The 113213-nt window shown below is 68.2% G+C and carries 107 protein-coding genes, 1 tRNA gene, 4 pseudogenes and 1 riboswitch (2 of these 113 running past the window's edge); of the genes and pseudogenes, 54 read left to right on the forward strand and 58 right to left on the reverse strand.

All coding sequences use genetic code 11. The features are described from left to right. The 3 genes from B9D87_RS14145 to B9D87_RS14155 all read left to right on the forward strand — a co-directional run. Positions 1 to 968 carry the 3' portion of an acyl-CoA dehydrogenase family protein gene (locus B9D87_RS14145; RefSeq protein WP_007776970.1) on the forward strand. The gene continues 199 nt to the left of window position 1, outside the view, so the window shows 968 of its 1167 coding nt (coding positions 200-1167); the start codon falls outside the window, past its left edge; the stop codon is at positions 966 to 968. Between the two features lie 16 nt (positions 969 to 984). Then, entirely contained in the window at positions 985 to 1764 is a 780-nt protein-coding gene (locus B9D87_RS14150; RefSeq protein WP_007776974.1) for an enoyl-CoA hydratase family protein, read from the forward strand. 133 nt (positions 1765 to 1897) lie between these two features. Beyond that, positions 1898 to 2500, forward strand: coding sequence for a DUF1707 SHOCT-like domain-containing protein (locus B9D87_RS14155; protein ID WP_007776976.1), 603 nt, complete (start codon positions 1898 to 1900; stop codon positions 2498 to 2500). A 6-nt stretch (positions 2501 to 2506) separates the two neighbouring features. Here B9D87_RS14155 and B9D87_RS14160 read toward each other — a convergent pair whose 3' ends face one another. The 7 genes from B9D87_RS14160 to B9D87_RS14190 all read right to left on the reverse strand — a co-directional run bounded on the left by B9D87_RS14160 (position 2507) and on the right by B9D87_RS14190 (position 11645). Next, positions 2507 to 3355 (reverse strand): aldo/keto reductase, encoded by an 849-nt coding sequence (locus B9D87_RS14160; protein WP_007776979.1) that lies wholly within the window; start codon positions 3353 to 3355, stop codon positions 2507 to 2509. A gap of 76 nt (positions 3356 to 3431) precedes the next feature. Next, the gene (locus B9D87_RS14165; protein ID WP_007776983.1) at positions 3432 to 5411 is read right to left on the reverse strand and encodes a vWA domain-containing protein; all 1980 of its coding nucleotides are present in this window, start codon (positions 5409 to 5411) and stop codon (positions 3432 to 3434) included. After that, the gene (locus tag B9D87_RS14170) at positions 5404 to 6798 is read right to left on the reverse strand and encodes a sigma 54-interacting transcriptional regulator (protein WP_040631975.1); all 1395 of its coding nucleotides are present in this window, start codon (positions 6796 to 6798) and stop codon (positions 5404 to 5406) included. Before B9D87_RS14170 ends, B9D87_RS14165 begins: the two co-directional genes overlap by 8 nt. 86 nt (positions 6799 to 6884) lie before the next feature. After that, complete coding sequence (gene purH, locus B9D87_RS14175; RefSeq protein WP_007776987.1) at positions 6885 to 8468, reverse strand: bifunctional phosphoribosylaminoimidazolecarboxamide formyltransferase/IMP cyclohydrolase; 1584 nt, start codon at positions 8466 to 8468, stop codon at positions 6885 to 6887. Further along, entirely contained in the window at positions 8465 to 9112 is a 648-nt protein-coding gene (gene purN, locus B9D87_RS14180) for a phosphoribosylglycinamide formyltransferase (RefSeq protein ID WP_007776989.1), read from the reverse strand. Before purN ends, purH begins: the two co-directional genes overlap by 4 nt. 161 nt (positions 9113 to 9273) lie before the next feature. Next, positions 9274 to 10683: a cell division protein PerM gene (locus tag B9D87_RS14185; RefSeq protein ID WP_007776991.1), complete on the reverse strand. Its 1410-nt coding sequence runs from the start codon at positions 10681 to 10683 to the stop codon at positions 9274 to 9276. A 47-nt stretch (positions 10684 to 10730) separates the two neighbouring features. Next, positions 10731 to 11645 (reverse strand): DUF5336 domain-containing protein, encoded by a 915-nt coding sequence (locus tag B9D87_RS14190; protein WP_007776992.1) that lies wholly within the window; start codon positions 11643 to 11645, stop codon positions 10731 to 10733. Between the two features lie 254 nt (positions 11646 to 11899). Between B9D87_RS14190 and B9D87_RS14195 the strand changes: the two genes are divergently transcribed. Continuing rightward, a complete protein-coding gene (locus B9D87_RS14195; RefSeq protein WP_007776994.1) occupies positions 11900 to 12748 on the forward strand; it encodes an LLM class F420-dependent oxidoreductase in 849 nt (282 codons plus the stop codon). A 3-nt stretch (positions 12749 to 12751) separates the two neighbouring features. Here B9D87_RS14195 and B9D87_RS14200 read toward each other — a convergent pair whose 3' ends face one another. The 3 genes from B9D87_RS14200 to sucC form a co-directional block, all read right to left on the reverse strand. Beyond that, positions 12752 to 14275: an acetyl-CoA acetyltransferase gene (locus B9D87_RS14200; protein ID WP_007776995.1), complete on the reverse strand. Its 1524-nt coding sequence runs from the start codon at positions 14273 to 14275 to the stop codon at positions 12752 to 12754. A gap of 117 nt (positions 14276 to 14392) precedes the next feature. After that, positions 14393 to 15295, reverse strand: a complete 903-nt coding sequence (gene sucD, locus B9D87_RS14205) for a succinate--CoA ligase subunit alpha (protein ID WP_007776997.1) — start codon at positions 15293 to 15295, stop codon at positions 14393 to 14395. 12 nt (positions 15296 to 15307) lie between these two features. Then, positions 15308 to 16471 (reverse strand): ADP-forming succinate--CoA ligase subunit beta, encoded by a 1164-nt coding sequence (gene sucC, locus B9D87_RS14210; protein ID WP_007776999.1) that lies wholly within the window; start codon positions 16469 to 16471, stop codon positions 15308 to 15310. A 323-nt stretch (positions 16472 to 16794) separates the two neighbouring features. Here sucC and B9D87_RS14215 point away from each other — a divergent pair, with 323 nt between their 5' ends. Beyond that, positions 16795 to 17850 (forward strand): M23 family metallopeptidase, encoded by a 1056-nt coding sequence (locus tag B9D87_RS14215; protein ID WP_007777001.1) that lies wholly within the window; start codon positions 16795 to 16797, stop codon positions 17848 to 17850. Between the two features lies 1 nt (position 17851). Next, positions 17852 to 18442, forward strand: coding sequence for a hypothetical protein (locus B9D87_RS27205; RefSeq protein ID WP_007777002.1), 591 nt, complete (start codon positions 17852 to 17854; stop codon positions 18440 to 18442). A gap of 21 nt (positions 18443 to 18463) precedes the next feature. On the opposite strand, the gene pcrA is transcribed toward B9D87_RS27205, so the two are convergent. Beyond that, positions 18464 to 20788 (reverse strand): DNA helicase PcrA, encoded by a 2325-nt coding sequence (gene pcrA / locus B9D87_RS14225; protein WP_007777004.1) that lies wholly within the window; start codon positions 20786 to 20788, stop codon positions 18464 to 18466. Between the two features lie 390 nt (positions 20789 to 21178). On the opposite strand from pcrA, the gene B9D87_RS14230 reads away from it, so the two are divergent. Together B9D87_RS14230 and pgi are read left to right on the forward strand one after the other, a co-directional pair. Next, entirely contained in the window at positions 21179 to 21499 is a 321-nt protein-coding gene (locus tag B9D87_RS14230; RefSeq protein WP_077093793.1) for a chorismate mutase, read from the forward strand. A gap of 78 nt (positions 21500 to 21577) precedes the next feature. Continuing rightward, positions 21578 to 23242: a glucose-6-phosphate isomerase gene (pgi, locus tag B9D87_RS14235; protein WP_007777009.1), complete on the forward strand. Its 1665-nt coding sequence runs from the start codon at positions 21578 to 21580 to the stop codon at positions 23240 to 23242. Between the two features lies 1 nt (position 23243). On the opposite strand, the gene B9D87_RS14240 is transcribed toward pgi, so the two are convergent. The 4 genes and pseudogenes from B9D87_RS14240 to cobF form a co-directional block, all read right to left on the reverse strand. Then, positions 23244 to 23993: an SDR family oxidoreductase gene (locus tag B9D87_RS14240; protein ID WP_007777012.1), complete on the reverse strand. Its 750-nt coding sequence runs from the start codon at positions 23991 to 23993 to the stop codon at positions 23244 to 23246. Positions 23994 to 24035: 42 nt separating this feature from the next. Further along, positions 24036 to 24494: a zinc finger domain-containing protein gene (locus B9D87_RS27505; protein WP_234010149.1), complete on the reverse strand. Its 459-nt coding sequence runs from the start codon at positions 24492 to 24494 to the stop codon at positions 24036 to 24038. 210 nt (positions 24495 to 24704) lie between these two features. Further along, positions 24705 to 24899 (reverse strand): annotated as a pseudogene (locus tag B9D87_RS27510) (DNA-formamidopyrimidine glycosylase family protein); the annotation flags it as partial. Between the two features lie 4 nt (positions 24900 to 24903). Further along, on the reverse strand, positions 24904 to 25650 hold the full coding sequence (cobF, locus tag B9D87_RS14250) for a precorrin-6A synthase (deacetylating) (RefSeq protein ID WP_007777016.1): 747 nt from the start codon (positions 25648 to 25650) through the stop codon (positions 24904 to 24906). Positions 25651 to 25774: 124 nt separating this feature from the next. Between cobF and B9D87_RS14255 the strand changes: the two genes are divergently transcribed. From B9D87_RS14255 to B9D87_RS14265, 3 genes are all read left to right on the forward strand, one after another. After that, complete coding sequence (locus B9D87_RS14255; protein WP_007777019.1) at positions 25775 to 26680, forward strand: AurF N-oxygenase family protein; 906 nt, start codon at positions 25775 to 25777, stop codon at positions 26678 to 26680. Positions 26681 to 26925: 245 nt separating this feature from the next. Further along, complete coding sequence (locus B9D87_RS14260) at positions 26926 to 27915, forward strand: DUF4873 domain-containing protein (protein ID WP_234010151.1); 990 nt, start codon at positions 26926 to 26928, stop codon at positions 27913 to 27915. Between the two features lie 379 nt (positions 27916 to 28294). Next, complete coding sequence (locus B9D87_RS14265) at positions 28295 to 29038, forward strand: STAS domain-containing protein (protein WP_040631978.1); 744 nt, start codon at positions 28295 to 28297, stop codon at positions 29036 to 29038. Between the two features lie 36 nt (positions 29039 to 29074). Here the strand turns inward: B9D87_RS14265 and B9D87_RS14270 are convergent, their stop codons facing one another. Then, complete coding sequence (locus B9D87_RS14270) at positions 29075 to 29455, reverse strand: VOC family protein (protein ID WP_077093788.1); 381 nt, start codon at positions 29453 to 29455, stop codon at positions 29075 to 29077. A 126-nt stretch (positions 29456 to 29581) separates the two neighbouring features. On the opposite strand from B9D87_RS14270, the gene B9D87_RS14275 reads away from it, so the two are divergent. Then, positions 29582 to 30448, forward strand: coding sequence for an LLM class flavin-dependent oxidoreductase (locus B9D87_RS14275; RefSeq protein ID WP_007777028.1), 867 nt, complete (start codon positions 29582 to 29584; stop codon positions 30446 to 30448). Positions 30449 to 30722: 274 nt separating this feature from the next. Here B9D87_RS14275 and B9D87_RS14285 read toward each other — a convergent pair whose 3' ends face one another. After that, positions 30723 to 31529 carry an enoyl-CoA hydratase/isomerase family protein gene (locus tag B9D87_RS14285; RefSeq protein ID WP_007777029.1) on the reverse strand — a complete coding sequence of 269 codons (807 nt, stop codon included), beginning with the start codon at positions 31527 to 31529 and terminating at the stop codon, positions 30723 to 30725. 75 nt (positions 31530 to 31604) lie between these two features. Between B9D87_RS14285 and B9D87_RS14290 the strand changes: the two genes are divergently transcribed. Then, on the forward strand, positions 31605 to 32522 hold the full coding sequence (locus B9D87_RS14290) for a class I SAM-dependent methyltransferase (RefSeq protein ID WP_007777031.1): 918 nt from the start codon (positions 31605 to 31607) through the stop codon (positions 32520 to 32522). A gap of 7 nt (positions 32523 to 32529) precedes the next feature. Here B9D87_RS14290 and B9D87_RS14295 read toward each other — a convergent pair whose 3' ends face one another. Both B9D87_RS14295 and B9D87_RS14300 read right to left on the reverse strand, forming a co-directional pair. Beyond that, entirely contained in the window at positions 32530 to 34479 is a 1950-nt protein-coding gene (locus B9D87_RS14295) for a fumarylacetoacetate hydrolase family protein (protein ID WP_007777032.1), read from the reverse strand. Next, entirely contained in the window at positions 34476 to 36731 is a 2256-nt protein-coding gene (locus B9D87_RS14300; protein WP_007777035.1) for an ATP-dependent DNA ligase, read from the reverse strand. The genes B9D87_RS14295 and B9D87_RS14300 overlap by 4 nt, the downstream gene beginning before the upstream one ends. Positions 36732 to 36859: 128 nt before the next feature. Between B9D87_RS14300 and B9D87_RS14305 the strand changes: the two genes are divergently transcribed. The 5 genes from B9D87_RS14305 (at position 36860) to ku (ending at position 42631) form a co-directional block, all read left to right on the forward strand. Next, positions 36860 to 38386, forward strand: a complete 1527-nt coding sequence (locus B9D87_RS14305) for a mannitol dehydrogenase family protein (protein WP_007777037.1) — start codon at positions 36860 to 36862, stop codon at positions 38384 to 38386. After that, positions 38383 to 39240, forward strand: coding sequence for an HAD family hydrolase (locus B9D87_RS14310; RefSeq protein ID WP_007777039.1), 858 nt, complete (start codon positions 38383 to 38385; stop codon positions 39238 to 39240). The genes B9D87_RS14305 and B9D87_RS14310 overlap by 4 nt, the downstream gene beginning before the upstream one ends. Before the next feature lie 56 nt (positions 39241 to 39296). Continuing rightward, the gene (locus B9D87_RS14315; RefSeq protein ID WP_007777042.1) at positions 39297 to 40724 is read left to right on the forward strand and encodes a mannitol dehydrogenase family protein; all 1428 of its coding nucleotides are present in this window, start codon (positions 39297 to 39299) and stop codon (positions 40722 to 40724) included. Then, entirely contained in the window at positions 40721 to 41629 is a 909-nt protein-coding gene (locus B9D87_RS14320) for a carbohydrate kinase family protein (RefSeq protein WP_007777046.1), read from the forward strand. The genes B9D87_RS14315 and B9D87_RS14320 overlap by 4 nt, the downstream gene beginning before the upstream one ends. Before the next feature lie 96 nt (positions 41630 to 41725). Further along, a complete protein-coding gene (gene ku / locus B9D87_RS14325) occupies positions 41726 to 42631 on the forward strand; it encodes a non-homologous end joining protein Ku (RefSeq protein ID WP_007777047.1) in 906 nt (301 codons plus the stop codon). Between the two features lie 12 nt (positions 42632 to 42643). Here ku and pstA read toward each other — a convergent pair whose 3' ends face one another. From pstA to pstS (B9D87_RS14345), 4 genes are all read right to left on the reverse strand, one after another. Next, the gene (pstA, locus tag B9D87_RS14330) at positions 42644 to 43546 is read right to left on the reverse strand and encodes a phosphate ABC transporter permease PstA (protein WP_007777049.1); all 903 of its coding nucleotides are present in this window, start codon (positions 43544 to 43546) and stop codon (positions 42644 to 42646) included. Positions 43547 to 43589: 43 nt separating this feature from the next. Further along, the gene (pstC, locus tag B9D87_RS14335) at positions 43590 to 44480 is read right to left on the reverse strand and encodes a phosphate ABC transporter permease subunit PstC (RefSeq protein ID WP_234010152.1); all 891 of its coding nucleotides are present in this window, start codon (positions 44478 to 44480) and stop codon (positions 43590 to 43592) included. Positions 44481 to 44594: 114 nt separating this feature from the next. After that, positions 44595 to 45710 carry a phosphate ABC transporter substrate-binding protein PstS gene (gene pstS / locus B9D87_RS14340; protein WP_007777054.1) on the reverse strand — a complete coding sequence of 372 codons (1116 nt, stop codon included), beginning with the start codon at positions 45708 to 45710 and terminating at the stop codon, positions 44595 to 44597. A 251-nt stretch (positions 45711 to 45961) separates the two neighbouring features. Beyond that, positions 45962 to 47068, reverse strand: coding sequence for a phosphate ABC transporter substrate-binding protein PstS (pstS, locus tag B9D87_RS14345; RefSeq protein ID WP_007777056.1), 1107 nt, complete (start codon positions 47066 to 47068; stop codon positions 45962 to 45964). Between the two features lie 238 nt (positions 47069 to 47306). Here pstS (B9D87_RS14345) and B9D87_RS14350 point away from each other — a divergent pair, with 238 nt between their 5' ends. The 6 genes from B9D87_RS14350 to B9D87_RS14375 all read left to right on the forward strand — a co-directional run bounded on the left by B9D87_RS14350 (position 47307) and on the right by B9D87_RS14375 (position 52551). Then, positions 47307 to 48098, forward strand: a complete 792-nt coding sequence (locus tag B9D87_RS14350; RefSeq protein WP_007777060.1) for an SDR family oxidoreductase — start codon at positions 47307 to 47309, stop codon at positions 48096 to 48098. Positions 48099 to 48122: 24 nt separating this feature from the next. Further along, positions 48123 to 49199 (forward strand): NAD(P)H-dependent amine dehydrogenase family protein, encoded by a 1077-nt coding sequence (locus B9D87_RS14355; protein ID WP_007777063.1) that lies wholly within the window; start codon positions 48123 to 48125, stop codon positions 49197 to 49199. Between the two features lie 83 nt (positions 49200 to 49282). Further along, positions 49283 to 50524 carry an Nramp family divalent metal transporter gene (locus B9D87_RS14360; RefSeq protein WP_174320983.1) on the forward strand — a complete coding sequence of 414 codons (1242 nt, stop codon included), beginning with the start codon at positions 49283 to 49285 and terminating at the stop codon, positions 50522 to 50524. Continuing rightward, positions 50525 to 51598: a poly-gamma-glutamate hydrolase family protein gene (locus tag B9D87_RS14365; RefSeq protein ID WP_007777068.1), complete on the forward strand. Its 1074-nt coding sequence runs from the start codon at positions 50525 to 50527 to the stop codon at positions 51596 to 51598. 7 nt (positions 51599 to 51605) lie between these two features. Then, positions 51606 to 52430, forward strand: coding sequence for an LLM class F420-dependent oxidoreductase (locus tag B9D87_RS14370; protein WP_007777071.1), 825 nt, complete (start codon positions 51606 to 51608; stop codon positions 52428 to 52430). Between the two features lie 48 nt (positions 52431 to 52478). Then, positions 52479 to 52551 (forward strand) — tRNA-Arg (locus tag B9D87_RS14375). Between the two features lie 100 nt (positions 52552 to 52651). Here the strand turns inward: B9D87_RS14375 and B9D87_RS14380 are convergent. Beyond that, a complete protein-coding gene (locus B9D87_RS14380; RefSeq protein ID WP_007777073.1) occupies positions 52652 to 52879 on the reverse strand; it encodes a hypothetical protein in 228 nt (75 codons plus the stop codon). A gap of 270 nt (positions 52880 to 53149) precedes the next feature. Between B9D87_RS14380 and B9D87_RS14385 the strand changes: the two genes are divergently transcribed. The 3 genes from B9D87_RS14385 (at position 53150) to B9D87_RS14395 (ending at position 54378) form a co-directional block, all read left to right on the forward strand. Then, positions 53150 to 53545, forward strand: coding sequence for a hypothetical protein (locus B9D87_RS14385; protein ID WP_007777076.1), 396 nt, complete (start codon positions 53150 to 53152; stop codon positions 53543 to 53545). A 113-nt stretch (positions 53546 to 53658) separates the two neighbouring features. After that, positions 53659 to 53952, forward strand: a complete 294-nt coding sequence (locus B9D87_RS14390; RefSeq protein ID WP_007777078.1) for a hypothetical protein — start codon at positions 53659 to 53661, stop codon at positions 53950 to 53952. 207 nt (positions 53953 to 54159) lie between these two features. Beyond that, on the forward strand, positions 54160 to 54378 hold the full coding sequence (locus B9D87_RS14395; protein ID WP_077093775.1) for a hypothetical protein: 219 nt from the start codon (positions 54160 to 54162) through the stop codon (positions 54376 to 54378). 59 nt (positions 54379 to 54437) lie between these two features. Here B9D87_RS14395 and B9D87_RS14400 read toward each other — a convergent pair whose 3' ends face one another. Together B9D87_RS14400 and B9D87_RS14405 are read right to left on the reverse strand one after the other, a co-directional pair. Further along, positions 54438 to 54824, reverse strand: coding sequence for a hypothetical protein (locus B9D87_RS14400; RefSeq protein ID WP_007777081.1), 387 nt, complete (start codon positions 54822 to 54824; stop codon positions 54438 to 54440). A gap of 46 nt (positions 54825 to 54870) precedes the next feature. Next, entirely contained in the window at positions 54871 to 56406 is a 1536-nt protein-coding gene (locus B9D87_RS14405) for a glycoside hydrolase family 183 protein (RefSeq protein WP_007777084.1), read from the reverse strand. Between the two features lie 801 nt (positions 56407 to 57207). On the opposite strand from B9D87_RS14405, the gene B9D87_RS14410 reads away from it, so the two are divergent. The 3 genes from B9D87_RS14410 to B9D87_RS14420 are packed head-to-tail and all read left to right on the forward strand — an operon-like array spanning position 57208 to position 60436. Next, positions 57208 to 58434 carry an acetyl-CoA acetyltransferase gene (locus tag B9D87_RS14410; protein WP_007777086.1) on the forward strand — a complete coding sequence of 409 codons (1227 nt, stop codon included), beginning with the start codon at positions 57208 to 57210 and terminating at the stop codon, positions 58432 to 58434. Positions 58435 to 58436: 2 nt separating this feature from the next. Beyond that, positions 58437 to 59951 carry a carotenoid oxygenase family protein gene (locus B9D87_RS14415; RefSeq protein ID WP_007777090.1) on the forward strand — a complete coding sequence of 505 codons (1515 nt, stop codon included), beginning with the start codon at positions 58437 to 58439 and terminating at the stop codon, positions 59949 to 59951. After that, the gene (locus tag B9D87_RS14420; protein WP_007777091.1) at positions 59951 to 60436 is read left to right on the forward strand and encodes a VOC family protein; all 486 of its coding nucleotides are present in this window, start codon (positions 59951 to 59953) and stop codon (positions 60434 to 60436) included. Before B9D87_RS14415 ends, B9D87_RS14420 begins: the two co-directional genes overlap by 1 nt. Positions 60437 to 60440: 4 nt before the next feature. Here the strand turns inward: B9D87_RS14420 and B9D87_RS14425 are convergent, their stop codons facing one another. The 8 genes from B9D87_RS14425 to B9D87_RS14460 all read right to left on the reverse strand — a co-directional run bounded on the left by B9D87_RS14425 (position 60441) and on the right by B9D87_RS14460 (position 68382). Next, positions 60441 to 60875, reverse strand: a complete 435-nt coding sequence (locus B9D87_RS14425) for a hypothetical protein (RefSeq protein WP_007777094.1) — start codon at positions 60873 to 60875, stop codon at positions 60441 to 60443. 68 nt (positions 60876 to 60943) lie between these two features. Beyond that, positions 60944 to 61714 carry a VOC family protein gene (locus tag B9D87_RS14430; RefSeq protein ID WP_007777095.1) on the reverse strand — a complete coding sequence of 257 codons (771 nt, stop codon included), beginning with the start codon at positions 61712 to 61714 and terminating at the stop codon, positions 60944 to 60946. A gap of 88 nt (positions 61715 to 61802) precedes the next feature. Further along, positions 61803 to 62276 carry a type II toxin-antitoxin system Rv0910 family toxin gene (locus tag B9D87_RS14435; protein ID WP_007777097.1) on the reverse strand — a complete coding sequence of 158 codons (474 nt, stop codon included), beginning with the start codon at positions 62274 to 62276 and terminating at the stop codon, positions 61803 to 61805. A gap of 3 nt (positions 62277 to 62279) precedes the next feature. Beyond that, positions 62280 to 62468: an antitoxin gene (locus B9D87_RS14440; protein ID WP_007777099.1), complete on the reverse strand. Its 189-nt coding sequence runs from the start codon at positions 62466 to 62468 to the stop codon at positions 62280 to 62282. Positions 62469 to 62534: 66 nt separating this feature from the next. Then, positions 62535 to 64916, reverse strand: a complete 2382-nt coding sequence (locus tag B9D87_RS14445) for a cation-translocating P-type ATPase (protein ID WP_007777101.1) — start codon at positions 64914 to 64916, stop codon at positions 62535 to 62537. Further along, a complete protein-coding gene (locus B9D87_RS14450) occupies positions 64913 to 66496 on the reverse strand; it encodes a serine hydrolase (protein ID WP_007777105.1) in 1584 nt (527 codons plus the stop codon). The genes B9D87_RS14445 and B9D87_RS14450 overlap by 4 nt, the downstream gene beginning before the upstream one ends. 39 nt (positions 66497 to 66535) lie before the next feature. Then, on the reverse strand, positions 66536 to 67645 hold the full coding sequence (locus B9D87_RS14455) for an MBL fold metallo-hydrolase (RefSeq protein ID WP_007777107.1): 1110 nt from the start codon (positions 67643 to 67645) through the stop codon (positions 66536 to 66538). Between the two features lie 5 nt (positions 67646 to 67650). Continuing rightward, on the reverse strand, positions 67651 to 68382 hold the full coding sequence (locus tag B9D87_RS14460) for an enoyl-CoA hydratase (protein WP_007777110.1): 732 nt from the start codon (positions 68380 to 68382) through the stop codon (positions 67651 to 67653). Positions 68383 to 68409: 27 nt separating this feature from the next. Between B9D87_RS14460 and B9D87_RS14465 the strand changes: the two genes are divergently transcribed. Genes B9D87_RS14465 through B9D87_RS14475 form a run of 3 tightly spaced genes read left to right on the forward strand, consistent with a single transcriptional unit; the run spans position 68410 to position 72016 of the window. Further along, positions 68410 to 69906, forward strand: a complete 1497-nt coding sequence (locus B9D87_RS14465; protein WP_040631987.1) for a carboxyl transferase domain-containing protein — start codon at positions 68410 to 68412, stop codon at positions 69904 to 69906. 45 nt (positions 69907 to 69951) lie between these two features. Further along, complete coding sequence (gene prrA, locus B9D87_RS14470) at positions 69952 to 70662, forward strand: two-component system response regulator PrrA (protein ID WP_007777113.1); 711 nt, start codon at positions 69952 to 69954, stop codon at positions 70660 to 70662. Positions 70663 to 70678: 16 nt separating this feature from the next. Next, the gene (locus B9D87_RS14475; RefSeq protein WP_007777115.1) at positions 70679 to 72016 is read left to right on the forward strand and encodes a sensor histidine kinase; all 1338 of its coding nucleotides are present in this window, start codon (positions 70679 to 70681) and stop codon (positions 72014 to 72016) included. Between the two features lie 4 nt (positions 72017 to 72020). Here the strand turns inward: B9D87_RS14475 and arfC are convergent, their stop codons facing one another. The 3 genes and pseudogenes from arfC to arfA form a co-directional block, all read right to left on the reverse strand. Next, positions 72021 to 72500: a channel accessory protein ArfC, sunset domain variant gene (gene arfC / locus B9D87_RS14480; protein WP_040631989.1), complete on the reverse strand. Its 480-nt coding sequence runs from the start codon at positions 72498 to 72500 to the stop codon at positions 72021 to 72023. 29 nt (positions 72501 to 72529) lie between these two features. Beyond that, positions 72530 to 72610 (reverse strand): annotated as a pseudogene (gene arfB / locus B9D87_RS27520) (channel accessory protein ArfB); the annotation flags it as partial. An 11-nt stretch (positions 72611 to 72621) separates the two neighbouring features. Then, complete coding sequence (gene arfA, locus B9D87_RS14485) at positions 72622 to 73521, reverse strand: channel-forming protein ArfA/OmpATb (RefSeq protein WP_238553510.1); 900 nt, start codon at positions 73519 to 73521, stop codon at positions 72622 to 72624. A gap of 86 nt (positions 73522 to 73607) precedes the next feature. Between arfA and B9D87_RS14490 the strand changes: the two genes are divergently transcribed. Further along, positions 73608 to 73871, forward strand: coding sequence for a DUF2630 family protein (locus tag B9D87_RS14490; RefSeq protein WP_007777120.1), 264 nt, complete (start codon positions 73608 to 73610; stop codon positions 73869 to 73871). Then, a complete protein-coding gene (locus tag B9D87_RS14495) occupies positions 73868 to 75442 on the forward strand; it encodes a phytoene desaturase family protein (protein ID WP_040632091.1) in 1575 nt (524 codons plus the stop codon). Before B9D87_RS14490 ends, B9D87_RS14495 begins: the two co-directional genes overlap by 4 nt. Before the next feature lie 21 nt (positions 75443 to 75463). On the opposite strand, the gene B9D87_RS14500 is transcribed toward B9D87_RS14495, so the two are convergent. After that, positions 75464 to 76762, reverse strand: coding sequence for a citrate synthase (locus tag B9D87_RS14500; protein WP_007777123.1), 1299 nt, complete (start codon positions 76760 to 76762; stop codon positions 75464 to 75466). Between the two features lie 158 nt (positions 76763 to 76920). Beyond that, positions 76921 to 77583: a pyridoxamine 5'-phosphate oxidase gene (gene pdxH, locus B9D87_RS14505; protein WP_007777125.1), complete on the reverse strand. Its 663-nt coding sequence runs from the start codon at positions 77581 to 77583 to the stop codon at positions 76921 to 76923. 72 nt (positions 77584 to 77655) lie between these two features. Here pdxH and B9D87_RS14510 point away from each other — a divergent pair, with 72 nt between their 5' ends. Together B9D87_RS14510 and B9D87_RS14515 are read left to right on the forward strand one after the other, a co-directional pair. Next, positions 77656 to 78777 carry a citrate synthase 2 gene (locus B9D87_RS14510; protein ID WP_007777127.1) on the forward strand — a complete coding sequence of 374 codons (1122 nt, stop codon included), beginning with the start codon at positions 77656 to 77658 and terminating at the stop codon, positions 78775 to 78777. A gap of 131 nt (positions 78778 to 78908) precedes the next feature. Then, positions 78909 to 79367, forward strand: a complete 459-nt coding sequence (locus B9D87_RS14515; RefSeq protein WP_007777129.1) for a VOC family protein — start codon at positions 78909 to 78911, stop codon at positions 79365 to 79367. On the opposite strand, the gene B9D87_RS14520 is transcribed toward B9D87_RS14515, so the two are convergent. Then, entirely contained in the window at positions 79364 to 81052 is a 1689-nt protein-coding gene (locus B9D87_RS14520) for an FAD-dependent oxidoreductase (RefSeq protein WP_007777132.1), read from the reverse strand. The genes B9D87_RS14515 and B9D87_RS14520 overlap by 4 nt on opposite strands. Before the next feature lie 18 nt (positions 81053 to 81070). Next, positions 81071 to 82096 (reverse strand): AurF N-oxygenase family protein, encoded by a 1026-nt coding sequence (locus B9D87_RS14525; protein ID WP_007777134.1) that lies wholly within the window; start codon positions 82094 to 82096, stop codon positions 81071 to 81073. A 240-nt stretch (positions 82097 to 82336) separates the two neighbouring features. Between B9D87_RS14525 and serC the strand changes: the two genes are divergently transcribed. Next, on the forward strand, positions 82337 to 83461 hold the full coding sequence (serC, locus tag B9D87_RS14530; protein WP_080598661.1) for a phosphoserine transaminase: 1125 nt from the start codon (positions 82337 to 82339) through the stop codon (positions 83459 to 83461). Positions 83462 to 83583: 122 nt separating this feature from the next. After that, positions 83584 to 84357, forward strand: coding sequence for a septation protein SepH (gene sepH / locus B9D87_RS14535; protein ID WP_007777139.1), 774 nt, complete (start codon positions 83584 to 83586; stop codon positions 84355 to 84357). Here sepH and B9D87_RS14540 read toward each other — a convergent pair. The 3 genes from B9D87_RS14540 to B9D87_RS14550 are packed head-to-tail and all read right to left on the reverse strand — an operon-like array spanning position 84354 to position 85922. Beyond that, entirely contained in the window at positions 84354 to 84626 is a 273-nt protein-coding gene (locus B9D87_RS14540) for a DUF2537 domain-containing protein (protein ID WP_040631993.1), read from the reverse strand. The two genes, sepH and B9D87_RS14540, sit on opposite strands and share 4 nt — an antisense overlap. A 10-nt stretch (positions 84627 to 84636) precedes the next feature. Then, a complete protein-coding gene (locus B9D87_RS14545) occupies positions 84637 to 85494 on the reverse strand; it encodes a TrmH family RNA methyltransferase (protein ID WP_007777144.1) in 858 nt (285 codons plus the stop codon). After that, entirely contained in the window at positions 85491 to 85922 is a 432-nt protein-coding gene (locus B9D87_RS14550) for an Rv0880 family HTH-type transcriptional regulator (protein ID WP_007777147.1), read from the reverse strand. The genes B9D87_RS14545 and B9D87_RS14550 overlap by 4 nt, the downstream gene beginning before the upstream one ends. A 202-nt stretch (positions 85923 to 86124) precedes the next feature. On the opposite strand from B9D87_RS14550, the gene B9D87_RS14555 reads away from it, so the two are divergent. Beyond that, positions 86125 to 86400: a DUF2530 domain-containing protein gene (locus B9D87_RS14555; protein WP_007777150.1), complete on the forward strand. Its 276-nt coding sequence runs from the start codon at positions 86125 to 86127 to the stop codon at positions 86398 to 86400. A gap of 20 nt (positions 86401 to 86420) precedes the next feature. Continuing rightward, the gene (locus tag B9D87_RS14560; protein ID WP_007777153.1) at positions 86421 to 86876 is read left to right on the forward strand and encodes an SRPBCC family protein; all 456 of its coding nucleotides are present in this window, start codon (positions 86421 to 86423) and stop codon (positions 86874 to 86876) included. 200 nt (positions 86877 to 87076) lie between these two features. Here the strand turns inward: B9D87_RS14560 and B9D87_RS14565 are convergent. Continuing rightward, a pseudogene (locus B9D87_RS14565) lies at positions 87077 to 87862 on the reverse strand (DUF3027 domain-containing protein); the annotation flags it as partial. Between the two features lie 142 nt (positions 87863 to 88004). Between B9D87_RS14565 and B9D87_RS14570 the strand changes: the two are divergent. Then, a complete protein-coding gene (locus B9D87_RS14570; protein WP_007777160.1) occupies positions 88005 to 89654 on the forward strand; it encodes an MFS transporter in 1650 nt (549 codons plus the stop codon). Continuing rightward, entirely contained in the window at positions 89651 to 90151 is a 501-nt protein-coding gene (locus B9D87_RS14575) for a DUF2771 domain-containing protein (protein WP_040631996.1), read from the forward strand. The genes B9D87_RS14570 and B9D87_RS14575 overlap by 4 nt, the downstream gene beginning before the upstream one ends. Before the next feature lie 16 nt (positions 90152 to 90167). On the opposite strand, the gene B9D87_RS14580 is transcribed toward B9D87_RS14575, so the two are convergent. The 3 genes from B9D87_RS14580 to B9D87_RS14590 form a co-directional block, all read right to left on the reverse strand. Then, positions 90168 to 91172: a glutathione S-transferase family protein gene (locus B9D87_RS14580; RefSeq protein WP_007777164.1), complete on the reverse strand. Its 1005-nt coding sequence runs from the start codon at positions 91170 to 91172 to the stop codon at positions 90168 to 90170. 15 nt (positions 91173 to 91187) lie between these two features. Continuing rightward, the gene (locus B9D87_RS14585; RefSeq protein WP_007777166.1) at positions 91188 to 93140 is read right to left on the reverse strand and encodes an acyl-CoA dehydrogenase family protein; all 1953 of its coding nucleotides are present in this window, start codon (positions 93138 to 93140) and stop codon (positions 91188 to 91190) included. 127 nt (positions 93141 to 93267) lie between these two features. Beyond that, positions 93268 to 93675, reverse strand: coding sequence for a cold-shock protein (locus B9D87_RS14590; protein ID WP_007777168.1), 408 nt, complete (start codon positions 93673 to 93675; stop codon positions 93268 to 93270). A 165-nt stretch (positions 93676 to 93840) separates the two neighbouring features. Here B9D87_RS14590 and B9D87_RS14595 point away from each other — a divergent pair, with 165 nt between their 5' ends. The 4 genes from B9D87_RS14595 (at position 93841) to B9D87_RS14610 (ending at position 96849) form a co-directional block, all read left to right on the forward strand. Beyond that, positions 93841 to 94248 (forward strand): YccF domain-containing protein, encoded by a 408-nt coding sequence (locus B9D87_RS14595; protein ID WP_007777170.1) that lies wholly within the window; start codon positions 93841 to 93843, stop codon positions 94246 to 94248. Further along, on the forward strand, positions 94245 to 95327 hold the full coding sequence (moaA, locus tag B9D87_RS14600) for a GTP 3',8-cyclase MoaA (protein WP_007777173.1): 1083 nt from the start codon (positions 94245 to 94247) through the stop codon (positions 95325 to 95327). Before B9D87_RS14595 ends, moaA begins: the two co-directional genes overlap by 4 nt. After that, positions 95320 to 95610 carry a MoaD/ThiS family protein gene (locus tag B9D87_RS14605; protein ID WP_007777175.1) on the forward strand — a complete coding sequence of 97 codons (291 nt, stop codon included), beginning with the start codon at positions 95320 to 95322 and terminating at the stop codon, positions 95608 to 95610. Before moaA ends, B9D87_RS14605 begins: the two co-directional genes overlap by 8 nt. A 236-nt stretch (positions 95611 to 95846) precedes the next feature. Further along, positions 95847 to 96032, forward strand: a riboswitch (cyclic di-AMP (ydaO/yuaA leader). Between the two features lie 13 nt (positions 96033 to 96045). Beyond that, positions 96046 to 96849, forward strand: coding sequence for a transglycosylase family protein (locus tag B9D87_RS14610; protein WP_007777176.1), 804 nt, complete (start codon positions 96046 to 96048; stop codon positions 96847 to 96849). A gap of 94 nt (positions 96850 to 96943) precedes the next feature. Here B9D87_RS14610 and B9D87_RS14615 read toward each other — a convergent pair whose 3' ends face one another. The 4 genes from B9D87_RS14615 to B9D87_RS14630 are packed head-to-tail and all read right to left on the reverse strand — an operon-like array spanning position 96944 to position 98584. Further along, positions 96944 to 97369 carry a molybdenum cofactor biosynthesis protein MoaE gene (locus tag B9D87_RS14615; RefSeq protein WP_007777178.1) on the reverse strand — a complete coding sequence of 142 codons (426 nt, stop codon included), beginning with the start codon at positions 97367 to 97369 and terminating at the stop codon, positions 96944 to 96946. Next, positions 97366 to 97848, reverse strand: coding sequence for a MogA/MoaB family molybdenum cofactor biosynthesis protein (locus tag B9D87_RS14620; RefSeq protein WP_007777180.1), 483 nt, complete (start codon positions 97846 to 97848; stop codon positions 97366 to 97368). Before B9D87_RS14620 ends, B9D87_RS14615 begins: the two co-directional genes overlap by 4 nt. Then, positions 97845 to 98375: a cyclic pyranopterin monophosphate synthase MoaC gene (gene moaC, locus B9D87_RS14625; RefSeq protein WP_080598663.1), complete on the reverse strand. Its 531-nt coding sequence runs from the start codon at positions 98373 to 98375 to the stop codon at positions 97845 to 97847. The genes B9D87_RS14620 and moaC overlap by 4 nt, the downstream gene beginning before the upstream one ends. Before the next feature lie 8 nt (positions 98376 to 98383). Then, a complete protein-coding gene (locus B9D87_RS14630) occupies positions 98384 to 98584 on the reverse strand; it encodes a hypothetical protein (RefSeq protein ID WP_174320979.1) in 201 nt (66 codons plus the stop codon). 152 nt (positions 98585 to 98736) lie between these two features. On the opposite strand from B9D87_RS14630, the gene B9D87_RS14635 reads away from it, so the two are divergent. Together B9D87_RS14635 and B9D87_RS14640 are read left to right on the forward strand one after the other, a co-directional pair. Further along, the gene (locus B9D87_RS14635) at positions 98737 to 100995 is read left to right on the forward strand and encodes a helicase-associated domain-containing protein (protein ID WP_007777189.1); all 2259 of its coding nucleotides are present in this window, start codon (positions 98737 to 98739) and stop codon (positions 100993 to 100995) included. 44 nt (positions 100996 to 101039) lie between these two features. Further along, the gene (locus B9D87_RS14640; protein WP_040632093.1) at positions 101040 to 102689 is read left to right on the forward strand and encodes a DNA repair helicase XPB; all 1650 of its coding nucleotides are present in this window, start codon (positions 101040 to 101042) and stop codon (positions 102687 to 102689) included. A 34-nt stretch (positions 102690 to 102723) separates the two neighbouring features. Here the strand turns inward: B9D87_RS14640 and B9D87_RS14645 are convergent, their stop codons facing one another. Continuing rightward, positions 102724 to 103185 (reverse strand): SpoIIAA family protein, encoded by a 462-nt coding sequence (locus B9D87_RS14645; protein ID WP_007777193.1) that lies wholly within the window; start codon positions 103183 to 103185, stop codon positions 102724 to 102726. Between the two features lie 147 nt (positions 103186 to 103332). Between B9D87_RS14645 and B9D87_RS14650 the strand changes: the two are divergent. Beyond that, positions 103333 to 104516 (forward strand): annotated as a pseudogene (locus B9D87_RS14650) (FAD-binding domain). Between the two features lie 47 nt (positions 104517 to 104563). Here the strand turns inward: B9D87_RS14650 and B9D87_RS14655 are convergent. Further along, complete coding sequence (locus tag B9D87_RS14655) at positions 104564 to 105709, reverse strand: thiolase family protein (RefSeq protein WP_007777198.1); 1146 nt, start codon at positions 105707 to 105709, stop codon at positions 104564 to 104566. A 33-nt stretch (positions 105710 to 105742) separates the two neighbouring features. Beyond that, a complete protein-coding gene (locus B9D87_RS14660) occupies positions 105743 to 106156 on the reverse strand; it encodes a Zn-ribbon domain-containing OB-fold protein (RefSeq protein ID WP_007777200.1) in 414 nt (137 codons plus the stop codon). 151 nt (positions 106157 to 106307) lie between these two features. Here B9D87_RS14660 and B9D87_RS14665 point away from each other — a divergent pair, with 151 nt between their 5' ends. Further along, entirely contained in the window at positions 106308 to 106601 is a 294-nt protein-coding gene (locus tag B9D87_RS14665; RefSeq protein ID WP_007777203.1) for a putative quinol monooxygenase, read from the forward strand. Here B9D87_RS14665 and B9D87_RS14670 read toward each other — a convergent pair. Continuing rightward, positions 106598 to 107581: an LLM class F420-dependent oxidoreductase gene (locus B9D87_RS14670; RefSeq protein ID WP_007777206.1), complete on the reverse strand. Its 984-nt coding sequence runs from the start codon at positions 107579 to 107581 to the stop codon at positions 106598 to 106600. The two genes, B9D87_RS14665 and B9D87_RS14670, sit on opposite strands and share 4 nt — an antisense overlap. A gap of 54 nt (positions 107582 to 107635) precedes the next feature. Next, complete coding sequence (locus tag B9D87_RS14675) at positions 107636 to 108172, reverse strand: TetR/AcrR family transcriptional regulator (protein WP_007777208.1); 537 nt, start codon at positions 108170 to 108172, stop codon at positions 107636 to 107638. Between the two features lie 76 nt (positions 108173 to 108248). Between B9D87_RS14675 and B9D87_RS14680 the strand changes: the two genes are divergently transcribed. Genes B9D87_RS14680 through B9D87_RS14690 form a run of 3 tightly spaced genes read left to right on the forward strand, consistent with a single transcriptional unit; the run spans position 108249 to position 111013 of the window. After that, positions 108249 to 109457 (forward strand): FAD-dependent monooxygenase, encoded by a 1209-nt coding sequence (locus B9D87_RS14680; RefSeq protein WP_040632094.1) that lies wholly within the window; start codon positions 108249 to 108251, stop codon positions 109455 to 109457. Positions 109458 to 109511: 54 nt separating this feature from the next. Next, positions 109512 to 110372 (forward strand): LLM class F420-dependent oxidoreductase, encoded by an 861-nt coding sequence (locus tag B9D87_RS14685; protein WP_007777214.1) that lies wholly within the window; start codon positions 109512 to 109514, stop codon positions 110370 to 110372. 35 nt (positions 110373 to 110407) lie between these two features. Next, positions 110408 to 111013, forward strand: a complete 606-nt coding sequence (locus B9D87_RS14690) for a class I SAM-dependent methyltransferase (RefSeq protein WP_007777216.1) — start codon at positions 110408 to 110410, stop codon at positions 111011 to 111013. Between the two features lie 70 nt (positions 111014 to 111083). On the opposite strand, the gene B9D87_RS14695 is transcribed toward B9D87_RS14690, so the two are convergent. Continuing rightward, on the reverse strand, positions 111084 to 113213 hold the 3' portion of the coding sequence (locus B9D87_RS14695; RefSeq protein ID WP_007777219.1) for a 3-hydroxyacyl-CoA dehydrogenase NAD-binding domain-containing protein. 15 nt of this gene lie beyond the right edge of the window; only the last 2130 of its 2145 coding nucleotides appear in the window; its start codon lies off the right edge, out of view — the gene reads right to left on this strand; it ends in the stop codon at positions 111084 to 111086.

Raw genomic sequence — 113213 nt, forward strand, 5'->3', positions numbered from 1 at the left:
CGGGAATGTATGAGCTGTCGCTGGTCATGGAGGAGATGGCGGCCGCCGGTAGCGCGCTGCTGCTGATGGTGGTCTCGCCCGCCATCAACGGCACCATCATCAGCAAGTTCGGCACCGAGGAGCAGAAGAAGCGCTGGATCCCCGGCATCGCCGATGGCACGCTGACGATGGCGTTCGCGATCACCGAGCCCGACGCCGGCTCCAACTCGCACAAGATCACCACCACCGCGCGACGTGACGGCAGCGACTGGATCCTCAAGGGCCAGAAGGTTTACATCTCCGGCATCGACCAGGCGCAGGCGGTCCTGGTGGTGGCCCGCACCGAAGAGGCCAAGACCGGCAAGTTGCGCCCCGCGCTGTTCGTGGTGCCCACCGATGCCCCCGGATTCACCTACACGCCAATCGAAATGGAGCTGATCAGCCCCGAACGCCAGTTCCAGGTCTTCCTCGACGACGTTCGCCTGCCCAGCGACGCGCTGGTCGGCGCCGAAGACGCCGCCATCGCACAGCTTTTCGCCGGGCTCAACCCCGAACGCATCATGGGCGCGGCGAGCTCCGTCGGGATGGGACGGTTCGCCCTCAACAAGGCCGCCGACTACGTCAAGACCCGTCAGGTGTGGGGCACGCCCATCGGCGCGCACCAGGGCCTGTCACACCCGTTGGCGCAGTGCCACATCGAGGTCGAACTGGCCAAGCTGATGATGCAGAAGGCCGCCAGCCTGTACGACTCTGGCAACGACATGGGCGCGGCCGAGGCCGCGAACATGGCGAAATACGCTGCGGCCGAGGCGGCGACGCGGTCGGTGGACCAGGCGGTGCAGTCGATGGGCGGCAACGGGCTGACGAAGGAGTATGGCGTGGCCGCGATGCTCACCTCGGCCCGGCTGGGCCGCATCGCTCCGGTCAGCCGTGAGATGGTGCTCAACTTCGTCGCGCAGACATCGCTGGGCCTCCCGCGCAGTTACTGATGGCTGGGTCTTTCTCATGACAAGGCTGGTCGAATACGCCGGGCCCGCCGACACGGGCGGCCCGTACGCGCGGCTGACGCTGAATTCGCCGCACAACCGCAACGCCCTGTCCACCACGCTCGTCAACCAACTGCATCAGGGCCTGCGCGACGCTTCCGCGGATCCGGCGGTGCGGGTGGTGGTGCTGGGCCACACCGGCGGCACCTTTTGTGCCGGTGCGGATTTGAGCGAGGCCGGCAACGGCGATCCCTTCCAGATGGCCGTCGAGCGGGCCCGGGAGATGGCCGCCGTGATGCGGGCCATCGTCTCCTCGCCGCTGCCGGTGATCGCCGCGATCGATGGGCACGTCCGCGCCGGCGGATTCGGTCTGGTGGGTGCCTGCGATATCGCCATCGCCGGCCCGCGTAGCACGTTCGCGCTCACCGAGGCCCGCATCGGCGTCGCCCCGGCGATCATCTCGCTGACGCTGCTGCCGAAACTGTCAGCGCGGGCCGCGGCGCGCTACTACCTGTCCGGCGAAACGTTCGACGCCGGCCGGGCGGCCGAGATCGGATTGATCACCGAGGCCGCCGACGACGTCGACGCCGCGGTCGACAACCTGGTCTCCGACATCGGCCGTGGTTCGCCGCAGGGCCTGGCGGCCTCCAAAGCACTGACCACGGCCGCGGTGCTGGACGGGTTCGACCGCGACGCCGAGCGGCTCGCCGAGGAATCGGCCCGGCTTTTCGTGTCCGACGAAGCGCGCGAAGGCATGCTGGCGTTCCTGGAGAAGCGACCGCCGAACTGGACGAGTTAGCCAGCCGAGAAGTTAGCCAGATGTCAAACAATGGGCTCGGCCAGACGGCCGGCGGCGCGGCGCGGGGCGTCGCAAGGTTGCAGTTTAGCCAATCCTCTTGCAGCAAAACCTAGACGTCGTAGGCTCGTGGGTGATGAGCAACTCAACGCAACGGGATGCGGAGGACACGCGCGGCGAGCCGTCGCGCGCAGCTGATACTGACCGCATCCAGATTGCGCAGTTGCTCGCGTATGCGGCCGAGCAGGGCCGCCTGCAGCTCAACGACTACGAAGACCGCCTGACCAGGGCTTACGCGGCGACGACGTACGAGGAACTGGATCAGCTGCGGGCCGATCTGCCGGGAACGCCGATCAGCCCCCGCCGTGGCGGCAAGCCCAATCCGGCGCCGTCGACGCTCCTGCTGGCATTGATGAGCGGCTTCGAGCGCCGCGGTCGATGGAACGTTCCGAAGAAACTCACCACCTTCACCCTGTGGGGCAGCGGGGTGGTCGATCTGCGCTACGCCGACTTCACCTCGACCGAGGTCGACATCCATGCGATGTCGATCATGGGGGTGCAAAACATTTTGCTGCCGCCCGAGGTCAACGTCGAGGTGCACGGCCGCGGCGTGATGGGCAACTTCGACCGCGACGTCCACGGAAAGGGCACGCCCGGGGCGCCGACCGTCCACATTCGCGGCTTCTCGCTGTGGGGCGGGGTCGGCATCATCCGCAAGGCCCGCCGGCCACGCGGCTAGCGGCCGTCAGTCGGGCACGTAATCGAACGTGTCGGGGTTGGGGCCGTTGCGTCCCGACTCACCCTTGTCCAGCGCTGTGATCGCCTCCATATCGGAGTCGTCCAACTCGAAGTCGAACAGCTCGAAGTTTTCCTTGACCCGGGCCGGTGTGACGGACTTGGGGAAGACGATGTCGCCGCGCTGAATGTGCCAGCGCAACACCACCTGGGCCGCCGACTTGCCGCGGGCCTCGGCGACGCGGTTGATCACCGGATCACCGAGCACCTTGCCCTGGGCGATGGGCGCCCACGCCTCGGTGGCGATGCCGTGCTCGCGTCCGTAGGCCCTGACCTCTTTGTTCCCGAAGTACGGATGAAGTTCGATCTGGTTCACCGACGGCACGGTGCCGGTTTCGTTGGCGAGCCGCTCCAGGTGTGCGACTTGGAAATTCGAGACGCCGATGCTGCGAGCCCGCCCGTCGCGCGCGAACTCCTCGAACACCTTCCACGTCGAGACGAAGTCGCCGTCGTAGAGGGTGGGCAGCGGCCAGTGGATCAGGAACAAATCGACGTAGTCGGAATCCAGCTTCTTCAGCGTCTCGTCGAAGGCGCGGCGCGCATCGTCAGGCTTGTGAAACCCGTTGTTGAGCTTGCTGGTGACGAAGACATCGCCGCGGTCGAGACCCGCGTCACGAATGCCCTGTGCGACTTGCCTTTCGTTGCCGTACATTTCGGCCGTATCGATGTGGCGGTATCCGATCTCGAGCGCCTTCTTCACCGCGGCCGCGGTCTCGTCGGGCTTGATCTGGAACACCCCGAAACCCAGCTGCGGGATGCTGCCACCGTCATTGAGTTCGATCGTTGGAACCTGGCTCATCCGTCTCCTCCTTCTCCAAGTGCCTGTACCCAGTCCGAAGCGCACCTATCCCCTGAGCGGGTGGCCTATGCGGCGGTCAGCGACGCCGGGACCGCAGGTAGTCGCCGACCACGGCCGCTCCCAGGCCGTCCAGATCGGGCACCACGACCCGTCCCTCGACGCGCCGGGCGACCTGGTCGATGAACCGGGCCAGACCGGGGTCGCTGCCCAGCCGGAAAATGGTGATCTGCGCGCCCAGGCGCGCCATCTCGTCGAAGCCGCGCACGGTGTGGGCGATGGTCCGCGGATGCGGCGGGTAGTCGAAGAAGACGGTCGTGCCGTCGCCGTCGAAGTCCTCCAGGTGCGCGGTCGGCTCACCGTCGGTCACCACCAGCACTACGGGCTGCGCGTTGGGGTGCCGGCGCAGATGGCGGCCGGCCAGCGCCAGCGCGTGATGCAGGTTGGTGCCCTGCTCGTAGACGCCTTCGAGGCCGGTGAGCTCGGCGGCGGTCACCGTCCGCGCGTATCGGCCAAAAGCGATGATCTGCAAGGCATCCGAGCGGAAACGGGTGCACACCAGGTGGTTGAGCGCCAGGGCCGTCTGCTTCATCGGCAGCCAGCGGTTCTCCATCACCATGGAGAACGAGGTATCGACCAGCAGTGCGACCGCCGCCTGCGTCCGCGTCTCGGTTTCGGATACCTCGACGTCATCGACGGTGATCTTCAGCCGGCCGTCCGGTCCGTCCAGGGTGGCGGTTCCCGCTTGCCGCAGAACGGCATTGGTCAACGTACGGGAGATGTTCCACGGCTCGGTGTCGCCGAACTGCCAGGGCCGGGTGGCGCCGGTGAGTTCGCCGGCCGCTCCCGCGCGCCGATGGTCGCGCTCTCCCCGGCGACCGGAAAGTTGTTGCGCCACATCGCGTAGCGCCGTCTCACCGAGTCGACGCATGGCCTTCGGAGACAGCCGCCACTGGCCGTCGGAGCCGCGGTCCAAGAAGCCCTGATTGACCAGCGCCCGTTCCAATTCGGCGAGCGTGCGGGCGTCGACGGCGGCCTCGTCACCGAGCTGGCGCGCCAGCGCGTCCAGGTCGACGTCGTCCATCGTCGCGCCCGGATAGCTCTGCGAGAGTTGCTCGGCCAGTTGCTCCAGCTCGGCGATGTCGGACAGCGCCTGGGTGCCCTCCCCCATCCCGAACGGGTTGTCACCGGAGAACTGCTCGGACCCGCCCCAGTCCTCCCCCGGCCGCGCCGCCTGCAGGTGGGCATCGAGCCGGTTCAGCGCCTGCATCAGCGAGGGCGAACCAAAAGCCTGCTGCGCCAAGGCATCCAGCTCTGCGCGTTGCTCGGCGCTCAGGCTGTTGCGGAAACGCTGCGCGGCGGCGGCGCGCTTGGCCAGCGAGTCCAGCAACTCATCGACGTTTTGCGGGTTCTCCGGGAAGAACTCGCCGTGGGAGTCCATGAAGTTTTCGAAGTCTTGCTGGGTGTCCTCGCCGCGGGCGTGCTTGTCCAGCAGGTCGTTGAGGTCGTTGAGCATCTCGTTGACCCGCTGGCGATCCTCGTCGGTGGCGCCTTCCAGCGCCTGCTTCATGCCCGCGAAGCGTTGGTCGAGCATCTCGCGGCCGAGCAGATCCTTGATCTGATCGTACTTTTGGCGCGCCTCGCCGCTGCGCCAGTTGTAGTCGGAGAGCTCCTGCACGGCCTTGGCCGGCGACGACGGCAGCGCATCCAGTTGCAGCTCGCCGAACCGGGCGTCGTCGTCGAGCGCGCGGGCCAGCTCCTTGCGCTCGGCCAGCACGGCCTCGTCCAGGAGTTTCTTGATCTCCTGCAGGGTTCCGTCTAAGTTGTTGCGCCGCAACAAATCGCGTCGGCGCCGGTTGGCCTCGGCGGCCAGCCGGTCGGCACCGGGCATGTTCTTGGTGCCGCGGCGCAGCAGCTCGGACAGCGCACGGCGCGGCGACGTGCCGGCCATGACATCCTGGCCGATCTGTTCGAGCGCCTCGCGCAGATCCACCGGCGGGGCCAGCGGGTCGGGCCCGCCGGTGTACGCCGAGTAGCGCGAGGAATGCCCTTTAGCCATAGACGGTTTGACCCTCCCCGGATACCTTGTCGATGCGCTTGGCCAGATACAGGGCCTCGAGCGCCAGCTCCAGCGCCGCGGCGCGTTCGCCTTCCGACTGCGCGCCGAGCTTGGCCGCGATCTTGTCCACCACGGGCAGGTTCGGGACGGCGGCCAGCACGTCCTTGGCCGACACCCGCTCGCCCGTCGTCACCGCCGAACCGCCCTCGACCGCGGCCACCAGGGAGCCGACGTCGATGCCGCCCAGCACCCGCGACGCGGTGTCCGCCGTCGCCCGGCGCAGCAGGTGTTCGAGCACGGCCTGTTCGCGGCCCTCCTCGCCGGACTCGAATTCCAGCTTGCCGCGCAGCACATCGATCACCGTGCCCAGGTCGACCACCCGGGCCACCGGATCCGTTTCCCCCAGCACCGCACCGCGATGCCGCGCGGCGGCGGCGACGGTCTCGGCGGCGGCGATGGCGAACCGCGCCGACACCCCGGAGCGTTGATCGACGGAGTTGGACTCCCGCAGGTAACGGGCGAACCGGGCGATGACCTGCATCAGGTAGTCGGGAACCTGCGACGACAGGTGCGCCTCCTGCGCGATCACGCCGACTTCGGCCTCCAGCTCCAGCGGGTAGTGGGTCCGGATCTCCGCGCCGAAACGGTCCTTGAGCGGGGTGATGATGCGGCCCCGGTTGGTGTAATCCTCGGGGTTGGCGCTGGCGACCACCAACACGTCCAGCGGCAGGCGCAAGGTATAACCGCGGACCTGGATGTCGCGCTCCTCCATCACGTTGAGCATCGACACCTGGATGCGCTCGGCGAGGTCCGGCAGTTCGTTGACCGCGACGATGCCACGGTGCGCGCGCGGGATCAGGCCGTAGGCGATGGTCTCCGGGTCTCCCAGGCTGCGGCCCTCGGCGACCTTGATCGGGTCGATGTCGCCGACCAGGTCGGCGACGCTGGTGTCCGGGGTGGCGAGCTTCTCCGTGTAGCGCTCGCTGCGGTGCTTCCATTCGACCGGCAGGTCGTCGCCCAGGGTGGCGGCCTTGCGGATGGACTCCGGCGTGATCGGCGAGAAGGGGTGCTCACCCAGCTCGGCCCCGGCGATCACCGGCGTCCACTCGTCGAGCAATCCGGTCAGCGCGCGAAGCAGCCGGGTCTTGCCCTGACCGCGTTCACCGAGCAGAACGAAGTCGTGGCCCGCGATCAGCGCCCGCTCCAGCTGGGGCAAGACGGTGTCGTCGAATCCCAGAATGCCCGGCCAGATGGCTTCACCATCTCCGCCTTCGGCGAGGCGTGCGAGCAGATTTTCGCGTATTTCCTGCTTGACTCCCCGTTCACGATGACCGGCGGCACGCAGTTCGCCGACTGTGCGGGGCAGGTTGCTCGGTGACGTCACCACTCCACGCTACGACGCGCGCTCAGACGAGTCATGCCAAGGGCGTTCACTACACGCTTATTGACTCCAGCGCCGCCCGCGCACGGTGGCTAATGCGCGAAGTGACGCGCCCCGGTGAGATAGAGCGAAATGCCGGCGTTGGCCGCCGCGGCGGTCACCTCGTCGTCACGCACCGATCCGCCGGGGTGCACGATCGCCTTCACTCCGGCGCCGGTCAGCGTCTCGAGTCCGTCAGGGAACGGGAAGAACGCGTCCGAGGCCGCGACCGCGCCGCGCACCCGGTCGCCGCCGCGTTCGACGGCCAGCCGCGCGGCGTCGACCCGGTTCACCTGACCCATGCCGACGCCGATGGTGGCGCCGCCGCCGGCGATCACGATCGCGTTCGATTTCACGGCGCGGCAGACGCGCCAGGCGAACACGAGGTCGGCCAGCGTCGCCGGATCAGCGGGCGAGCCGGTGGCCAGCGTCCAGTTCGCCGGGTTGTCGCCGTGCGCGTCGAGCTCGTCGCGCTGCTGCACCAGCAGGCCGCCGCTGATCGGCCGCAGCTCGGTGCCACCGCTCAGCGGCTCCGAACCCACCAGCACCCGGATGTTCTTTTTGCGCGTCAGCACCTCCAGCGCGGCCGGCTCGTAGGCGGGCGCGACGATGACCTCGGTGAAGATGGTGCTGACGTACTCGGCCATCTCCAGGCTGACTTCGGTGTTGGCCGCGATGACCCCGCCGAACGCGCTCAGCGGATCGCACTCGTGCGCCTTGCGGTGCGCGTCCGCGACCGATGCCGACGAGATGGCGATGCCACATGGGTTGGCGTGCTTGATGATTGCCACACAGGTCTGCTCGTGATCGAAGGCCGCCCGCCAGGCCGCGTCCGCATCGGTGAAGTTGTTGTAGGACATCTCTTTTCCGTGCAGCTGCTCGGCCTGCGCCAGCCCCGGCCACGCGCCCGGGTCGCTGTACAGCGCCGCCTGCTGGTGCGGGTTCTCGCCGTAGCGCAGCATCGCCGAGCGGCGCCAGCTGCGGCCCAGCCACTTCGGGAACGTCGTCGGCGGGTGCTCGGGAGCCAGCGTCGACTCCATCCAGCTCGCCACCGCGATGTCGTACTCGGCGGTGTGCTGAAACGCCAGCGAGGCCAGCTTTTTGCGCTCGGCGAGGGTGAAGCCGCCGGCGCGCACCGCGGCGAGCACCCCGTCGTAACCCTGGGGTTCGGTGATCACCGCCACGCTGGGGTGGTTCTTCGCGGCGGCCCGCACCATCGACGGACCGCCGATGTCGATCTGTTCGACGCACTCGTCGATGCTTGCTCCCGAGTCGACGGTCTCGGTGAAGGGATACAGGTTGACGACGACGAGCTCGAAGCCCGCAATCCCGAGTTCCTCGAGTGCGGCCGCGTGCTCGGGCTTGCGAAGGTCCGCCAGCAGGCCCGCGTGCACGCGCGGGTGCAGCGTCTTGACGCGACCGTCGAGCACTTCGGGGAAACCGGTCAGCTCCTCGACCCGGGTCACCGGAATGCCTTTGTCCGCAATGACCTTCGCGGTCGACCCGGTCGAGACGATCTCGACGCCCGCGGCCGCCAGGCCCTGGGCGAGGTCGACCAGCCCGGTCTTGTCGTACACGCTGATCAAGGCGCGCCGGATCGGCCGTTTGGCGTCTTCGCGCCAGTCGTCGGTGCTCATCGGTTGGTCGCCTTTCGTCCGATCGTCGCTGTTCTCCCGACCAGCGTCAGGCCGCCGGTTGCGATCGCGGCCACCACGTCCACCAGGAGCTTCCGTTCGGTGACTTTGATGCGTTCGTGCAGAGTCTCTTCGGTGTCGCCGTCGAGCACCGGAACGGATTCCTGCGCCAGAATCGGCCCGGTGTCCGTCCCGGCGTCCACCAGGTGCACCGTACAGCCTGTGACCTTCACGCCGTAGGCCAACGCGTCGGCCACTCCATGCGCGCCCGGGAACGCCGGCAGCAGCGCCGGGTGGGTGTTGATGACCCGACCGTAGAACCGCGAAAGGAACTGTGGCCCAAGTATTTTCATGAACCCGGCGGAGACCACCAGGTCGGGCGAGTGCGCGGCGGTGGCCTCGGTGATGGCCGCGTCCCATTCGGCGCGGTCCGGGTGATCGCCGAGCCGGACGGTGAACGCGGGCACCGAGGCGGCCGCGGCGATCTCGGTGGCCAGGCAGTCGCGGTCGGCTCCGACGGCGACCACCCGGGCCGGGTAGTCGGCGACGGCGGACGCCAGCAGTGAATTCAGCAGCGACCCGGTGCCCGACGCCAGCACCACGACCCGTGCCGGTGCGTTCGGGGGCACATGGAGCGGTTCGACCACATCGGCGAGCCTACTGGCGACGTCATCGCCCCGACGATGAGGCTGGCCGGTCATCGCCCCGACGATGCGGCTGGCCGCAGTGCAATTGCCCGCCTTCGAGCGACAATCACGTGGTGGCGCAGCGCACTCAGCGCGGTGTCGCTACGAGGCGGGCAAAAGGCCTAATCCCCGGGATCTCGCTCGGGCGCGCCCGGCTCCGGTTCGGTCGGAAGCGGCGCGTCGGCAGCGGCCGGCGCGTCGGGTTCGGCGGGATCGCCAGGCGCGACCGCATCCTCCGCAGGCACAGCGCCCACACCGCCCGAAGGTACATCGACCGAATCCGCCGGGATCGCGTCCACCTCCTCCGCGTCCTCGGGCGGCCGATCGTCGTCGAAGACGCCCGCGAAGTCCGCGGGTTCCTCGACCGCGGCGGGCGCGGGCCTGGGCTTGATCCGTCGGGGCCTACGCATGATCCCGCCGGTCATCACGACGGTGATCCCGCCGACGACCGCGAACCAGAAGAAGACGCCGACGAGCAACGCGCCCTGGTCCACGCCGACGTGGCCGAAGTTGCCCAGCTGGCCGCTGCCGGCGTAGGCGAGCAACGACATCACCAGCGCCCCGCCCACCGCGGCGACCAGCAGCTTGGCCGCGGCCGCGAGCAGGGGCAGCGCACGCCGGGCGCACTGCTGGCCGACCGCCACGCCGGAGGCTGCACCGATGATCAGCAGCGCCACCCAGACCGGGCCTAACGGCGGCCTGGGGACCGCGGCCAGCACCGGCAGGGCCGGGATGTCGCCGCCGAACACGGTGAACGAGCTGAAGGTCGCGAACCCGATGTGCGCGCTGGACCCGACGGCCATCGCCGCGGTGCCCACAATCACGTTGGGCGCGTACAGCATTGACAGCAGGGTGAGGCTGAATTCGCCGAAGATCGAATCGGTGATGCCGTAGAGCTCCTGCATCGTCGACCAGTGCACGACCAGCGACCCGGCCGCCACCAGACCGGACAGCCCCAGCAACGCCAGCAGGCCGGCGGAGGCGGCGCGCACGGAGTCGACGAGCCAGAACGGCAGCGACGCCGCCGCCAGCGCCCGTGGGCCCACCCGGGACCACACGCCGATCCCGGCGCCGGCGGCGTGCACGACGAGCACGCTGAGGAACGCCCGCAGCGCGCTGGGTGTCTGCAGCTCGGTGATGACCGACGACGCGTCGTGGATGATCGCCAGGGCGATCGCCGCCATCAGCAGCGGGCCCCCGAGCGCCGAGGCTACGACCCAGCGGACGACCAGCCACGACGAGTGGGGCGTGGTGGCGCGCGCCGTGCTGCGCGCCGTCGCCCAGATCATCAGGAGGACCGGAAGCAGCGGCATCACGCCGAGTTCGCGGCCACCGATCGAGACCGGGACCTGGTGCACCCCCAGCCACATGCTGGCGATGGCGCCCAGCGCGCCGGTCATGTCGCTGTTGGCGATCAACAACTGGATCAGCGTGACCGCGGCGATGATGACCAACGCCACCACCGCCGGCGCGAACGCGACCCTGACTAGGTCACGTGCCTGGCGCGCGCCCGCTGCCCGGTTGTCCTCCACCCGTGTCACTCTGGGGCACGTCCCCGACTAGGCGCGACAGCGCACGGTTAGGAGGGCGCTGGCCCAGACGGTGACGACGGCGACTGCTGCTCCTGACCGAACTGCTGGCCCCCACCCTGCTCGGAGAAATTCGCTGTCGCCGAACCGGCATCCGATCCTCCGCCGACGTTCGGCGGCGGGCTGAAGCTGGGGAAACCGGTGGGCGGCGTCGACGGGCCCTGCTGCTGCGCCGACGGCTGGGAACCCGACTGCGGCGACGGCTGCGCACCGAAACCGCCGGTCGGAACGCCGCTCTGGGTGGGCGCCGCGCTGGGCGAATAACCGCCGTACTGCGACCCGTATCCCTGCGGCGACTGCTGCTGGCCGCCGTGCTGCTGGCCGCCCGCCTGCTGTCCGTAGTAGGGCTGCTGACCGTACTGGCCGTATTGGCCGTACTGGTTGTACTGCGCGTAGGGGTCGTACTTGGGCCGCGGCGCCGGCGCGGTGATCACCCCGGACTCCAGCAGGACCACGACGACCGCGGCGATCGCCTGCAGCACGACGGCCGCGACCAGCGGCCACATCGCCCAGCCGATCGCGAAACCGGCGGGCAGGTTGATCGTCTCGGTGATGGCCAGCAACGCGCCCAGCACCGCGATCACCGCAACGATGCCCGGGTAGTTCTTGGTCTTCGGCAGCAGGCCGAGCCCGGCGAGCAGCGCGGCCAGCACGGCGACCACCACCGCGGTGCCCGCGTCGCCGGCGCGCCCACCGATACCCGGGCCGAGGTCGGCGCCGATGGTGAAGGTGGGTCCGAAGTTCAGGAGGTACGCGGCCAGACCCAGCACGACCACCGCGATGTTCAGGTAGAACGGCAGCTTGCTCGGTCCGTCGTCGTCCTTGGCGAAGGACGGTGTGGCGCCCGCGTAGCCGCCGCCGGGTTGCGCCGGCGGATAGCCCGGGCTTCCGGGAGAGTAGGTCATGGCTCCTCCTGTTGCTTCCAGTGCCTTGAACTGCCTAGCGGTCGCCACGGTTGCAGTGCAACGCTGTGCTTCCAGGCGCCTCGCTGCGCGAGCGACGCGGTCGATCACCCACGCTAGCGCACGTGCGGCAAACCGTGCCGCCGCCACCGGCTTGGACGGCGCGGGCCACCGCGCCGTCGCCGCGGGTCCCTCGCGAGACGGTCCGTGTCACAACGGCTTGCCCAGCGGAGGTAGAACACGTTCTAATTCTCTGCATGGATTACGGGCTTGTGCTTTTTACCAGCGATCGTGGCATCTCCCCGGCGAAGGCCGCGAAGCTCGCCGACGACCACGGCTTTACTACCTTCTACGTGCCAGAACACACCCACATTCCGGTGAAGCGCGAGGCCGCTCACCCCACGACGGGGGACGAATCGCTGCCTGACGATCGCTACATGCGGACACTAGACCCATGGGTAAGTCTGGGTGCCGCGTGCGCGGTCACCTCGCGGGTGCGCCTGTCGACGGCGGTGGCCCTGCCGGTCGAGCACGACCCGATCACCCTGGCGAAAAGTATTGCCACCCTTGACCACCTGTCGGGCGGACGGGTGAGCCTGGGCGTCGGGTTCGGCTGGAACACCGACGAACTCGCCGACCACAACGTGCCACCGGGCCGACGCCGCACCATGCTGCGCGAGTACCTCGAGGCGATGCGGGCGCTGTGGACCGAGGAGGAAGCCCAGTACGACGGCGAATTCGTGAAGTTCGGTCCCAGCTGGGCCTGGCCCAAGCCGGTGCAGTCACACATCCCGGTGCTGGTGGGCGCCGCGGGCAACGAGAAGAACTTCAAGTGGATCGCGCGCAGCGCCGACGGCTGGATCACCACCCCGCGCGACTTCAACATCGACGAGCCGGTGAAGCTGCTGCAGGACACCTGGGCGGCCGCGGGCCGCGACGGCGCCCCGCAGATCGTGGCGCTGGACTTCAAGCCGGTGCCCGAGAAGCTCGCCAAGTGGGCCGAGCTCGGCGTGACCGAGGTGCTGTTCGGGTTGCCGGACAAGCCCGAGGACGAGGTGGCCGCCTACGTCGAGCGGCTGGCCGGCAAGCTCCCCGCCCTGGTCTGACGCTCAGGCCAGCGTGACCCGGTTGTCCTTCTCGGTCGGCCGGACCACGATCGACGCCCCGAGCGGCTCGCCCTCGCTGAGCAGGCCGACCAGATCGGGGTCCTCGCTCAGGGCCAGGAAGCGGCTGCCGTCGTCGAGCCGGCCGACGATGAGGCCGGTGTGCACCGGCCAGTCGTAGCGCACCGTGTAGGTCTCGATCCTCGCCCGACCATCGGCCTTGATGGTCACCGGCATCTTGGGGCGGGCGGCGACCTCGGCGCGCAGTGCGGCGCCGTTGTCGGGCTTCCAGTTCACCGGCGTGGTCGAGTACACCCCGACGGAGTACTTGCTCATGATCCCGCCGTTCGCGGCGACCAGGCCGAATTGCCCCGGCAGGTCCCGCATTTCGCTGACCGTCTCGGCGATGCCGTGCAGTGAGTAGTTGTTGCCCGGTCCGCCGAAGTACGGCAGGCCGCCGGTGAGCGTCAGCCCGCGCGGATCGTCGGTGGCCAGACCCATTCCGTCGCAGAAGTTGAACACCGGCACCGGGAAGCAGCTGTACAGGTCGAAGGTCGAGACGTCGTCGATGCCGACACCGGCCCCGGCGAGAGCTTCGGTGACGGCCAATACCGAAGCCGAGTTGTACGTCAGGTCGAGGCGGTCCAGCAGGGGCTGGTCCACCATGTCGGCGTGGCCGTGCAGGAACACCCAGCGCTCCTCGGGCACGCCGAGCCGCCGCGCGGCCGCCACCGACATCAGCAGCGCGGCCGCACCCTGGTTGACCTGGTCGCGGGCCACCAGCAGCCGCGGGTACGGATCGCAGATCATCCGGTTGGACGCCGTGACGGTGATCAACTCGTCGACGCCGCGCTCCACCGGAGAGGACGCGAACGGATTCTTCGCCGCCACTTTGGTGAACGGGGCGAAGAGTTCGCCCATCTGGCGCCGGTAGTCCGCCACGCTCAGGCCCAGCCGGGCGCGGCGCGCGTTCTCCAGCAGGCCGTACTGGGCGGGCGCCCCGATCAGGCCGTGCGCGACGGTGTAGTCATCGAACAACCCGTCGTAGCCGAAGCCCCGGTCCTCGAGCGAACCTTCTACCGTGTCGGAGTGGTCCGGCTTCTCCCGGTCCGCGAAATACCGGATGCTGGAAGTGTTTTCGGAGCCGAAGATCATCACGACCTCGGCCTTACCCGAGGCGATGACGCCGGCGAACTCGGTGACCAGATGCTGGGGGCCCTGGCCGCCGATGGGCTCGAGAACCGCGCGCGCCGGTGCGGCACCGATGCGTTCGGCCACCGACCGCGGGTAGTTGTTGGACTTGCCCATCGGCGCGGGTGTGCGCCCGGAGAGCTCGAACTGCCGGATTGCGGCGACGGTGTCGATCGCCGCGGCGACCGCGCTGGCGTCGGCCCCGCAGTCGTGCAGTGCGGCCTGCGCCGCCGCCGTCGCCAATTCGACCGACGACATGCCGCGGTAGCCGGAGTCCTCGATGCGCTCGGTGAACTGGCCCACCCCGACGATGACGGGGGTGTTCGGGTCGAGATTCATAGACCCACTATCTACCGAGGGTCGGGCCCCGGCCAAATCCGGGGCTCGACGCACGGCTCGAAAGTGGCGGCCCGCTTCGCCCGGCTACGCCGCGCTCGCGATCGCCACGGTCGGCCCCTACAGGCTCTGCAGGATCTCCCGGGCCAATTCCGCTGTCTCCGACGGGGTCTTGCCCACCTTGACGCCGGCCGCCTCCAGGGCCTCCTTCTTGGCGGCCGCGGTGCCCGACGAGCCGGACACGATGGCGCCCGCGTGGCCCATCGTCTTGCCCTCCGGCGCGGTGAATCCCGCGACGTAGCCGACGACCGGCTTGGACACGTTGGCCTTGATGTAGTCGGCGGCACGCTCCTCGGCGTCGCCGCCGATCTCACCGATCATCACGATGACCTTGGTGTCGGGGTCCTTCTCGAAGGCCTCGATGGCGTCGATGTGGGTGGTGCCGATCACCGGGTCGCCGCCGATGCCGATCGAGGTGGAGAAGCCGAAATCGCGCAGCTCGTACATCATCTGGTAGGTCAGGGTGCCCGACTTGGAGACCAGGCCGACCGGGCCGGGCCCGCTGATGTTCGCCGGGGTGATGCCCGCCAGCGCCTCGCCCGGGGTGATGATGCCGGGGCAGTTCGGCCCGATGATGCGGGTTTTCTGCCCCTTGTCGACGTTGTAGGCCCACGCATACGCGCTGTCCTGCACCGGGATTCCCTCGGTGATGACGACCAGCAGCGGGATCTCGGCGTCGATGGCCTCGATGATCGCGTCCTTGGCGAACTTCGGCGGCACGAAGACGACCGACACGTTGGCGCCGGTCTCCTTCATCGCCTCCGCGACGGTGCCGAAGACCGGGAGCTCGACGTCCTTGCCGACGGGATCCACGTGCGACACGGTGGTGCCCGCCTTACGGGCGTTCACGCCACCCACCACCTGGGTGCCGGCCTTCAGCATGAGCGCGGTGTGCTTGGTGCCCTCACCGCCGGTGATGCCCTGGACGATTACCTTGGAGTCTTTGTTCAGGAAGATCGACATCTCTTGTGTCCCTTACTTGTTCGCCAGCTCGGCGGCTTTGTCGGCACCGGCGTCCATGGTCTCGGCCTGGATCACCAGCGGGTGGTTGGCTTGGGCCAGGATGCGCCGGCCTTCGTCGACGTTGTTGCCGTCGAGCCGGACCACGAGCGGCTTGTTGGCCTCGTCGCCGAGCATGTTCAGCGCGGTCACGATGCCGTTGGCGACGGCGTCGCAGGACGTGATGCCGCCGAAGACGTTCACGAACACGCTCTTGACCTGCTTGTCGTTCAGGATGACGTCGAGGCCCGCGGCCATCACCTCGGCCGACGCGCCACCACCGATGTCGAGGAAGTTGGCCGGCTTGACCCCGCCGTGCTTCTCGCCCGCGTAGGCGACGACGTCGAGCGTCGACATCACCAGGCCCGCACCGTTACCGATGATGCCGACCGAGCCGTCGAGCTTGACGTAGTTGAGGTCGTGCTCCTTTGCCTTGAGCTCCAGCGGGTCGGTGGCGTCGCGGTCCTCGAACTCGGCGTGGCCGGGCTGGCGGAAGTCGGCGTTGGCGTCCAGGGTGACCTTGCCGTCCAGCGCCAGAATGCGGTCCTCGGGATCGCGCACCAACGGGTTGACCTCGACCAGCGTGGCGTCCTCGGCGACGAAGACCTCCCACAGCTTGTTGATGGTGACCGCGGCGGCGTCGAGCACCTCGGCGGGCAGGTGACCCTGCTCGGCGATGGAACGCGCGGTCGCCAGGTCGACGCCCTTGACGGCGTCCACCGGGACCTTGGCCAGCCGCTCGGGCTTGGTAGCGGCCACCTCTTCGATCTCCATGCCGCCCTCGACTGAGCACATGGCCAGGTAGGTGCGGTTGGCGCGGTCCAGCAGGAAGGAGATGTAGTACTCCTCGGCGATGTCGCTGGCCTCGGCGACCAGCAGCTTCTTCACCACGTGTCCCTTGATGTCGAGACCGAGGATGTTCTTGGCGTGCTCGTAGGCGTCGTCGGGCGTCGCGGCGTACTTGACGCCACCCGCCTTGCCGCGTCCGCCGACCTTCACCTGCGCTTTGACCATCACCGGACGACCGATCTCGGTGGCGATCTCGCGAGCGCCCTCGGCGGTGTCGGTCACGCGTCCCGGCGTAGTCGGTACGTTGTGCTTGGCGAACAATTCTTTTGCTTGATACTCGAAAAGGTCCATGGACTCTCTGTCTTCGCTCGACTCAACTACTAGGCCTCTTGGTGGGCGGTGCCGCACTCGGCAACTCGCACGGACGAACTGTATCCACCCCTCGAACGGCTTTGACCGCCGCGTCCGCCGATGTGGCACAGCTCACCGGCTATGGGTTGACCGCCCCCGTGATCCAAATCACAATTCCGGCCGGATTTTCCATCGAGGTTGCCAGCCCCGCGCGTTAGCGGATACCTTCCTAGGGTCCAGATAACGTTATGGTCACGATACGAGGACATTTCAGGTTGTCCCAGCACCGTTTTGCCCGGCCTTCTGCCGTAACTGAAGGCGTCGTGAGGGTAGGTCGCGCCGCAGGCGCCCGGTGGGCCGACGCACCGCATCGCACCGAAGTCACCGAGATCCTTCCGCTCGACGGGTTCGATTTCGACGACTTCGAGTACAGCGATGACGCCGGCGATCTCGGCGATTTGGACTTCAGCAACGACTCACCGTTCGACAACGAGGCGCAGGTGCTGCTGGCGCCCGAGCTCGACGACCTCCACGAGGCCGACGACGTACGCCCGGCATGGCTGGCCGCACCGGTCACCGAGGTGCTGCCGCGGGTAGTCGTCGAACCGCGCACCGAGCGGCGTCTCGAGCGCTCGCACACCACCGACGTCGTCGGCGTCGCCCGCCGCGGCGGGCAGCACCGCAAGCAACCGACCAGCGCGGCCCGGGGCCGGCTGCTGATCTCGGCGATGGCCGCCGGCGCCGCCGCCGCGGCCGCCCACACCGCCACCAGCCACGCCGACACCCCCAAGACCGACGCCGTGCTGACCGCCAACGCGTCCGCGCTCACCGGCGGCGCGGGCGGCAGCAGCACCGTCCGCGGCCCCCAGGTGATCGCCGCGGCGCCGGCAGCGACCGCCGCGCTGCACAACCAGGAGCTCGCCAAGGGCGTCGCCTTCGCCAACGATCGCGCTCAGCGCGAGGCCCGGCTGTCGCAGCCGCTCTACGTGATGCCGACCAAGGGCATCTTCACCTCCAACTTCGGTTACCGCTGGGGTGTGCTGCACGCCGGCATCGACCTGGCCAACTCGATCGGAACACCGATCTACGCGGTGTCCGACGGCGTCGTCATCGACTCCGGCCCGGCCAGCGGCTACGGCATGCTGGTCAAGCTGCGGCACGCCGACGGCACGGTCACGCTCTACGGCCACATCAACACCACGCTGGTCAGCGTCGGTGAGCGCGTGATGGCCGGCGACCAGATCGCCACCATGGGCAACCGGGGCAATTCGACCGGCCCGCACCTGCATTTCGAGGTGTTGCAGGGCGGCAGCGAACGGATAGACCCCGTGCCGTGGCTCGCTAAGCGTGGTCTTATGGTCGGCAACTACGCTGGTTGAGGTGACCGCGCCGAACGAAGAAAACTCCGGCCCGCGTACGCCCGAGCCCACGCCCGAGCACGATTCGCCCTCCGAGTCACGGACGCGAATCATCCGGCGCGCGCCGACCGGTCCCATCCCGACCACCCCGGACAGTCCGACCACCCACTTCGCCACGCAATCGGCGGCCTACCGGGCCGGTTCCCGTCCGGGTCGCACCGGCTATGCCGGAGTGCCTGCCCTCGAGCCCACCGATCGGACGGCCGTCGCCGCGTGCGCGGTGAGCATCGTCAGCGGCTGGGCCACCTCGGTGGTGGCCACCGACCTGATCGCCGGCTGGTGGCGAACCGACCGCCTGTTCTGCATCGCGGTCGCCTTCCTGGCCCTGGTGTTCGCCGGCACCACGGTGTCGGGCGTGATCCTGTTGCTGCAGCGCCGATCGATCAGCCGCTACCTCCTGATGGCCGGCGCGCTGGTCGCCTTCCTCACCTACATCGGGGTGTTCATCGCCGGCGCCCGCGTCGCGTGGGTGGTGCACCTGCTGCCGATATTGCCGATCGCCACGGTCGTGCTGGTGCTGCTGCCGCAGACCAAACGCTGGCTGGAGGCCTAGACCTGCGCCGAATCCGGCAGGCTAGAGCTTGCTGATCGGGGCGTGGTTGTGCATCAGCTTCACCCGCCCGGAGCTGCCGAAGTCGATCAGCGACATCGCCGATTCACCGACGCCGGACACCTCCTCGACCCGGCCCAGGCCGTACTTGTCGTGGGTCACCCGGTCGCCGGCCGCGAGCACCAGTAGCGGCCGCTTGCTCGTCCCCGAGCGGGTCGGGGCCGCCCGCGGCGTGCCGAACCGGCCGGCGCCACTCACCGGCGCGCTGAACGACGGAGCCGGGGCGGTGCGCCGCCATTCGATGAGCTCCTGCGGAATCTCTTGCAGGAAGCGCGATTCCGGGTTGAGCATCGGCTGCCCCCAGGACGACCGGACGATGGCCCTGCTCACGTAGAGCCGTTGCCGCGCCCGAGTGATCCCGACGTAGGCCAGCCGCCGCTCCTCGGAGAGCTCGACCGGATCGTCCAGCGACCGCATGTGCGGGAACATTCCGTCTTCCCAGCCGGTCACGAACACCACCGGAAACTCCAGACCCTTCGCGGTGTGCAGCGTCATCAGGGTCACCATGCCGGCGTCGTCCTCGGGGATCTCGTCGCTGTCGGAGACCAGCGAGACCCGTTCCAAGAACTCCGCCAGCACACCGGTGTCCGGCACGTCTTCGTCCTCGGGCGTTTGCAGCGACTCACCCAGCGCGGCGGCGTTGGCCCGGTCGGTGCTGAATTCGTGTGCCACGCTGACGAGTTCGTTCAGGTTGTCCAACCGCGCGAGCTCTTGGGGATCGGTGGACGACTCGAGTTCCCGGCGGTAGCCGGTGCGTTCGAGCACCGACTCGACCAGGTCTCCGAGATCGTCGTCCAGCCGGCCGCGCAGCTCGTCGAGCAGCTCGACGAAACCGGCGATCGCCTTCTCCGCACGCGAATTCAGCATCGGCACTTTGCCTTCGGCCGCGGCCACGAGCGCGTCGGCGAAGCCGGCGCCGGTGTTCTCGGCGTACACCGCCACGCAGGCCTCCGCGCGATCGCCGATGCCCCGCCGCGGGGTGTTGAGGATCCGCCGCATGCTGACCGCGTCCCCGGGGTTGTCCAGCACCCGCAGGTAGGCGACGATGTCGCGAATCTCCTTGCGCTCGTAAAAGCGCACTCCGCCAACGACTTTGTAGGGAATTCCGGCGCGGATGAACACCTCTTCGAACGACCGCGACGAATTGTTGGTGCGGTAGAAGACGGCGACGTCGTTGTAGGTGATCTCGCCCTTCTGGGCGAGCGCGTCGATCTCCTCGGCGACGAAGCGGGCCTCGTCGTGCTCGTTGTCGGCGACGTAACCGACGATCAGCTCACCGGCACCTTCGGCGGTCCACAGCCGCTTGTCGCGACGGCCGGTGTTGCGGGCGATCACCGAGTTGGCCGCGGACAGGATGTTCTGCGTCGAGCGGTAATTCTGTTCCAGCAGAATGGTTGTCGCGTCCGGATAGTCGCGCTCGAAGTCCTCGATGTTGCGGATCGTGGCGCCGCGGAACGCATAGATCGACTGGTCGGCATCGCCGACGACGCACAGTTCGCCGGGGGGGACGCCGTCCTCGGTATCGGTGCCCACCAACTCCCGCACCAGCACGTACTGCGCGTGGTTGGTGTCCTGGTACTCGTCGACGAGGACGTGCCGGAACCGCCGCCGGTAGTGCTGGGCGACCTGCGGGAAGGCCCGCAGCACCGCCACGGTTTCCCCGATCAGGTCGTCGAAGTCCAGGGCGTTGGCCGCCCGCAACCGGCGCTGGTATTCGCCGTAGACGCTGGCCACCGTGCGGGACAGCTCGTCGGAATCGTCGGTCAGGTTGCCCACCGCCTGCGCGGGGTCGATCAGCTCGTTCTTCAAATTGGAAATGGCGTTGGCCAGCAGCCGGGGCGAGTAGCGCTTGATGTCGAGCCCCATGTCGCGCCCGATCATCTGCAGCAGGCGCCGCGAGTCGTCGGCGTCGTAGATGGAGAAGTTGGAGTTGAGGCCCTCGATCAGGGACGCCTGGTTGCGCAGGATGCGCACGCAGGTCGAGTGGAAGGTGGACACCCACATGGCGCGGGCCCGGTTGCCCACCAGCCGCACCACCCGTTCGCGCATCTCCGCGGCGGCCTTGTTGGTGAAGGTGATGGCCAGCACCTGGCCGACCCCGACCCCGCGCTCCGCGATCAGGTAGGCGATACGGCGGGTCAACACCGCGGTCTTCCCCGAACCGGCACCCGCGACGATCAGCAGGGGCGAACCCTCATGCACCACCGCCTGGCGCTGTTGCGGGTTGAGTCCCTCGAGCAGTTGATCTGCTTCCGAGGCCGGCTTGGCATCTGTTGCGTGCACACTCATGTCAGTCCAAACTTACCGCCGCCCACCGACGCCCAGCGCCGTGGCATCAGACCAGGCTAGTGGCCCGCGCGGCCGGGACGGAGTCACTGGGACCCCTGAGATTCGGCGTGTCGGAATCGCGTTTGAAACCGGATCCGGCGCGGCGGCGTAATTGCACCCAAGTCCAAAAAGCCCAGCTTAAGGACGTTTTTTTTGCGCGCTTACCACTTTTAGTGGCAGACTCGATTCGTGCTCAACGTGCAGTGTCGGCGACGCTCCTCGACTCAGGAGTGGCGCCGCCGATTTCCCTGCGGGTACCGGTTCGCGGTGCCCGTGGCCTAACTGCTTCCGCAGAGCCCCGTGGTCCGCTTCCGGCACTCGGGGCTCGTCGTTTGTGAGGCCCGATACTGCATGAGACCAGAACCCCCACATCACGACGAAGACGCGGAGTCAGCAGAGATGGACAGCGACACGGTGCAGACCCAAGAGGTCACCGACATCGACGAGTTGCGCCACGAGATCGACCGGCTGGACGCCGCGATTCTCGCAGCGGTGCAGCGACGCACCCAGGTGTCCCAGGCGATCGGAAAGGCGCGGATGGCGTCCGGCGGCACCCGGCTGGTCCACAGCCGCGAAATGAAGGTCATCGAGCGGTACAGCGAGCTCGGTCCCGAGGGCAAGGACCTGGCGATACTGCTGCTGCGGTTGGGCAGGGGCCGGCTCGGTCACTGACCTCGGGGGTTCAATCGGTGGGCCCAGAGCCCGCAGCCATACCTGGCTCCGTCACGCCACAGCCCATAGGGTCGAGGCATGACCTCCGTGCACATCCTCCCCGACATCACCGCCACCCCGGCGTGGGACGCCCTGCGCAGGCATCATGACCAAATCGGCGACACCCATCTGCGCCAGTTCTTCGACGACGATCCCGACCGCGGCCGCGAGCTGACACTCTCCGTCGGCGATCTCTACATCGATTACAGCAAGCACCGCATCACGCGAGAAACGCTGCGGCTCTTGGTCGATCTGGCGCGCACGGCCAACCTCGAAGAGCGCCGCGACCAGATGTTCGCCGGCGTGCACATCAACACCTCCGAGGATCGCGCTGTCCTGCACACCGCGCTGCGACTGCCCCGGGACGCCGAGCTGGTCGTCGACGGCGAGAACGTCGTCCAAGACGTGCACGAGGTCCTCGACGCCATGGGCGACTTCACCGACCGGTTGCGCAGCGGTGAATGGACCGGAGCCAGCGGGAAACGCATCAGCACGGTGGTCAACATCGGCATCGGTGGATCGGACCTCGGCCCGGTGATGGTGTATCAGGCCCTGCGTCACTACGCCGACGCGGGAATCTCGGCGCGGTTCGTCTCCAACGTCGACCCGGCGGATCTGATCGCCACCCTGGCCGACTTGGACCCGGCGACAACGCTTTTCATCGTCGCGTCGAAGACGTTCTCGACACTGGAGACCCTGACCAACGCCACGGCGGCACGCCGCTGGATCACCGATGCCCTCGGCGACGCCGCGGTGTCGCAGCACTTCGTCGCCGTCTCGACCAACAAACGTCTGGTCGACGACTTCGGCATCAACACCGACAACATGTTCGGTTTCTGGGATTGGGTCGGTGGCCGCTACTCGGTGGACTCGGCGATCGGCCTGTCCGTGATGGCCGTCATCGGCCGAGAAGCCTTCGCGGACTTCCTGTCCGGATTCCACATCGTCGACCGGCATTTCAAGACCGCACCGCTGGAATCCAACGCGCCTGTGCTGCTTGGGCTTATCGGCCTGTGGTACTCGAATTTCATGGGCGCGCAGTCGCGCGCGGTGCTGCCGTACTCCAACGACCTGGCGCGCTTCGCGGCCTACCTGCAACAGCTGACGATGGAGTCCAACGGCAAGTCGACCCGGGCGGACGGCAGCCCGGTCACCACGGACACCGGTGAAATCTTCTGGGGCGAACCGGGAACCAACGGGCAGCACGCGTTCTACCAATTGCTGCATCAGGGCACCCGGCTGGTGCCCGCCGACTTCATCGGCTTCAGCCAGCCCATCGACGACCTGCCCACCGCCGAGGGCGGCGGCAGCATGCACGACCTGTTGATGAGCAACTTCTTCGCCCAGACCCAGGTCCTGGCCTTCGGCAAGACCGCCGAAGAGATCGCCGCCGAAGGCACACCCTCCGACATCGTGCCGCACAAGGTGATGCCCGGTAACCGGCCGTCGACCTCGATCCTGGCCAACCGGCTCACCCCGTCGGTACTGGGTCAGCTGATCGCGCTGTATGAGCATCAGGTCTTCACCGAGGGCGTGATCTGGGGAATCGACTCGTTCGACCAGTGGGGTGTGGAGCTGGGCAAAACCCAGGCCAAGGCGTTGCTTCCGGTGATCACCGCGGACGGTTCGCCGGCGCCGCAGTCGGATAGCTCCACCGATGCCCTGGTGCGCCGCTACCGCAGCGAACGCGGGCGGACCAGCTGACTCAGGCGAACATCTTGGTCAGCTGAGGCGGCAGCACCCGCATCAACTGCACCAGCGGGGCCCAGGGCCACCACGGCACCGCGGCGCGGCCGGGCTCCCGTTCCATGGCGGCGACGAGCGCGTTGACGCCGGTTTCGTTGTCCACCATCAACATTGTGCTGTTGGACTTGGCCGTCATCTCCGACTCGATGTAACCGGGCTCGATGACCGAAACCTTGACGGGCCCCTTGGCGTACTCGGCGCGCAGCGATTCGCCCAGCGAGCTCACCCCGGCCTTGCTCGCCGCATAGGCCGCCTTCACGCCGGGCACGCCCTTGTTGCCCAGCACCGACGAGATCAACACCAGGTGCCCCGCGCCGTTCTTGTTGAACATCTCCAGCGCGGTTTCGATCTGTACCAGCGCCGAGACCAGGTTGGTCTCGATGGTGGCCTTGTTGGCCCACAGCTTGCCGGAGCCCAGTTTCGCGCCCTTGCCGATGCCTGCGTTGACGACGATGCGGTCGATGCCGCCCAACTCGTCGCTGAGCTCGGCGAACACCTTGGGTACGGCCTCGTGGTCGTTGACGTCCAGCGCGGCGACGGCGATCTTGATGCCCGGATGCTGCTGCGAGAGCTCGGCTTTCAACTCATCGAGCCGGTCGGTGCGACGCGCGCACAGCGCAAGGTCGCGGCCCTTGGCGGCGAAGGCGCGCGCCATGCCGGCACCCAGGCCCGAGCTGGCACCGGTGATGAGGATCTTCTGGCGAGTCATCGGGGCAGCATATCGACAGGTGTCAAGTCCGGAGTCGGGCGACTACTTCAGCAAACGCGACATGCGCCGGTCGGCCAGGATTTTGCCGCCGGTCTGACACGTCGGGCAGTACTGGAAAGACTTGTCCGCGAACGACACTTCGCGCACGGTGTCCCCGCATACCGGGCACGGCAGCCCGGTGCGGGCATGCACCCGCAATCCGGAGCGCTTCTCGCCCTTGAGCGTGGCCGCCCCCTGCCCGACCGACCGGCTCACCGCGTCGGTGAGCACCGAGACCATCGCGTCGTGCAGCGTGGCGAGTTGCGCATCGGACAGCTTGCCCGCGGTGGCGAACGGCGAAATGCGCGCGACGTGCAGGATCTCGTCGCTGTAGGCGTTGCCGATCCCGGCGATCACCTTCTGGTCGGTGATGACGGTCTTGATCCGGCCGGTGTTGCCGGACAACACGTCGGCCAGCGCGTCGGCGTCCAGGTCCAGCGCATCCGGGCCGAGCGCGGCGATCCCGGGGACCTGGGCCGGGTCGTCGACCAGCCACACCGCCAGGCGTTTCTGGGTGCCGGCCTCGGTGAGATCGAAGCCGGGCGCCTCACCGGGGGTGCCGAGGTGCACCCGCAGTGCGATCGGGCCCTTGCCGGGCCGCAGCGGCGCCGCGGCCAGCTTGTCCGACCACCGCAACCAGCCCGCGCGCGACAGATGGGCGATCAGGAAAAGGTTGTCCGTGCGCAGCCCCAGGTACTTGCCCCACCGCTCGGCGCCGACGACGGCCTGGCCGTGCAGGGCGCTGATCGGCGGGTCGAAGGTCTTCAGCACGGACAGGGCGGCGATGTCGACCCGCCCGATCGTCAGGCCGACGGCGTGGCGCCGCAGATGGTCGGCCAGCGCTTCGATCTCGGGTAGTTCGGGCACGGTTTCAGTGTGCCGGTCGCAGCAAATAGGTGTCCATGATCCAGCCGTGCCGGTCGCGGGCTTCGGCTCGCAGCGAAACGATGCGGGGGCCCACCTCGCCGACCGTGCCCGCGATGAGCAGTTCGTCGTCGGTACCCAGGTAGGCGCCCCACCAGATTCGCGTATTGGGCGGGCAGACCTGGAACGAGCAGTCGGCGTCCAGCATCACGACGGCGGATCCCGGCGTCGGCCCGTGGGTGCGCAGCTGCCGCCCGGTGGTGATCACAACGGGCTCGCCGACCTCGTTGAGCGGGATGCGGTGCCGGGCGGTCAACGCCTGAACGGCGGTGATGCCCGGGATGACGTCGAACGTGAAGTCGACCCGTTCGGAAACCGCGTCGAGGATCCGCAGGGTGCTGTCGTAAAGCGACGGGTCGCCCCAGGCCAAAAACCCGCCGACGCCGTGCGGACCGAGCTCGGCGGAGATGGCGTCGGCCCAGATCTGCGCGCGGGCGGCGTGCCAATCCGCCACCGCGTCCCGGTAATCGGTGTCAGCCGAACGCTTCGGGTCGGGCAGCTCGACGAAGCGGTAGCCGGGCTCGCGGATGAAACGGCCGCAGATGTCGCGTCGCAGCGCCACCAGGTCGCTCTTCTGCTCGCCCTTGTCCATCGCGAAGAACACCTGGGTGTCGTTGAGCGCCTCGATCGCCTGCACGGTCACGTAATCGGGATCGCCGGCGCCGATGCCGATGACGTGAATGTGCCGGCCCACTACGCCGCCTCCTGATGCTCGTTGCCCGTCAGATTGCCGAATCGCCGCCTCCGGCATCTAGCCGGGACCGCAAGTACCCAGTACCATGGGTACCGTCTGAAGCACCCAACGAAGGGAGCGGCGCATGACCTCAGCGGTGAAGCCGGTAGGGCCGAGTCGTGAAGAATTCTCCGACCGCCTGCTGAAGGGCTCGGTCAAGAAGTCTTATGAGCCGGTCGTCGATATCGACTGGGATGCGCCATTGGATCCGGACAAATTCTTCCTGCCGCCGCGGCTCCTGTCGTTGTACGACACCCCGATGTGGGACGAGATGACCCGCGAGCAACAAATCGAACTGTCCCGCCAAGAACTCGTCAACATCTTGTCGGCCGGAATCTGGTTCGAGAACATACTCAATCAAGCCCTGCTGCGCACGATCATGCACGAGGACCCCACCAGCCGGACGACGCACTACAAGCTGACCGAGCTAGGCGACGAGACCCGCCACATGGTGATGTTCGGCAAGGCCATCGAGCGCGTCGGCGCCAAGCCGGTGCGCCCCCGGCTGTTTCATCGCCTGATCATCAACGCGCTGCCGCTGTGGTTTCAACGGGGCTCCACGCTGTGGGTGGCCGCGCTGATCGGCGAGGAGATCTTCGACTCGCTGCAACGGCAGATGATGGACGACCCGGAGCTGCAGCCGATCATCCAGCGCCTCATGCGGATTCACGTCACCGAAGAGGCCCGTCACATCCAGTTCGCCCGAGACGGCGCGCGCAAGCGCGTGGTCGAGATGCCTCGCCTCAACCGCTGGCTCATCGCCAACATCAACGGGCTCGGCGGGTATTTCTTCGACTACTTGTTCCACTACCCGGTCCAATACGCGCGGGCGGGGCTCGACCCGAAGCGCGCACGCAAGACCGCGCGCACCAACCCGCATCGCCGCGACACGCAGGTTGCCGGCTTCGCGCCGCTGGCGGCGTTTTTGACTGAGATCGGCCTGATGGGCCCGATCGCGCGGCGCGGCTGGAAGCGCAGCAGGTTTCTGTGACACAGCCGCCGGACCGCGCCGAGCGCCGCTGCCACATCGCCGTCGTCGGGGCGGGCGCCCGCGGCCGGAGCGCCCAAACCTCCTTGCTGGCAGCCGGTTCCACCGACCTGGCGGTGCTGGACCGGCCCACCCGGGACGCGCGCTTTGACGACGACTCCGAAACCTGGCTGTTGACCACGGCCGAGGGCGACTCGGTTCGCGCCGACGTCGTGGTCGCCGCCGATCATCCGGTCCAGCGGCCCTGGCTGCCCCCCGTCTCCGGGCGCGACGAGTTCGGCGGAGCGTCGTTTCACGCCGCGGCGTGGGACTCCGGATTCGACCCGTCGGGCAAGCACATCGCGGTGGTCGGCACCGACTCCGCGGCCGCTCATCACCTCGGGCGGCTGACCGACGAGGCCGCGGCGGTCACCGTGTTCGCGTACGCGCCGCGTCGCGTCGTGCCCGAGGTGCCGGCGTGGTCCACCCGCGCAAAGCGCTGGCTGCGCCGCCACAGCCGGCCGGCCGCACGGCCTTCAATCGCGATCGTCGCATCGGCGCTCGAGGCGGTGACCGCATCTGGCCTGCGGACCGTCGACGGGGTCGACCACCGCGCCGATGCCATCATCTACGGCACCGGCTACTTCATCCCCGAGGACGCCGACGACCGGACGCTGGTCGGCGCGGCCGGGCTGACCATCCGGCAGGCCTGGCACGACGGCATGGAGCCGTTCTGCGGGGTGGCGATTCGCGGGTTTCCCAATTACTTCTTCGTCACCGGTCCCGATCCGGACGCCCAGGCGCGCTACGTCGCCGAGTGCCTGAAAGTCATGACGCGCACGGCCAGTGGCCGCATCGAGGTGCGCGCCAGCAGCCAGCGGGTGTTCAACGAGCGCGCCCTGCTACGACCGGCCGAGCCTCCGCCGGTGGCGTCCGCGTTCGAGCTCTCGGCCAGCGCGCCCGCCGGTGCCGACACGTACGACGGCGCCGCCACGCTGGAAATCGCCGGCGCGCAGCATCCCGTGCGGGTCCGGCTGACCGGTCATCTGGACCCGATCGACGGCCGCTACCACTGGCGGGGAACGCTGTTCGGTTCCCCATCGGGGCCGCTGTCCGGCGACGTCCTGAAGCAATCCCGGACGGGCACGCTCACGGTCGGCGAGCGCAGCGCGCCGGCGCGCGTCGACGAACAGACACCGTGGGGGACGCACTCGATCGTCGGAGTGGGCGCTCCGCCCTACGCGCTGAGCGACCACTGATATGTACGCCGCCCGACGCGCGGTGCGAAGGCTGGTGCTCCGCGCTGGTTAACCTGCCGTTTGTCGCGCATACCAAAAAGTTTGGCGACGGTCACTGCGTGGTAACCCCGTTGCAAGCGCGTGCTGGGCATTGGACTCCATAGCGCTCGGGGTGGGGGTCTTGGCCCCCGACGGGTGTGGGAGGGGGGCGCATGGTGCTTTTATTGCGGGCTTGCGGGATGGATCCATCGGGATCCCAATCGCAGCCCGCAGCTTCCGGTTGTGTCGAGACCGCTGGTTCGCGAAGTAGACTTTTGCCGCCGAGAGCGGATACTCAAGCAATCGGCCCGGCATGATGCGAGGAGCGGGAAATGGAACCGGACGCCAGGACCGAGCTGGGATGAGCCCGGTGGCCGTTGCGATGCGGACGGATGACTCGATTGCCGTCCTGACCGTCGACGGCGAGCTTGATGCCGCCCACTCGACCGCGCTGCGCGAACGCATCCTCAAGGCCACGCTGGACGATGCCGCCGCCGTCATCGTCAACGTCTCCGGGCTCACGGTGCACACCGAATCGGCATGGACGGCCTTCATGGGCGCGTACTGGCAGGCCGGCAGCGCCCCCCACATTCCGATCGTGCTGGTCTGCACCAACAAGGCGACGCGCGAGGCGATCACCAAGAGCGGTGTCGCCCACTTCATGCCGGTCTATGCGAGCGAGAAAGCCGCGCTGAAGGCGCTCGGCCAGAACAGTCGTCGCCCGGTGCGCCGCGCCGATGTGCAGCTGCCCGCCGACCTGACCAGCCTGCGCGAGTCACGCCGCCTGGTCCGCGAATGGCTCACCACCTGGTCGCAGTCCAAGCTCATTCCGGTGGCACTGGTGGTGGTCAACGTTTTCGTGGAGAACGTGCTGGAGCACACCGCGAGTGTCCCGGCGGTGCGCATCGAAGCGCAGGGCACCACGGCGACCATCGCGGTGTCGGATGCGAGCAATACGCCCGCCGTGCGGCTGCCGTCGCCGAAGAAGGGCATCGACGTGTCCGGGCTGGCGATCGTCGACGCGTTGTCCCGAGCCTGGGGCAGCACCCCCACCTCGTCCGGGAAGACGGTGTGGGCGGTCATCGGCCCCGAGAACCAGCTTTAGCCGGATGACCCGCGGCCCCGGACGGGCCGCTGGCGCTCATGGTGCCGTTGTGTCGATACGAGTCGCTACCTGGTAAAGGTTGCCGAACACATCACGCAGCATTGCTCTCCTGTCGCCGTACGGCGTATCCCAGGGTTCCTCGACGATGACCGCTCCGGCCGCGAGGCCCCGCCGATAGACGGCGTCCGCGTCATCGACGTAGATGTACAGAAACGCGGGAAATGCGTCACGCTCGCCGGCCTCGGACACCATGACGACCGAATCCCCGATTCGCAGTTCGACCGGGCGCCCCGCTACAACCGATCCGGTCGCACCGAATACCGCGCGCATGAATTCGACCGCCACAGCCACGTCACTCACGACCATTCGCGGCGTGACGGAATGAAATCCAGCGGGCGCAGCCGACTCCCCGGACATACGGACAGTGTCGCATCATCGAGGCGGATGATTTCCAGTCCGCAACCACCAGCCGTCTGCCGGTTGTGCTGAAACTAGAACACGTTCTAATGTCGAGGGACAACCCCTCCAGGAAGGTCAGATGACGTGCGGTTTACCTACGCAGAGGCGATGACGGACTTTAGGTATTACATCCCGCTGGCCAAGGCAGCCGAGGCGGCCGGCTACGACGCCATGACGATCGCCGACAGCATCGCCTACCCTTACGAATCCGACTCGAAGTACCCCTACACCCCGGACGGCAACCGAGAGTTCTTGGACGGTAAGGAGTTCATCGAAACCTTCGTCCTCACTTCGGCATTGGGCGCGGTGACCACGAAGCTGCGGTTCAACTTCTTCGTGCTCAAGCTGCCCATCAGGCCACCGGCGTTGGTGGCCAAGCAGATCGGGTCACTGGCCGCGATGACGGACAACCGGGTGGGCTTCGGCGTCGGCACCAGCCCGTGGCCGGAGGACTACGAGTTGCTGGGTGTCCCGTTCGCCAGGCGCGGCAAGCGGATGGACGAGTGCATCGAGATCATCCAGGGCCTCACCACCGGCGACTATTTCGAATTCCACGGCGAGTTCTATGACATCCCCAAGACCAAGATGACCCCGGCCCCCACCAAGCCCGTCCCGATCCTGATCGGCGGTCACGCCGACGCCGCACTGCGGCGCGCCGCGCGCCTGGACGGCTGGATGCACGGCGGCGGCGACCCCGAGGAACTCGACCACCTGCTGGCCAAGCTGAAGAAGTTCCGTGAAGAAGCCGGCAAGACCGGGCCGTTCGAGATCCACGTCATCTCGGCTGACGCCTACACCGCCGACGGCATCAAACGGCTCGAGGACAAGGGCGTCACCGACGTCATCGTCGGCTTCCGCATCCCCTACATCAAGGGCAAGGACACCGAGCCGCTGGACAGCAAGATCCGCAACCTGGAGATGTTCGCCGAGAACGTCATCGCGAAGCTTTAGCGGCGGTCGCAAGCGCGGCGGAGCCGGGCGCAGCGGGCCGCCGCCATCAAGCTTCAGCGGCGGTCGCAAGCGCGGCGGAGCCGGGCGCAGCGGGCCGCCGCCATCAAGCTTCAGCGGCGGTCGCAAGCGCGGCGGAGCCGGGCGCAGCGGGCCGCCGCCATCAAGCTTCAGCGGCGGTCGCAAGCGCGGCGGAGCCGGGCGCAGCGGGCCGCCGCCATCAAGCCTTAGCGGCGGTCGCAAGCGCGGCGGGCTGTCGCCGTCAGCTCTGGAAGCCTTACAGCACATCCCATTTCGGAGCGCGCTTTTCCCGGTGCGCCATGGCGGCCTCGACCGGGTTGTTGGTGAAGCCGCTGAGGATCTGGGTGCGGTTCTCGATCTCGATGGCATGACGCAGGCTGGGCGCGTCCAGTGCGGCATTGAGGCCAATCTTGGTCTGCCACACGCCATATGCGTTGTTCTCGGCGATCGAGCGGGCCAGCTCGAGCGCGGCCGGCATCAGCTCATCGGGGGCCACGACCTCGTGCACCAGCTTGATGCGATAGGCCTCGGCCGCGTCGATGATGCGACCGGTGAGCATGAGTTCGCGTGCCACCCCGGCGCCGACGATCTTGGGCAGTAGGTAGCTGGTGCCCATGTCCATCGACGAGAAGCCCGCCTTGATGAACACCGAACCGAACCGGGCCTGCTCGGAGGCGACCCGGATATCGCAGACCAGTGAAAACGCCAGCCCGCCCCCGACGGCGACACCGTTCACGGCGCCGATCACGGGGATGTCCATCTCGTAGATCCGGGTGTACAGGTTGGCCAGCCGGACCTGCGCGTCGTAGTTGACCTTGAACGCCGGGGTGGTCGGCTTGTTCTGCGTCCAGGGCTGCCCGGTGCCGCTCAGGTCGGCGCCGGCGCAGAATCCGCGTCCGGCACCGGTCAGAATCGCCACCCGGTACTCACCGCCGTCCAGCACGTCCAGGGCCTCATGGACGCCGTCGATCAACGACCCATCGATGGCGTTGAGGCGCTCCGGCCGGTTCAGCGTGATGCAAGCGATGTTGTCTTCGAGGCGTTCCAGTGTCACTGCGGGCATAGGGGAACCGTAGGCGACGTCGCTATTCACCGACGAGGCATACCGTGGTTTTGCCACCACATCGAAGGAGCAGCCATGGCACGAACCGAAAGTGACAGCTGGGACCTGGCCAACAGCGTGGGAGCCACCGCCACCATGGTGGCCGCGGCCCGGGCGGCCGCGACCAGGCGCCCTCAGCCGGTGATCACCGACGAGTTCGCCGAACCGCTGGTGCGCGCCGTCGGACTGGACGTGTTCACCAGGCTGGCGGCCGGCGAACTCGATTCGATGGACCTGGAGCAGGGTGTCGGATTCTCGCGCATGGTGGACACATTCGCGGCCCGCGCCCGGTTTTACGACGATTATTTCGCCGCGGCCGGCCAAGCCGGGTTGCGCCAGGTGGTGATCGTGGCATCGGGCCTGGACTCGCGGGCCTACCGGCTGCGATGGCCGGCCGGGACGACGGTGTACGAGATCGATCAGCCGGAGGTGATCGCGTTCAAGACGGCGACGCTGGCCGACATCGGCGCCGCGCCGACCGCCGAACTCCGCACCGTGGGTATCGATTTGCGTGAGGACTGGCCTGCGGCGTTGCAGGCGGCGGGCTTTGACCCGGATCAGCCGACGACGTGGCTCGCCGAGGGAGTGCTGATCGGATTCCTCCCGCCCGAGGCCGAAGTCCGGTTGCTGGATGCGATCATTCCGTTGTCCGGCGAAGGCAGCCGCTTCGCCGGCGACTTCGGAACCGTCGCCCCGTCGACGCCGGAGGGGCAGGAACAGGCCCGGCTCATGACCGAGGGGTGGCGACGGCTCGGCCTCGATCTGGACGTCGCCGGCCTGGCTTATCCGGGTGAGCACACCGACGTCGCCGCGCACCTGGCGGCAAACGGCTGGGACACCACCACCTTTCGGCTCACCGATCTGTTCTCCGCCGCGGGCCTACCGGAATTGGGGCCCGCCGAACATCAGGTTCCCGCGGCCACGATCAGTTTCGTCAGGGCGGTGCGGGTCTAGGCGCCCGCTACGCGGATCGCTTGGCGAACCACTCGGCCTGCATCACCAGTAGGGCCATGACCTCCAATTGCGGTGTCTGCGGGTCGAGTTCGCGGTATCGCTGATAGACGTTGACGACGACACGCTCGGCGTCCAGCCACGTGGCGTACTCGCCGAGGTCGATGGTGTCGGCGGCCTCGGCCCATGACAAGCCCCGGCGGTAGGCGGCCTCGGCCTGCTCGGCGACGTGCACGAGATAGCCACGCACCGCCCGGATTCCATCCGGATCGGTGACGGGTCCGTGGCCGGGGACCACCGTCGGTGCGTCCAGGGCGATCATCGCGTCGCACGCCGCGACCCAGTTGGCGATCGGGCCGGCCCACACGATGGGCGTGCAGCCGATGAACAGCAGGTCGCCGCCGAACAGCACCCCCGCGTCGGGCACGTGCACCACTGAGTCGGCAGCGGTGTGCGCGGGTCCCAGATTCAGCACGTCGATCCGCCGCCCGCCGACCTCGACGGACAGGTTGCGCTCGAAGGTCTGGTCGGCGTTGCGCAGCGTGATGTTGCTGAAGTCGAAGTGCCCGAAGCGGTCTCGCGTGTACGGTGTCGCCACCGGCCCTAGGTTGGCGGTCTGCGCCATGGCCAGCATCTCGGGCGCCATTCCGTGCTCGATCTCCTCGGCGGTGCCGTGCGCGGCGATGATGCGCACCGACGTGTCGAGCAGTTGGTTGCCGTGGGTGTGGTCGCCGTTGGAGTGGGTGATCACCGCGTCGGTGATGGGCGCCGACCCGGTGACGGGCCGCATCGCGGTGAGCATCTCGCGGGTCAACGCCAGGTCGAACAGGGTGTCCACCAACAGGGACGCGCCGTCGCCGGCGACCAGGCCGGCGTTGCTCCACCCGTAGCCGCCGTCCGGCAGCGTCCAGGCCCACACCCGGTCGCCGACCTGATGCAGACCGCGGGTGTAGGGCACCCGGGCCGGCGCCCGGTTGACCCGGGGCGCGGCGGCCGGGGCGTCCGGGTTGGGCCGCGCGGCCAACGCGAAGGGCGCGCCGCTCGCGCGGACCGTCTGCCGGGTCTCCCCCAAACCCTGGACCTGGAGCGTGACGACGTCGCCGTCGTGCAGCCAGCCGGGAAACGATTCCAGCGCAGCGGGATTGAGGTGCTCGACCAGTGTGCAGGTGGGCACCGTTCCGGAGCCGATGACGTCGCCGGGGTGCAGGGTGACCCCGCGCGAGGCGTAGGAGATGACCTCGCCGAAGGTCCAGTCCATCTGGGCGGTCGACCCGGTTCCGATGACGGCATCGTTGACCAGCGCGGTGACCCGCAGGTCCAGCTTGCCGCGATCGGAGGCGTGGCGGTACTGCTCGAGTTCGTCGGGGGTCACCAGGTAGGGACCCAGCGTGACGCCGCTGTCCTTGCCCTTGCCCTGGCCGATGCCCAGTTGGCTTTCCATCTGCTGCAGGTCGCGGGCGGACCAGTCGTTGAAGATGGTGTAGCCGATGATCGCCCGTTCGGCCTGTTCGACCGTGAGATCCTTACCGCCGGTACCGATCACCGCGGCGATCTCCAATTCGAAGTCCTGCCAAGCGCTTCCGGGCGCCGTCGGCGCGTCGTCGTAGGGCCCTAAAACGGTTGCCGGACAAGCGAAGTAAAACGCTGGGATTCGGTACCAGCTGTCGGCGAGCACCCGCCCGGCGCCCAGCGCGGCTTGGCAGTTGCGCATGTGGTCGAGGAAGCACAGGGAATCCCGGATCGACGGCGGGCGCGGGATGGGCGCCAGCAGGCGCACGTCGGCGAGCGGTACCGTGCCCGCCGGGGAGCGCCGCGCCTCCTCCCCCGCTTGCCGCAGGCCGTCATGGCCTCGCGCGATCAGCTCGAGCAGCGTCACCCCCGCCGGCAGCGGGTGGATGGTGTCGCCGGAGACGACCCCGACACGCTCGCCGTCATCACCTTGGTAGGTAACCCATTTCACTCGCGTACCACCTCACTCGCTTCCTTGTCGGGCCGTAGCCCCCGCCAACTCGATTGGCGTAGCCGGTTATCCGGGGTCCACTCGCTGTAGCGCACCTCGCCGACCAGGACCGGCTCGACGTACGTGACGCCGCGGGCTTCGCTGCGGGGCAGCGGTGGGTGGAAGGGGGATGCGTCGGTGTGCAGCGGCGCCAGGGTCTTCTTCAGGTTGCTCAGGTCGCGTTCGGTGAACCCGGTGCCGACGCGGCCCGCGAAGTGCAGGCCGTCCGCGGTGGGGATGCCCATCAGCAGCGAGCCGATGCCGCTGCTGCGCCCGCCCTCGCCGGCCTTCCAGCCCCCGATGACGACTTCCTGGGTGTTCCAGTGCTTGTCCTTGATCCAGGACGACGAGCGCCGGCCGGGCTGGTAGGTGGAGTCGCGGCGCTTGGCGATCACCCCCTCCCAGCCGCGCTTGCCGGACTGCTCCAGCGCCTGCGCGCCGTCGCCCGGCAGCAGCTCGGGAACGATGAGATCGCTGCCGGCACCGAGCATTTCCAGCACCTTACGCCGGTCTGAATACCTGGCCCGCAGCAGTGAGCGGCCGTCGAGGTAGAGCACGTCGAACGCCCAGAACTCGACGCGCGAGCCTCGGCCGCGGTTCTGCATCTCATGGAAGTTGGGCACACCCGAGGAGTCCAGGACAACGGCCTCGCCGTCGAGGATCACATGGTGTTCCGCGAGATCTTCTGCGAGCGAGCGTAATTCGGGATATTCGCCGGTGACCTCGCGGCCACGCCGAGACCGTATCCGGATGGAGCCGTGGTCGGCCTCGATCAACAGCCGGTAGCCATCCCATTTGCCTTCGAACGCCCACTGGCGCGCCTTCAGCGCCGTCACCGAACCATGGGTGGCCAGCATCGGCGCGATCGTGTCGAAATCGAAGACCTTCTGATCTTTCATCCGGTGCGCCAGCCACTGGTCGCCGTTGGTTTGGATCAGCGCATAGCGTCCGGAGATCCTGCTGCCGTGCAGATTAACGATGACCTCATCGTCGTGAAACTTTTCCGCGTCGTAGGTTCCGGCGTCCCAGATGATCACCTTCCCGGCGCCGTACTCGCCCTGGGGGATGATGCCCTCGAACCCGCCGTATTCCAGCGGATGATCCTCGGTGTGGACGGCCAGGTGGTTCACCGAGGTCGTTTCGGGCAGGTTCTTCGGCACCGCCCAGGACACCAGCACGCCGTCGCGTTCCAGCCGGAAGTCGTAGTGCAGCCGGCGGGCGTGGTGCTCCTGGATGACGAAGCTGTTTCCTTGTCCCATCGCCGGTTTCGCGGCGGGGACCGGCTCGGGTGTTTTCGACGCGTCGCGCATGCTGCGGTATTTGCTCAGCCGATCCGGGATCGGTGCGTCCTCGTCCAGCGGCGCCAGCAGATCGCCGTCGCGGGCGACCCGGTCCAGCACTTCGTCATAACGCAGCTGGCGCAGCGACGGGTCGTCGAGTTCCTCCCAGGTGCGCGGCGCCGCGACGGTGGGTTGTTCACGTCCGCGCAGCGAGTACGGTGCGATGGTCGTCTTGGCGCCGTTGTTCTGACTCCAGTCCAGAAAGATCTTCCCGGCCCGCAGGCTCTTGGTCATGGTCGACGTCACCAGGGTGGGCATCGTCTTTTCCAGTTGTTGCGCCACGCGTTTGGCCAACACGGTCGCGCCCTTACTGCTCACCGGCTCCTGCAGCGGCGTGTACAGGTGCAGGCCCTTGCTGCCGCTGGTGAGCGGATACGTGGTCAGCCCGATTCCGGTGATCAGCTCACGCACCGCGCGCGCCACCTCGGCGAGTTGGGCCATCGTGACGCCTTCACCCGGGTCGAGGTCGAACACCAGGCGGGTGGCCGGCCCGGGTTTCAGTTCCTCCGCCCGGCTACGAGTCCACTCGGCGACGAAGCGCCACTGCGGTACGTGGACCTCCAGCGCGGCCTGTTGGGCGATCCAGGCCAGCCCGTCGACGCTGTCGATGATCGGATACGTCGTCGTCCCGGACCGATGCGTCACGCTGGCGCGCGGCAGCCAATCGGGCGCCGACGACGCCAGTTGCTTCTCGAAAAACGGTTCCTCCGCAACGCCGTTGGGCCAGCGCTTCCGCGTGGCCGCCCGGCCTGCGATGTGCGGGATCATCACCTCGGCGATGCGCGTGTAGTAGTCGAAGACGTCGCTCTTCGTGGTCCCGCTGGCGGGATAGAGCACCTTGTCGGCGTTGGTCAGTTTCACGCGCGGTGCCATGTTGTCAAACTACGCGTTTCGCGCGTGTTAACCGCTTTGACCACCGCTAATCGTCACATCGCCAATTTATTTTGTGACATGACCCACGAACACGTTGATTGGCCGTCGACCCCGGGCACAGACACTAGATGTTTGACGTAATCCCCTCCCCGTGGCGTCGAAACAGCGGCGTCCCACTCAGCGACGCGACCCTACGACTGCATTCCCGGAGAATCGACGTTCCAACCTACGACCGGTCATCTCTCGGTCGCGGAGTCGTCCACATCGGTGCGGGCAACTTTCATCGCGCGCACCAGGCCGTCTACTTCGATGACCTCGCCCGCTCGGGCATCTCCGATCGCTGGGGCGTCACCGGCGTCAGCCTGCACTCCCCGGACGTCAAAGACCTGCTGTCGGCACAAGATGGGCTGTACACCGTGGTACAGCAAGGGCACGATCGCCAAACCGCCCGCGTCGTCGGGTCGATCGGCGCCGTCCACTACGCACCGAACGACGGGGCAGCCGTCCGCGCCGCCCTCGCCGATCCCGAAACCCGCATTGTCAGCCTGACCATCACCGGCAACGGATATTTCCTGAATCCCGTCACCGACGAGTTCGACGCCGACGACCCCGACGTCCGGGCCGACCTGGTCGCGTCCGGCAACTACGCCACCGCGTGGGGCTATCTGGCCGAAGCCCTGGACCGGCGGCGCCGGGCCGGCATCGCGCCGTTCACCGTGCTCTGCTGCGACAACATCCCCGGCGACACCCAGCCGGCGCGGACGGCGCTGGTGTCGTTCACCGCGCTGAAGGATCCCGGGCTCGCCCGCTGGATCGACACGCATGTCGCGTTCCCGTCGACCATGGTCGACCGCATCACCCCGCAAACCTCGAAGTCGGAGCGCAAGTTCGTCGAGGAGACCTTCGGCGTCGCCGACAAATGGCCGGTCGTGACCGAGCCGTATTGCCAGTGGGTGATCGAGGATTCCTTCAGCAACGGAAGGCCGCCGCTGCACGAGGTCGGCGCCGAGTTCGTTGCCGACGTCAGCGACCACAAGCTGATCAAGACCCGGCTCCTCAACGGGACCCATATCGCGCTCGCGTGCTTGGCCATCCTGGCCGGCTACCAGCGCACCGACGAGGCGATGCGGGACGGCATCATCGTCGATTTCGTCGAGAAGCTGTTGCGCGACGAAATCCAGCCGCTGCTGCCCCCGGTCCCCGGGATGAACACGCCCGAATACCGGCGCACCCTGCTCGATCGGCTGAGCAATCCCCGAATGAGCGACCAGCTGTCCCGGCTGGCCCGCCGCGGAACCAGCAAGATCGCGACGTTCGTGCTGCCCTCGCTGCAGGAGGCGATCGCGCGGGGCAGGCCACACACGCTGTTGATGTTGGCGGTCGCCGGATGGGCGCGCTACATGCGCGGCCACGACCTTCAGGGGCGCAAGCTGCGCCTCGAAGACTCGCAGGCGATACCGGTGGCTAGGTTGGCCAACATGGCAAGCAGCAATCCCGATCCGCTCCTGGGGCACGAGATGTTCGCCGAGGTGCGCGCGGTCCCCGGTTTTGCGGAGCGCTTCGGCGACATGATCGCCGACATCGACGCGCGCGGTGTATTGCCCACGCTGCGCGATGCGTTGCGGCACGACCAGTGGGAGTTGGTGGCACGATGACCGCGGGCCTGACCTTCGTGCGTGATTTCGACCCGGCGCCGATCACCACATTGCTGTGCGACGCCGACGACAACCTGTTCGGTTCGGAGAGGCCCGCGTTCGACGCCTCGACCGAGGTGACGAATCGTTTCCTGGCCAGGTTCGGCGTGACGGCCCCGCTGAGCTCCGAGGAGTTGCGCAAGCGCGCCGTCGGGAAGAACTTCCGTAACACGGCGCTCGACCTGGCGGTGCAGTGCGAGGTTCCGCTCGATCCGACGTTGGCCCAGGGCCGCCCCGCCGCGGTGGTCGCCTCACCCGGCGACGTGGCGAGCGGCAAGGCGTTGTGCGCCGACGAACTCGAGACGTGGGTGCGCGATGAGCGTGAACGGGTCACCGCCCACCTGTCGGCCACCCTGACCCCCGATCCGCAGGTCATCGAACCGCTGCGCGCCCTCGCGGGGCGCTACGCGCTCGCGGCCGTGAGCTCGAGCGCCACCAAGCGGCTGCGTGCCTGCTTCATCGCCACCGGCCTGGACTCGCTGCTCCCGGAGGCGGTGACCTTCAGCGCGGAGGATTCGCTTCCGGTGCCGACAAGCAAGCCCGATCCCGCGGTATACCTGCACTGCGGGCAGGTGCTGGGCGTCGCGGCCGAACAGGGGCTGGCCATCGAAGACTCGGTGGCGGGCGTCAAGTCCGCGGTCGCGGCCGGTTATGCCACCGTCGGCAACCTGATGTTCGTGCTGCCCGACGAGCGAGCCGGCCGCCGGGAAGACTTGATCGATGCCGGCGCGGTGGCGATCACCGACTCGTGGCGTGCTCTTGCCGACGTCCTGCTGTCGTCGGCCGTGCCGGCCGCACGGTCCCCGCTTCCATAGGAAGTCGACCTCGCACTAGCGATCCGGGCCGCGGCCCGGGGAGGAGGTGGCCAACGATGGCCAGCGCGATCAATCTGAACAATGCGATCGATCTGAACAATGCGTCGCTCTCCGAGCTGCCTATCGACGCGCCGAAGTATGACCGCGGCAGCGTCAGCGTCGGGATCGCGCACATCGGCGCGGGCCACTTCCACCGGGCGCATCAGGCCGCTTACATCAATCTGCTGCTGCAGCAAGGCTTGGCGCACGAGTGGGGCATTTGCGGGATCGGTGTGATGCCCTCCGACTGGACCATGCGCGACGTCCTCAACGATCAGGACGGGCTGTACACGCTGATCTTGGAGAACCCCAACGGGAGCCGGGACGCCCAGGTGATCGGCTCGATCATCGACTACCGCTACGCCCCGGACGATCCGGATTCGGCTTTGGAGGTGCTGACCGCCCCGTCCACCCGGATCATCTCGCTGACCATCACCGAAGGTGGCTACCGCGACCCCGATGGTCCGGCGTTCACCCTGATCACCGAGGCGCTCGCCCGGCGTCGCCAACGCGGGATCGCCGCGCCGACGATCGTCTCCTGCGACAACATCGAGAACAACGGCGAGGTCGCCAGGCGCACCGTGCTCGCAAGCGCCGAACACGTGGATCCCGAATTGGCCGAGTGGGTGGCGGAGCACGCCCGGTTCCCGAGCTCGATGGTCGATCGCATCACTCCGGCAACAACTTTGGAGATGGCCGCGGAAGTGCGACGCGACTTCGGCGTCAACGACCGGTGGCCGGTGGTGGCCGAGCCGTTCACCGCCTGGGTGATCGAGGATGACTTCGCCGACGGTCGGCCGCCGCTGGAGCAAGCGGGCGTGCTGTTGGTCGACGATGTGCGCCCGTACGAGCTGATGAAGCTGCGACTGCTCAACGCGGGGCATCAGTGCCTGGCCTACTTCGCCCATCTGTGCGGCTTCAAGTTCGTCCACGAGGCCGCAAGCGATCCGTTGTTCGCCGAATTCCTGCATGAGTACTTCGAATCCGAGGCCATTCCGACGCTTCCGCCGGTACCCGGAATCGACCTGCATGAGTACGGCCGCACCCTGGTCGAGCGGTTTGCCAACCCTGCCGTGCGGGACACCGTCGCGCGGGTGTGCGCCTACTCGTCGGACCGCATCCCGAAGTTTCTGTATCCCGTCATCTGCGACAACCTGGCCCACGGCGGGCCGGTCCGGCTGGCCGCAGCGGTGGTGGCGAGCTGGGCCCGATACGCCGAGGGTGTCGACGAGTGGGGCAACCCGTACGAGGTGCTGGACCAGCTGGCGGACTCGCTCATTCCGATCGCCAGGTCGCAGCACGAGAACCCGACCGTGTTCATCGAGATCACCGCGGTGTTCTGCGATCTGGCCCACCAGCCCCGCTTCGTCGAGGCGTACCTCTGGGCGTTGGATTCGTTGCACAGCAAGGGAGCTCGCGCAACGCTGGATGCCTTGGTGCGATGAGCCGCGGGCTGGTGATCGGCGAGTCGCTGATCGATATCGTCGGGAGCGACGAGCACGTCGGCGGCAGTCCGCTCAACGTCGCCGTCGGACTCGGCCGGCTGGGCCGCGAGGTCGACTTCCTGACCTCGATCGCCGACGACCCGTACGGGCGGCGCATCGTCGACTATGTCGAAGCCGCAGGGGTGCAACTGGTTTCGGAAAGCCGGGCCGCACAGCGCACGCCGACCGCGCGGTCAACCATCGCCGAAGACGGGTCGGCCGACTACGTGTTCGATCTGGACTGGCGGCTCTCCGGGACACCGCCGGTCGCCCCGCCGCTATTCGTCCACACCGGATCGATTGCCGCCGTGCAGGATCCGGGCTGCCTGGCGGTCGCGGCGCTGATCGACACCTATCGAGTCTCGGCCACGGTCACCTTCGATCCCAACGTCCGCCCGTCGCTGATCGCCGACCGGGACCTTGCGGTGGAACGCATCGAGCACCTTGTCGAGCGCAGCGACATCGTGAAGGTCAGCGAGGAAGACCTGCGCTGGATCGACCCCGATCGCCCGCCCGAGCAGATCGCCCAGACGTGGCAGGGGTTGGGTCCGGCCATCGTGGCGGTGACGCTGGCCGACCGGGGCGCGGTGGCCTTCTGCGCGGCGGGTGTCGCGCGGGTGCCGACGCGCGCCGTGCGCGTGGTCGACACGGTCGGTGCCGGTGACTCGTTCATGGCCGGTCTGCTCGACGCGCTGTGGGAGTCGGGGTCGCTGGGTGGGGACCGTCGCGCCGAGTTGCGCGCGATCGACGTCGACGCGCTGACGACGGCGCTGGAGGCGGCGAGTCTGGCCGCGGCGCTGACCGTCGCTCGCCCCGGAGCCGACCTGCCGGATCGTGCCGCGCTGGACGCGGCTTCGCAGGGCTGAGCGCGTCCACCGTAGTCGGAAAGCGCGGGCGGACAGTCCCAGGTCGTAGCCCTGTCGTGCTGTTTTGCCACCGGCCCTACGGGCATACTGACTTGCATGCGCTCCATCTGGAAGGGTTCCATCGCGTTTGGACTGGTGAACGTCCCGGTCAAGGTGTACAGCGCCACCCAGGACCACGACATCAAGTTCCACCAGGTGCACGCCAAGGACAACGGCCGCATCCGCTACCAACGCGTTTGCGAGGTGGACGGTGAGACGGTGGAATACCGTGACATCGCCCGGGCTTACGAGTCCGACGACGGTCAGATGGTCATCATCACCGACGACGACATCGCCACGCTGCCCGAGGAACGCAGCCGCGAGATCGAAGTACTGGAGTTCGTGCCTGCCAGCGACGTCGACCCGATGCTGTTCGACCGCAGCTACTTCCTGGAGCCGGACTCGAAGTCATCGAAATCCTATGTGCTGCTTGCCAAGACGCTTGCCGAGACGGATCGGATGGCGATCGTGCACTTTACGCTGCGCAACAAGACCCGGCTTGCGGCGTTGCGGGTCAAGGACTTCGGCAAGCGCGACGTGATGGTGATCCACACGTTGTTGTGGCCCGACGAGATTCGCGACCCGGACTTTCCCATCCTGGACAAGAAGGTCGAGGTCAAGCCCGCCGAACTCAAGATGGCGGGGCAGGTGGTGGAGTCGATGGCCGAGGAGTTCAATCCCGATCGCTACCACGACGACTACCAGGAGCAGCTGCACGAGCTGGTCCAAGCCAAACTCGAAGGCGGAGAAGCGTTCACCACCGAGGAGCAGCCGAAGCAGCTGGACGAGACCGAGGACGTCTCGGATCTGCTCGCCAAGCTGGAGGCCAGCGTGAAGGCGCGTTCCGGCAACGGCAAGGCGCCCGCGAAGAAGACCGCGGCGAAGAAGGCCCCGGCGAAGAAGACGGCCGCCAAGAAGGCGCCGGCCAAGAAGGCGGCCTCCAAGGCGGCCTCGAAGTCCTGACCCGCCGCCGGGTCAGCGCTTGCGGGTGGCCAGGAACCGGGTCAGCCCCGCGACGATGTTGATGACGGCGACCATGATGATCAGGGTCAAGGCCGCACCCCAGATCCGCAGGAAACCCGCGTGTTCGGGGTTGGTGAGCTCGGTGTAGATCAGCAGCGGCAGCGACGCCATGTTGCCGTGGAAGATGTCGACGTTGATCGAGCGGCTGTAGCCGACGAGCACCAGCACCGGCGCGGTTTCACCGATGACCCGCGCGACGGACAACAAGATCCCGGACACGATGCCGGGCATCGCGATCGGGAAGACGATCCGCACGATGGTCTTCCATTTCGACACGCCGAGTGCGTAGCTGGCCTCGCGCAGGTCGTCGGGCACCAGCCGCAGCATCTCCTCGGCGGAGCGCACCACCACCGGCAGCATCAGCAGGACCAGGGCCAGCGACACCGCGAACGAACTCTGCTGGAAGCCCAGGGTGGCGATCCACAGGCTGAAGATGAACAGCGCCGCCACGATCGACGGCACGCCCGCGAGCACGTCGACCATGAACGTCGTCAGCCGCACCAGGCGCCCGGACCCGTATTCGACGAGGAAGACCGCGGTCATCAAGCCCAGCGGCACGGCCAGGGCGGCGGCCACTCCGGCCTGCACCAGCGTGCCGTAGAGCGCGTGGTAGACGCCGCCGGCGAACTGTTCCGGCAGCACGCCGTGCAGCGAGTGGGTCCACCATCCCGAGCGCGTGACGGCGTACCAGCCGCGTTCGACGACGATCCACAACACCCAGATCAGCGGTACCAGCGCGATGCAGAACGTGCCGAGGAAGAAGAGCGTCGCGGCGTTGTTGGTGATCCGGCGCCGGAAGCTCAGCGGCCGGAACACCTCGACCTTGACCGGCCGGTCCAGTGCTTCAACGGTCATCGGCGCCGCTCCCCAGCATCGCGTCGCTCCCGCTCCAACCGCATCATCCGTTGACCTTGCCGCCGGCGATCGCGCGGGCGAGCGCGTTGACGATGAACGTCAGGACGAAGAGCGCGAATCCCGCCGAGATGTACGCCCCCGTCGGCAGCGGCGAGCTGAACTCCGCGGCCGCCGATGCGATCTTCGAGGCGAACGTGTAGCCGCCGTCGAACAGCGACCAGTTACCCGGGCGGGCGGCCGAACGCAGGATGATCAGCACCGCCACGGTCTCGCCCAGCGCGCGGCCCAGCCCCAGCATCGAGGCCGCGATGACACCACTGCGGCCGAAGGGCAGCACGGTCATCCGCACCACCTCCCACTTGGTGGCGCCGAGCGCCTGCGCCGCCTCCATCTGGATGTGCGGGGTCTGCCGAAACACCTCGCGCGAGACGGACGTGACGATGGGCAGGATCATCACCGAGAGCACGACGCCGGCGGTGAAAATGGTGCCGCCACCGGCCAGCGAGACGTTGCCCTGCTTGAACAGGAACAGCCAGCCCAGGTTGCGGTTGAGAAACGCGGCGACCGGCTCGATCTGGGGTGCGAGCACGAAGATTCCCCACAGCCCGAAGATGATCGACGGCACCGCGGCCAGCAGATCCACCACCGCGGCGAAGGGGCGTGCCAGCCGCTTCGGCGCGTACTGGGTGAGGAACACGGCGATACCCACCGCGACCGGGACGGCCAGCACCAGCGCGCTGAGCGAGCTGAGCACCGTGACCATCAGCAGGTCGCGGATCCCGAACGCCAGCCTGTTCGGGTCGCTGGTGCTGAACTTCGCGCTGGTGAAGAAGTTCGCGTGGTTGACGCGCAACGACGGGACGGCGCGCAGCAACAGGAAGACCGCGATCAACAGGATGGCGACCACGATCGTCGAGCCAGCGGCGGCGGCCATCAGCTTGAACAGGCGATCAGCCCGCCGACCCACGTGTTGACTCAGCGCAGTTAGTGCCGGTTTCTCCGCGGTCGACGGGCTGATGGCTGTTCCTCGTGTCACGACCACCTCAGGTTATGTGATGGCGTTGATGGAAGCAGACAACCTCGACTTGAATGCGTCAGGAATGGGGATGTAGCCGTTGTCGGCCAGGCCGTTCTGCCCGGCGCCGATGGTGCTTTGCAGGAAGGCCTTGACCGCCGTACCGACCTGGGCGTCGGGATACTTCGAGCAGACGATCTCGTAGGTGGCCAGCACGATCGGGTAGGAACCGGCCTGGGTGGGCTTGTAGAAGGACAGCGTGTCCAGCACCAGGTCGTTGCCCTGGCCGGCGATCTTGGCTCCAGCAATCGTCTTGCCCACCGAATCGGCGCTGATGGCAACCGCGTCCGGGCCGGCCGAGGTGACGATCTTGGCCATGTTCAGCTTCTGCGCCTGAGCAAAGGACCACTCGTTGTAGGTGACGGACCCCTCGGTCGCCTTGATCGCCGCCGAGGTGCCGTCGTTGCCCTTTGCTCCCTCGCCGACGCCGCCCTTGAAGGTCTTGCCGGCGCCCTTGCCCCACGCCCCGTTGGAGGCGGCGTCGAGGTACTTCTGGAAGTTGTCCGTGGTGCCGGATTCGTCGTTGCGGAACACGACGTGGATCGGCTCGGCCGGCAGGGCGGCTCCCGGGTTGAGTGCCTGGATCGCGGGGTCGTTCCACGTGGTGATCGCGCCGTTGAAGACCTTGGCCGCCGCGGCGCCGTCCAGGGTCAGTGAGTTGAGGCCCGCGACGTTGTAGGTGATGGCGATCGGGCCGAAGACCACCGGCAGGTTCAGCGCCGGCGAACCGCACCGCTGTTGCGCGGCGGCGTACTCGTTGGGCGCCAGCGGCGAGTCCGAACCCCCGAAATCCGTTTGCTTACCGTTGAATTCGCTGATTCCCGCGCCGGACCCGTTGGCGGTGTAGTTCAGCGTCTGGCCGGGACAGGCCTGCTCGTACGCGTTGACGAACCTCGTCATCGCGTTGGCCTGGGCCGTCGAGCCGCTGGCCTTGAGGGCCTTCTTTCCGCCGCAGCTCACGTTGCTGCCCGACGAGGAGCCGCTCGTCGCGCTCGCGCCGGTCCCGTTGTTGTCGCTTCCGCATGCCGACAACGCCAGCGCGGCTGCGCTCACGACACCCAGCACGGCGCCAAATCGGTTGAGTTTCAATTCGCTTCCTTACGGTAGGGATGAAACAGGATCGCCGCCGGTCGGTAGCCGTTTGCGCCCGACCAGCCGTCTCGCAGCCACGAAGCTAACAGTAACAAGGTGAACGTTGAGCAAATTGTTAGGCGCTCGCCGCTGAACGCGATGGCACCGGGCGGCGACGTGCGCACCAGTAGCACCCGACGGCGCTTCGGCACGCCGCGACAGCAAAGAAAATCGGTGGGCTTCCACCGCGCCCCTGGCGCCGTCTCACATCACGAGATGGCGTTGATGGACTCCGCCAGTCGTGACTTGAATGACGGGGGCACCGGGATGTATCCGTTGCCCGCCAAGCCGCTTTGCCCATCGCCAATGGTGCTCTGCAGGAACGCCTTTACCGCCGCACCGACCTGGGGGTCGGGGTATTTCGAGCACACGATCTCGTAGGTGGCCAGCACGATGGGATAGGAACCGGGCCGGGTCGGCTTGTAGAACGAGTAGGTGTCGACGACCAGGTCGTTGCCCCGCCCGGTCAGGGTGGCGCCGGAGATCGTCTTGCCGACCGACTCCGCTCCGATCGACACCGGGTCCGGTCCCGCCGAGGTGACGATCCTGGCGATCGTCAGGTTCTGCGCCGACGCGAACGACCATTCGTTGTAGCTGATCGATCCTTCGGTCGCCTTCACGGCCGCCGCCGTGCCACCGTTGCCCTCGGCACCCTCGCCGACCCCGCCGTTGAAGGCCTTCCCGATCCCCCGGTCCCACACGCCGTCGGAGGCGGAGTCCAGGTATTTCTGGAAATTGTCGGTGGTGCCGGACTGGTCGCTGCGGAATGTGACGTGGATGGGCTCGGCGGGCAGCGCGACGCCGGGGTTCAGCGCCCGGATGGCGGGATCGTTCCAGGCGGCGATCGCGCCCTTGAAGATCTTGGCGGCGGTGGGGCCGTCCAGGATCAGCGAGTTGACGCCCGCGACGTGGTAGGTGATCGCGATCGGGCCGAACACCACCGGCAGGTTCCACGCCGGCGAACCGCACCGGGCCTGGGCGGCGAAGTATTCGATCGGGGCCAGCGGTGAGTCCGAACCCGCGAAATCGGTTTGATTGCCTGTGAATTCACCGATCCCCGCGCCCGAACCGTTGGGCGTGTAGTTCAGCGTCTGGCCGGGACAGGCCCGCTCGAACGAGCTGACGAAGCGGGTCATCGCGTTGGCCTGTGCGGTCGATCCGCTGGCCTTGAGGGCCTTCTTTCCACCGCAATCGACGTGGCCCGACGGAATCGCCCCGCTGCCCCACGCCCGGGTGTCGTTGCCCCCGCATCCCGACAACACCAGCGCACCGGCCGCCAGGACACTCAGTGCGGCACCAAATCGGTTGCGCCTCAAGTTACTTCCTCACGGTGAAGACCACACATGATCGTCGCCGTTCAGCTAACAGCACCAAGGTTAACGGCGGGCGAATGGTCACCAGGCGCACGCCGGGCGCGGACGCCACCCGCATGCCGCCACCGCGGCCCGCATCGCCACGCCCGTATGCAAAAGTAGAACCTGTTCCAGAAATGCCCGATCCGGGCGGCGCGGCTTGCTACCGTGTCGGCTGACACCGAAATGAAGAGAGGCCGCCATGATCCTTGACAGGTTCCGTCTCGACGACAAAGTCGCCGTCATCACTGGTGCAGGCCGCGGTCTCGGGGCGGCCATCGCGCTGGCCTTCGCCGAGGCGGGCGCCGATGTCCTCATCTCCTCACGCACGGCATCCCAACTAGAAGCCGTCGCGGAACAGGTCCGGGCCGTCGGGCGGCGGGCCCACATCGTGGCCGCCGACCTGGCCCACCCCGAGTCCACCGCGGAGCTGGCCGGCAAGGCCGTCGAGGCGTTCGGGAAACTCGACATCGTCGTCAACAACGTCGGCGGCACCATGCCCAACACGCTGCTGACCACCTCGACGAAGGACCTCAAGGACGCGTTCACCTTCAACGTCGCCACCGCCCACGCGCTCACCATCGCGGCGGTGCCGCTGATGCTGGAGCACTCCGGCGGCGGCAGCATCATCAACATCACCTCGACCATGGGCCGACTGGCCGGTCGTGGTTTCGCCGCCTACGCCACGGCCAAAGCCGCGCTGGCGCACTACACCCGGTCGTCCGCGCTGGACCTGTGCCCGCGCATCCGGGTCAACGCGATCGCCCCCGGATCGATCCTGACCTCCGCGCTGGACGTCGTCGCCTCCAACGACGAACTGCGCGCGCCGATGGAGAAGGCCACACCCATGCGCCGGCTCGGCGATCCGGTCGACATCGCCGCTGCCGCAGTCTATTTGGCATCCCCAGCCGGCAGCTTTCTGACCGGTAAGACACTCGAGGTCGACGGCGGCCTCACCTTCCCCAACCTCGACATCCCCGTCCCGGACCTGTGACCCCTGACCGCTAAGGAGCACGTCATGCCCATCCCCGTCGTCCAATTGGGCACCGGCAACGTCGGTATCCACGCCCTGCGCGCGCTCATCACCAACCCGGAGTTCGACCTGAAGGGCGTCTGGGTGTCCTCGGACGCCAAGGCGGGCAAGGACGCGGCGGAGCTTGCGGGACTGAGCGAGTCGACCGGCGTGCTCGCCAGCACCGACCTGGATGCCGTGCTCGGCACCGGGCCACAATGCGCCGTGTACAACGCGCTGGCCGACAACCGGTTGCCCGAGGCCCTTGAGGACTACCGGCGCGTCCTGGCGGCGGGAATCAACATCGTCGGCAGCGGCCCGGTCTTCTTGCAGTATCCGTGGCAGGTCATCCCCGAGGAGCTCATCAAGCCCTTGGAAGATGCTGCGCAAGAAGGGAATTCGAGCCTCTACGTCAACGGTATCGATCCCGGCTTCGCCAACGATCTGCTGCCGCTGGCTCTGGCGGGTACCTGCCAGAGCATCCAGCAGATCCGCTGCATGGAGATCGTCGACTACGCCACCTACGACAGCGCCGCGGTCATGTTCGACGTGATGGGCTTCGGCAAGCCGCTGGACGAGCTTCCCATGCTGCTGCAGCCCGGCGTGCTCAGCCTGGCGTGGGGTTCGGTGATCCGCCAAATGGCTGCGGGCCTGGGTATTTCGCTCGACGAGGTCACCCAGGACTACGTCCGCATCCCCGCCCCCGAGGACTTCGACATCGCCTCGGGTCACATCGCCAAGGGCACCGCCGCGGCGTTGCGCTTCGAGGTGTTCGGCATGGTCAACGGTGAACCCGTCGTCGTCCTCGAACACGTCACCCGGCTGCGCGAGGACCTGTGCCCGGAGTGGCCGCAGCCGGCCCAGGAGGGCGGCTCCTACCGCATCGAGATCACCGGCGAACCCTCGTATGCCATGGACGTCTGCCTGAGCAGCCGCAAGGGCGATCACAACCACGCCGGCCTGGTTGCCACCGCCATGCGGGTCGTCAACGCGATCCCCGCGGTGGTGGCCGCCCGGCCCGGCATCGTGACCACCCTGGATCTGCCACTGGTCACCGGCAAGGGGCTCTACCTCCCGCAGTGAGGCCCGAGGGCGGGAAACGCCGTAGCCGCCGACGGGCGCGCCGAGATGTTCGACTAACCTCACTTTCTTATTCGGTGAAGTGAATCGAGGTCGGCACGTTGGGGCAGCGCACCCAGGGCTCGCTCAAGGGCAACTGGTATCTGCTCGGGCCCGCGTTCGTCGCCGCGATCGCCTACGTCGACCCGGGAAACGTCGCCGCCAACGTCAGCGCCGGTTCGCAATACGGCTACCTGCTGCTGTGGGTCATCGTCGTGGCCAACGTGCTGGCGGGCCTGGTGCAGTACCTGTCGGCGAAGCTGGGGCTGGTCACCGGACGCTCCCTGCCGGCCACGATCGGCAAGCGGATGGGCCGCCCGGCGCGGTTGGTCTACTGGGCCCAGGCCGAACTCGTGGCCGTCGCGACCGATGCGGCCGAAGTCGTCGGCGGGGCCATCGCCCTGCACATCCTGTTCAACCTGCCGCTGCTGGCCGGCGGGCTGATCACCGGTGTGGTGGCGTTGCTGCTGCTGGGGATTCAGGACCGGCGCGGGCAGATCATCTTCGAGCGGGTCATCACGGGCCTGCTGCTGGTCATCGCGATCGGGTTCGCGGCGAGCTTCTTCGTCAAGACCGCGCCGCCCGAGGAGATGCTCGGCGGGCTGATCCCCCGGTTCCGCGGCACCGAAAGCGTGCTGCTGGCCGCGGCAATTTTGGGCGCCACCGTGATGCCGCACGCGGTCTACATGCATTCGGGTCTGGTCCTGGACCGGCACGGGCACCCCGACGAGGGATCCCACCGGCGCCTGCTGCTGCGCGTCACCCGCTGGGACGTCGTGCTGGCGATGACGGTGGCCGGCACGGTGAACGCCGTGATGCTGGTGATCGCCGCGGTCAACCTGCAGCACCGCGACGTGAGCGCCTCCATCGAGGGCGCCTACTCCGCGATCCACAACACGCTGGGCGCGACCATCGCGGTGCTGTTCGCCGTCGGGTTGCTCGCCTCGGGTCTGGCCTCGTCGTCGGTGGGCGCCTACGCCGGCGCCATGATCATGCAGGGACTGCTGCACCGGTCGATTCCGATGGTGCTGCGGCGGGTGATCACCCTGGTGCCCGCGCTGGTGATCCTGGCGGTGGGCTTCGACCCCACCCGCGCACTGGTGCTGTCGCAGGTAGTGCTGTCGTTCGGAATACCTTTTGCCGTGCTGCCTTTGATCAAGCTGACCAGCGATCGCGGGCTGATGGGTGGCGACGCCAATCACCGCGTCACGACGATTCTTGGCTGGGCCGTCGGCGTATTGATTAGTCTGCTTAACGTGGTGCTTATCTGGCTGACGGTGACCGGCTGAATGCCGGCCCTGCCGCACCTTTACTTCGCATACGGGTCGAACCTATGCGTCCGGCAGATGGCGCAACGCTGCCCCGACGCCGCGCATCCGCGCCCGGCCGTGCTGGCCGATCACGACTGGCTGATCAATCAGCGCGGCGTGGCCACCGTCGAACCGCTCGCCGGCAACCAGGTCTACGGGGTGGTGTGGCGGATCTCCGACGGTGACCTGGCGACGCTGGACAGCGCCGAGGGGGTTCCGGTGCGCTACCGGCGCGACGAGATGACGGTGCACACCGACGACGGACCGGAACCGGCCTGGGTCTACATCGACCATCGCGTGACGCCGGGGCCGCCCAGGCCGGGCTACCTGCCCAAGATCATCGACGGCGCCACGCAGCACGGGCTGCCGCAACGCTGGGTCGACTTCTTGCGCCGCTGGGATCCCGCCGGGTGGCCCATCCCGAAGTCGTCGACGTCGGGGCCTGGGCCACAATCACTTTCGGCGTTGTTAAGCGAGCCCGGGGTCACCGAAGGCAGCCAATTGCGTTCGCGGTTCGGGTTTCTCGCGATCCACGGCGGTGGGCTCGAAGAGATGACCGACGTGGTCGCCGAGCGTGCCGCCGAGGCGGCCGGCGCCTCGGTGTACGTGGTGCGCCATCCCGACGCTTACCCGCATCACCTGCCGTCTGCCCTGTTCGACCCGGCCGAGTCGCCGCGGCTCGCCGAATTCCTGGACCACGTCGACGTCGCGGTGTCGCTGCACGGGTACGGCCGCGACGGTCGCAGCACCCAGCTGCTGGCGGGCGGCCGCAACCGGGCGCTGGCCGCCCACCTGACGCGGCACATTGGGCTGCCCGGCTACCAGGTGATCACCGACCTCGACGAGATCCCACCGGAACTGCGGGGCTTGCATCCGCGCAATCCGGTGAACCGGGTGCGGGACGGCGGAACCCAGCTAGAGCTCTCGGCGCGGGTCAGGGGGATCAGCCCGCGCAGCCCGCTGCCGGGCGATGACGGTTTGTCGTCGGTCACCAGCGCCCTGATTGAGGGGTTGGCGCAGGCCGCCCGAAGTTGGTCAATGTCGGATCGTTGAACGGAGAATGTTGGTGGCCAAGGATTTTCGCTTTGGAATGAGCATGCGGTTCTTCAAGTCGCGCGAGGCACTGCTCGACAAGGCCAAGCGGGCCGAGGACTGCGGCTTCGACATTCTTTGTGTGCCCGACCATTTGGGGGCCGCGGCGCCGTTCCCGACGCTGACCGCGGTCGCGATGGTCACCACGACGCTGCGGCTGAGCATGTACGTGCTCAACTCCGCGTTCTACAAGCCGGCCCTACTCAGCCGGGACATGGGCGGCCTGGATCTGCTCAGCGACGGCCGCCTGGAGATCGGGCTGGGCACCGGCTACGTCCGGGAGGAATTCGAGGCCGCGGAGATTCCCTATCCCAGCGCCGGCGCCCGGGTCGACTACCTCGAGCACATGACGAAGTACCTGAAGGAGCACCACCCGTCGACGCCGCTCATCATCGCCGGCAATGGTGACCGGGTGCTGACCATCGCGGCCCGCAACGCCGACATCATCGGGCTGACCGGCTCCAAGGTGCGCGACGTCGAGGACCCGTTCGCCGAACGCGTCGAGTTCGTCCGCAAGGCCGCGGGTGACCGCTTCGACGCACTCGAGCTGAACCTGGCCATCACGGCCATGCCGCGGGTCGGCGAGACCGAGCCCGACCTCAAGCTGACCCGCTCTTACGCGCCAGACCTGTCCGACGAGGAGATCCTGTCCCAGCCTTCGGTGCTGAGCGGTTCGCCCCGCGAGATCGCCGACACGTTGCTCGCATACCGGGACAAGTACGGCGTGTCGTCCTTCACCGTGCAGGACAACAACATCGAGAACTTCTCGAAGGTGATCGCCGAACTGCGCTGACCGCCGTGGCGATTTACCGGCGGGCGTGCCGGTAAGCTCAGGCCGTCCGCCCCCGTAGCTCAGGGGATAGAGCACGGCTCTCCTAAAGCCGGTGTCGCAGGTTCGAATCCTGCCGGGGGCACATCAGCGATGGTTTTCTCCGTCGGACGGCCGCATCGGGCAGCCCGAGCTCCGCAGTGTCGTGTGGCGTACTTCGGAGAGGATTGCCGATAGGTGGGGCCCTAGGCGACCGCGGTCGCGTCGCCCTCCTCGACTTCGCTGCGGGCCACGAGGAGTGTTGCGGCGATCCGCTCGAACTGGCAGTCGTGGCAGAACACCAGATCAATCCCGGGCAATTGGCGGATTACAGCGTTTGCCGTGGTGGCCACTCGTTGGCACTGACCGCATTTCAGATACGCGGCGGAGTGTTCGATGATGCGGGCCGCGGCGAGGGCGGAGGGGTCGACCATGGAGCCATCGTTCGCTACGCCTCTTGTCATCTGCTGAGAGGCAAGCTAGCAATCTCCCAAGAATCACTTAGGAATCTACTGAGTGCTGCCGCCTCCGGACCCCGTTGTGAATCCTGAGCGATGGCCACGGGTCGGGGTGATCGAATCCGCGATGTCGAAACCCACTGCGCGACAAGGGCCGACCACAACCACGGCGGCCGGCGGTAACCACCGACGGGTTTTGGGGCGTAACCGGTGTGCATCGACGGCGCTCTGGAAGAGGATGGTGCCATGACCACTGCACCGAACAGCGCCCTCATCCCGACGTTCGCCGCACTGCGCTTCGCCACCGGCGTGGCCTCATGGGCCGCCCCAATCAGAGCCGCCCGCCTGTTTGGACTGGGTTCCGCCAAACAGCAACCCCTTCTCACCCAGCTCTTCGCGTCTCGCGAACTGACACTGGCGGTGGCCGTCGCCGATCCCGCATCACCGCGGCTGCGCACCCGCGCATTGCAACTTGGGCTGCTCACCGACGCCCTGGACATCGTCGCGACCCTGCGCGGCCTCCGGAGTGAGACGCTGCGACCGGTCGGTGCGATCGTGACCGGTGGCGGCGCGGCGGTATTCCTCGCGATGGGCCTTACCGCGCTGGCCAACCAGAAGCGCGCCGCCGCCCCCACGGCCTAAGCGGGAGTGAGTTGGGTCACCTCGGGCGACCGCACGGGCAGTCTTTCGCTCGCTCGGGTGTTCTATCGACTAGTCACTAGTTCAGACGGTGGCCCTCACCTAGCGAGGCTGACATGCGGCAGACCACCATTCGCCAACGCTCCGATGCCCGTTTGCCGATCGCCGAGACGCTGTGGGTCATCGCGGGCACCGTCCTGCTGCTCGCCCTGGGAGACGTCGTGATCCTGGTGGCACTGGCGCTGGCCGCCGCAGCCGTCGCGACGGCGTGGTGGATTCGTCGCACCGCCGGGCGTCGCGCGCTACGCGATGACGTTGCGCTGGCTGCCGTATCTCACCTGCCGGCCGGGCACCGCGAGCCGAAAACACCGTCGGCGCAAGCGCCGTGGCATCGCCGCAGCGCCGCGTAGGCGTGTTCGCTCGCACTCGCTGACGCGTCGTCATCCCCGCTGCGGCGGTCAGCGCGCCTTCTCCGTGCGGCCGGAACGCGTGAACCGACATCGGCGGGACGAATTCAGATCCCACAAAGCGCGGAGAACAGGACTAGCATCTATACCGTGCGTGTGAGGGAAGAAACGTAGCGCCCGCCGCTCCGTAGGGCATGAGCCGAGCCTGCGATGCGGAAGCTGGTCGCGACATTGATGGCCGTTGGGGCCGTGATGCTCAGCGGGGCTGTCGCCCGCGCCGAGAACCAGCCGCCACCGCCTCCTCCTCCCGCCCCGTCGTTCTACGCACCGAAGTGCCTGAACTTCGATCCCAATCCGCCGGGACATTGGAACTGGCTGCCCTGTGGTTGGACCACGGACGGCAAGCGCTGGTTTCCTCCGCCGCCGTAGCCGATACCCCCTGACATAGATCGGCGACTGCGGCGTCGCGAAAAGCCGTCAGGCCCCGGCTAACTGGCTTTGAGGTGACCGCCTCCCCGGCAGCTGACGCCGCAGACGCCCGCATCCCCCCGGGCGTCTGCGAGCGAAAGCGCCTGGTCGATCGGAACACCACTGCAGTCCAGGCCGTTGACCACGAGGCCCAGGCTGATCGCGCCGTCGGCGCGGGTGCCCTCGATGCACACCTCGATGTCTCGGAGCCCCGGTCTTCCCACCGTCCAGAAGTCCGGCCGGTGGCCGTCGAACACCGTGTGGGCGTCGGCACCGCCGGCACTCTGCGGTCGGGAGAGCTCACCCGCCGACGACTCGGGCACGTCGTCGGGCAACGCCGCCGCCGCGAGAGGAGTGAGCGGGTCGGCGAGGCCGCAACAGTTGTCGTGATACTCCAAGGCGATCATCGTCGCCCTCCTCTCACTCGGCCATCGTTGTTCGACGGCAACGGCTTTACGGCAGCACCGTGTGCATCAGCATCACGTCGTATGCCGACCACAGCGACAGGTTGAAGTACAGGTCCCGGCCGGACGACCAGGGATGGATCATCGGCGCATAGATGCCGCCGGGCATTTGGAACGAGGACACCAGCGGCTGCTCGGGACTCCAGGGGCCTTGCGGGGTGGGCGCGGTCCGCGCCACGACGTCGTTGCTGCCGCCGTCGGTGTAGAGCACCAGGTATTGCTTGAGATAACTGTTGTACTGGGCAGACATTTCGCCGACCGGCCCCGGGAAGATCGGTGTCGCCGCGCCGGGATTGTTCGCCACCCAGTGACCGCCGTTGTCGCCGTTCCAGTATTGGTACTTGGTCAGGTCGGGCAGTTGATTCGGAGGGACGCGCGACAGGAATGCCGCGCCGCCCCGGCCCGACGGGGTGCCGAACTGGTAGAGGTAGCCGTCGTTCCCCTTCAGGAACGCGCCCATCTGGAAGTTTTCGTTGCCCGGCGTAAACCCAGCTCCCGGAATGGCATCCGGCGAGGCCGTGCGAATGGTGGTCGGGAAGATCCCCCAGTTTTGGCCGTTGTCGTTGGACCGGGCGATCGCCGAGTAGTTCGTCGACCATTCGCCGTCACGGCCCCACTGCCGGATGGACATGTAGCTCATGTACTGCGTTCTGCCCATCGACATCGCCGCGGTCGGGATGATGCCCGTCTCGTGCGCCGCCTTGTGGATGGTGTTGACGACCTGCTTGGAAAGACCGGGCGCCCACACCGGCGAGCCGGAGTATCTGTCGTTCGGAACGCCGTCGGCGATGTGAATGCCCTTGGACAGATCGTGGTCGTTGCTGCGGAACAGGGTGTTGTAGCGCCACTGCTGCCCGTGCACCTTGCAATAGCCGAAGGTGTCACCGAAGGCCATCAGTACCTGTCGGTTACCGGGATCCCCGTTGTCCCAGGCGATTCCGAGGTCGGTACCGGAGATGCTGAAACGTTGCAGGGTCTTGTTGGGGCCGTTCGGTCCGGTCACCCAGTCGACCAGCGACGTGGGAGCCCCCGCGATCGACGGGGGCGGCGGTCCCGGTTCGGGCTGCGGTTGCGGCATCGGGGCGGCGTTCGGGCGCAGCGGGTTGGCATTCGGCGGGACCGGAACCCCGGGGGCGGGCGGATTGGGTCCGGGCGGCAACACCGCGGCTTGCGGGTACATCGGCGCGGACGGGTCGGGTCCCGGCGTCGGCACCTCGGCGCGCGGATGCGCCGGCGCGGAGTACTGCCGGCCCGGCGCGGCCGGCTTGAGCAACGACGAGATCAGCGGACCCAGCCGCGGCAACGGCGCCTGGTCATTCGTGTGCGAGGGCCTGCGCCCGGTCGGCGGCTGGACGACCGGCTGGGGTGCGGGCATGGCCACCGGCGGGGCGGGAGGGTCGACGTTCGCCTCGGGCGCGCCACATGGCGTGGCGTTTGCGATCGGCGCGGGCCCCACCACGAGGACGAATCCGATAGCGGCCGCCGAAGCCATCGATAGCGACACACTTCGCAGAAACGCCGACATGTAGCACCTTTCGAGGGGTAGGACACCGCGTTGACGTCCTTCAGCTGGCCCATGTGACGATAGTGATCTACGGGGCAAATGTGACCAGTGATGTGCTGATAGGTATGCATCCGTGACCGTGTCGCAACGCAGCGATATTCCCCGACGTTCCGCCCTCCAAGCGGTTAGCTGACGATGCATTCGGGCAGCTGAGAACGTCTACATGCTTTGCCACTGCCATGGCGGCGCCGGGGCCGGCCGGCGCTCTGCAGCGGGTCAGGATGGACGCCGGACCCGCACCACTCCGGCCCGGGCGACCGTCCTCCGGAAGCCGGCTTGTCGCTACGAGGCGGGCGCCTCATCACCCGGGCGCGCGGCGGCGGCACGGGGCTCGCGAGGCGCCGGAGGAAGCGGATCGACTTTGCTGGGCGGCCGCCGAAGCCGCCGCCCGGGACGCCGCGGCCGCCGATCCGCATCCGGTACGGACGCACCAGATTGCCGCAGCTCAGCTTCGCGCGAGCGGAAGCATCCAACCCCTTGTTACACACACGCAAAACGAGATTCGCCATTCGGCAGGCGCAACGCGAAAGCCGTGTCACACTCAAACAGATTGGGTCAGCATGTTTGTCGACCGTCATCGGTGGCAATGATCCAACAGAGGCGAGTGTGTTGGCCGGCCTTCGCATTCGTCTAGGTCCCGTCGGTTCAGCCCGAGAGCCGACGGGGCCGCCCTATTTGGGCCCCTTTCGCCGACCCTCGCCGGTCGTCCTCGCCTCGCCGACAGGCCTCAACAACCCCGCGGTGCGGGAGTACCGTCGGCGTATGGACCGGTCGCCCGGCGTGTGGATTCTCGGCGGTTATCAAAGCGATTTCGCTCGCAACCTCACCAGAGAAGGTCGTGACTTCGCCGCACTGACGGCCGAAGTCGTCGACGCGACACTGACCGCCGCCAGGGTCGATGCGGGCGACATCGGGGTGGTGCACGTCGGCAACGCCTTCGGCGAGATGTTCGCGCGGCAGGGCCACCTCGGGGCGATGCCGGCCACGGTGTGCGACGGCCTCTGGGATACCCCGGCCTCGCGGCACGAAGCGGCCTGCGCGTCGGGCAGCGTGGCGGCACTCTCGGCGATGGCGGATCTGCGCTCGGGCGCCTACGACACCGCTCTGGTGGTGGGAGTCGAGCTGGAGAAGACGGTCCCCGGCGACACCGCCGCGCAACATCTGGGTGCCGCCGCGTGGACCGGTCACGAGGGGGCCGACGCCCGCTACCTGTGGCCGTCCATGTTCGCCCAAGTGGCCGACGAGTACGACCGGCGGTACGGCCTGGACGACGCGTACCTGGGCGCCATCGCAGCGCTGAACTTCACCAACGCGCGGCGCAACCCCAACGCCCAGACCCGCGAATGGACCGTCCCGGATCCGATCACCGACGACGACGAAACCAACCCGATCACCGAGGGCCGGCTGCGCCGATTCGACTGCAGCCAAATGACCGACGGCGGTGCGGGATTGGTGCTCGTCAACGACGCCTATCTGCGCGAGCACCCCGATGCGCGCCCGATCGGCCGCATCGACGGCTGGGGTCATCGCACCGTCGGGCTGGGTCTGCAGCAGAAACTGCACCGTGCCGACGGCGACCCATATGTGCTGCCCCATGTTCGGTCCGCGGTACTTGATGCGCTGCGCCGCGCGCAGCGCGGCCTCGACGACGTCGACGGATTCGAAGTCCATGACTGCTTCACCCCCAGCGAGTACCTGGCGATCGACCACATCGGGCTGACCGGCCCGGGCGAATCGTGGAAGGCCATCGAGAACGGTGAGATCGAGATCGGCGGCCGGCTGCCGATCAACCCCAGCGGCGGACTGATCGGCGGCGGACATCCGGTAGGGGCCTCCGGCGTGCGGATGCTGCTCGACGCGGCCAAGCAGGTCAGCGACGCGGCGGGCGAATATCAGGTCGAGGGAGCCCGAACCTTCGGCACCCTGAATTTCGGCGGGAGCACCGCCACCACAGTGAGTTTCGTCGTCAGCGGCACCGAAGGCTTATGACCATGGATGTTGAGATCGTCGGCAAGTTGCTGTCCACGCTGCCCGAGGACGACGACCACCCGTACCGCACCGGACCGTGGCGTCCGCAAACCACCGAGTGGGACGCTGACGACCTGATCGCCGTCGAGGGTGAGATTCCCGGCGATCTGGACGGCGTCTACCTTCGCAACACCGAGAACCCGCTGCACCCGGCGTTGAAGACCTATCACCCGTTCGACGGCGATGGCATGGTGCACGTGGTCGGCTTCCGCGACGGAAAGGCCTTCTACCGCAACCGATTCATCCGCACCGACGGCTTCCTGGCCGAGAACGAGGCGGGCGGCCCGCTGTGGCCGGGTCTGGCCGAGCCCGTGCAGCTGGCCCGGCGCGAGCAGGGCTGGGGCGCACGCACGAAAATGAAGGACGCGTCGAGCACCGACGTGATCGTCCACCGGGGGGTCGCGCTGACCAGCTTCTACCAGTGCGGCGACCTCTATCGCATCGACCCGTACTCGGCCGGCACGCTGGGCAAGGAGTCCTGGAACGGCGGCTTCCCGGCCGAGTGGGGTGTGTCCGCACATCCCAAGGTGGACAACAGAACCGGCGAACTGCTGTTCTTCAACTACAGCAAGCAAGAGCCGTACATGCATTACGGAGTGGTCGACGAGCGCAACGAGCTGGCGCACTACGTCGACATCCCGCTGCCCGGGCCGCGCCTGCCGCACGACATGGCGTTCACCGAAAACTACGCCATCCTCAACGATTTCCCGCTGTTCTGGGATCCCCAACTGCTCGAACACGACGTGCACCTGCCACGCTTCTATCCCGACCTCCCGTCGCGCTTCGCGGTGATCCCGCGCCGCGGCGGCACCGGGGACATTCGCTGGTTCGAGGCCGACCCCACGTTCGTGTTGCACTTCACCAACGCCTACGAGGACGGCGACGAGATCGTGCTCGACGGCTTCTTCGAGGGCGATCCGTCCCCGCTCGACACCGGTGGAACCAAGTGGGAGAAGCTGTTTCGCTTCCTCGCCCTGGATCGACTGCAGGCCCGGCTGCACCGGTGGCGCTTCAACCTGGTCACCGGCGCGGTCCGGGAAGAGCGGCTCTCGGATTCCATCACCGAGTTCGGCACCATCAACCCCGAGCACACCGGCGGCGCCTACCGCTACACCTATGCCGCCACCGGCAAGCCCGGCTGGTTCTTGTTCGACGGACTGGTCAAACACGACCTGCGCACCGGAACCGAGGAGGGGTTCTCGTTCGGTGACGGCGTCTACGGCAGCGAGACCGCGATGGCGCCGCGGGTGGGCGCGCGCGGCGAGGACGACGGCTATCTGGTCACCCTCACCACCGACATGAACACCGACGCCTCCTACTGCCTGGTGTTCGACGCCGCCCGGGTCGGCGACGGTCCGGTGTGCAAGCTTCAACTGCCCGAACGTATTTCCAGCGGGACTCACTCGACGTGGGCCCCCGGCGCCCAACTGCGGCGCTGGGCCACCGCCGCCTCGGCCGCCGGCGCGATCGGACTGTGATGAGCGACGGCAAGCACCACCACCACATGACGCACTGGCCGCTGCAGCTGGCGCCGATCGGCGGTATCCGCTTCGCGCGCCGCTCCACACATTTCGCGGAAACGGTGCGGTTTTACCGCGACCTGGTGGGGCTGCCACTCTACGAGACGTTCGCGGAAAGCTACGGAAGCAACGGCGCCATCTTCGGGCTGCCGAGCTGGAACCTCACCATGGAAATCGTGGAGGCCGTCGACCCCGTGGCGGTGGACCACCACGAACAGCTGTGTCTGTACTTTCCCGACCAACAGGCGCAGCAAGCCGCCCTCGCGCGCCTGCGCGAGGCGGGCGTCGAGCCCGTCGAACAGCACCCCTATTGGGAGGCCACGGGCGCGGTCACCTTCCGCGACCCGGACGGACGCGAAATTGTGTTCGCGCCCTTCGTATTCGGCGTCAACGAACCCGACGGCAGCGCCGCGTCCGGGACGCACGAATTCCCGTCGGCCTGAGGAGTCAGCGGCCGGCCCGCCCCGAAGCCACGGCGGCGATGACGGCCACCAGCGAGCATGCCACCGCGCAGAGCGCCGCGCCCGCGCCGACGTACAGCCCGTACTCGGCCGACACCGGCGGGTTGACGTTGATCTTGTAATACCACACCGTCAGCGCCACGATGAGCAGCGAAATCAGCAGCGCGGCAACCGAAGCGAGCCTCACCGACAGCCCACGGCCCATCATCGCGCCGAGCACCAGCAGCGTCGAGGCCAACAGCACGATGAGCTGACCCGCACCGAATCCCCGGGGCAATTCCAGGTTGCCGTGCGCGCCGCCGATGGCGTTGGCCCAGCCCCCGCCGTTCACGGTCGTCCGCAGCCACGGCAGCCATGCGCTGGCCGACACCGCGACGGCGAAAAACGCCACCAGCCAACCGGGGCGCAGTCGGCGAGTCATGGTAGCGAGATTAACGGACGCCGACACCGGCCCGCGTGAGCGAGCGTGAGGCTCGCCGTACGGGACCGCTAGGCCGGCAGCGAGGACAGGTTGAACACCGCGCCCGTCGGGTCTCCCGCCGCGGCCAGCCGTCCGTACGGGGTGTCCTCGGCGTCGCGCACCACGATGCCGCCGTTGTCGGCGATCACCCGCAGCGTCTTGTCGACATCCTCGGCGCCGAAGAAGATCACCCAGTTCGACGGGATGTCCTGCGGCAGGAACGCGGTGCCGTCCATCACGCCGAGCAATTGCTCGTCACCGAATCGTGCGGTGCTGTACCGGAATTCGTCGGTGTCGGAGACGGTATCGGTCTGCCACCCCAGCACGTCGCGGTAGAAGTCGAGGGCCGCGCCGTAGCCGCGCGTGGTCAGCTGGTGCCACACCGGGGCACCAGCGGCCCCGACGAGCTCGAAGCCGCGGTGTTCCAGCGGCTGCCACAGCCCGAAGGCCGCGCCGGCGGGGTCGGTCGCGACAGCCATGTGCCCCTTGGCGGGCACCTCCATCGCCATGCACACCGCGCCACCGGCCCCGGTGACCGCGGCGAGGGTGGCGTCGATGTCGGCGGTGTGAAAGTAGGTGGCCCAGTGGTCGGCAGACCCGGCTTCGGGGCGGTTGGCCATGATGCCGGCCACCGGGTGGCCGTCCTTGGCGGCATTGACGTAGCCGCCGTACTCGGGTCCGGCGGACTCGAAGGTCCAGCCGAAGACCGTGCCATAGAACTGCTGGGCGCGAGCGACGTCGGACGTGGTCAGATCGATCCAGCATGGGGCGCCCAGCGGGGCGCAATCACGGATGGGCACGGTGACCTCCTGGCTGTGTCCTGGCCCCGAGGAAAGGGCCTCACACTATCGACTGCCGCCCAGCCTAAAACTCATCGGCGACGGCCGTTCAGCGATGAGGCCCACCGTCTCCGTTCGTGCTCGGATCGGCGCGGGTGAACACCGTGACGAAGTTCTCCAGCGATTGGTTGATGTCCCCGCGCAGGGCGGCGGCGACGATCATGCCGATGGGGCCGAACAGCGCCGGTCCGCCGAGGTGCACGTCGAAGCTGACGACCGAGCCGTCGTCCTTGGGCGCGATCTTGGCCAGCAGCTTGACCTTGACCCCGCCGACGCCGTCGCCGTTGAGCGTCATGCCCTCGGGCGGCTTGTAGCGCACCACCGTCCATTTGATCCGGCTGTACATGCCCTTGACCTCGACGATCGATTCGACGACCGTGCCCTTCTCGATCTCGTCGGGCAGGGTGCTGCGCCACACCCGGTGAATGGTCAGCCAGTCCTTGTACCGGGACAGGTCGGAGGCGTGCTGCCAGGCCACCTCGGGCGGCAGCGGGACATCGATGGATCCGGAAAGCTTCGCCATCGCTCAGTTCTGCTGGTCGCCGGTGTCAGCGGCACCGGTGGCCTTCTTGGCCTGCTCCTGCACCTGGTGGATGGTGTCGGTGTATTTGCCCTGCGTCTTGTCGTCGACGAATTCGCCGGCCTTGTCGATCGCCATTTCGACCTTGTCGGCGTTCTGCGACAGCAGGTCTTTTGCCTTGTCCAGGAATCCCATGTGCCCTCCCTTTTCCCGGCATCGTACTTGGCCGGCGACCGCCGATTGCGGGTGAGTTCGGTGCGCTCAGCGCCACAACCGCGGCTGCACGCCCAGCACTTTGGCCCGGATCCACCACGCGGCCTCGATGGCGGCCGCGCCCAGCACCCCGACGCCCAGCGCGGTCGACGTCACCGCGACATTGGACGGGTCCAGCAGAAACTCCTTGCGCGCCAGCGGCAGGCTGAAAATCACGACATAGGCCAGGCCCGAAGCGATTACCAGCGCCACCCGCCACCACTCGTAGGGGCGGGCCACCACCGCCAGCACCCACAGCGCCGTCACCAATAACGTGATCAGGGCCGCGGTGGACGCCTGATCCTGCTGGACGAAGGTGGCGTGGCGACCGTGATACGCCAGCAGGTAGGAGGCGAAGGTCGCGGAGCCGACGATCAGCCCCGACGGCAGCGCGGACGTCAGGACCCGGCGCACGAAACCCGAGTGGGCACGTTCGTTGTTGGGCGCCAGCGACAGGATGAACGACGGTATGCCGATGGTGAACCAGGCCGCGATGGTGACGTGGATGGGCTGGAACGGGTACAGCAGCGGATCGGCTTTCAGCGGTTTGGAGAGCAGGCATTCGAGGCCCACCAGCAACGCCAGCAGCACCGAGTACACCGTCTTGGTCAGGAACAGGTTCGCCACGCGCTCGATGTTGCCGATCACCCGGCGGCCCTCCCCCACGACATAGGGCAGCGTGGCGAACCTGTTGTCCAGCAAGACGATCTGCGCAACCGCCCGCGCCGCCGGGCTGCCGGCGCCCATCGCGACGCCGATGTCGGCGTCCTTGAGTGCCAGCACGTCGTTGACGCCGTCGCCGGTCATCGCCACGGTGTGCCCGTGCGCTTGCAGGGCGTGCACCATGGCGCGTTTCTGATCCGGCCGCACCCGCCCGAAGGTGGTGTGGGTGTCCAGCGCGTCGGCCAATTGCGCCGGTTCGGAGGGCAATTGGCGCGCGTCCATCGTCTCGCCGCGCAGCCCGAGCTTGCCCGCCACGGCGCCGACCGAGACGGCGTTGTCCCCGGACAGCACCTTGACCGAAACACCCTGCTCGGCAAAGTATTCCAGCGTCGTGCGCGCGTCCGGCCGCACCTTCTGCTCGAGGACCACCAGCGCGGCCGGGGTGACGCGACCCGGCGCGTCGGCGTGATCGACGGCGACGTCGCCGGTGCCGACCAGCAGCACCCGCAACCCCTGCGACCCGATCCGCTCGGCCTGTTCGGCCGCCGCCGACGCCGGCTCGAGCAACACGTCCGGCGCCCCCATCACCCAGTTGCCGTGGCCGTCGAACGAGACGCCGCTCCATTTGGTGGCCGACTTGAAAGACGCTGTCGCCGTGGCGGTCCAGCCGGGCGGCTCGCGGTAGGCCTCGGCAATGGCCCGCATGCTCGCATTGGGTCGCGGGTCGGCGGCGGCCAACGAGGCCAGCACGTCGGCGATCCGCTCCCCCGGCGGGTCGAGTTCGTCCACGGTTGCGACCCGCATGCCGCTTTCGGTCAGCGTGCCCGTCTTGTCCGCGCAGACCACGTCGACGCGCGCGAGGCCCTCGATGGCGGGCAGCTCCTGCACCAGGCACCGGCGCTGACCGAGCCGCACCACCCCGACCGCGAACGCGACCGACGTCAGCAGCACCAGCCCCTCGGGGACCATCGGCACCAGCGCGCCGACCGTGCGCAGCACGGCCTGACGCCAGTCGGCGCGGGTGGTGAACAGCTGGGTGTAGACGGTGAGCAGGCCGGCAGGCACCAACAGGTAGGTGATGAACTGCAGGATGCGGTTGATGCCGTTGCGCAGTTCGGATTTCACCAGGGTGAACTTGCTGGCCTCCTCGGCGAGCCTGGTCGCGTAGGCGTCGGGCCCGACCTTGGTGGCGCGGTAGGCGCCGCTGCCCGCGACGACGAAACTGCCCGACATCACCGCGTCGCCGACGGCTTTGGCGATGGGGTCGGCCTCGCCGGTCAGCAGCGACTCGTCGACTTCGAGGTTCGCCTCTTCCACGATCTCGCCGTCGACGACGACCTGATCGCCGGGACCGAGTTCGATGATGTCGTCGAGCACCACCTCGCCGGGCGCCACCGCCCGGGTGCCGGATTGCCTGCGCACCAATGGTTTCGCCTGCCCCACGATGGCGAGCTTGTCCAGCGTCTGCTTGGCCCGGATCTCCTGGACCATGCCCACCACGCTGTTGGCGACGATCAACAGCCCGAACATCCCGTTGATCACCGAGCCCGTCGCGAGCACGATCAGCAGCAGCACTCCCAAAATCGCGTTGATCCGGGTGAAGACGTTGGCCCGCACGATGTCGGTGATGCTGCGCGTCGCGCGTTCCCGTACCGCGTTGGTCTTGCCGTCGGAAACCCGCTGCGCGACTTCGGCGTCGGTCAGGCCTGCGGCTGGGGCGAGCGTCATCGCGTGAACGTTCCCAGCTTGTCCGAGTCGTAATACTCCAGGTTCAGGGTATTGCCCGCGAAGACGGCCTTGGAAATCGTTCCGGGTGGGGCGTTTTCGTCGGTCAGCGCGAAGGTGAAGGTGTCACCGTCCCAGTGCGTGAGGGTGGTGGTCCGGTTTTTCGGCCCCATCGCCAGCTGCAGCGCGCCGTCGCGTTCGGTGACGACGGCCGGCCCCCAGTAGTCGCTGGCGTAGGTTCCGGCGTAGTCGCCGAGCGGTCGGGCCGGGGCGGGGCTGACGGGGGGCTGCTTGCCGACCAGCGAGCCCACCGGGTTGTTCAGCCAGCCGATCGCCTTCTTGTACAACGGGCCCCAGTCCTCGCGGACCTGACCGTACTGGACGAGGTCCATGAACTCGGCGGTCAGCGTTTCCGGGATCCCGTAGGGTGCGGCGTTGGTCAGCGCGATGATGGCCAGATCCTCGGACGGCAGCACCACGAAATTGGTCGCCGCGCCCAAATCGAAAGCGCCGGAATGGCTGTACTCGGTGCGCCCCGAGGAATCCACCGAGGAGTTGAAGCCGTATCCATAAAATCCGGTGCGCGCCTGCGGCGTCTTCGCGGGCGCCGACACCATCTGCGGGCTGATGGCGGGCAGCAGGGCTTCCGGCGACGTGATCCGCTGGCCGTTGTGAGTTCCGTTGCCCAGCAACATCAATAGCCAGCGGGCCATGTCGTTCACCGATGAGCTCACGCCGCCGGCCGGCGACTGGGCGTCGGGGTTGCGCTGGAAGCGGGCCTGCCACTTGTCGTCGATCTTGATGTGATTGACGGCGTGGTTGGGCCGGGCCGCGAAGTCGGCGAACCGGGAACTGGTCGAGGTCATTCCCAGCGGGCGGTAGAGCGCCTCGTCGCACAGGTCCTCCCATGGCCTGCCCGCCGCGGCCGCCACCGCCTCGGCGCCGGCCGTGATCCCATAGTTGGTGTAGGCGTAGCTGATTCGGAACGGATCCAGCGGCAGGTATTTGAGCCGTTCCAGCGTTTGCCTGCGGTCGTAGCCCAGGTCTTCGAGCTTGTCGCCGGCGTGGTCGGGCAGCCCGGAGCGATGCGAGTAGACGTCGCCGACGGTCACATGGCTGGTGACGTAGGGATCGCTCAGCGTGAACCAGCCGAGCTTGGACGCGATGGGCGTGTCCCAGGCGACGACGTTGTCGCTGACCTCGTGCGCGATCACCGTCGCGCCGACGGATTTGGACACCGACGCCAACTGGAAGACGGTGTCGGCGTCCACCCTGTTGTCCTGGCCCTGCCCCCTGCTCGCGTCCTTGATGCCGAAGCCCTTGGCGTACAACACCTTCCCGCCGTGCACCACGGCCACCGCCATCCCCGGGATTCCGGTGCTTTTCATCAGGTCGTTGACCAGGCCGTCGACCTTGGCGACGGCCGCATCGATGCGGCCGGCGGGAATCGACACGCCGGAGACCTGGTTGGGCGGGACGTCAGACACCGTGGACGGCGGTCCGGCCGTCGGTTGCGCGGAGCCGCATCCGGTCAAGCCGAGCAGCGCCGCGGCGAACGCGGCCGCGGCCGCACGTGTGGTCATGCGCGAACCCTAACGCGGTGCGATGCGCGCCGCGTCAAACTACAGCCGCCACCAGGGTTCGGATTTCTCCAGCACCGCCGGATCGATGCGCTGACCGGGCAGCGGCACCGCCACGTCCACCCGCTCGGGCGCGGCGGCGGCCAGCAGGCGCTCAACCGGTTCTGCCCACGGGTGCGGGGCCAACCGGAAAGTGCCCCAATGGATCGGGATCAGCAGGCCGCCGTCGGTGACGTCCAGGTGCGCCCGCACCGCCTCCTCGGGGTTCATGTGCACGTCGGGCCACGCCGTGTTGTAGGCCCCGATGGGCAGCAGAGTCAGGTCGAACGGCCCGTGGTCGGCGCCGATCTGCGCGAAACTCTTGGTGTAGCCGGTGTCCCCGCCGAAGTACGCCCGATGCTTCGGCCCGACGAACGCCCACGACGCCCACAGCGTCGTATTGCGGTCCAGAAAGCGTCCCGAGAAGTGCCGCGCGGGAACGCACACCACCTCCAGCTCGTCGACCTTGGCGCTCTGATGCCAGTCGAGCTCGACGACCCGCTGCTCGGGTATCCCCCACCGGCGCAGGTGCGCCCCGATGCCGAGCGGCACGAAGAACGGTGCGCGCTGAGTGCGGGCCAGCGCCCGGACCGTGTCGATGTCGAGGTGGTCGTAGTGGTCATGGCTGATCACCACCGCATCCACGGCGGGCAGCGCCTCGAGTTGAATCGGCGGCGGGTGCAGCCGCTGCGGGCCGACGACGTCCGACGGCGAGCACCGGTCGCTCCACACCGGATCGGTGAGCACCCGGTAACCGTCGATCTCCAGCAGCGCCGTGGAATGACCGAACCAGCTGACGGCCAGCCGGCTGGGGTCGGCGTCGAGCATCCCCGGCGAGGCCACCGGGATCGGCCCCTTCGGCCGGCTGCCGCCGCGGTTGCCGATCAGCTCCCACGCGATGAGCCGCAGTTGCTCGCGGTCCATCGCGATGTCGGAGGCGGGCTCGAGGTTGACGAAGACGCCGTCACGGTAGTGCGGCGATCCGGCCGTCACCGCCGCGATCGAAGCGGGATGGGCGCCGAGCGCGTCGGGGGCGCCGTGCAGCGCCCGCACCAGCCAGCCACCGGCCGCCAGCGACGCCGTACCGGCGACCAGCCGTAGCGTCCCCCGCATGGTCGTCAGGCCCCCTGGAACTTCGGCGGTCGTTTCTCGATCCGGGCGACCTGGGCTTCGACGACGTCCTGGCTGCTCCAAGCCTTGTCGAAGAGCTCTTTGTGCACCGGCCCGGCCTCTTCGATGGCGCCGTCGTCGTTGAGCACCCGCTTGGCGTGCTGGATGGCCAGCGGCGCCAGGCCGGCGATCTCGGCGGCCCAGGCCTGCGCGTCGGCCAGTGTCCCGATGCGGTTGGCCATCCCGGTCTGCAGCGCCGCGTCGGCGGTCAGCTTCTCCGCGGTGAGCAGCATCGCCCGGGCGCGGCCGTGACCGACGAGCGAGGACAGCCGCCGGATGCTCCAGTTATCCAGGGCCAGGCCGTATTTGGACGTCGGGAACTGGAAGAACGCGTCGGGCGCGACGACCCGCAGGTCGCATTGCATGGCCAGCTGCAGGCCGGCGCCGATGGCCGGGCCGTTGATGGCCCCGATCACCGGGATCAACGTGGCATCGAGGACCCTGTGCAGCTCGATGAGCCGGTCGGGGTAGTCCGCGGCGAAGGCGTCACCGGACAGGTCCGCGCCGGCGCAGAACACCGTGCCCTGACCCGTCAGCACGATCGCGCGGGTGGACCCGTCGCCGGCCTTCAGCACGGCCTCGCGCAGCTCCTCGACCAGCTGGGAGTTCAAGGCGTTGCGGCGCTCGGGGCGCTGCAACTCAATGGTCATGACGGCTTCGGCCTGGGTAACACCGATCATGGCAGCCACCCTATATAGCCTCGTCACGTGAGTCGCATTACGGCTGGTCAGTTACGCGACGCGGTGCTGGACGAAAATTCCTTCATCCGCTGGGACAGCGAGCCGCTCGCGGTGCCGGTCAGCGCCTCCTACGCCGAGGAACTGGCCGGCGCCCGGCAAGCGACGGGCCTGGACGAATCGGTGCTCACCGGCGAGGGGCGGGTCTTCGGGCGCCGGGTCGCCGTGGTGGTCTGCGAGTTCGGCTTCCTGGGCGGGTCGATCGGGGTGGCCGCGGCCGAGCGGATCACCGCCGCCGTGCAGCGGGCGACCGCCGAGGGCCTGCCGCTGCTGGCGTCGCCCAGCTCCGGGGGCACCCGCATGCAAGAGGGCACGGTCGCGTTTCTGCAGATGGTGAAGATCGCCGCGGCCGTCCGGCTGCACAAGCAGGCGCACCTGCCGTACCTGGTCTATCTGCGCAACCCGACCACCGGCGGGGTGTTCGCGTCCTGGGGTTCGCTCGGTCATGTGACCGTCGCCGAGCCGGGCGCGCTGATCGGCTTCCTGGGGCCGCGCGTCTACCAGTTGCTCTACGGCGAACCCTTCCCCGAGGGCGTGCAGACCGCGGAGAACCTGCAGCGGCACGGCGTGATCGACGGCGTCGTCCGGCTCGACGAGCTGCGCCGGACGCTCGACCGGGCCATGACCGTCATCTCCGACGCTCCCGCGCCGCTGCCCGCGCCCGCGCCACCCGAACCGACGCCCGACGTCGCGGCGTGGGACTCGGTGGTGGCGTCGCGACGGCCCGACCGGCCCGGGGTGGGGCTGTTGCTGCGGCACGGCGCCACCGATCGGGTGCTGCTGTCCGGGACCGGCCAGGGAGAGGCCGCCACCACGCTGCTGGCGCTGGCCCGATTCGCCGGCCAGCCCGTGGTGGTGCTGGGCCAGCAGCGGCTGACCGGCGGCTTGGTGGGGCCCGCCTCGCTGCGCGAGGCCCGGCGCGGCATGGCGCTGGCCGCCGAGCTGCGCCTGCCGCTGGTGCTGGTGATCGACACCGCGGGGCCTGCCCTGTCGGCCGAGGCCGAACAGGGCGGGCTGGCCGGACAGATCGCGCAGTGCCTGGCCGAGCTCGTGACGCTGGATACCCCGACGGTGTCGGTGCTGCTGGGCCAGGGCAGCGGCGGGCCGGCGCTGGCGATGGTGCCGGCCGATCGGGTGCTGGCCGCGTTGCACGGCTGGCTGGCTCCGCTGCCGCCGGAGGGCGCCAGCGCGATCGTCTTCCGCGACACCGAACACGCCGCCGAACTCGCCGCGGCGCAAGGCATTCGATCGGTCGATCTGCTGAGGTCCGGGATCGTCGACGCGATCGTGCCGGAGCATCCCGATGCCGCCGACGAGCCGGTCGAGTTCGCGCGGCGATTGTCGCGGGCCATCGCCACCGAGGTGCAGGCGCTGCGCGAGCTGCCCGCCGATCAGCGGCTGGCCGCCCGGCTGCGGCGCTACCGCAACATCGGGTTGCCCGGGCAGCGCCGCGACACCGCTGGGTAAGACAGCGGTGTAGCCTCCCACAGCCATAGTCGGCAATCAGGCAAAATGGGCGGCATGGACACTGGAGCTAGCTCACCGCGGGTCTTGGTCGTCGACGACGATTCAGATGTGCTCGCGTCGCTCGAACGCGGTCTGCGGCTGTCCGGCTTCGAGGTGTCGACGGCGGTCGACGGCGCCGAGGCGTTGCGCAGCGCCACCGAGACGCGTCCGGACGCGATCGTGCTCGACATCAACATGCCCGTGCTGGACGGCGTCAGCGTCGTCACGGCGCTGCGCGCCATGGACAACGACGTCCCGGTCTGCGTGCTGTCCGCGCGCAGCTCGGTCGACGATCGGGTGGCCGGCCTGGAGGCCGGGGCCGACGACTATCTGGTCAAGCCCTTCGTGCTGGCCGAGCTGGTCGCGCGGGTCAAGGCGCTGCTGCGCCGCCGCGGCGCCACCGCCACGTCGTCCTCGGAAACCATCACGGTCGGGCCGCTGGAAGTCGACATCCCGGGCCGTCGCGCCCGGGTCAACGGCGTCGACGTCGACCTGACCAAGCGGGAGTTCGACCTGCTGGCGGTGCTGGCCGAGCACAAGACGGCGGTGTTGTCCCGCGCGCAGCTGCTCGAGCTGGTGTGGGGTTACGACTTCGCCGCCGACACCAACGTCGTCGACGTGTTCATCGGATACCTGCGCCGCAAGCTGGAGGCCAACGGCGGCCCGCGGCTGCTGCACACCGTCCGCGGAGTGGGATTCGTACTGCGCATGCAGTAATCAGGTCGAGCGACCCATGAATTTCTTGTCCCGGATCTTGACCCGTACGCCATCGCTACGGGCCCGGGTCGCGGTCGCGACCGCTATCGGCACCGCGATCGTGGTGGTCATCGCGGGAGCGGTCGTGTGGTTCGGCATCACCAGCGCCTGGAAGGAACGCCTGGATCGCCGCTTGGACGAGGCCGCCGGTTTCGCCATCCCCTTCCTGCCCCGGGGCCTCGACGACATCCCGCGTGCGCCCAACGATCAGGACACCGTCATCACCGTCCGGCGCGACGGCCAGGTCAAGTCCAACTCGGACGTCACGCTGCCGCCGCTGGACGTGGGCTACGCCGACACCTACATCAACGGGGTGCGCTACCGGGTGCGAACGCTGGAGGTGGCCACGCCGCAGCCTGCCACGGTGGCCGTGGGTGCGACGTATTACGACACCATCGCCCAGACCAACAACCTGCATCGCCGGGTCATCCTGATCTGCGCGCTCTCGATCGGCGCGGCGGCGGTATTCGCCTGGCTGCTCGCGGCTTTCGCGGTGCGGCCATTCAAACGCCTGGCGCAGCAAGCCCGCTCGATCGACGCCGACGAGCGGCCGCAGGTGGCGGTGCGCGGCGCCAGCGAGGCCGTCGAGATCGCCGAAGCCATGCGCGGCATGCTGCAACGCATCTGGACCGAACAGGACCGGACCAAGGACGCGCTCGCGTCGGCCCGCGACTTCGCCGCGGTGTCCTCGCACGAACTGCGCACGCCGTTGACCGCGATGCGCACCAACCTCGAAGTGCTCTCCACCCTGGACATGCCCGACGAACAGCGCAAAGAGGTGCTGGGCGACGTCGTGCGCACCCAGTCGCGGATCGAGGCCACGTTGACCGCGCTCGAGCGGCTGGCCCAGGGCGAACTGTCGACGGCCGACGATCACGTCCCCGTCGACATCACCGAGCTGCTCGACCGCGCCGCCCACGACGCCGCCCGCATCTACCCCGGCGTCGACGTTTCGTTGGTGCCCTCACCCACCTGCATCATCGTCGGGTTGCCGGCCGGGTTGCGGCTCACCGTCGACAACGCCATCGCCAATGCCGTCAAGCACGGCGGCGCCACCAAGGTTCAGCTGTCGGCGGTCAGCTCGCGCGCCGGCGTGGAGATCGCCATCGACGACAACGGCAGCGGCGTCCCCGAGGATGAGCGCCGCGTGGTGTTCGACCGGTTTTCCCGCGGATCGACCGCCTCCCATTCCGGGTCGGGGCTGGGCCTGGCGCTGGTCGCCCAGCAGGCCCAGCTGCACGGCGGGACGGCGGCGCTGGAGAACAGCCCCCTGGGTGGCGCGCGGCTGGTGCTGCGCCTCCCGGGCCCGAGCTAGCGCTCTATCGCCGGCGCGGGTTGTCCGGGCTGTCGCGCCAGGGCGTGAAACCCGCTTGCTGCGCGGACTTCTCGTCGCTGAACCAGACCTCGGCCGCGGTCGAGTCGTAGCTCGGGTCGTCGGGCGTGAAGTACACCTTGCCGTTCCCGCGGGCCTTGATCAGGTATCCCGCCGGCCCCCGGCCGTCGGGATCGGGGTCGGCGGAGCCCGGGCCGTACGGCGCCCGCGGCGACGGCGGAATCTTGGTGGTCGGCGGCTCCTTGGCGATCGGGATCTTCGTGGTGCGCCGTTCTGTGACCGGAATTTTCGTGGTGCGCTTCTCGGTGACCGGGATCGCCGCGGTGGCGGGTTCCGGCGCCGTCCCCGTGCCCGGTGACTTCGACACCGGCGCTTGACTTTTGACGGGCGTCATTTTCAGTGTGAGCGTCAGCGCAAACCCCAGACCGAACGACAGGCCGACCAGCCACCAGTGCATGTGACTCATCGCCGTGCCCCCGTCCCCGGGCGGTTGAGCAGCGTGGCGACCACCCAGGCGACGGCCGAGCCCGCCACGAACGCGAGCAGGTACCACAACCACTGGATGAGAAAGTCCACGCCGAGTCTCCTTAGCTGACCACGATTTCGACCCGGCGATTCTGAGCCCGCCCGTCGTCGGTGCCATTGGGGGCCACCGGGTTGGCCGAGCCGAATCCGTTGGTGCTCAACCGGTCGCCTGGCACGCCGTGCGCCTCCAGGAACCCCGCGACGGCTTGCGCGCGCTCTTCGCTCAACGGAACGTTCAGGCTCGTGTTGCCGGTGCTGTCGGCGTAGCCGTTGATGGCCGCACGCGCGTTCGGGCACGCCTTGAGTTTGTCGGCGACGCGGGTCAGGACCTGCTCGTCGGAGGCCGTCAGGCTGTCGATGTTCGAATCGAAGGTGAGTGCGCCGTCGATCAGGGTGTTGATCGCCGATTGCAGGTTGGTGCACGACGCGGCGGCGGGCGATGGAGGCGCCGCCGGTGCGTTAACCGCAAGATTGTCAACGACATTCAGGGTGGACCAGATGCGCTTCGCGTCGGCGTCGATGGCGTTCTTCTGCTCCGGTGACGCCGCGGTGCCGGCCAGGGTGATGGTGTCGCCGCCGACCGTGAGGGCGAAGTCGGCGATCGAGGCGCTGTCGGAGAAAACGGGCTTGGCCTTGGCGAAATCGAGTGCGTCGACGGCGGGATCGATGCGGATCTGGTCGACGATGTTCAGCCCCGGGGGCAGCGCGCCGGTGAGCACCCTCAGCAACGCCGCTTTGGCGGACTCGTCGGGGAAGTCTCCGGTCAGGGTGACGCTGTTGCCGTCGCGGACCATGGAGAAGGCCGCCAACGAAACCTTCGGCGCACCAGCGCCGCTCGACGGCGCCGGGGACGCGCGACCGGACGGGGATCGTGCCGACGTCTGGTAGCCGATTGCCGCGATCAGAAGCGGAATGACCAGCAGGGCGATCAGCCACACCAGGGTTGGCCGTTTGATGTTCACCACGGCCCTCCCTCATGTCGCCCGCGTTTGCCAGGCGATATGCAGCCTACCGATTCACCGCCTCCCGGGTCGGGCACACTGGAGCGATGGCCAACGGCAGTAAACCGACCGACAACGACACCCTCTCCGTCATCCGTGAGCTGGTCGCCGAGGAGAAGGCGCTGCGGGCCCAGCTGCAGCGCGGGGACATCGACACGTCGGAGGAACATGACCGCCTCCGGCGGGTGGAGGTCGAACTCGACCAGTGCTGGGACCTGCTGCGGCAGCGGCGGGCGCTGCGCGACACCGGCGGCGACCCACGAGCGGCCGAGGTGCGTCCGCCCGACGAGGTCGAGGGCTACCTGAGCTGAGCGACCACGCCACCGATGTCGACGCGTTAATCGTCGGAGGGGGCCACAACGGCCTCGTCGCGGCCGCCTACCTGGCCCGCGCGGGCCTGCGGGTGCGGCTGCTGGAGCGGCTGGACCACACCGGCGGCGCCGCCGTCTCGGCGCAGGCCTTCGACGGTGTCGGCGTTCGGGTATCGCGCTACTCGTATCTGGTCAGTCTGCTGCCCGCGCGCATCGCCGAGGATCTGGGCGCCGGCGTGCGGCTGGCCCGGCGGCCGTTTTCGTCGTACACACCCGACCCCGCGACCGGCGGCCGCGCCGGGCTGCTGATCGGGGCGTCCGGTGACAGCTTCGCCGCCATCGGGGCGGCCGGGGACGCGCGGGGGTTCGCCGACTTCTACCAACGCTGCCGGCTGGTGACCGGGCCGCTGTGGCCGACGTTGCTCGAACCGCTGCGCACCCGCGAGGGCGCCCGCCGGCAGGTGACGGAGCGCGGCGATCGCCGTTCGGAGGCCGCGTGGCGGGCGATGACCGAGGATCCGATCGGACACGCGATCGCCGGCGCGGTGCGCAACGACGTGGTGCGCGGGGTGATGGCGACCGACGCACTGATCGGCACGTTCGCCCGCCTCGATGACGCGTCGCTGGCGCAGAATGTCTGCTTCCTGTATCACGTGCTCGGCGGGGGCACCGGAGACTGGGACGTCCCGATCGGCGGCATGGGTGCGGTGAGCACGGCCCTCGCCGCGGCCGCCCTGCGCCATGGAGCCGAAATCACCACCGGTGCAGAGGTTTACGCCGTCGACCCCACGGGGGAGGTGCGTTATCGCAGCCGCGACGAAGACCACCTGATCCGGGCCCGGTTCGTCCTGGCCGGCGTCACACCGACGGTCCTGGCCGGCCTGCTCGGCGAAGAACCGGTACCGGCGGCCGCCGGTGCGCAGGTCAAGGTGAACATGGTGCTGGCGCGGCTGCCCCGGCTGCGCGACCACGCCGTCGCGCCCGAGCAGGCATTCGCCGGGACGTTCCACGTCAACGAGACCTGGACGCAACTGAATACGGCCCATTCGCAGGCCGCCGCCGGTCGACCACCGAATCCCCTGCCGTGCGAGGCCTATTGCCATTCGCTGACCGACCCCAGCATCCTGTCGGGCGCGCTGCGCGGCTCGGGCGCGCAGACGATGACGGTGTTCGGCCTGCACACGCCGCATTCCCTTTTCGCCGGCGCCGAACCCGGGGCGCTGCGCGATCAGCTGACCCACGACGTGCTGGCGTCGATGAATTCCGTTCTGGCCGAACCGATTCAAGATCTGCTGTTGCCCGACGCCCAAGGCAGGCCGTGCCTCGAGACCACGACCACGCTGGATCTGGAGCGCACCCTGCGGATGAGCGGCGGCAACATCTTCCACGGCGGCCTGTCGTGGCCGTTCGCCGAGGACGACGAGCCGCTGGACACCCCGGCGCGGCAATGGGGCGTGGCCACCGCGCACGAACGAATCATGCTGTGCGGCTCCGGCGCCCGCCGCGGGGGGGCGGTGTCGGGCATCGGCGGGCACAACGCCGCGATGGCGGTGCTGGCCTCGCTCGATTAGCGGATGTTATTGCCGCGCGGGCTACTTGCGCGCGTCGATGGTGACGTAGTCGCGCTCGGTGTAGCCGGTGTAGATCTGGCGCGGACGCCCGATCTTGCTGTCCCCCTCGTCGTGCATCTCACGCCAGTGCGCGATCCACCCGGGCAGCCGCCCCAGCGCGAACAGGACGGTGAACATCCGGGTCGGGAAGCCCAGCGCCCGGTAGATCAGACCGGTGTAGAAGTCGACGTTGGGGTAGAGCTTGCGCTCGATGAAGTAGTCGTCGGTGAGCGCGGCCTCTTCGAGCTGCTTGGCGATGTCCAGCAGGTCGTCGTCGCCGCCGAGCTTGGCCAGGATCTTGTCGGCCTGCTCCTTGACGATGCGCGCACGTGGGTCGTAGTTCTTGTAGACGCGGTGGCCGAAGCCCATCAGCTTCACGCCTTCTTCGCGGTTCTTCACCTTGCGCACGAATTCGCTGACGTCGTCGTCGCTTTGGCGGATCTTCTCGAGCATCTCGAGCACCGCCTGGTTGGCGCCGCCGTGCAGCGGGCCCCACAGCGCGTTGATGCCTCCGGAGATGGAGGTGAACAGGTTGGCCTGCGACGACCCCACCAGCCGGACCGTCGACGTCGAACAGTTCTGTTCGTGGTCGGCGTGCAGGATGAGCAGCATGTCCAGGGCCCGAACGATTTCGGGGTCGGCCTCGTAGGGCTCCGCGGGCAACCCGAACGTCATCCGCAGGAAGTTCTCCACCAGCGACAGTGAGTTGTCCGGGTACAGGAAGGGCTGGCCGACCGACTTCTTGTAGGCGTAGGCGGCGATGGTCGGCAGCTTGGCCAGCAACCGGATCGTGGACAGCTCGACGTCCTCGGTGTCCATCGGGTCAAGCGAGTCGGGGTAGTAGGCGGACAGCGCGTTGACGGCGCTGGACAACACCGGCATCGGGTGGGCGTTGCGCGGGAAGCCGTCGAAGAATCGCTTGAGGTCCTCGTGCAGCATGGTGTGCAGCTGGATCCGCTTGGTGAAATCGGCCAGCTGCTCCTTGCTCGGCAGTTCGCCGTAGATCAAGAGGTAGCTCACCTCGATGAAGGTCGACTTCTCGGCGAGCTGCTCGATCGGGATGCCGCGGTAACGCAGGATGCCCGCGTCGCCGTCGATGTAGGTGATGGAGCTCTTGCACGAGGCGGTGTTGACGAACCCGTTGTCGAACGTGGTGTATCCGGTCTTGGACAACAGCGAGCCCAGCGCAATGCCGTCAGCGCCCTCGGTGGCGTTGACGATCTGCAGGTCGGTCTCGCCGCCCGGGTACTTCAAAGTGGCGGTGTCGTCGGTGTCTGCCACGAGAACCCCTTTGCGCTCTGGCTGATATGGCTGCTGACTTGGTGCTTACTGCAAAAGGTAGTCGTTATGAGGATGAGGCGCCTGCCCGGGGTCGAGTCCGCTGGTCACGCCAGCAATCGATCCCGTCGCGGCGCCGCGCGGCGTGCATGATCAGCGGGTTAGGGCTGCAGGCGCTCCACGCGATCTCCGGTAATGCGGATGCGGTTGTGCAATCGATTCTCCCGGCCCTGCCAGAACTCCACCAGTTCCGGGGCGATGAGATAGCCGCCCCAGCCCGGCGGGACCGGAACCTGGTCGCGGTCGGCGAAGCGTGCGGTCACCTCCCGCAACTGGTCGAGCAGGGCCGCTCGTGACGCGATCGGTTGCGACTGATGCGACGCCCAGGCGCCCAGCTGCGACCCGCGCGGCCGCTTGGACCAGTAGTCCTCGGTGGCCTGCGCCGTGACCTTGCTCACCGGTCCGCGGATGTGAACCTGACGGCCGAGCTGATACCAGGGAAACGTCGCCGAGGCGTAGGCCGTCGCTGCGAGATCGTCACCCTTGGCGGAGTCATAGTTGGTGAAAAAGGTGATCCCGGTCTCGTCCACGCTCTTGCACAGCACCGACCGGCTGGCGGGTTTGCCGTCCGGGGTTACGGTGGCCAGCACCATCGCGTTGGGTTCGGCCACGCCCGAGCGCTCGGCGTCGTCAATCCATTTGCGCAACAACGATACCCAGCCGTCGCTCAGCCAATCGGCGTCGAGATCTGGACTGCCGTCTTTTTCCACCGACCCGTACTCCACACGCATTCTTTGCAGGTGCTCGTCTTCTGGTCCTGCCATCGCGTCAACGCTACCGGCGCTTGCTACCGGCCGGTAGCGTCGGCCCGATCAGGGGGTGCGAGAATTTTCGGTATGACTGTGGTCCCCGAAGACTTTGTCCCCGGCCTCGAAGGCGTGGTCGCCTTCACCACCGAAATTGCCGAACCGGATAAAGACGGCGGTGCGCTGCGCTATCGCGGCGTCGACATCGAAGACCTGGTGAACCAGCAGGTCACCTTCGGTGACGTGTGGGCGCTGCTGGTCGACGGCAAGTTCGGCCGCGGGCTGCCGCCCGCCGAGCCGTTCCCGCTGCCCATCCACACCGGCGACGTCCGCGTCGACGTGCAGGCGGGCCTGGCGATGCTGGCCCCGATCTGGGGGTACAAGCCGCTGCTGGACACCGAGGACAGCGTGGCCCGCGACCAGCTGGCCCGGGCCTCGGTGATGGCGCTGTCCTACGTCGCGCAGTCCGCGCGCGGCATCTACCAGCCCGCCGTCCCGCAGCGGGTCATCGACGAATGCGAAACCGTCACCGCCCGTTTCATGACGCGCTGGCAGGGCGAGCCGGACCCGCGCCACGTCGAAGCGATTGACGCCTACTGGGTCTCGGCCGCCGAGCACGGGATGAACGCCTCGACGTTCACCGCCCGGGTGATCGCCTCGACCGGCGCCGACGTGGCGGCGTCCTTGTCCGGCGCTATCGGGGCGATGAGCGGCCCGCTGCACGGCGGGGCGCCGGCGCGGGTGCTGCCGATGATCGAAGAGGTCGAGCGCACCGGCGACGCACGCGCCCTGGTGAAGAAGATTCTGGACAGCGGCGACAAGCTGATGGGCTTCGGCCACCGGGTCTACCGCGCGGAGGACCCACGGGCCCGAGTACTGCGCGCCACCGCGGAACGGCTCAAGGCGCCGCGCCACGAGGTCGCCGTCGCGCTGGAGCAGGCGGCCCTGGCCGAGCTGCGCGAGCGCCGTCCGGATCGGGCGATCGAGACCAACGTGGAGTTCTGGGCCGCGGTGATGCTGGACTTCGCCCGGGTACCGGCCAACATGATGCCGGCGATGTTCACCTGCGGTCGGACCGCGGGATGGTGCGCGCACATCCTCGAGCAGAAGCGGCTGGGCAAGCTGGTCCGGCCGTCGGCCATCTACGTGGGCCCCGCCCCGCGCAGCCCGGAATCCGTCGAGGGCTGGGACCGCAGCCTCACCAACGCCTGAGCCCACCCGGCTGTCGGTGCCCGGCGATCTAATGGTTGCCGTCGCGATGAGTTTTCGTCGCCGACGCAGTCATAAGTCGTGAACCCGCCCGTCATGGGCGGGTCAGGGAACCGATAGCAAGGAGAACCAGCATGGCGATCAACATCGAACCGGCACTGTCCCCGCACCTGGTGGTCGACGACGCAGCCGCGGCAATCGACTTCTACGTCAAGGCTTTTGGGGCAGAGGAAATCGGGCGTGTGCCGCGTCCGGACGGCAAACTGGTGCACGCGGCGGTGCGCATCAACGGCTTCACGGTGATGCTCAACGACGACTTCCCGGAGGTGTGTGGCGGCAAGTCGATGACGCCGACGTCGCTGGGCGGCACCCCCGTCATGATCCACCTGACGGTCACCGACGTCGACGCGAGCTTCCAGCGGGCGCTGGACGCCGGCGCCACCGTGGTGACGCCGTTGGACGACCAGTTCTGGGGCGACCGCTACGGCATGGTCGCCGATCCGTTCGGTCACCACTGGTCGATGGGACAGCCGGTCCGCGAGGTCAGCATGGAGGAGATCTCGGCGGCGATGGCCGGCCAGGGAGCGGGCTAGCCGAGGAGGCGATCCAGCAGCCGGCGTCGCTGCGGCGGCGCCGGCTGCGCGGTGGCCGCGGCGGCGAGCATGGCGGACACGTCAGTGAACTTGTTGCGGGGCCGGCCGTCGTCGCTGCCCCGGGCGATTTCGGCGGCGTCGATGGCGCGCCATCCGGCCGCGTCGATCGCGTCGGGCTGACGGTCGTGCACCAGCCGGGCCAGCGCGTCGGGTTTGGCGACGGGATCGGTCAGCCGGCCGGCGTTGAAATCGGCGACCAGGGCCTGCACGGTCTGCAACGAGCAGGACTTGTTGGTGCCGATGAAGCCGCTGGGCCCCCGCTTGATCCAGCCCGCGACGTATGCGCCGGGCACCGGCTGTCCTGAGGCGGGGTCGACGACGCGGCCGCCGTCGTTCGGCACGACGGCCGACGATTCGTCATACGGAAGATCACGAATCGGCTTGCCGCGGTAGCCAATCGACGTCAGCACCAATCCCGTTTCCAGCAGCCGCGTCTCGGCGGTGCCGGTGACCGAGAACTCGATGCCTGCGGCCCGACCGTCCCCCAGCACCCGGGTCGGGGTCAGCCGGTACGCCAGCCTGATCCTGGGGCGGTCCGACGGCGCCGAATCGTCGCCGAGCGTGCTCAAGACTTCCAGCTTGCGCTTGGTCAGGGGGTCCGACGCGGTCGCGAGATCGGCCGCCACCAGTTGATGGTCGGCCGCGCTGAGCACCACCTCGGAACTGCCGGTCAGCCCGATCAGCTCGGGCAACGTGAACGCCGACTGGGCGGGGCCACGCCGGGCGGCGATCACCACCTCGCGCACCGCCGATCCCCGGAAGGCCGCCAGCGCGTGGTCGGCGATGTCCGTGCGGGCCAGGTCGTCGGGATCCGACGTGAGCAACCGGGCCACATCGAGGGCGACGTTGCCGTTGCCGACGATCACCACCCGCTCGTGGCTGAGATCGACTGGCAGATCGGCGAAGTCGGGATGCCCATTGATCCACGCGACCAACTCGGTTGCCGTTCCGGTCCCCGGCAGGCCCATGCCCTCGATGTCGAGCCGGCGGTCATCGGGTGCGCCCACCGCGTACAGCACCGCGTGGTGATGAGCGAGCAGGTCCGCGTGGCTCAGCCGCTTGCCGACCTCGACGTTGAGGTAGAACCGGAACCGGCGATCACTGGCGACCCGGTCGAACAGCCGGGTGACCCGCTTGGTGTTCTGGTGATCCGGTGCCACCCCGGCCCGCACCAAACCGTAAGGCGTGGGCAGCTTTTCGAAGACGTTGACTCGCACGTCCCGCTGGGTCAGCAGTTCGTCGGCGGCATACATCGCCGCCGGCCCGGATCCGACGATGGCCACCGTCAGCGGCGTGCGGCGGGCGTGCACCTCGGCCGCCGGGAGCACCGCCGCCAGCTTCGAGGTGGGCGGCAGCTTCTCGCCCTTCGGCCGCTCCGGGTAGAAGGAGGCGTTGATCTCGATGAAGGGCAGCTGCTTGGAGTCCAGCCGGGTGTCGGGTGCGATCGCGCCGACGGGGCACGCGCTCACGCAGGCCCCGCAGTCCACGCACGCCGCCGGATCGATGTAGAGCATCTCCGACGTGGCGAAGCCCGGCTCATCCGGTGTCGGGTGAATGCAATTCACCGGGCATGCGAAGACACAGGACCCGTCGTTACAGCACGACTGGGTAATAACGTGCGGCATACAGGAACTCGCAGTTGGTTAGGCGGCCGGGACCGCGGCCAGGTGCTCGCGCTGCGGCTCGCTGCGGTACCGCGACGGCTTGCCGTTGATCTTGCACAGCCGCCACATCAACCGCGCCGAGCGCGTCTCCATCAGGCCGGTGTCGTAGGCCAGCATCCGCACGTCACCGAACATGTCGCTCAACCACTTTCGCGACTCCGGCGACCGGAAGAACAGTTCCTTCTTGACGTCACGCGGAATATCGAACTCGCGCCAGAACGCCTTGGGCGGCACCACGATCGCGCGACACAGCGCCTTCATGGTCAGCGGCAGATACAGCGCGGTCCAGAACCGCTGCCTCTTGGTCAGTTCCGGCACCCGCTTGCGCAGGAACTCGTGCGCGAACGAGATGTGGCGGGCTTCCTCGGCCACGTGGATCGCCATCACCCGCTCCATGATGGGGTGCAGCGACTTGCCTTCGCGCAGAACATTTTTCTGCGTGTGGTCGATGGGCTCCTCGCCGGCGAGCACGCCGATGAAGAATGCCACAGGCAGCGGGCCGGCCACCAGCGGAACCAGCGGCGAGAGCCACTTGAGCATCCGTGGCATACCCGGCACGTCGGCACCGATGCGGTTGACCATCTCCTGGAACATCATGGTGTGGTTGCACTCTTCGACCGACTCGTGCAGGCAGTACCGGTACTCCGGCGAGCCGTTGGGCACCCAGAACGTGTAGTTCATCAGGCCCCGGATCAGGATGGATTCGAAGTGCAGACCCACCTTGGCCACGTTGGCCTGGCGCCACATCCCGATCTTGATCTTGCGCTCGTCCGACTGCGCCAGGTACCAGGGATGGCGGCCCAGCGGGTCGGTCGCCGGCAGAATCCACCGCGGATCGTTTTCCGTGACGGCGAATTCCGGTGAATCCCAATCGATATCGGTGTACGGATTGAAGTTGCGCCGCACCGACCCCTCGGACAGTGTGGCAAGCATGTTGACGTATTCGGCGTCGTCGCGCACTTCCATGTTGCTGCGCCAACGCCGGACTAATCGCGTCCTAGCCATATCCAGGCCTCCTCAACGAGGTTTACATTTGGACGTGCTATGTCCAGACAGTACCGCAGGTACCGGATATTCACTAGACCCCTTACAGGCACTGTGACCTGACCGGTGGTCATGAAATTTTTATGCCCCAGATCACACCTGGCCAAACGTCCGGCGGCACCCGAGCAGGCCTTTTGCCCCGGCGGCGGGGGCAAGCGGTCGGGCCGCCGCACCGACCGGTCAGGTCGGCTCACTACCCTGATGAGCATGGCTGACCAGCTCCAGATCCCCGCTGACATCAAACCCCGCGACGGCCGCTTCGGGTGTGGCCCGTCGAAGGTCCGGCCCGAACAACTGCAGGCGCTGACCACAACCGCCGCGCCGCTGTTCGGCACCTCGCACCGGCAGGCCCCGGTCAAGAACTTGGTGGGGCGGCTGCGGTCCGGGCTCGCCGACCTGTTTTCGCTGCCCGACGGTTACGAGGTCATTCTGGGCAACGGCGGCGCGACCGCGTTCTGGGACGCCGCGGCCTTCGGCCTGATCGACAAGCGCTCGCTGCACCTGTCGTTCGGCGAGTTCAGCTCCAAGTTCGCCTCCGCGGTCGCCAAGAACCCCTTCGTCGGCGACCCCGTCGTCATCAAGGCGGACGCCGGCAGCGCCCCCGAGCCGCAGGGCGACCCCTCGGTGGACGTGATCGCCTGGGCGCACAACGAGACGTCCACCGGGGTTGCGGTGCCCATCGGCCGGCCCGCCGATTCCGGCGACGCGCTGATCGCCATCGACGCGACCTCGGGCGCCGGCGGCCTGCCGGTCGACATCGCGCAGACCGACGCCTACTACTTCTCTCCGCAGAAGAATTTCGCCAGCGATGGCGGCCTGTGGCTGGCGGTCATGAGCCCGGCGGCGCTGGCCCGCGTTGAGTCCATCGCCGCCTCCGGCCGCTGGGTGCCCGACTTCCTGTCGCTGCCCATCGCCGTGGAGAACAGCCTGAAGGACCAGACCTATAACACCCCCGCGGTCGGCACCCTGGCGCTGATGGCCGAGCAGGTCGACTGGATGCTGGGCAACGGCGGGCTGGACTGGGCCGTTAAGCGCACGGCGGACTCGTCGGGCCGGCTGTACTCCTGGGCCGAGGAGCGGGCCTACACCACGCCCTTCGTCACCGACCCCAAGCTGCGCTCCCAGGTGGTGGGCACCATCGACTTCACCGACGAGGTCGACGCCGCGGCCGTGGCGAAGATCCTGCGGGCGAACGGCGTCGTGGACACCGAGCCATACCGCAAACTCGGCCGCAACCAGCTGCGGGTCGGGATGTTCCCGGCGGTGGACCCCGACGACGTCAGCGCACTCACCCAATGCATTGACTGGGTCGTCGAGCGGCTGTAACTCACCGGCAATCGGCGCGCAACCGCACAGCGTGTCAGCACAGGTGATGGGCGGTTGCTGGACTAAAGTGCGCACGTGACGGGTCCGTCGCTGACCTGCACGGAGCCTGCGAGGAGATAACCATGCGGGAACTCAAAGTGGTTGGGCTGGATGCCGACAGCAAATATGTCATCTGCGAGGGTGACGACCCCGCGGAGCAGTTCAAGTTAGCGGCCGACGACCGGCTGCGAGCCCTGCTGCGCGACGCAGCCCTGTCCTCTGAGCAACCGCAGCTCGAGATTGAAGTCACCAACATGCTGAGCCCCAAAGAAATTCAGGCCAAGATCCGCGCGGGCGCCTCCGTCGAGCAGGTCGCCGCGGCGTCAGGCTCGGAGGTGTCGCGGGTCCGCCGCTTCGCCCACCCCGTGCTGTTGGAACGGTTCCGCGCCGCCGAACTGGCAACCGCCGCCCACCCGATGCTGCCCGACGGCCCCGCCGTGCTGACGCTGCTGGAGACGGTCAGCGCCGCGCTGGTGACCCGGGGCCTCAGCCACGACAAACTCAGCTGGGATGCCTGGCGCAACGAAGACAACCGCTGGACGGTGCAGCTCGCGTGGAAGGTCGGCCGCTCCGACAACCTCGCGCACTTCTGCTTCTCCCCCGGTGCCCACGGCGGAACCGTGACCGCCATCGACGACGCCGCCAGCGCGCTGATCGACCCCAACTTCGAACGTCCGCTGCGCCCGGTGGCGCGGGTGGCCCACGTCGACTTCGAAGAGCCCGCGAAGCCGCCCGTCACCGAACCCGAGGCGGTCGCGGAGCCCGACGAAAAGCCCGTGCACACCCGCCGCGGCAAGCCGGTTATCCCGGCGTGGGAAGACGTGTTGCTCGGCGTGCGCTCGGGCGGCCAGCGCTAAGCGCGGGCGGCCAGGGCCAGCAGCACAATCCACGCCCCCGCGACGCCCACCGCGGCGCCGAGCACGAACCAGCGCAGCACCGGGGTGCGGCGCCACCCCCACAGAGTCGGTGCCAGTCCCCCGGCGGCCACCACGTTGAGCCCCACTGCCAGCAGCGCGTGCACCCGAACCAGCCCCAGGCTGAGCACCACGATCGCGGCGGCCGTGACCACCGCGACGAATGCAGTCACCGTCAAACCCGTTGCCCAAGGGACGGATTCGTCTCTCATCAGCCGCAGCCTAGTCTGACTGTCCATCGCCGCCTCTCGTCGTCGAGCGGGCCCGCTCGTAGAACGCCAGCGCCGCCGCCGTCGCCACATTGAGCGAGTCGGTACCCCGCGACATCGGGATGCGCACCCGCACGTCGCTCAACCGCAGGGTGGCCGGCGTCAGCCCCGGGCCCTCGGCACCCACCAGCACCGCGACGCGGTCGTCGCGCGCGGCCGTCATCGCCTCCGGCAAGGCGCATGCGGAGCCCTGCGGGGTCATCGCCATGAGTCGAAAACCGTTCTCCCGCAACGTCTCGAGCTCGGCGGGCCAGCACGCCGCACGCGCATAGGGCACCAGCAGCGCATGGCCCATCGACACCCGGACCGCGCGGCGGTACAGCGGGTCGGCGCAGCCGCTGCCGAACACCACCGCGTCGACGCCGAGGCCCGCCGCGTTGCGGAAGATCGAGCCCAGGTTCTCGTGGTCGTTGACCCCTTCGAGCACCGCGACGGTGCGCGCCCCGGCGATCGCGTCGGCCACGCTGGGCTCGGCCACCCGCCGGGCGGCCGCCAGCACCCCGCGGTTGAGATGGAAGCCGACCGCCCGGGCCATGACGTCGGCGGAGGCCCGGTAGAACGGCACGGCGCTGCCGGCCAGATCAGCTTCGAGCTCGGCGAGCCGGCGGTCGGTCCCCAGCAGGGCATGCGGGCGGAACCGCGACGCCAGCATGCGCTGCACCACCAGCACGCCCTCGGCGATCACCAGCCCCTTGCCGGACGGCAGATCGGGACGACGGTCGACGCTGTTCAGGTCGCGGAAATCGTCGAGCCTCGGATCGTCCGGGTCGTCAACGTCCTCAACATTCAGGGCCTCGGTCCGGTAACTCACGGGCCTTCGTCGACCAGGGCCAACATCAGGTCGGCCGCGTGGCGCAGGGTGTCGCGTTGTTCGCTGTCCAGCGTCGCCAGTCGCTTGGCCAGCCACTCCTGGCGGGCGCGTCGGTTCGCCTTGACCAGCTCGGCCCCGGACTCGGAGACCGAGACGAGCACCTGCCTGCCGTCGACCGGGTGCGGCGCACGGTCCACCAGGCCCATCTCGGCCAGCGACGCAATAACCCGGGTCATCGACGGCGGCCGGACCCTTTCGCGGATCGCCAGGGCGCCCGGTGTCATCGGGCCTTCGTTGGTCAGCATTGCCAGCGCCGACAGCTGCGACAACGACACCGGCGACGACGGGTTGCGGAACCGCAGTTGGCGGGCCAGCCGCATAACAGCCAGTGACAGGTCGCTGGCCAGCCGCGCATCGCTGTCAGGCATGGCGCGAGGTTACACGCAAGCCCGAGAAACCGGGACACGAACCGGTGAACGACGGGTGTTGATCCTTTTCGCTAAGCTTCGGAATTTTGCTCGAAACGCTTACCCGCCCGCCCATCCCGCTGTGCTCAGCGGTTTCCGATCATCCGTTTCGGCAAATGGGTGCGCCACCCGCGGACTCCGGCGGCGGGCTATGTTAATCGCGATGTCTGCCGAACCCGGTGAGAGCCGCACCGCGCCGCCACTGCCCGCCGCGCTGCTGCACGTGTGGCCCTTCATCGCGCTCGGCGCGCTGGGCTGGGTGGCCGCGGTGGCCGCCGCTTTCCTGGTGCCGGCCCTGCAGGGTTGGCGTCCCGTCGCGCTGGCCGGGCTCGGCGTGGGGGTGCTCGGCACGAGCATCTTCCTGCTGCAGCTGGCCGCGGCCCGGCGCGGGGCGCGCGGCGCCCAGGCCGGGCTCGAAAACTATCTCGACCACAAGTAATTCGCACACCTGGAGGAGCGATGGTAGCCCCGCTGTTGCAAACACACGTCGACATCGATGCCCCGGTGGCCACCGTGTGGGGATTGGTTTCCGATCTGCGGCGCATGCCGCAGTGGAGCCCGCAGTGCCGGTGGATGAAGCCCTTCGGCCCGGTCCGTCAGGGCACCAGGACCCTCAACCTCAACCGCCGCAAGCGGATGTTCTGGCCGACCACGTGCACGATCGTCGAGATCGTCCCCGACCGCAAGCTCGCGTTCCGCGTCGACACCAACAACACCATCTGGACCTACGAGCTCGAGCCCAGCGGTGACGGCACCCGGCTGATCGAGAGCCGCCACGCCGAAAACGGCGTCACGGCATTTTCGAACCTGTCGGTGAATGCGCTGTTCGGTGGGACCGAGAAGTTCGAACGCGAATTGCTCGACGGAATGAACGCCTCGCTGGCGCGCATCAAGGCCGCCGCGGAAACCGGCTAGTCCGGCGTCTCGGTCTGCGGCTGCTGCTCGGACTCCGGCGGCTCGGACGGCGGGGCCTCGGACACGGCCTCGGCCTCCGGCGCCTCAGCCTGCTGCTCGGCCGCCTCGGGTTGCGGCGCCGCCGCCTCGGCCTCCGGCTGCGCGTCCTCAGCCTCGGGTTGCGGTTCCGCGGCCGCCGGCGACTCCGCAGGCGGCGCGGACGGCTCGACCGGTGCCTGGGTGACGTCCAGCATTCCGTCGTCATAGGGCTCGTAGGCCGGCGACCCGGTGCCCGCCGGGGCGGGGGTGTCCGAGTGGGCACCGCAGCCGTACAGCTTGTCGACGATGTGCCCGTCGGCCGACAGCTCGTTGCCGCACACGCCGAACAGCGCGCCCAGGGATCCCGACAGCGGCAGGAAGAAGCCGCAGTCGCGGCACACCCGCTTGGTCGACCGCGCCATCGGCGAGTCGGGGCCGTAGTCGCCGGTGCGCCAGCGCTCGGCGGCCTCCGCGCGGCCTTCGACGCTCATCACCCAGCGCCGGCCCAGCCCGATTTCGGCGGCGGTCTCGTCGACCTGGGGGTCACCGCTGGCGGTGTATCCGGGAACCAGCCGGGGGTCGTCGGCGGCGGGCGCCAGCAGGTCGCCGGGGCTCAGGTCCCCGGGCCGCACCCGCTGTTCCCATGGCACCCATTCCGGGGCCAGCAATGCCGTCGGTCCGGGCACCAGCACCACCTCGCTGATGGTGGCGTGATCGGCGCCGGGATACGCGGCCACCACGACCGCCCACTGCCAGCCCTGGTAGCCGGGCAGATGCGCCAGGAATCGGTGGGTGGCGGTGTTCGGGTCTTCGTAGCCGACGCCCAGGTAGTCGCCGACCATCTCCGGCCCGCTGAACTCCACGACCGCGGCCCTGGCCGCCTCCGCCGCGCCCGTGAGCACCGTCGCCAGCCCCTCGGGCCAGTCGGCCACAGTCGCCACGGCGAACTCCACGGTGGGCTCCTCGATGGGTCGGGTCGCGCTGTCTTCTTTCTGCATTGCGTTTCCAATACTAGGTTGACGAGCCACGCCCCGTTACCTGCAGACGCATCCACGCGGCATAGGGGAGAATCGGGACGTGTCTGGACGGCGGCAAAACAATCCGGGCCGCGTGGCCCCTCAGCCGGGCCGCCGGCCGCGCAATGGCGCCGCCTCACAGCATCCGGGCGCGGTTAATTACCCCGCCGGCGGGGCCGCCGATCGGCGCACCCGCCGCCCGTCGCCGATGCCGAGCGCCAACCGCTACCTGCCCCCGCTGGGCCACCAGCCGGAGCCGGAACGCCACAGCGCCGCGACGCCCCGCGGTCCGGTGTCCGGCGAGCGGATCACCGTCACCCGCGCCGCGGCGCTGCGCAGCCGCGAGATGGGTTCGCGGATGTACTGGATGGTGCAGCGCGCCGCGACGGCCGACGGCGCCGACAAGTCCGGCCTGACGGCGCTGACGTGGCCCGTGGTGGCCAACTTCGCGGTCGACGCCGCGATGGCCGTCGCCCTGGCCAACACGTTGTTCTTCGCGGCGGCCACCGGCGAGAGCAAGGGCCGGGTGGCGCTGTATCTGTTGATCACAATCGCGCCGTTCGCGGTGATCGCACCGCTGATCGGCCCAGCGCTGGACCGGCTGCAGCACGGCCGCCGCGTCGCCCTGGCCGCGTCGTTCGCCCTGCGCACCGCGCTGGCCGTGCTGCTGGTGATGAATTACGACGGCGCCAGCGGCAGCTTCCCGTCGTGGGTGCTCTATCCGTGCGCGCTCGCGATGATGGTGTTCTCGAAGTCGTTCAGCGTGCTGCGCAGCGCGGTGACACCGCGGGTGATGCCGCCGACCATCGACCTGGTGCGGGTCAACGCCAGGCTGACCACGTTCGGTCTGCTGGGCGGCACCATCGTCGGCGGCGCGATCGCGGGTGGCGTCGAATTCGCCTGCACTCATCTGTTCAAGCTGCCCGGCGCGCTGTTCGTGGTGATCGCGGTGACGATCGCCGGCGCCATGCTGTCGATGCGCATACCGCGCTGGGTCGAGGTGACCGCCGGTGAGGTTCCCGCCACCCTGAGCTATCGCCAGGACAGCGAACCGCTGCGGCGCAGCTGGCACAAGGAAGTCAGCGGGGCGCTGCGACAGCCGTTGGGCCGCAACATCATCACCTCGCTCTGGGGTAACTGCACCATCAAGGTCATGGTGGGCTTCCTGTTCCTGTATCCCGCGTTCGTCGCCAAGGCCCACCAGGCCAACGGCTGGGCCCAGATCGCGATGCTCGGGATGATCGGCGCCGCGGCCGGGATCGGCAATTTCGTCGGCAACTTCACCAGCGCACGCCTGAAGCTGGGCCGGCCCGCCGCGCTGGTGGTGCGCTGCACCGTGGCGGTGAGCGCCGTCGCGCTGGCCGCCGCGGTGGCCGGCAACCTGATGCTGGCCGTGATCGCCACCCTGGTCACGTCGGGATCCAGCGCCATCGCGAAGGCGTCGCTGGACGCGTCGCTGCAGAACGACCTGCCGGAGGAGTCCCGCGCGTCGGGCTTCGGGCGCTCGGAGTCGACGCTGCAGTTGGCCTGGGTCCTCGGCGGCGCGCTGGGGGTGTTGGTGTACACCGAGTTGTGGGTCGGCTTCACCGCGGTGACCGCGCTGCTCATCCTGGGCCTGGCGCAGACCTTGGTCAGCTTCCGCGGCAACTCACTGATTCCCGGCCTGGGAGGGAATAGGCCGATCATGGTCGAGCAGGAGGGCAAGCGCCGCGGTGTCGGCGCCACGGCGGTGGTTGCCGAGTGAAGTCCCGAAGCAAGCGGGGTGTGGCGGTGCTGCTCGCCTGCCTGGTGGCTGTGCTCTGCGTCGGCGCCGGCGTCGCGACCTGGCTGTTGGTCGGCCGCTCCGGACCGCGGCACCCCGAGATCAGCGCGTATTCACACGGCCACCTGACCCGGGTGGGGCCGTACCTGTACTGCAACGTGCTCAACCTCGAAGACTGCGAGACGCCGCAGAACCAGGGCGAGCTGCGGGTCAGCGAGCGCTACCCGATTCAGCTCTCGGTGCCCGACGCCATCTACCGGGCACCCTGGCGGTTGCTGCAGGTTTACGACGACCCCACCAACACCACCAGCACGATCTTCCGGCCGGGCACCCGGTTCGCCGTGACCATCCCCTCGGTCGACCCGCACCGCGGGCGCCTGGCCGGGATCGTGGTGCAGTTGCTGACGCTGGCGGTGGATCCCGCGGGCGAGCTGCGCGACGTGCCGCACGCGGAATGGTCGGTGCGGCTGACCTTCTGAGGGCCGACCGCGCCGCTCAGGCCCCGTGCCCGGCGGGCACGTGTTCCCCCTCGACCGGCGGCCCGGGAGGTGTCCCCGTCCCGAAGGGCTTGCCGCCCAAGCTCTCTCGCCCATGCAGGGATAACCAGCCGGTCAGGTCCGGCCCCTTGGGCACGATCCGGGTGGGGTTGATGTCGGCGTGCACGATGTAGTAGTGCTGCTTGATCTGGACGAAGTCGACGGTGTCACCGAAACCGGGCGTCTGGAACAGGTCTCGCGCGTAGGCCCACAGCACCGGCATCTCGCTCAATTTGGTGCGATTGCATTTGAAATGCCCGTGATACACCGGGTCGAAGCGGGCCAGGGTGGTGAACAGGCGCACGTCGGCCTCGGTGATGGTGTCGCCCACCAGGAATCGCTGATTGGTCAGCCGCTCGCTCACCCAATCCAGCGCGGTGAACAACCGGTCGTAGGCCGCGTCGTAGGCCTGCTGCGAGCCGGCGAACCCGCACCGGTACACGCCGTTGTTGATCTCGGTGTAGACCCTCTTGCTCACCTCGTCGATCTCCGCACGTAGCCGCTCGGGATATAGCTCGGGCGCCCCGTCGCGATGGTAGGCCGACCATTCCGTCGACAGGTCCAGCGTCATCTGCGCGAAGTCATTGGTGACCACCGCGCCGGTCGGCACGTCGACGATCGCGGGCACCGTGATGCCCTTGGGGTAGTCGGGGAACCGCTTGAAGTAGGCGTCCTGCAGCCGCGGGATCTTCAGCACCGGGTCGACACCGCCGGGATCCAGGTCGAACGTCCAGCTGCGCTCGTCGTGCGTGGGGCCGCAAAAGCCAATGGAGAGAACACTTTCCAGACCCAGCAAGCGGCGCACGATGATCGCGCGGTTGGCCCACGGGCACGCCCGGGCAACGATCAGCCGATACCGCCCGGGCTCGACCGGATAGCCGTCGCGCCCATCGGCGGTGATGCGGGTGGTGATGTAGTCGGTGTCGCGGGTGAATTCGCCTGCCGGAGCAACGTAGGAAGCCATAGCTCCCATCGTCTCTCAGCTCGGGCTTGTTGCCGAACGATCGCCGGATAAGAACCGGCGGGCCAGGTTTTTCTCGGTGGAGGGACCCTCCTCCCAGTGCGCGATCCACGGGCCGGTGCCCTCGGACTGATCGAGGATCCCGTCCTCGAGCCAGGTATAACGGTCCCGCAGGAGATTGCGGGTGAGTCGGACGTCACTGTCGTCGGTGTTGTCCCACAATCCACGGAACAACGTCTCGACCCGCAGGGTCGCCTGCTCGCAGAACGCCTCGGCCAGCTCGTAGGCCTGCCGCCCGACCTCCGGATCCGCGGCCCGCTGAGCCTCCGCGCGCACGCACGCCGCGGACATCGCGAACAGTTCTGCGCCGATATCGACGATGCGCCCGAGGAATGCCTGGCGCTGCTCCAGCTTGGCCTGCCAGCGCGCCATCCCGTAGAAGGTGTTGCGGGCCAGTTTGCGGCTGGAGCGTTCGATGAACCGCAGGTGTGACGCCAGCGCGCCGAACTCCCGATAGGCGCTTGGCCGCTGACCTTCACCGAAAACCAACTGCGGCAACCACTTTGCGTAGAATCCACTGGCCCCGACCGCGGCGGCGGCCTTCTGCCGCAGACCCGCGTCAGCCTTGGCGAGGTCGCCGGCGGCGGCGAGGTGAGCGTCGACCGCCTCGCGGGCGATGAGCAGCCTCATGATCTCGCTGGATCCTTCGAAGATGCGGTTGATCCGCAGGTCGCGCAGCGTCTGCTCGACCGGCACGGCCCGTTCGCCGCGGGCGGCCAGCGACTCTGCGGTCTCATAACCTCGGCCCCCGCGGATCTGCATGACCTCATCGACGATCAGGCATGCCATCTCGCTGGACCACAACTTCGCAAGCGCCGCCTCGATCCGGATGTCGTTGCGCCCCTCGTCGGCCATCTGGGCGGACAGTTCGAGTACGGCGTCAAGCGCGTAGACCGTCGCGGCGATGAACGAGAGCTTGCGCGCCACGGCCTCGTGTTCGGCAAGCGGTTTGCCCCACTGCACCCGCTCACCGGACCACTCGCGCGCGATCTTGAGCGCCCACTTCGACGACCCCGTCGCGCTCGCCGGAATCGACAGCCGCCCGGCGTTGAGCGTGGTCAGCGCGATCTTCAGGCCGTCGCCTTCCCGGCCGATCAGGTTGGCGCGCGGAACCCGCACGCCGTGCAGCCGCGTCACACCATTCTCGATGCCGCGCAACCCCATGAACTTGTTGCGCCGTTCCACGGTGATGCCCGGCGAATCGGCCTCGACCACGAAAGCGCTGATGCCGCCGCGATGCCCGTCCGCCTTGGGAACCCGCGCCATGACCACCAGCAACTCGGCGACCACGCCGTTGGTGGTCCACAGTTTCACGCCATCGAGTTCGTAGGCCTCGCCGTCGTCGGTCGGCGTCGCCGTGGAGGCCAACCGCGCCGGGTCGGATCCGACGTCGGGCTCGGTGAGCAGAAACGCCGAAATGGCGCCCGCCGCGCACCGCGGCAAAAACTTCCGCTTCTGTTCCTCGGTGCCCGCGAGCTTGAGCGGCTCGGGCACTCCGATGGACTGATGGGCGGACAGCAATGCGCCGAGGCTGGGGTGCACGCTCGTCACCATCATCAAGGCCCTGTTGTAGGCGACCTGCGACATGTTCAGGCCGCCGTACTCCGACGGTATCTTCATGCCGAAGCAGCCGAGGTCGGTTAGACCCTTCACATATTCGTCGGGAATCTGCGCATCGCGTTCGATGACGCTGCCGTCGATGGTGCCGAGAAATTGTCGTAACCCGTCCAGGAACGCGCGGGTGCGCGCCTCGTCGCTGTCAGGGGGTTTGGGAAATGGGTGTATCAGCTCCAGTGGAAATCGACCCAGAAACAGGTTCTGCGCGAAAGAAGGCTTATCCCAGCCGGTTTCGCGTGATTCTTCGGCAACAGCTCGTGCCTGCTCCTCGGTGACGTGCGCTTGCTGAGCCATCGCGGCCTCCTCGCTAAACGACTGACGCCACGTCGGAGTACCCCCGCGCGGCGCTCGCCACGCTGTCAGCTGCGCACGCGTTGAGGTCCGTGCTCACCGGCCACGCATCAGCGCGTGCAGGCCGGTGTCAGGCGTCGAGCTCCCGGGCCACGGCCTTGACCACCTCGGAAACCCGGCGGGCGGTCTTGCGGTCCGGGTAGCGCCCCTTACGCAACTCGGGCTGCACGGTGCTTTCCAGCAGGGTGATCATGTCCTCGACCATGCCGTGCAGCTCGTCGGGGTTGTGCTTGTGCTCGGCGGGCGCCTCGCGGCGGGTCTTGGTCAGGCTCGGCGGCGGCTCAATCAGCTTGAGGCTCAACGCTTGCGGCCCACGCCGCCCAGAGGCGATGCCGAACTCCACACGCTGGCCCGCCTTGAGGCCCTCGACCCCGGCGGGCAACGCCGACGAGCGGACGTACACGTCTTCGCCGTCCTCCTGCGACAGAAAGCCGAAGCCCTTGTCAGCGTCGTACCACTTAACCTTGCCCGTCGGCACTGGTCTCACCTGCTTGTCTAACGAATCAATAGAAATAGGCAACACAATAAGCGTCCCGCCTGCGCAGGACGCCGTATTAGGAGTCTGATCCTACTCGGATGCCTGGGTAACGAGCACCCCCGTTATCGGGCACTCGGTACGCTTGGTGGTACCCGCGGAGGAGATATGCGCCTGATCCTGAACGTCATCTGGTTAGTCTTCGGCGGCCTGTGGATGGCCGTCGGATACTTGGCTGCGGCGCTGCTGAGCTTCGTGCTGATCATCACCATTCCGTTCGGCTTCGCGTCGCTGCGCATCGCCTCCTACGCGCTGTGGCCGTTCGGCCGCACCATCGTCGACAAGCCGACCGCGGGGTCGGGCGCCCTGATCGGAAACGTCATCTGGGTGGTGCTGTTCGGTGTCTGGCTGGCGATCGGCCATCTGGTCAGCGCGGCGGCGATGGCGGTCACGATCGTCGGCATTCCGCTGGCGCTGGCCAACCTCAAACTCATTCCGGTGTCGTTGATGCCGCTGGGCAAGCAGATCGTTCCGGTCAGCTCGCCGACCCACTATGTGCCGCCGGTGGCCGCATGACCCTGACGACGCTGGGCGTTCCGACGGTGCCGAGCCGCGGCGGCGGTCCGGCCGTACCCGCGGACGCGCCGACCACCGGCCCGCTGGTGGATACCTATGGGCGGGTCGCCACCGATTTGCGGGTGTCGCTGACCGACCGCTGCAACCTGCGGTGCAGCTATTGCATGCCGGCGGAGGGCCTGAACTGGCTGCCCGGCGAGCAGCTGCTCAGCGCCGACGAACTGGCCCGGCTGATGCGCATCGCCGTCACCCGGCTGGGGGTGACCAGCGTGCGGTTCACCGGCGGCGAACCCCTGCTGGCGCGCCACCTCGAAGAGGTCGTCGCCGCGGCCGCCGGCCTGCAGCCGCGCCCCGAGATCTCGCTGACCACCAACGGCGTCGGGCTGGCGCGCCGCGCCGCCGGGCTCGCCGCGGCCGGCCTGAACCGGGTCAACGTCTCACTGGACAGCGTGGACCGGAAGAATTTCGCGGCCATCACCCGCCGCGACCGGCTGCCCGACGTGCTGGCCGGCCTGGCCGGCGCCCAGGAGGCCGGCCTGACCCCGGTCAAGGTGAACGCCGTGCTCGACCCCAGCACCGGCCGCGAGGACGTGGTGGGGCTGTTGCGGTTCTGCCTCGAGCACGGCTACCAGTTGCGCGTCATCGAGCAGATGCCGCTGGACGCCGGGCACCAATGGCGACGGGACGCGGCGTTGAGCGCCGACGACGTGCTGGCGGCGCTGCGCCCGCACTTCCGGCTGCGGCCCGACCCGACGCCGCGCGGATCCGCGCCCGCCGAGCTGTGGCTGGTGGACACCGGCCCGGGCACGCCGAGCGGCAAGTTCGGCGTCATCGCGTCGGTCTCGCACGCGTTCTGCGGGGCGTGTGACCGGACCCGGTTGACCGCCGACGGCCAGATCCGCAGCTGCCTGTTCGCCAAGGAGGAGACCGACCTGCGCGGCCTGCTGCGCGGAGGGGCGCCCGACGACGCGATCGAGGCGGCGTGGCGCACCGCGATGTGGGGCAAGCCCGCCGGCCACGGCATCAACGACCCGAACTTCATCCAGCCCAATCGCCCGATGAGCGCGATCGGTGGCTAGCCCCACGGGACAGACCCCCGTCCAAGCCAGCGGCGTCCAGGTGACGGTGCGCTACTTCGCGGCCGCGCGCGCGGCCGCGGGTGTCGAGTCGGAGACGGTGGTGCTGCGCCCCGGCACCACGGTCGGCGAACTGGTCGAGCGGCTCGCCGTGCGGGGGTCCCGGCTGGCCACCGTGCTGACCCGGTGCTCGTACCTGCGGGACGGGATCGCCGTCCGCGACGAGACCACAGCGTTGCAAACCGGTGACACGATTGATGTGCTGCCGCCCTTTTCTGGCGGCTGAAACTGTGAGTTATCTCACGTAACGGATTGATAACGGCGCGGTCACGCTCCGATCTCACGCATATTGACCTGCGCAAACACTATGTGTTCCTGCGGTTTTCGCGGGTGGCCGAGAGGGAAACGCCGGGTTTCGCAAGACGTGACGGGACCAACAGAAACCGTTACCGTCTCCGAAGGCTCGCCAGCCATCCCGATTGGCGGACCTCCCCTCCCTATCGCGCCGAGCTCCATCCAATAGGCGGGGGGCCACCGAACTACATGGATGGAGACGGGGGACCCACCGGTCCACCGTGATCGGATTGGGGCCGCTCGCGGCTCCTAGGGGTGAAGCCGGCGTCGTCTCGCACGACGACAACGCCGGCCGGGTGGCCTCTCCAACCCGAACCCGACAGCTGACCTCGCAGGCGCGTGACGAGAGAGGAATACACCGGCGCGTATGAGTGGACGTCACCGTAAGCCCAGCAGTTCAAACATCAGCGTCGCCAAGATCGCCTTCACCGGTGCGGTTCTCGGTGGCGGCAGCATCGCCCTTGCCGGCCAGGCGGCCGCGGCCACCGATGGCGAATGGGATCAGGTAGCCCGTTGCGAATCCGGCGGCAACTGGGCCATCAACACCGGCAACGGTTACCACGGCGGCGTGCAGTTCAGCTCGAGCACGTGGGCCTCGCACGGCGGCGGCCAATACGCCCCGTCGGCCGAGCTCGCCACCAAAGAACAGCAGATCGCCGTCGCCGAGCGGGTGCTCGCCACCCAGGGCCGTGGCGCCTGGCCCGTGTGCGGTGGCCCGCTGTCGGGTCCCACCCAGCGCGACCTGCCCGCGCCTGCCGCGCTGGACGCACCCGGCCTCAACGGCGCCCCCGCGCCGCTCGCCCCGCCCGCGGACGCGCCCCCGCCGGACGCTCCTCCGCCGCCGCCCCCGCCGCCCGCGGATCCGCCCGCCCCGGTGCAGCTGGCCTCGTTCGACCAGCCGGCCCCGCCGGACGCTCCGCCGCCCCCGGCGGACCTGCCGCCGGCTCCTCCGGCCGACGTCCCGCCTCCGGCCGACGCGATGCCGCCCGCACCGCCAGCGGACGCACCTCCCGTCGTGGACACGGACTTCCGCGGTTTCGTACCGGCCGGCATGCCGCAGCACGCCTCCGAGGCCGGCTACACCCAGCAGCTGTGGGACGCCATCCGGGCCCAGGACGTTCAGGGCAACGACGCGCTGGACGCTCTCGCTCAGCCGGCGCCCAGCGCCTAACCCCGCCACACTCCCCGCACGCCCCGAAAACCCTCCTGTTCGGGGCGTGTCGGGCACGGCGCACGATTTCGGTGGCCGGCCGCGGCCCAGGACGTCAGGCCGAGCCGACCCACTCCTCGGTGCCGTCGGCGAAGAATTGGTGTTTCCACACCGGTAGCCGCGCCTTGATGGTGTCCACCAGGTGCGCGCAGGTGGCGAATGCCGCCTGCCGGTGATCGGCGGCGACGGCCGCGACCAACGCGGCCTCCCCGATGCGCAGTGCGCCGACGCGATGGCTGGCGGCGACGGCGCGCACGCCGCTGGACTGCTCGGCGACATCGGCCACCACCTCGGCGATGACCTGCTCGGCCGAGGGGTGCGCGGAGTACTCCAGTCGCACCACCCGCCGTCCGCCGTCGTGGTCGCGGATCATGCCGACGAACCCGACGATGGCCCCGGCCGCCTGATGGCCCACCAGCTCTTCGTGTTCGGCGAGTGAGATCGGCTGCTCGGTCATCGCGGCGCGCACGACGAGCGTCATCGCTGGTGGTCTTTACCGGCGAGCTGGTCGAGCGCGTGGTCGAGCACACCGGCGAGCACGCCGAGGCCGTCGCGCACCCCTCCGGGCGAACCCGGCAGGTTGACGATCAGGGTCTGCCCGGCCACACCGCACACGCCGCGCGACAGCACCGACGTCGGCACCTTGGGCAGGCCGGACTGGCGGATTGCTTCCGCAAGCCCGGGCACCATGTAGTCGATGACGGCCACGGTCTGGTCCGGTGTGCTGTCGCTGGGCGAGATGCCGGTGCCACCCGAGGTGATGATGACGTCGACCTCCGCGTCGATCGCGGTGCGCAGCGCGTCACCGACGGGCGGCCCGTCGGCGACCACCTCCGGCTGCACGTCGGCAAAGCCCCGCTCCGCCAGCCATTCGGCGATGATCGGGCCACAGCGGTCGTCATACACCCCCGACGACGCGCGGGTCGAGGCGATGATGACGCGGGCTGAACGGGAACTCATGGGCGCGCCCACCTTCCGGTTTTGCCGCCTTCCTTGCGCAGCACTCGAATGTCGTCGATTCGTGCGGCCGGGTCGACCGCCTTGATCATGTCGTAGAGCGTCAGGCCCGCGACGCTGACGGCGGTCAGCGCTTCCATTTCCACCCCCGTGCGGTCGGTGCTGCGCACCGTTGCGACGATCTCGATCTCAGACTCGCCCACGGTGAAGTCGATGTCGACCCCCGTGAGCGCAAGTTGATGACACAGCGGGATGAGGTCGCTGGTGCGCTTCGCGGCCTGGATTCCGGCTATCCGCGCGGTGGCCAGCGCGTCGCCCTTGGGCAGGCCGCCGGTCGAGATCAGCCCCACCACTTGCGCCGAGGTGCGCAGGACCCCGGCGGCGACCGCGGTCCGCTTGGTGGCTACCTTTTCGCTGACGTCGACCATGTGCGCCGCCCCCTGGTCGTCCAGGTGTGACAGGGCGCCCGAGCCGGAGTCTGCCGACCACCGGCTCGCCGAGGCTTCGGAGGCCTCAGAGGCCCTAGCCATCTGGCGTCCTACCGATTGACGACGGTGACCGGGTGCAGGTAGGGCAGATCGGTGGAGGGCAACGGGAAGACCAGCTCGCCGAAGGGGGACAGCGCGCCCGTGCGATCGGTCACGAGCTCGCTGACCGCATGGTCGTCGGGGTCTGTCGTCGGCCAGCCGTTGTCGACATACTTCGTCTTGCGTGCTTTGCCCTCAGCAGTGTCAGCCACGAGGTCCATTCTTACAGGTGGCCCCCCAGCGCGTGGCGCAAGACCGGAGTTCGCGGATGCGTGGCCCGTGCCGCCGATGGTCGCCGCTCTGGTGAGGCGATCACTCATCGGGCTCTGCTCGGTACCGGCAACCTGCTTTACGCTGGTCAGCAATGACCGACAACACCCCGGATATCCCGCTGGGGTCTTGGCTGGCCGAGTTATCCGATGAGCGGCTGATCCGACTGTTGGAGTTGCGGCCGGACCTCGCCCAGCCCCCACCCGGCAGCATCGCCGCACTGGCCGCGCGCGCCCAGGCCCGCCAGTCGATCAAGGCCGGCACCGACGACCTCGACTTTTTGCGCCTGGCCGTTCTGGACGCGCTGCTGGTGCTGCAGGCCGACGTGGAGCCGGTGCCGACCGCGAAGCTGCTGGCACTGATCGATGACCGCGCCCCCGAAACCGAGGTCCTCGGCGCCGTCGACGACCTCCGGCAACGCGCCCTGGTCTGGGGCGAGGCCGCGCTGCGGGTTGCCGCCGACGCCGCAACAGGACTGCCATGGCATCCGGGCCAGGTCATTCTCGAGGACGCCTCACGCAGCGCCGAGGAGATCGCCGGCCTGATCGACGACCTCACCCAGGCGCAGCTCGACGTGCTGGAGAAACTTCTCGAGGGCTCCCCGATGGGCCGCACCCGCGACGCGGCGCCCGGCGCGCCCGCCGACCGGCCGGTGCCCCAGCTGCTGGCGTTGGGGCTGCTGCGGCGCATCGACGCCGAGACGGTGATCCTGCCCCGCCACGTCGGGCAGGTGCTGCGCGGCGAGCAGCCCGGCCCGATGCAGTTGACCGCGCCCGACCCGGTGGTGTCGACGACCACGGCCGGCGACGCCGACGCGGCGGCCGCGGGGGCCGTCATCGACTTGCTGCACGAGGTCGACGTCCTGCTTGAAACGCTGTCCGCCGCGCCGGTTTCCGAGCTGCGCAGCGGCGGGCTGGGCATACGTGACGTCAAGCGGCTGAGCAAGGTGACCGGCATCGAGGAGACGAGGCTGGGATTGATCCTCGAAGTCGCGGCCGCGGCCGGATTGATCGCCAGCGGCATGCCCGACCCCGAGCCGGTCAGCGGCGAGGCACCGTACTGGGCCCCGACGATCGCCACCGACCGGTACGCCGCGATGTCGGCCGCCGAACGCTGGCAGCTGTTGGCGAGCAGTTGGCTCGACCTTCCCGGCCGCCCGGCGCTGATCGGCACCCGCGGGCCCGACGCCAAGCCCTACGGCGCCCTCACCGACGGGCTGTACTCCACGGCCGCGCCGCTGGATCGCCGGCTGCTACTCGGCATGTTGTCCGAACTGTCCCCGGGCGCCGGCGTCGACGCGGCGGCAGCCTCCGCGGCGCTGATCTGGCGGCGTCCGCGCTGGGCGAAGCGGTTGCAACCCGGACCCGTCGGGGACCTGCTCGCCGAGAGCAACGCCCTGGGCCTGGTGGGCCGCGGGGCGATCAGCACGCCCGGGCGGGCGCTGCTGGACGACGACGGGGATCCGCAGGTTGCGATCGAGGCGATGAACCGGGCCCTGCCCAAGCCGGTCGACCACTTCCTGGTGCAGGCGGACCTCACCGTGGTTGTACCCGGGCCGCTGGAACGCGACCTGGCCGAGCAACTCGCCGTCGTTGCCACCGTCGAATCGGCAGGCACCGCGATGGTGTACCGGGTCAGCGAGCAGTCGATCCGGCATGCACTCGACGTCGGCAAGACCCGCGACTGGATGCATTCCCTGTTCGCCAGGCACTCCAAAACGCCGGTGCCGCAGGGGCTTACCTATCTCATCGACGACGTCGCGCGCCGGCACGGGCAGCTGCGGATCGGCATGGCCGCGTCGTTCGTGCGCTGCGAGGACCCCGCGCTGCTGGCGCAGGCCGTGGCCGCGCCGGCGACCGAGGAGGTGCAGCTGCGGGCGCTGGCGCCGACGGTCGCGGTGTCGCCGGCGCCCATCGGCGAGGTGCTGGTCGCGTTGCGCGCCGCGGGCTTCGCCCCGGCCGCCGAGGACTCCTCGGGCGCCATCGTCGACGTGCGTCCGCGCGGGGCCCGGGTGGCGACACCCCAGCAGCGCCGGCCGTATCGCCCGGTCCGGCGTCCCAACAGCGAAAGCCTCAACGCGGTGGTCGCGGTGCTGCGCAAGGTGACCGCCGCACCGTTCGGCAACATCCGCGTCGACCCCGCCGTCACCATGGCCCAGCTGCAGCGCGCGGCCAAGGAACAAGACACCCTGGTGATCGGTTATCTGGATGCGGCCGGCGTGGCCACCCAGCGCGTGGTGTCGCCCATCACCGTCAAGGGCGGTCAGCTGGTGGCCTTTGATTCGGCGTCCGGCCGGCTGCGTGACTTCGCCATCCACCGCATCACGTCGGTCGTGTCGGCCACCGCCCGATAATGGGTGGCGTGCAGGAGCACAGATGAGGAGGAGTGGCGCTGACGATGTCTGACGGACCGTTGATCGTGCAGTCGGATAAGACGGTCCTGCTCGAGGTGGACCACGAGCAGGCCGGCGCGGCGCGCGCCGCCATCGCGCCGTTCGCCGAGCTGGAACGCGCGCCCGAGCACGTGCACACCTACCGCATCACGCCGCTGGCGCTGTGGAACGCGCGCGCCGCCGGTCATGACGCCGAGCAGGTGGTCGACGCGCTGGTGAGCTTCTCGCGCTACGCGGTGCCGCAGCCGCTGCTGGTCGACATCGTCGACACCATGGCCCGGTACGGCCGCCTGCAATTGGTGAAGCACCCCGCGCACGGCCTGACGCTGGTGAGCCTGGACCGCGCCGTGCTCGAAGAGGTGCTGCGCAACAAGAAGATCGCCCCGATGCTCGGCGCCCGCATCGACGACGACACCGTCATCGTGCACCCCAGCGAACGCGGCCGCGTCAAGCAGATGCTACTCAAAATCGGTTGGCCCGCAGAGGATCTCGCCGGCTACGTGGACGGTGAAGCGCACCCGATCAGCCTGGCGCAGGACGGCTGGCACCTGCGCGACTATCAGCAGATGGCCACCGACTCGTTCTGGTCCGGCGGGTCCGGGGTGGTGGTGCTTCCGTGCGGTGCCGGTAAGACGCTGGTCGGCGCGGCCGCCATGGCGAAAGCCGGTGCGACGACGCTGATCCTGGTCACGAACATCGTCGCGGCGCGGCAATGGAAGCGCGAGCTGATCGCGCGCACGTCGCTCAGCGAGGACGAAATCGGCGAATACTCCGGCGAACGCAAGGAGATTCGCCCGGTCACCATCTCGACGTATCAGATGATCACCCGGCGCACCAAGGGCGAGTACCGGCACCTGGAGCTGTTCGACAGCCGGGACTGGGGCCTGATCATCTACGACGAGGTCCATCTCTTGCCTGCGCCGGTGTTCCGCATGACCGCCGATCTGCAGTCCAAGCGGCGCCTGGGCCTGACCGCCACGCTGGTCCGCGAGGACGGCCGCGAGGGCGACGTCTTCTCGCTGATCGGCCCGAAACGCTACGACGCGCCGTGGAAGGACATCGAGGCGCAGGGGTGGATCGCGCCGGCCGAATGCGTCGAGGTGCGCGTCACCATGACCGACAACGAGCGGATGCTCTATGCCACCGCCGAACCCGAAGAGCGGTACAAGCTGTGCTCGACGGTGCACACCAAAATCGCTGTGGTCAAATCGATCCTGGCGAAACATCCGGGTGAGCAGACGCTGGTGATCGGCGCCTACCTCGATCAGCTCGACGAGCTCGGTGCCGAGCTGAACGCCCCGGTGATCCAGGGGTCCACCCGGACCAAGGAACGCGAAGAGCTGTTCGACGCCTTCCGCCGCGGCGAGTTGTCCACCCTGGTGGTGTCCAAGGTCGCGAACTTCTCCATCGACCTTCCGGAAGCCGCTGTGGCAGTGCAGGTTTCGGGAACCTTCGGCTCACGACAGGAGGAGGCGCAGCGGCTGGGCCGGCTGCTGCGGCCCAAGTCCGACGGTGGCGGCGCCATCTTCTATTCCGTGGTGGCACGCGACAGCCTGGACGCGGAGTACGCCGCGCACCGGCAGCGCTTCCTGGCCGAGCAGGGCTACGGCTACATCATCCGCGACGCCGACGACCTGCTGGGGCCGGCGATTTAGCCTGGGCCGGTCAGTGTGCCGTGCTCGACGAATCCTATTCAGGCTCTTGACCGCTCTTCGAGAACGCGAACCCGCCTAGGGTGACGAGAGCGGCGCCGACCCCGCCGACGTAGGCCTTGGCCAGATCGCGGGCGGACACGCCAGGGCACTGCGCCAGCGAGGCCAGCCACGCGACGGCGTCATCGCGTTCGTCGTTGCGGAACACCCGAAGCGGGCACGGCATCCAGCTGCCGATGGCGCGGCTGGTCGCCCGAATCCAGCCGATATCGCTCACGACGGCACACCCGTCGAGCAACCGCAGATAACCGGCCCCCAGTCGCGCGTCTGCCCATAGCGCTCCGGCCGTAATGCGCTCGAATTCCGGGCCGAATTCGTATATCAGTCGCAATCGACCGCCTGTGCGCTCCGCTTGTTCGACCATCGGCGCGAAGTTGCGCTCATAATCCGCCGCCGTCACGGTCCCGGTGGCTTCGAGCACACGAATGCCCGCGGGCATGCCCGTACGTTCCTCTAGCACAGCGACTCCTCCCCACACCGACGGGGCGATCAACGTCCTTACGGCCCCCGGCACCGCAGTTGATAACCTACTGCAACTATTGCATAGTGCTATAGTAATGCCATTCGTCACCGCGGAGGCGGGCACATGAAGATCGCCATTGTCGGCGCCGGCATCGCCGGCCCACGCTCGCGTACTGGCTGTCGCGGTATGGGCACGAACCCACCCTGATCGAGAAGGCGCCGCGACTCCGCACCGGCGGCTACATCGTGGACTTTTGGGGTGGCGGGTACGCCGTTGCCGAGCGCATGGGACTCACCGCCGAGCTGCACGCCACGGGGTACGCGGTGCGGGAGGTGCGACTCGTGGACCGGAATTCGAAGCGGGTGGGCGGCTTTTCGGCTGAACCGTTCCGGCGAAACGTCGATGACCGGTTCGTCACCGTGCCCCGTGGTGATCTGTCGGCCACGATCTATCGCTCTATAGACGACCGTGCTGAAACTCTGTTCGGTGAAAGCGTCTCGGCGATCGAGCAGCTCGACTCGGGCGTGCGAGTCACACTCGAGGGCGGCGGGTCACGGCGATTCGACCTGCTCATCGGTGCGGGTGGAATCCATTGTCCCGTGCGGGAGTTGGTGTTCGGCCCGCAATCCAGGTTCGAGACGGATCTCGGCTACCGAGTCGCGGCGTTCGAAGCGGAGGGCTATCAGCCGCGTGATGAACTCGTCTACCTCGCCTACACCCAGCCGGGGCGCATGGTCGCCCGATTCGCAATGCGTGACGAGAAGACCATGTTCCTTTTTGTTTTCACCGCTCATCACATGGGCGGTCCCGATCCGCAAGACGTGTCGCAGGCCAAGTCAACCCTGCGTCGGGTCTTCGGCAACGTGGGCTGGGAATGCCCGGAGATCCTGCGCCGACTCGACGGGGCCGCCGATGTCTACTTCGACCGCACCAGCCAAATCGTCATGGACCGGTGGTCGGACGGGCGGGTAGCGCTCATCGGTGACGCCGCGGCCGCGGTCTCGTTGCTGGCGGGCGAAGGCACGGGCCTGGCGATGGTGCAGGCCTACACACTGGCGGGCGAACTCAACCGCGCGGGAGCCGATTACGCGAATGCGTTCCGTAGCTATGAGCGTCAGCTGCGCCCGATCGTCGAGGCCAGGCAGCGGTCGGCGCGCGCATTCGCCACGATGTTCGCGCCAAAGACGGCACTAGGTCTGTGGACCCGCAACCAGGCGTCCAAACTGTTGAACATCCAGCGACTGGCCGATCGGGTCGTCCGGAGTGAATTCCGCGACGACATCGCCTTACCCGAATACGCCGCATGACCGGGCCGACGGCGATCGGACCTGAAAAGGGTTAGGGCGCAGGCGGTTCAGCGCGACAGTATGGTCGCCGATGCTGTTCCGGGCGCGCCGTACACCTGGGCCAGCCCGACGCGCGGGTTGCCGGGCACCTGACGCTCCCCCGCCTCGCCACGCAACTGCCGCACCAGTTCGTGCATCTGCCGCAGCCCCGACGCGCCGATCGGCTCGCCGTTGGCGATCAGCCCGCCGTCGGTGTTGACCGGCATCGAGCCGTGAATTTCGGTGGCGCCGTCGGCCAGCAGCTTCTCCTGCTCGCCGTCCGCGCACAGACCGGTCTCGGCCATGTGGATCACCTCGGCGCCGGCGTCGGTGTCCTGCAGCTGCGCGACGTCGACATCCTCCGGGCCGATGCCGGCCGCCTCGTAGGCGGCCTTGGCGGCATACACCGTCGGTGAGGCGTCCTCGTCCAGCGGCGCCGACGTGGCGTGCACCTCGTAGGCACCGAAACGCCGGGTCCGAATCTCGCAGGCACGCACGTAAACCGGCTTGTCGGTGAACTTCTCGGCCATGTCCGCGCGACACATGACGACCGCGGCGGCGCCCTCGTCGGGCGCGCAGAACATGTACTGGGTCAACGGGTAGTTCAGCGCGGGCGAGTTGAGGATCTCCTCGACGGAGATCTCCTTGCGCCGGAACGCATTCGGGTTCAGCGCACCATTGCGGAAGTTCTTGTTGGCCACCCGCGCCAATGTCTCCTGCGAGATGTTGTGGTCGTGGATGTACTTGTTGGCCTTCATTCCGAAGAACTTGGTGGTGACGAACTGGCCGTTGTTGGCGTACCACTGGGGCAGCGCCAGCTTGGCGGGGTCGTCGGTGAACGCGCCGCGCGGGTGCTTGTCCAGCCCGATCGCGATGCCGATGTCGTACTTGCCCAGCCGGATGGTGTCGGCGGTCTGCTGGATGGCGCTGGCCGCGGTGGCGCAGGCGTTGAACACGTTGGTGAACGTGATGCCGGTCAGCCCGACCAGGCGGGTCACCGCGTCGGGATTCGAGACCTCGTAGCTGCCGCCGAAGCCGAACTGGATGTCCTTCCAGTCCACGCCGGCGTCTTTGAGCGCGAGCTGGACGGCCTCGGCGCCCATCTGCATCGCGGTCTTGTCGAACCGGCCGAACGGGTGCAGGCCCACGCCGATGATGGCGACGTCGTTGGTCATCTCATGTGCTCCTAATCAGAGGGCGGCGACCCGCTAGACCGGCTGGAACGCGAAGGTGATGATTTCGGCGCCCTCGTCGTCGGTCGCGAAAGGCACCATGGTGAGTTCGACTTCCTGGCCGAACTGCAACTTGGCCGGGTCGTTCTCGGTCAACCGGCCCTCGACGCGGATGACGTCACCGAGCTGGACCAGCCCCACGCCGAATGGCACGAACTCCTTGCCGGTCGGGCCGGCATAGGGGGCGCCGGGCGGGAAGCCCTGGGTGGTCCACGCCACCAGCGTCCCGCGCCGGGGCAACAGCACGTCGGACATCTCGGCGGCGCTGCACCGTGGGCACCACTGCTGCACCGGGAAGGTGGTGGCCGCACAGCTGCCGCATCGGCTGCCGATCAGCTGCGGGCTCTCATCGGGCCAGGTAGAGATCTCGGGGGCTAATGCCTTCTGCATCGAGGGATCCTCCAGGATCGTCCGCAATCCGCCAACAGAATGTTGCTCACTGAACCGTATAACAGCTTTCCGAAAAGTGGAAACCACATTCTCATACGCGTGCGGAAGGCCAGGCCAACGGTCGCCCTGGGCTCGGCGCTAGGTTGGGCCCATGACGGTCACCGTGATACTCGAGCTCAGATTCAAGCCGGACGAGGTCGCCGCGGGGCGCGAGCTGATGGGCCGGGCGCTGCAGGACACCCGGGCGTTCGACGGCAATGTCCGCACCGACGTCCTTGTCGACGAGGACGACGAAGCGCACTGGCTCATCTACGAGTTGTGGGAGACGGTCGAACACGACGAGGCCTACCGCGCGTTTCGCGCCGGCGAGGGCAAGCTGACCCAGCTTCCCCCGCTGTTGGCCGCGCCCCCGGCCAAGACCAGGTACGTCACCAGCGACATCTAGCTCAGCGCCGGAATCACTTCGCGTTCGAACAATTCGATGCCGGAGCGGTCATAGGCCGCCTCGGGGAAGTAGCAGATCGCGTATTCGCACCCGAGGTCGCGCACCTTGGCGATCCGCTCGATGACTCGTTCCGTCGTGCCCGTCGCCCCCTCCGAACCGCCGGAGAGCATGGCATCGGCCGCCGCCTCGGGGACGTAACGGGACATCCGGTCGCGTATCCGCCGCCTCCGGTCTTCGACGTCGTCCTCGGAGGTGCCGATGATTGCGCTGAAGTTGGCCGAGCGCACGATCGCGTCGAAGTCGGTGCCCACCTCGCGACAGTGCTCCGCCAGCACCTCGGATTTGTGTTTGAAGGCCTCGAGCTCCGGTGTGAAGTTGGTGTATTGCGCGTACCGCGCGGCGATGCGCAACGTCACCTTTTCGCCGCCACCGGCGATCCAGAACGGAATACCCCCGTCCTGCAACGGTTTCGGTTCGACGATCGCGCCGTCGACCTGATAATGCTTCCCGTCCAAGCTGACCTTGCCGTCGCGCCAGGCATCGCGCATGATCTGCACGCCTTCGTCCAGACGGCCCAATCGCACACCCGCCGAGGGGAATCCGTAACCGTAAGCGCGCCACTCGTGTTCGTACCAGCCGCCGCCGATACCCATCTGGATGCGGCCCCCGGAGATCACGTCGGCCGTCGCGGCCACCTTGGCCAGGTACACGGGGTTGCGGTAGCTCATCGCCGTGCACATCTGGCCGAGTTTGATCCGCGACGTGCTGGCCGCGTACGCCGCCATCAGCGACCAGGCCTCGTGGGTGGCCTCGGCGGTCGGCATCGGCACGGTGTGGAAGTGGTCGTAGACCCACATCGAGTCCCATGCGCTGTTGTCGGCGTAGGTGGCCAGGTCGCGCATCACCGCCCAGTGTTTTTCGGGTTCGATGTCAACCAGGTCCATCCGCCAGCCCTGCGGGATGAAGAGTCCAAAGCGCATACCGGGACTGTAGCCCGGTGGCGGCGCGGCCCGGCCGGTTAAGGCCTTTTCGCCTCAGCGGCCCAGCGCGTCGAGCGCGGCCGCCACCGACTTGTCGCGCAGCTCCTCGTGGGGCGCATCGGGAAATTGCACGCAGCAGTCCTGCAAGCCGCCGAACGCGACCACCGCGCGAGTGGACTGCGCGAGCGTCGGCTTCTTGCCGAACACCAGCCTGGCCAGCCGCTCGCGCCACGCCAGCACGGTGTCGATGAGGTCGAGGTCGATCAGCGTGGAGAGCTCGGTCAACAGCAGCACCAGGTCCCGTCGGTGCCGGTAGTGAAAGTCGAAGTAGCCCTCCAGCAGCTCGCGCGCGTCATTGTGGCGGCGGCCCTCGTGCTCGGCGACGAATTGTTCGCCCTCGTCGATCAGCGGCACCAGGATGCTGCGCACCAGGTCTTCGCGTGACGGAAAGTGGTAGTACAGCGCGGGTTTGGTGATGCCCAGCGCATTGGCGATGTCCTGCAGGCTGGTGCGCTGCACGCCCCGCTGCAGGAACAGCTCGCGCGCGACCTCCTGGATGCGCTCACGGGTGTCCGACCGGGGCCTGCTCACCCCACGAGTTTATCTGACTTACCGATAGGTAAGCGGGATGTTATGCTTACCGAACGTTAAGTAAGTGGAGGTGACCATGCGGATACTCATCTCTGGCGCCAGCATCGCCGGTCCGGTCCTGGCGTACTGGCTGACGCGGTACGGCTTCGATGTCACCGTCGTGGAGCGCGCGCCGACGCTGCGCAAAACCGGCGGCCACGCGGTCGACCTGTTCCGCCCCGCGATGGAAATCTCGGCGAAGATGGGCGTGCTCCCGCGCATCGAGGCACTGGCCACCGGCACGGAACGGCTGACGATGCACCGGGAAGGCCGGACAAAGGGCACCCGGATCGACCTCACCAAGATCTACGCCGCCACCTCCGACCGGCACGTGGAGATCATGCGCGACGATCTGAGCGAGATCTACTACGACGCCGCCAGTGACGACGTCGAGTACGTATTCGGCGACTCGATCACCGCGATCGAGCACGACGGCACCGTGACTTTCGAGCACGCGCCCGCGCGCACCTTCGACGTCATCGTGGGCGCCGACGGGCTGCACTCCCACGTCCGGCGCCTGACCTTCGGCGAGGAGGCCGACCTGACCCGCTTCCTCGGGGGGTACCTGTCCGTGGTGTCCGCGCCCAAGGGGCTGGTCGATCCCGGCGAGATGGTCGCTCACGTCGGTGCCGGCCGTTTCGCCGGGATCTACACGGCCGATCATCTGGACGACGCCCGCGCGGTGTTCATGTTCCGCAGCAAAGCGGAATTGGACTACGACCATCGCGATGCGTTGCGGCAGAAGGAATTACTGCGCCAGGCGTTCACCGGGATGCACGACCAGGTGGACAGCTGGCTGGACGAGGTGGAGCGCACACCCACGTTTTACTTCGACTCGATCACGCAACTGCGCACCGACCGGTGGTCGCGTCGCCGGGTCACCCTGGTCGGCGACGCCGGATACTGCCCGGGACCCGCGGTGGGCGGCAGCACCAGCCTCGCCGTCCTCGGCGCCTACGTGCTGGCCGGCGAACTGGCCGAGGCCGACGGCGACCACCTGCGCGCCTTCGCCGCCTACGAATTGCGGATGCACGAACCGGTGCACCGCAGCCGGACTTTCGCGCGCGGCGCCGCCAGGGGCATCATCCCCGGTTCACGAATTGGCGTGTGGGCGTTAACCCGTGGCGCCCAGCTGATCTCGACGATGCCCGGGTCGCTGTCGCGCTCCCTGGCCAAGCTCAACACCAAGGGCATCCGGATGCACGATTCGATGCCGGTGCCCGAATACTCTCGAAGCGACGTCTGACAGCATGTCCCGTAGGGCCGCGGCAGCCGCGGGCCACGAAGGGGAAGGCCTCGCATGGAACTGACCGGTGTTGGAATCTGGAGTAGTCAACTGCGCTACGGCGACCCGGCCGAATCCGCCGAGGCCGCAGCTGAACTCGACGAGCTGGGCTTCCCGGCGCTGTGGATCCCCGATGTCGGCGGGCCGGTGTTCGATGCGGTGGCCCATCTGCTCGCCGCGACCAGGCGGACCGTGATCGCCACGGGAATCCTGAACCTGTGGATGCATGCGCCCGCCGACGTCGCCGAATCCTATGCGACGCTGACCGCCGAGCACGGCGACCGCTTCCTGCTCGGGATCGGTGTCAGCCACGCCCCGCTGATCGACGCGGGCCAACCCGGGCGATACCGCAAACCGCTGGCGGCGACGGCGTCCTTCCTGGACGGCCTGGATGCCGCGCCGCGGCCGGTTCCCACCGAACGCCGGGTGCTGGCCGCGCTCGGCCCGAAGATGCTGACGCTGTCGGCGACCCGCGCCGGCGGCGCCCACCCGTATCTCGTCACCCCCGAGCACACCGCCTCCGCCCGTTCGACTTTGGGGCGGGGCCCGTTGCTGCTTCCCGAACAGACGGTGATCCTGACCGACAGCGCCGACGAGGCCCGCCAGATCGGAACCGATTGGCTGCGCTCGTATTTGGCCCTGCCCAACTACGCCAACAACCTGCTGCGCAGCGGCTTCTCCCAAGACGACCTTGCGCAGGTCAGCGATCGTCTCTTCAACGCGATCATCGCGTGGGGCGACGAGGAGGCCGTCATGCGCCGCGTCGCCGAGCACCGGTCCGCGGGGGCCGACCATGTCTGCGTGCAAGTGCTGCGGGCCGATCCCCGGGCGTTCCCGCGGGAGGAATGGCGCCGCATCGCGGCCGCCTCCCGATAGGGTGACCCGTCCCGGCGGTCGGCCTAGGGTGAGCTATGGCTTCCAAACAAACGCTGTTCCGGATCTTCTACCGCATGGGCTTCACCCCGTGGGATGGTCACCCGCTCGCGCAGAGCGTGCGGGACCTGGTCGAGGGAACGCGCGACGCCGCGGCGCTGCCCGCCGGGCGGGCGCTGGAGGTCGGCTGCGGTACCGGTGACTGCTCCATCTATCTCGCCCAGCACGGCTGGACGGTCACCGCGGTCGACTTCGTGGCCAAGCCCCTGGAGCGGGCGCGCGCCAAGGCACGCGCGGCCGGCGCCGCGGTCGAGTTCGTCCAGGCCGACGTCACCCAACTGAGCCGGGCCGGCATCGGCGCGAACTTCGAGCTGATCGTCGACAACGGCTGCCTGCACAACATGAGCGACGCGGATCGCGACGCGTACGTCCGCGAGATCAGCGCGGTCGCGGCGCCGGACGCGCGGTTGCTGATCGTGGCGTTCGTCCCGGGCGGGCGGGTCGGGGTGCGCGGCGTCGACCGCGCCGAGATGGAACGGCGATTCACCCAGAGCTGGACGCTGCTGTCGGCCGGGGCCGAACGCGAGCTGGACCGCGCCGAGAAGACCCCCGCCTGGTACTACCTGTTTCAAAGGCGCGGTTAGCTTTTCACGACGCCGACACGCGAAAGCCCCCGAAACCTGGTTGTTTCGGGGGCTTTCGCGTTTGTAGTACTTAGCTCAGCGACGCCGGCGGCAGGAAGCGGTCGCCGTACTTGGCGGCCAGCTCCTTGGCCCGGGCCACGAAAGCTTCCTTGCCGATGCCACCCGCGCCCTGGTAACCGACGATGAACTGCGCGCTACCACCGGTGTACGGCGGGAACCCGATGCCCATGATCGAGCCGATGTTGGCGTCGGCGGTCGACGTCAGCACGCCCTCGTCGAGGCACTTCTGGGTCTCCAGCGCCTCGGCGAACAGCATGCGATCGACCATGTCCTGCAACGGAATTTCCGCGCTGCCGGACTTGAACGTCTCGCGCAGGCCCGGCCACAGCCGGGTCCGCTTGCCGTCGGCGTACTCGTAGAAGCCGGCACCCTTCAAGCGGCTGGGCCGGCCGAGCTCGATCATCTTCTCGACGACGGCCTCGGCCGGGTGCGGCTCGTAGGTGCCGCCCGCGTCCTCGACCCCCTTGCGGGTGGCCGTCGCGATCTTGTGCATCAGCTCCAGGTTCAGCTCGTCGGACAGCTGCAGCGGCGGGGCCGGGTAACCGGCCTGCGACCCGGCGTGCTCCACGCTCGCCGGCTCCACGCCCTCGCCCAGCATCGCCAGCGCCTCGTTGACGAAGGTGCCGATGACGCGGCTGGTGAAGAAGCCCCGGCTGTCGTTGACCACGATCGGGGTCTTGCCGATGGCCAGCGTGTAGTCGAACACGCGGGCCAGCGCCTCGTCAGAGGTCTTCTCGCCCTTGATGATTTCCACCAACGGCATCTTGTCGACCGGCGAGAAGAAGTGGATCCCGATGAAGTCCTCCTGGCGCTTCACGCCGGTCGCCAGACCGGTGATCGGCAGCGTCGAGGTGTTGGACCCGAGCAGCGCGTTGGGCTCGACGATGTCCTCGATCTCCTGGAACACCTTGTGCTTGAGTTCCTGGTTCTCGAACACGGCCTCGATCACGAAGTCGACGCCCTTGAGGTCGGCCGGGTCGGCGGCCGGCGTGATCCGGTCCAACAGCGCCTTGCTCTTCTCCTCGGTGGTCTTCCCACGCTGAAGTGCCTTGGCCTCAAGCTTTTCCGAGTAGGCCTTGCCCTTCTGGGCGGCCTCGAGGCTGACGTCCTTGAGCACCACCTCGTACCCGGCCTTGGCCGAGACGTAGGCGATGCCGGCGCCCATCATGCCCGCGCCGAGTACACCGATCTTGTTGATCTTGACCGGCTCGATGCCGTCCGGGCGGGAACCACCGCCGTTGATGTGCTGCAGGTCGAAGAAGAACGCCTGGATCATGTTCTTGGCGACCTGGCCGGTGACCAGCTGGGTGAAGTAGCGGCTCTCGATGCGGCTGGCGGTGTCGAAGTCCACCTGCGCGCCCTCGACGGCCGCGTCCAGGATGGCCCGCGGCGCCGGCATCGGCGCGCCCTTGAGCTGCTTCTTGAGCAGCGCCGGGAACGACGGCAGGATGCCGGCCAGCGCGGGGCTGGACGGGGTGCCGCCGGGCATCTTGTAACCCTTTTTGTCCCAAGGCTGTTCGTGCGAGTCGGGGTTGGCCTTGATCCACGCCTTCGCGGCGGGAACCAGTTCCTCGACCGAGCCGACCAGCTCGTCGACCAGGCCGATCTCCTTGGCCTTGTCCGCCTTGAACCTGGTGCCCTGCGACAGGATGTTCATGAACGCGTTCTGGATACCAAACATCCGCACGGTGCGGGTCACGCCGCCGCCACCGGGCAGCAGCCCCAGGGTGACCTCGGGCAGGCCGACGACCAGACCCTTGACGTCCGCGGCGATGCGGTGGTGACACGCCAGCGCGATCTCCAGGCCACCACCCAGTGCGGCGCCGTTGATGGCCGCGACCACCGGCTTGCCCAGCGTCTCGAGGGCGCGCAGGTCACGCTTGACCGACTCGACGGTGTCGAACGCCTCACCGGCGTTCTCCGGGCCGAGGTTGATCATGCCCTTCAGGTCACCGCCGGCGAAGAAGGTCTTCTTCGCGCTGGTGATCACCACGCCGGTGATCGAATCCTTCTCGGCGGCAAGACGTTCCACAGCGTTGTGCATCGACTCGCTGTAATGCTCGTTCATCACGTTGGCCGACCCGGTGGGGTCGTCCAGGGTCAGCGTGACGATGCCGTCGGCGTCCTTGTCCCACTGAAC

The sequence above is a fragment of the Mycobacterium colombiense CECT 3035 genome, assembly GCF_002105755.1.
Taxonomy (GTDB): domain Bacteria; phylum Actinomycetota; class Actinomycetes; order Mycobacteriales; family Mycobacteriaceae; genus Mycobacterium; species Mycobacterium colombiense.

Bases quoted from the DNA above. Each gene is read 5' to 3' on its own strand.
- B9D87_RS14150 (WP_007776974.1), top strand. From the start codon at position 985: ATGACAAGGCTGGTCGAATACGCCGGGCCCGCCGACACGGGCGGCCCG.
- B9D87_RS14155 (WP_007776976.1), top strand. From the start codon at position 1,898: ATGAGCAACTCAACGCAACGGGATGCGGAGGACACGCGCGGCGAGCCG.
- B9D87_RS14160 (WP_007776979.1), bottom strand. From the start codon at position 3,355: ATGAGCCAGGTTCCAACGATCGAACTCAATGACGGTGGCAGCATCCCG.
- B9D87_RS14165 (WP_007776983.1), bottom strand. From the start codon at position 5,411: ATGGCTAAAGGGCATTCCTCGCGCTACTCGGCGTACACCGGCGGGCCC.
- purH (WP_007776987.1), bottom strand. From the start codon at position 8,468: ATGAGCACCGACGACTGGCGCGAAGACGCCAAACGGCCGATCCGGCGC.
- B9D87_RS14190 (WP_007776992.1), bottom strand. From the start codon at position 11,645: ATGACCTACTCTCCCGGAAGCCCGGGCTATCCGCCGGCGCAACCCGGC.
- B9D87_RS14195 (WP_007776994.1), top strand. From the start codon at position 11,900: ATGGATTACGGGCTTGTGCTTTTTACCAGCGATCGTGGCATCTCCCCG.
- B9D87_RS14200 (WP_007776995.1), bottom strand. From the start codon at position 14,275: ATGAATCTCGACCCGAACACCCCCGTCATCGTCGGGGTGGGCCAGTTC.
- sucD (WP_007776997.1), bottom strand. From the start codon at position 15,295: ATGTCGATCTTCCTGAACAAAGACTCCAAGGTAATCGTCCAGGGCATC.
- sucC (WP_007776999.1), bottom strand. From the start codon at position 16,471: ATGGACCTTTTCGAGTATCAAGCAAAAGAATTGTTCGCCAAGCACAAC.
- pcrA (WP_007777004.1), bottom strand. From the start codon at position 20,788: ATGAGTGTGCACGCAACAGATGCCAAGCCGGCCTCGGAAGCAGATCAA.
- B9D87_RS14230 (WP_077093793.1), top strand. From the start codon at position 21,179: ATGAGACCAGAACCCCCACATCACGACGAAGACGCGGAGTCAGCAGAG.
- pgi (WP_007777009.1), top strand. From the start codon at position 21,578: ATGACCTCCGTGCACATCCTCCCCGACATCACCGCCACCCCGGCGTGG.
- B9D87_RS14240 (WP_007777012.1), bottom strand. From the start codon at position 23,993: ATGACTCGCCAGAAGATCCTCATCACCGGTGCCAGCTCGGGCCTGGGT.
- B9D87_RS14255 (WP_007777019.1), top strand. From the start codon at position 25,775: ATGACCTCAGCGGTGAAGCCGGTAGGGCCGAGTCGTGAAGAATTCTCC.
- B9D87_RS14265 (WP_040631978.1), top strand. From the start codon at position 28,295: ATGAGCCCGGTGGCCGTTGCGATGCGGACGGATGACTCGATTGCCGTC.
- B9D87_RS14270 (WP_077093788.1), bottom strand. From the start codon at position 29,455: ATGTCCGGGGAGTCGGCTGCGCCCGCTGGATTTCATTCCGTCACGCCG.
- B9D87_RS14285 (WP_007777029.1), bottom strand. From the start codon at position 31,529: ATGCCCGCAGTGACACTGGAACGCCTCGAAGACAACATCGCTTGCATC.
- B9D87_RS14290 (WP_007777031.1), top strand. From the start codon at position 31,605: ATGGCACGAACCGAAAGTGACAGCTGGGACCTGGCCAACAGCGTGGGA.
- B9D87_RS14300 (WP_007777035.1), bottom strand. From the start codon at position 36,731: ATGGCACCGCGCGTGAAACTGACCAACGCCGACAAGGTGCTCTATCCC.
- B9D87_RS14305 (WP_007777037.1), top strand. From the start codon at position 36,860: ATGTTTGACGTAATCCCCTCCCCGTGGCGTCGAAACAGCGGCGTCCCA.
- B9D87_RS14310 (WP_007777039.1), top strand. From the start codon at position 38,383: ATGACCGCGGGCCTGACCTTCGTGCGTGATTTCGACCCGGCGCCGATC.
- B9D87_RS14315 (WP_007777042.1), top strand. From the start codon at position 39,297: ATGGCCAGCGCGATCAATCTGAACAATGCGATCGATCTGAACAATGCG.
- B9D87_RS14320 (WP_007777046.1), top strand. From the start codon at position 40,721: ATGAGCCGCGGGCTGGTGATCGGCGAGTCGCTGATCGATATCGTCGGG.
- ku (WP_007777047.1), top strand. From the start codon at position 41,726: ATGCGCTCCATCTGGAAGGGTTCCATCGCGTTTGGACTGGTGAACGTC.
- pstA (WP_007777049.1), bottom strand. From the start codon at position 43,546: ATGACCGTTGAAGCACTGGACCGGCCGGTCAAGGTCGAGGTGTTCCGG.
- pstC (WP_234010152.1), bottom strand. From the start codon at position 44,480: ATGGCCGCCGCCGCTGGCTCGACGATCGTGGTCGCCATCCTGTTGATC.
- B9D87_RS14350 (WP_007777060.1), top strand. From the start codon at position 47,307: ATGATCCTTGACAGGTTCCGTCTCGACGACAAAGTCGCCGTCATCACT.
- B9D87_RS14355 (WP_007777063.1), top strand. From the start codon at position 48,123: ATGCCCATCCCCGTCGTCCAATTGGGCACCGGCAACGTCGGTATCCAC.
- B9D87_RS14365 (WP_007777068.1), top strand. From the start codon at position 50,525: ATGCCGGCCCTGCCGCACCTTTACTTCGCATACGGGTCGAACCTATGC.
- B9D87_RS14370 (WP_007777071.1), top strand. From the start codon at position 51,606: ATGTTGGTGGCCAAGGATTTTCGCTTTGGAATGAGCATGCGGTTCTTC.
- B9D87_RS14380 (WP_007777073.1), bottom strand. From the start codon at position 52,879: ATGGTCGACCCCTCCGCCCTCGCCGCGGCCCGCATCATCGAACACTCC.
- B9D87_RS14385 (WP_007777076.1), top strand. From the start codon at position 53,150: ATGACCACTGCACCGAACAGCGCCCTCATCCCGACGTTCGCCGCACTG.
- B9D87_RS14390 (WP_007777078.1), top strand. From the start codon at position 53,659: ATGCGGCAGACCACCATTCGCCAACGCTCCGATGCCCGTTTGCCGATC.
- B9D87_RS14395 (WP_077093775.1), top strand. From the start codon at position 54,160: ATGCGGAAGCTGGTCGCGACATTGATGGCCGTTGGGGCCGTGATGCTC.
- B9D87_RS14400 (WP_007777081.1), bottom strand. From the start codon at position 54,824: ATGATCGCCTTGGAGTATCACGACAACTGTTGCGGCCTCGCCGACCCG.
- B9D87_RS14405 (WP_007777084.1), bottom strand. From the start codon at position 56,406: ATGTCGGCGTTTCTGCGAAGTGTGTCGCTATCGATGGCTTCGGCGGCC.
- B9D87_RS14410 (WP_007777086.1), top strand. From the start codon at position 57,208: ATGGACCGGTCGCCCGGCGTGTGGATTCTCGGCGGTTATCAAAGCGAT.
- B9D87_RS14415 (WP_007777090.1), top strand. From the start codon at position 58,437: ATGGATGTTGAGATCGTCGGCAAGTTGCTGTCCACGCTGCCCGAGGAC.
- B9D87_RS14420 (WP_007777091.1), top strand. From the start codon at position 59,951: ATGAGCGACGGCAAGCACCACCACCACATGACGCACTGGCCGCTGCAG.
- B9D87_RS14425 (WP_007777094.1), bottom strand. From the start codon at position 60,875: ATGACTCGCCGACTGCGCCCCGGTTGGCTGGTGGCGTTTTTCGCCGTC.
- B9D87_RS14435 (WP_007777097.1), bottom strand. From the start codon at position 62,276: ATGGCGAAGCTTTCCGGATCCATCGATGTCCCGCTGCCGCCCGAGGTG.
- B9D87_RS14440 (WP_007777099.1), bottom strand. From the start codon at position 62,468: ATGGGATTCCTGGACAAGGCAAAAGACCTGCTGTCGCAGAACGCCGAC.
- B9D87_RS14445 (WP_007777101.1), bottom strand. From the start codon at position 64,916: ATGACGCTCGCCCCAGCCGCAGGCCTGACCGACGCCGAAGTCGCGCAG.
- B9D87_RS14450 (WP_007777105.1), bottom strand. From the start codon at position 66,496: ATGACCACACGTGCGGCCGCGGCCGCGTTCGCCGCGGCGCTGCTCGGC.
- B9D87_RS14455 (WP_007777107.1), bottom strand. From the start codon at position 67,645: ATGCGGGGGACGCTACGGCTGGTCGCCGGTACGGCGTCGCTGGCGGCC.
- B9D87_RS14460 (WP_007777110.1), bottom strand. From the start codon at position 68,382: ATGATCGGTGTTACCCAGGCCGAAGCCGTCATGACCATTGAGTTGCAG.
- prrA (WP_007777113.1), top strand. From the start codon at position 69,952: ATGGGCGGCATGGACACTGGAGCTAGCTCACCGCGGGTCTTGGTCGTC.
- B9D87_RS14475 (WP_007777115.1), top strand. From the start codon at position 70,679: ATGAATTTCTTGTCCCGGATCTTGACCCGTACGCCATCGCTACGGGCC.
- arfC (WP_040631989.1), bottom strand. From the start codon at position 72,500: ATGAGTCACATGCACTGGTGGCTGGTCGGCCTGTCGTTCGGTCTGGGG.
- B9D87_RS14490 (WP_007777120.1), top strand. From the start codon at position 73,608: ATGGCCAACGGCAGTAAACCGACCGACAACGACACCCTCTCCGTCATC.
- pdxH (WP_007777125.1), bottom strand. From the start codon at position 77,583: ATGGCAGGACCAGAAGACGAGCACCTGCAAAGAATGCGTGTGGAGTAC.
- B9D87_RS14510 (WP_007777127.1), top strand. From the start codon at position 77,656: ATGACTGTGGTCCCCGAAGACTTTGTCCCCGGCCTCGAAGGCGTGGTC.
- B9D87_RS14515 (WP_007777129.1), top strand. From the start codon at position 78,909: ATGGCGATCAACATCGAACCGGCACTGTCCCCGCACCTGGTGGTCGAC.
- B9D87_RS14520 (WP_007777132.1), bottom strand. From the start codon at position 81,052: ATGCCGCACGTTATTACCCAGTCGTGCTGTAACGACGGGTCCTGTGTC.
- B9D87_RS14525 (WP_007777134.1), bottom strand. From the start codon at position 82,096: ATGGCTAGGACGCGATTAGTCCGGCGTTGGCGCAGCAACATGGAAGTG.
- serC (WP_080598661.1), top strand. From the start codon at position 82,337: ATGAGCATGGCTGACCAGCTCCAGATCCCCGCTGACATCAAACCCCGC.
- sepH (WP_007777139.1), top strand. From the start codon at position 83,584: ATGCGGGAACTCAAAGTGGTTGGGCTGGATGCCGACAGCAAATATGTC.
- B9D87_RS14540 (WP_040631993.1), bottom strand. From the start codon at position 84,626: ATGAGAGACGAATCCGTCCCTTGGGCAACGGGTTTGACGGTGACTGCA.
- B9D87_RS14550 (WP_007777147.1), bottom strand. From the start codon at position 85,922: ATGCCTGACAGCGATGCGCGGCTGGCCAGCGACCTGTCACTGGCTGTT.
- B9D87_RS14555 (WP_007777150.1), top strand. From the start codon at position 86,125: ATGTCTGCCGAACCCGGTGAGAGCCGCACCGCGCCGCCACTGCCCGCC.
- B9D87_RS14560 (WP_007777153.1), top strand. From the start codon at position 86,421: ATGGTAGCCCCGCTGTTGCAAACACACGTCGACATCGATGCCCCGGTG.
- B9D87_RS14580 (WP_007777164.1), bottom strand. From the start codon at position 91,172: ATGGCTTCCTACGTTGCTCCGGCAGGCGAATTCACCCGCGACACCGAC.
- B9D87_RS14585 (WP_007777166.1), bottom strand. From the start codon at position 93,140: ATGGCTCAGCAAGCGCACGTCACCGAGGAGCAGGCACGAGCTGTTGCC.
- B9D87_RS14595 (WP_007777170.1), top strand. From the start codon at position 93,841: ATGCGCCTGATCCTGAACGTCATCTGGTTAGTCTTCGGCGGCCTGTGG.
- moaA (WP_007777173.1), top strand. From the start codon at position 94,245: ATGACCCTGACGACGCTGGGCGTTCCGACGGTGCCGAGCCGCGGCGGC.
- B9D87_RS14610 (WP_007777176.1), top strand. From the start codon at position 96,046: ATGAGTGGACGTCACCGTAAGCCCAGCAGTTCAAACATCAGCGTCGCC.
- B9D87_RS14615 (WP_007777178.1), bottom strand. From the start codon at position 97,369: ATGACGCTCGTCGTGCGCGCCGCGATGACCGAGCAGCCGATCTCACTC.
- B9D87_RS14620 (WP_007777180.1), bottom strand. From the start codon at position 97,848: ATGAGTTCCCGTTCAGCCCGCGTCATCATCGCCTCGACCCGCGCGTCG.
- moaC (WP_080598663.1), bottom strand. From the start codon at position 98,375: ATGGCTAGGGCCTCTGAGGCCTCCGAAGCCTCGGCGAGCCGGTGGTCG.
- B9D87_RS14635 (WP_007777189.1), top strand. From the start codon at position 98,737: ATGACCGACAACACCCCGGATATCCCGCTGGGGTCTTGGCTGGCCGAG.
- B9D87_RS14640 (WP_040632093.1), top strand. From the start codon at position 101,040: ATGTCTGACGGACCGTTGATCGTGCAGTCGGATAAGACGGTCCTGCTC.
- B9D87_RS14645 (WP_007777193.1), bottom strand. From the start codon at position 103,185: ATGCCCGCGGGCATTCGTGTGCTCGAAGCCACCGGGACCGTGACGGCG.
- B9D87_RS14655 (WP_007777198.1), bottom strand. From the start codon at position 105,709: ATGACCAACGACGTCGCCATCATCGGCGTGGGCCTGCACCCGTTCGGC.
- B9D87_RS14660 (WP_007777200.1), bottom strand. From the start codon at position 106,156: ATGCAGAAGGCATTAGCCCCCGAGATCTCTACCTGGCCCGATGAGAGC.
- B9D87_RS14665 (WP_007777203.1), top strand. From the start codon at position 106,308: ATGACGGTCACCGTGATACTCGAGCTCAGATTCAAGCCGGACGAGGTC.
- B9D87_RS14670 (WP_007777206.1), bottom strand. From the start codon at position 107,581: ATGCGCTTTGGACTCTTCATCCCGCAGGGCTGGCGGATGGACCTGGTT.
- B9D87_RS14680 (WP_040632094.1), top strand. From the start codon at position 108,249: ATGCGGATACTCATCTCTGGCGCCAGCATCGCCGGTCCGGTCCTGGCG.
- B9D87_RS14685 (WP_007777214.1), top strand. From the start codon at position 109,512: ATGGAACTGACCGGTGTTGGAATCTGGAGTAGTCAACTGCGCTACGGC.
- B9D87_RS14690 (WP_007777216.1), top strand. From the start codon at position 110,408: ATGGCTTCCAAACAAACGCTGTTCCGGATCTTCTACCGCATGGGCTTC.